The organism is Tardiphaga sp. GW821-FHT12E02, from assembly GCF_058807155.1.
On the sequence record NZ_JBXAQK010000001.1, the window covers coordinates 4959900 to 5073158 of the forward strand.

The 113259-nt window shown below is 62.1% G+C and carries 112 protein-coding genes and 1 tRNA gene (2 of these 113 running past the window's edge); 42 read left to right on the forward strand and 71 right to left on the reverse strand.

Features of this window, described 5'->3' with window-relative positions; all coding sequences use genetic code 11:
- Together AC1RQ5_RS23495 and AC1RQ5_RS23500 are read left to right on the forward strand one after the other, a co-directional pair.
- Positions 1 to 330, forward strand: the 3' end of a protein-coding gene (locus AC1RQ5_RS23495; protein ID WP_493202167.1) for an acyltransferase family protein. It extends 693 nt beyond the left edge of the window; only the last 330 of its 1023 coding nucleotides appear in the window; its start codon lies off the left edge, out of view; the stop codon is at positions 328 to 330.
- Positions 331 to 333: 3 nt separating this feature from the next.
- A complete protein-coding gene (locus AC1RQ5_RS23500; RefSeq protein ID WP_493202168.1) occupies positions 334 to 1767 on the forward strand; it encodes a lipopolysaccharide biosynthesis protein in 1434 nt (477 codons plus the stop codon).
- A 1-nt stretch (position 1768) separates the two neighbouring features.
- Here AC1RQ5_RS23500 and AC1RQ5_RS23505 read toward each other — a convergent pair whose 3' ends face one another.
- Positions 1769 to 2821 carry an endo-1,4-beta-xylanase gene (locus AC1RQ5_RS23505; protein WP_493202170.1) on the reverse strand — a complete coding sequence of 351 codons (1053 nt, stop codon included), beginning with the start codon at positions 2819 to 2821 and terminating at the stop codon, positions 1769 to 1771.
- A 264-nt stretch (positions 2822 to 3085) separates the two neighbouring features.
- On the opposite strand from AC1RQ5_RS23505, the gene AC1RQ5_RS23510 reads away from it, so the two are divergent.
- From AC1RQ5_RS23510 to AC1RQ5_RS23525, 4 genes are all read left to right on the forward strand, one after another.
- The gene (locus AC1RQ5_RS23510; protein ID WP_493202171.1) at positions 3086 to 3931 is read left to right on the forward strand and encodes a WecB/TagA/CpsF family glycosyltransferase; all 846 of its coding nucleotides are present in this window, start codon (positions 3086 to 3088) and stop codon (positions 3929 to 3931) included.
- Between the two features lie 569 nt (positions 3932 to 4500).
- Positions 4501 to 5202: a glycosyltransferase gene (locus tag AC1RQ5_RS23515; protein ID WP_493203532.1), complete on the forward strand. Its 702-nt coding sequence runs from the start codon at positions 4501 to 4503 to the stop codon at positions 5200 to 5202.
- Between the two features lie 17 nt (positions 5203 to 5219).
- Complete coding sequence (locus AC1RQ5_RS23520; protein WP_493202173.1) at positions 5220 to 6392, forward strand: glycosyltransferase family 4 protein; 1173 nt, start codon at positions 5220 to 5222, stop codon at positions 6390 to 6392.
- Positions 6389 to 6793, forward strand: a complete 405-nt coding sequence (locus AC1RQ5_RS23525) for a hypothetical protein (RefSeq protein WP_493202174.1) — start codon at positions 6389 to 6391, stop codon at positions 6791 to 6793. The genes AC1RQ5_RS23520 and AC1RQ5_RS23525 overlap by 4 nt, the downstream gene beginning before the upstream one ends.
- Positions 6794 to 6814: 21 nt before the next feature.
- Here the strand turns inward: AC1RQ5_RS23525 and AC1RQ5_RS23530 are convergent, their stop codons facing one another.
- From AC1RQ5_RS23530 to AC1RQ5_RS23550, 5 genes are all read right to left on the reverse strand, one after another.
- Positions 6815 to 9958 carry a glycoside hydrolase family 113 gene (locus AC1RQ5_RS23530; protein WP_493202175.1) on the reverse strand — a complete coding sequence of 1048 codons (3144 nt, stop codon included), beginning with the start codon at positions 9956 to 9958 and terminating at the stop codon, positions 6815 to 6817.
- Positions 9959 to 10257: 299 nt separating this feature from the next.
- Positions 10258 to 11190 (reverse strand): 3,5-dioxohexanoate:acetyl-CoA acetone transferase, encoded by a 933-nt coding sequence (gene kce / locus AC1RQ5_RS23535; RefSeq protein ID WP_493202177.1) that lies wholly within the window; start codon positions 11188 to 11190, stop codon positions 10258 to 10260.
- 4 nt (positions 11191 to 11194) lie between these two features.
- Entirely contained in the window at positions 11195 to 12133 is a 939-nt protein-coding gene (locus AC1RQ5_RS23540) for a 3-hydroxyacyl-CoA dehydrogenase NAD-binding domain-containing protein (RefSeq protein ID WP_493202178.1), read from the reverse strand.
- 119 nt (positions 12134 to 12252) lie between these two features.
- On the reverse strand, positions 12253 to 12495 hold the full coding sequence (locus tag AC1RQ5_RS23545) for a DUF1272 domain-containing protein (protein WP_493203534.1): 243 nt from the start codon (positions 12493 to 12495) through the stop codon (positions 12253 to 12255).
- Positions 12496 to 12531: 36 nt separating this feature from the next.
- Positions 12532 to 12936 carry a carboxymuconolactone decarboxylase family protein gene (locus AC1RQ5_RS23550; RefSeq protein WP_398480781.1) on the reverse strand — a complete coding sequence of 135 codons (405 nt, stop codon included), beginning with the start codon at positions 12934 to 12936 and terminating at the stop codon, positions 12532 to 12534.
- A 146-nt stretch (positions 12937 to 13082) separates the two neighbouring features.
- Here AC1RQ5_RS23550 and AC1RQ5_RS23555 point away from each other — a divergent pair.
- A tRNA-Glu gene (locus tag AC1RQ5_RS23555) sits at positions 13083 to 13157 on the forward strand.
- A 46-nt stretch (positions 13158 to 13203) separates the two neighbouring features.
- On the opposite strand, the gene AC1RQ5_RS23560 is transcribed toward AC1RQ5_RS23555, so the two are convergent.
- Positions 13204 to 13542, reverse strand: a complete 339-nt coding sequence (locus AC1RQ5_RS23560) for a hypothetical protein (protein ID WP_398480783.1) — start codon at positions 13540 to 13542, stop codon at positions 13204 to 13206.
- A 31-nt stretch (positions 13543 to 13573) separates the two neighbouring features.
- Here AC1RQ5_RS23560 and AC1RQ5_RS23565 point away from each other — a divergent pair, with 31 nt between their 5' ends.
- Both AC1RQ5_RS23565 and rpoH read left to right on the forward strand, forming a co-directional pair.
- Positions 13574 to 14584 (forward strand): RluA family pseudouridine synthase, encoded by a 1011-nt coding sequence (locus AC1RQ5_RS23565; protein WP_398480785.1) that lies wholly within the window; start codon positions 13574 to 13576, stop codon positions 14582 to 14584.
- A gap of 213 nt (positions 14585 to 14797) precedes the next feature.
- Entirely contained in the window at positions 14798 to 15697 is a 900-nt protein-coding gene (rpoH, locus tag AC1RQ5_RS23570; protein WP_398480787.1) for an RNA polymerase sigma factor RpoH, read from the forward strand.
- 239 nt (positions 15698 to 15936) lie between these two features.
- Here rpoH and AC1RQ5_RS23575 read toward each other — a convergent pair whose 3' ends face one another.
- Both AC1RQ5_RS23575 and AC1RQ5_RS23580 read right to left on the reverse strand, forming a co-directional pair.
- On the reverse strand, positions 15937 to 16431 hold the full coding sequence (locus AC1RQ5_RS23575) for a hypothetical protein (protein WP_493202181.1): 495 nt from the start codon (positions 16429 to 16431) through the stop codon (positions 15937 to 15939).
- Positions 16432 to 16548: 117 nt separating this feature from the next.
- Positions 16549 to 16890, reverse strand: a complete 342-nt coding sequence (locus tag AC1RQ5_RS23580; RefSeq protein ID WP_398480791.1) for a hypothetical protein — start codon at positions 16888 to 16890, stop codon at positions 16549 to 16551.
- A 625-nt stretch (positions 16891 to 17515) separates the two neighbouring features.
- On the opposite strand from AC1RQ5_RS23580, the gene AC1RQ5_RS23585 reads away from it, so the two are divergent.
- The 7 genes from AC1RQ5_RS23585 to greA all read left to right on the forward strand — a co-directional run bounded on the left by AC1RQ5_RS23585 (position 17516) and on the right by greA (position 25584).
- The gene (locus tag AC1RQ5_RS23585) at positions 17516 to 17755 is read left to right on the forward strand and encodes a hypothetical protein (RefSeq protein ID WP_493202183.1); all 240 of its coding nucleotides are present in this window, start codon (positions 17516 to 17518) and stop codon (positions 17753 to 17755) included.
- A 385-nt stretch (positions 17756 to 18140) separates the two neighbouring features.
- Entirely contained in the window at positions 18141 to 19481 is a 1341-nt protein-coding gene (locus AC1RQ5_RS23590) for a TadE/TadG family type IV pilus assembly protein (RefSeq protein WP_493202185.1), read from the forward strand.
- Between the two features lie 79 nt (positions 19482 to 19560).
- Entirely contained in the window at positions 19561 to 19989 is a 429-nt protein-coding gene (locus AC1RQ5_RS23595) for a hypothetical protein (RefSeq protein ID WP_493202187.1), read from the forward strand.
- A 300-nt stretch (positions 19990 to 20289) separates the two neighbouring features.
- Positions 20290 to 21789, forward strand: a complete 1500-nt coding sequence (locus AC1RQ5_RS23600; RefSeq protein ID WP_493202189.1) for a helicase HerA domain-containing protein — start codon at positions 20290 to 20292, stop codon at positions 21787 to 21789.
- Positions 21790 to 21856: 67 nt separating this feature from the next.
- Complete coding sequence (locus AC1RQ5_RS23605) at positions 21857 to 22753, forward strand: 3'-5' exonuclease (protein ID WP_493202191.1); 897 nt, start codon at positions 21857 to 21859, stop codon at positions 22751 to 22753.
- 270 nt (positions 22754 to 23023) lie between these two features.
- A complete protein-coding gene (locus AC1RQ5_RS23610; RefSeq protein ID WP_493202193.1) occupies positions 23024 to 24892 on the forward strand; it encodes a dihydroxy-acid dehydratase domain-containing protein in 1869 nt (622 codons plus the stop codon).
- A 209-nt stretch (positions 24893 to 25101) separates the two neighbouring features.
- On the forward strand, positions 25102 to 25584 hold the full coding sequence (gene greA / locus AC1RQ5_RS23615) for a transcription elongation factor GreA (RefSeq protein ID WP_493202195.1): 483 nt from the start codon (positions 25102 to 25104) through the stop codon (positions 25582 to 25584).
- Between the two features lie 92 nt (positions 25585 to 25676).
- Here the strand turns inward: greA and tcuB are convergent, their stop codons facing one another.
- From tcuB to AC1RQ5_RS23655, 8 genes are all read right to left on the reverse strand, one after another.
- Positions 25677 to 26885 carry a tricarballylate utilization 4Fe-4S protein TcuB gene (gene tcuB / locus AC1RQ5_RS23620; RefSeq protein WP_493202197.1) on the reverse strand — a complete coding sequence of 403 codons (1209 nt, stop codon included), beginning with the start codon at positions 26883 to 26885 and terminating at the stop codon, positions 25677 to 25679.
- Entirely contained in the window at positions 26869 to 28299 is a 1431-nt protein-coding gene (gene tcuA, locus AC1RQ5_RS23625) for an FAD-dependent tricarballylate dehydrogenase TcuA (protein WP_493202199.1), read from the reverse strand. The genes tcuB and tcuA overlap by 17 nt, the downstream gene beginning before the upstream one ends.
- A 35-nt stretch (positions 28300 to 28334) precedes the next feature.
- A complete protein-coding gene (locus tag AC1RQ5_RS23630) occupies positions 28335 to 29084 on the reverse strand; it encodes an IclR family transcriptional regulator (RefSeq protein ID WP_398478241.1) in 750 nt (249 codons plus the stop codon).
- A 10-nt stretch (positions 29085 to 29094) separates the two neighbouring features.
- On the reverse strand, positions 29095 to 29979 hold the full coding sequence (locus AC1RQ5_RS23635; RefSeq protein ID WP_493202201.1) for an NAD(P)-dependent oxidoreductase: 885 nt from the start codon (positions 29977 to 29979) through the stop codon (positions 29095 to 29097).
- A gap of 78 nt (positions 29980 to 30057) precedes the next feature.
- Positions 30058 to 31263 (reverse strand): ABC transporter substrate-binding protein, encoded by a 1206-nt coding sequence (locus tag AC1RQ5_RS23640; protein WP_493202203.1) that lies wholly within the window; start codon positions 31261 to 31263, stop codon positions 30058 to 30060.
- A 13-nt stretch (positions 31264 to 31276) separates the two neighbouring features.
- The gene (locus tag AC1RQ5_RS23645; RefSeq protein WP_493202205.1) at positions 31277 to 32134 is read right to left on the reverse strand and encodes an alpha/beta fold hydrolase; all 858 of its coding nucleotides are present in this window, start codon (positions 32132 to 32134) and stop codon (positions 31277 to 31279) included.
- Positions 32131 to 32526, reverse strand: a complete 396-nt coding sequence (locus AC1RQ5_RS23650; protein WP_493202207.1) for a hypothetical protein — start codon at positions 32524 to 32526, stop codon at positions 32131 to 32133. The genes AC1RQ5_RS23645 and AC1RQ5_RS23650 overlap by 4 nt, the downstream gene beginning before the upstream one ends.
- A complete protein-coding gene (locus AC1RQ5_RS23655; protein WP_493202209.1) occupies positions 32513 to 33508 on the reverse strand; it encodes a Bug family tripartite tricarboxylate transporter substrate binding protein in 996 nt (331 codons plus the stop codon). Before AC1RQ5_RS23655 ends, AC1RQ5_RS23650 begins: the two co-directional genes overlap by 14 nt.
- A gap of 268 nt (positions 33509 to 33776) precedes the next feature.
- On the opposite strand from AC1RQ5_RS23655, the gene AC1RQ5_RS23660 reads away from it, so the two are divergent.
- Positions 33777 to 35201, forward strand: a complete 1425-nt coding sequence (locus tag AC1RQ5_RS23660; protein WP_398478228.1) for an NAD-dependent succinate-semialdehyde dehydrogenase — start codon at positions 33777 to 33779, stop codon at positions 35199 to 35201.
- 99 nt (positions 35202 to 35300) lie between these two features.
- On the opposite strand, the gene AC1RQ5_RS23665 is transcribed toward AC1RQ5_RS23660, so the two are convergent.
- On the reverse strand, positions 35301 to 35558 hold the full coding sequence (locus AC1RQ5_RS23665; protein ID WP_398478226.1) for a hypothetical protein: 258 nt from the start codon (positions 35556 to 35558) through the stop codon (positions 35301 to 35303).
- 374 nt (positions 35559 to 35932) lie between these two features.
- On the opposite strand from AC1RQ5_RS23665, the gene AC1RQ5_RS23670 reads away from it, so the two are divergent.
- The gene (locus AC1RQ5_RS23670; RefSeq protein WP_493202212.1) at positions 35933 to 37855 is read left to right on the forward strand and encodes an HWE histidine kinase domain-containing protein; all 1923 of its coding nucleotides are present in this window, start codon (positions 35933 to 35935) and stop codon (positions 37853 to 37855) included.
- A 43-nt stretch (positions 37856 to 37898) separates the two neighbouring features.
- Positions 37899 to 38786 (forward strand): LysR family transcriptional regulator, encoded by an 888-nt coding sequence (locus tag AC1RQ5_RS23675; RefSeq protein ID WP_493202214.1) that lies wholly within the window; start codon positions 37899 to 37901, stop codon positions 38784 to 38786.
- A 167-nt stretch (positions 38787 to 38953) separates the two neighbouring features.
- Here AC1RQ5_RS23675 and AC1RQ5_RS23680 read toward each other — a convergent pair whose 3' ends face one another.
- Genes AC1RQ5_RS23680 through AC1RQ5_RS23720 form a run of 9 tightly spaced genes read right to left on the reverse strand, consistent with a single transcriptional unit; the run spans position 38954 to position 47781 of the window.
- Positions 38954 to 39403 (reverse strand): SRPBCC family protein, encoded by a 450-nt coding sequence (locus tag AC1RQ5_RS23680; RefSeq protein ID WP_493202216.1) that lies wholly within the window; start codon positions 39401 to 39403, stop codon positions 38954 to 38956.
- A 28-nt stretch (positions 39404 to 39431) separates the two neighbouring features.
- Positions 39432 to 40136, reverse strand: a complete 705-nt coding sequence (locus tag AC1RQ5_RS23685; protein WP_398478257.1) for an ABC transporter ATP-binding protein — start codon at positions 40134 to 40136, stop codon at positions 39432 to 39434.
- Complete coding sequence (locus AC1RQ5_RS23690; protein ID WP_493202218.1) at positions 40129 to 40884, reverse strand: ABC transporter ATP-binding protein; 756 nt, start codon at positions 40882 to 40884, stop codon at positions 40129 to 40131. The genes AC1RQ5_RS23685 and AC1RQ5_RS23690 overlap by 8 nt, the downstream gene beginning before the upstream one ends.
- A complete protein-coding gene (locus tag AC1RQ5_RS23695) occupies positions 40881 to 41873 on the reverse strand; it encodes a branched-chain amino acid ABC transporter permease (protein ID WP_493202220.1) in 993 nt (330 codons plus the stop codon). Before AC1RQ5_RS23695 ends, AC1RQ5_RS23690 begins: the two co-directional genes overlap by 4 nt.
- Positions 41874 to 41886: 13 nt before the next feature.
- The gene (locus AC1RQ5_RS23700) at positions 41887 to 42753 is read right to left on the reverse strand and encodes a branched-chain amino acid ABC transporter permease (RefSeq protein WP_493202222.1); all 867 of its coding nucleotides are present in this window, start codon (positions 42751 to 42753) and stop codon (positions 41887 to 41889) included.
- A gap of 20 nt (positions 42754 to 42773) precedes the next feature.
- Complete coding sequence (locus tag AC1RQ5_RS23705) at positions 42774 to 44024, reverse strand: ABC transporter substrate-binding protein (RefSeq protein WP_493202224.1); 1251 nt, start codon at positions 44022 to 44024, stop codon at positions 42774 to 42776.
- Positions 44025 to 44054: 30 nt separating this feature from the next.
- Positions 44055 to 46427 carry a xanthine dehydrogenase family protein molybdopterin-binding subunit gene (locus AC1RQ5_RS23710; protein WP_493202226.1) on the reverse strand — a complete coding sequence of 791 codons (2373 nt, stop codon included), beginning with the start codon at positions 46425 to 46427 and terminating at the stop codon, positions 44055 to 44057.
- Positions 46424 to 46921 carry a (2Fe-2S)-binding protein gene (locus tag AC1RQ5_RS23715; RefSeq protein ID WP_493202228.1) on the reverse strand — a complete coding sequence of 166 codons (498 nt, stop codon included), beginning with the start codon at positions 46919 to 46921 and terminating at the stop codon, positions 46424 to 46426. Before AC1RQ5_RS23715 ends, AC1RQ5_RS23710 begins: the two co-directional genes overlap by 4 nt.
- Positions 46918 to 47781, reverse strand: a complete 864-nt coding sequence (locus AC1RQ5_RS23720) for an FAD binding domain-containing protein (RefSeq protein WP_493202230.1) — start codon at positions 47779 to 47781, stop codon at positions 46918 to 46920. Before AC1RQ5_RS23720 ends, AC1RQ5_RS23715 begins: the two co-directional genes overlap by 4 nt.
- A gap of 197 nt (positions 47782 to 47978) precedes the next feature.
- Between AC1RQ5_RS23720 and AC1RQ5_RS23725 the strand changes: the two genes are divergently transcribed.
- Positions 47979 to 48599 carry a TetR/AcrR family transcriptional regulator gene (locus AC1RQ5_RS23725; RefSeq protein ID WP_493203536.1) on the forward strand — a complete coding sequence of 207 codons (621 nt, stop codon included), beginning with the start codon at positions 47979 to 47981 and terminating at the stop codon, positions 48597 to 48599.
- A gap of 12 nt (positions 48600 to 48611) precedes the next feature.
- On the opposite strand, the gene AC1RQ5_RS23730 is transcribed toward AC1RQ5_RS23725, so the two are convergent.
- Genes AC1RQ5_RS23730 through AC1RQ5_RS23765 form a run of 8 tightly spaced genes read right to left on the reverse strand, consistent with a single transcriptional unit; the run spans position 48612 to position 56629 of the window.
- Positions 48612 to 49328, reverse strand: coding sequence for a GntR family transcriptional regulator (locus AC1RQ5_RS23730; RefSeq protein ID WP_398478204.1), 717 nt, complete (start codon positions 49326 to 49328; stop codon positions 48612 to 48614).
- Between the two features lie 6 nt (positions 49329 to 49334).
- A complete protein-coding gene (hpxZ, locus tag AC1RQ5_RS23735) occupies positions 49335 to 49733 on the reverse strand; it encodes an oxalurate catabolism protein HpxZ (RefSeq protein ID WP_493202232.1) in 399 nt (132 codons plus the stop codon).
- A 1-nt stretch (position 49734) separates the two neighbouring features.
- A complete protein-coding gene (locus AC1RQ5_RS23740; RefSeq protein ID WP_493202234.1) occupies positions 49735 to 51150 on the reverse strand; it encodes an AtzE family amidohydrolase in 1416 nt (471 codons plus the stop codon).
- Complete coding sequence (locus tag AC1RQ5_RS23745; RefSeq protein WP_493202236.1) at positions 51140 to 51319, reverse strand: DUF4089 domain-containing protein; 180 nt, start codon at positions 51317 to 51319, stop codon at positions 51140 to 51142. Before AC1RQ5_RS23745 ends, AC1RQ5_RS23740 begins: the two co-directional genes overlap by 11 nt.
- A gap of 10 nt (positions 51320 to 51329) precedes the next feature.
- Complete coding sequence (locus AC1RQ5_RS23750) at positions 51330 to 53054, reverse strand: dipeptide ABC transporter ATP-binding protein (protein ID WP_493202238.1); 1725 nt, start codon at positions 53052 to 53054, stop codon at positions 51330 to 51332.
- Between the two features lie 10 nt (positions 53055 to 53064).
- Positions 53065 to 53970, reverse strand: a complete 906-nt coding sequence (locus AC1RQ5_RS23755) for an ABC transporter permease (RefSeq protein ID WP_398478193.1) — start codon at positions 53968 to 53970, stop codon at positions 53065 to 53067.
- Between the two features lie 9 nt (positions 53971 to 53979).
- On the reverse strand, positions 53980 to 54993 hold the full coding sequence (locus AC1RQ5_RS23760) for an ABC transporter permease (RefSeq protein ID WP_398478191.1): 1014 nt from the start codon (positions 54991 to 54993) through the stop codon (positions 53980 to 53982).
- Between the two features lie 16 nt (positions 54994 to 55009).
- Entirely contained in the window at positions 55010 to 56629 is a 1620-nt protein-coding gene (locus AC1RQ5_RS23765; RefSeq protein WP_493202239.1) for an ABC transporter substrate-binding protein, read from the reverse strand.
- 236 nt (positions 56630 to 56865) lie between these two features.
- Here AC1RQ5_RS23765 and atzF point away from each other — a divergent pair, with 236 nt between their 5' ends.
- Positions 56866 to 58686: an allophanate hydrolase gene (atzF, locus tag AC1RQ5_RS23770; RefSeq protein ID WP_493202241.1), complete on the forward strand. Its 1821-nt coding sequence runs from the start codon at positions 56866 to 56868 to the stop codon at positions 58684 to 58686.
- Positions 58687 to 58766: 80 nt separating this feature from the next.
- On the opposite strand, the gene AC1RQ5_RS23775 is transcribed toward atzF, so the two are convergent.
- From AC1RQ5_RS23775 to AC1RQ5_RS23800, 6 genes are all read right to left on the reverse strand, one after another.
- The gene (locus AC1RQ5_RS23775) at positions 58767 to 59999 is read right to left on the reverse strand and encodes a TetR/AcrR family transcriptional regulator (protein ID WP_493202242.1); all 1233 of its coding nucleotides are present in this window, start codon (positions 59997 to 59999) and stop codon (positions 58767 to 58769) included.
- Positions 60000 to 60030: 31 nt separating this feature from the next.
- On the reverse strand, positions 60031 to 61125 hold the full coding sequence (locus AC1RQ5_RS23780) for an ABC transporter ATP-binding protein (protein WP_493202244.1): 1095 nt from the start codon (positions 61123 to 61125) through the stop codon (positions 60031 to 60033).
- Complete coding sequence (locus tag AC1RQ5_RS23785) at positions 61106 to 62188, reverse strand: ABC transporter ATP-binding protein (RefSeq protein WP_493202245.1); 1083 nt, start codon at positions 62186 to 62188, stop codon at positions 61106 to 61108. Before AC1RQ5_RS23785 ends, AC1RQ5_RS23780 begins: the two co-directional genes overlap by 20 nt.
- A 93-nt stretch (positions 62189 to 62281) precedes the next feature.
- Entirely contained in the window at positions 62282 to 64084 is a 1803-nt protein-coding gene (locus tag AC1RQ5_RS23790; RefSeq protein ID WP_493202247.1) for an ABC transporter substrate-binding protein, read from the reverse strand.
- Entirely contained in the window at positions 64071 to 64967 is an 897-nt protein-coding gene (locus AC1RQ5_RS23795; RefSeq protein WP_493202249.1) for an ABC transporter permease, read from the reverse strand. Before AC1RQ5_RS23795 ends, AC1RQ5_RS23790 begins: the two co-directional genes overlap by 14 nt.
- Complete coding sequence (locus AC1RQ5_RS23800; RefSeq protein ID WP_493202251.1) at positions 64967 to 65920, reverse strand: ABC transporter permease; 954 nt, start codon at positions 65918 to 65920, stop codon at positions 64967 to 64969. The genes AC1RQ5_RS23795 and AC1RQ5_RS23800 overlap by 1 nt, the downstream gene beginning before the upstream one ends.
- A gap of 461 nt (positions 65921 to 66381) precedes the next feature.
- Between AC1RQ5_RS23800 and AC1RQ5_RS23805 the strand changes: the two genes are divergently transcribed.
- Positions 66382 to 67653: an acyl-CoA dehydrogenase family protein gene (locus tag AC1RQ5_RS23805; protein ID WP_493202253.1), complete on the forward strand. Its 1272-nt coding sequence runs from the start codon at positions 66382 to 66384 to the stop codon at positions 67651 to 67653.
- A 59-nt stretch (positions 67654 to 67712) separates the two neighbouring features.
- On the opposite strand, the gene AC1RQ5_RS23810 is transcribed toward AC1RQ5_RS23805, so the two are convergent.
- Both AC1RQ5_RS23810 and AC1RQ5_RS23815 read right to left on the reverse strand, forming a co-directional pair.
- Positions 67713 to 68663, reverse strand: a complete 951-nt coding sequence (locus AC1RQ5_RS23810) for a polysaccharide deacetylase family protein (protein WP_493202255.1) — start codon at positions 68661 to 68663, stop codon at positions 67713 to 67715.
- The gene (locus tag AC1RQ5_RS23815; RefSeq protein WP_493202257.1) at positions 68642 to 69802 is read right to left on the reverse strand and encodes an FAD-dependent oxidoreductase; all 1161 of its coding nucleotides are present in this window, start codon (positions 69800 to 69802) and stop codon (positions 68642 to 68644) included. Before AC1RQ5_RS23815 ends, AC1RQ5_RS23810 begins: the two co-directional genes overlap by 22 nt.
- A gap of 293 nt (positions 69803 to 70095) precedes the next feature.
- On the opposite strand from AC1RQ5_RS23815, the gene AC1RQ5_RS23820 reads away from it, so the two are divergent.
- From AC1RQ5_RS23820 to rutD, 5 genes are read left to right on the forward strand one after another with little or no spacing between them, the layout of a single operon-like run.
- Positions 70096 to 71064 (forward strand): ABC transporter substrate-binding protein, encoded by a 969-nt coding sequence (locus AC1RQ5_RS23820; protein WP_398478168.1) that lies wholly within the window; start codon positions 70096 to 70098, stop codon positions 71062 to 71064.
- A complete protein-coding gene (locus tag AC1RQ5_RS23825) occupies positions 71064 to 71885 on the forward strand; it encodes an ABC transporter ATP-binding protein (RefSeq protein WP_493202258.1) in 822 nt (273 codons plus the stop codon). The genes AC1RQ5_RS23820 and AC1RQ5_RS23825 overlap by 1 nt, the downstream gene beginning before the upstream one ends.
- A 2-nt stretch (positions 71886 to 71887) precedes the next feature.
- Positions 71888 to 72640 carry an ABC transporter permease gene (locus tag AC1RQ5_RS23830; protein WP_493202260.1) on the forward strand — a complete coding sequence of 251 codons (753 nt, stop codon included), beginning with the start codon at positions 71888 to 71890 and terminating at the stop codon, positions 72638 to 72640.
- Positions 72641 to 72642: 2 nt separating this feature from the next.
- Entirely contained in the window at positions 72643 to 73218 is a 576-nt protein-coding gene (locus AC1RQ5_RS23835) for a MarR family winged helix-turn-helix transcriptional regulator (RefSeq protein WP_493202261.1), read from the forward strand.
- 45 nt (positions 73219 to 73263) lie between these two features.
- Entirely contained in the window at positions 73264 to 74067 is an 804-nt protein-coding gene (gene rutD / locus AC1RQ5_RS23840; protein WP_493202263.1) for a pyrimidine utilization protein D, read from the forward strand.
- 138 nt (positions 74068 to 74205) lie between these two features.
- Here rutD and AC1RQ5_RS23845 read toward each other — a convergent pair whose 3' ends face one another.
- The 8 genes from AC1RQ5_RS23845 to AC1RQ5_RS23880 form a co-directional block, all read right to left on the reverse strand.
- Positions 74206 to 75186 carry a quinone oxidoreductase family protein gene (locus AC1RQ5_RS23845; protein ID WP_493202265.1) on the reverse strand — a complete coding sequence of 327 codons (981 nt, stop codon included), beginning with the start codon at positions 75184 to 75186 and terminating at the stop codon, positions 74206 to 74208.
- A gap of 128 nt (positions 75187 to 75314) precedes the next feature.
- Complete coding sequence (locus tag AC1RQ5_RS23850) at positions 75315 to 76106, reverse strand: ABC transporter ATP-binding protein (protein WP_493202266.1); 792 nt, start codon at positions 76104 to 76106, stop codon at positions 75315 to 75317.
- On the reverse strand, positions 76103 to 76918 hold the full coding sequence (locus AC1RQ5_RS23855; RefSeq protein WP_493202268.1) for an alpha/beta fold hydrolase: 816 nt from the start codon (positions 76916 to 76918) through the stop codon (positions 76103 to 76105). The genes AC1RQ5_RS23850 and AC1RQ5_RS23855 overlap by 4 nt, the downstream gene beginning before the upstream one ends.
- An 11-nt stretch (positions 76919 to 76929) precedes the next feature.
- Entirely contained in the window at positions 76930 to 77766 is an 837-nt protein-coding gene (locus AC1RQ5_RS23860) for an ABC transporter permease (protein WP_398478151.1), read from the reverse strand.
- A gap of 1 nt (position 77767) precedes the next feature.
- Entirely contained in the window at positions 77768 to 78154 is a 387-nt protein-coding gene (locus AC1RQ5_RS23865; RefSeq protein WP_398471176.1) for a Rid family hydrolase, read from the reverse strand.
- Positions 78155 to 78183: 29 nt separating this feature from the next.
- Positions 78184 to 78870 carry an isochorismatase family protein gene (locus AC1RQ5_RS23870; protein WP_398478149.1) on the reverse strand — a complete coding sequence of 229 codons (687 nt, stop codon included), beginning with the start codon at positions 78868 to 78870 and terminating at the stop codon, positions 78184 to 78186.
- Positions 78871 to 78878: 8 nt separating this feature from the next.
- Positions 78879 to 79934 carry an ABC transporter substrate-binding protein gene (locus AC1RQ5_RS23875; protein ID WP_398478147.1) on the reverse strand — a complete coding sequence of 352 codons (1056 nt, stop codon included), beginning with the start codon at positions 79932 to 79934 and terminating at the stop codon, positions 78879 to 78881.
- A 99-nt stretch (positions 79935 to 80033) separates the two neighbouring features.
- Complete coding sequence (locus AC1RQ5_RS23880; RefSeq protein WP_493202271.1) at positions 80034 to 81182, reverse strand: LysR family transcriptional regulator; 1149 nt, start codon at positions 81180 to 81182, stop codon at positions 80034 to 80036.
- A 118-nt stretch (positions 81183 to 81300) separates the two neighbouring features.
- Here AC1RQ5_RS23880 and AC1RQ5_RS23885 point away from each other — a divergent pair, with 118 nt between their 5' ends.
- From AC1RQ5_RS23885 to AC1RQ5_RS23905, 5 genes are all read left to right on the forward strand, one after another.
- Positions 81301 to 82242, forward strand: a complete 942-nt coding sequence (locus AC1RQ5_RS23885) for a sulfonate ABC transporter substrate-binding protein (protein WP_493203538.1) — start codon at positions 81301 to 81303, stop codon at positions 82240 to 82242.
- A complete protein-coding gene (gene ssuD, locus AC1RQ5_RS23890; protein WP_493202272.1) occupies positions 82239 to 83396 on the forward strand; it encodes an FMNH2-dependent alkanesulfonate monooxygenase in 1158 nt (385 codons plus the stop codon). Before AC1RQ5_RS23885 ends, ssuD begins: the two co-directional genes overlap by 4 nt.
- A 25-nt stretch (positions 83397 to 83421) precedes the next feature.
- The gene (locus tag AC1RQ5_RS23895; RefSeq protein ID WP_493202273.1) at positions 83422 to 84813 is read left to right on the forward strand and encodes an LLM class flavin-dependent oxidoreductase; all 1392 of its coding nucleotides are present in this window, start codon (positions 83422 to 83424) and stop codon (positions 84811 to 84813) included.
- Between the two features lie 36 nt (positions 84814 to 84849).
- Entirely contained in the window at positions 84850 to 86187 is a 1338-nt protein-coding gene (locus AC1RQ5_RS23900) for an LLM class flavin-dependent oxidoreductase (protein ID WP_493202275.1), read from the forward strand.
- Positions 86188 to 86466: 279 nt separating this feature from the next.
- Complete coding sequence (locus AC1RQ5_RS23905) at positions 86467 to 87687, forward strand: acyl-CoA dehydrogenase family protein (protein ID WP_493202277.1); 1221 nt, start codon at positions 86467 to 86469, stop codon at positions 87685 to 87687.
- 59 nt (positions 87688 to 87746) lie between these two features.
- Here the strand turns inward: AC1RQ5_RS23905 and AC1RQ5_RS23910 are convergent, their stop codons facing one another.
- Positions 87747 to 88538 (reverse strand): MetQ/NlpA family ABC transporter substrate-binding protein, encoded by a 792-nt coding sequence (locus tag AC1RQ5_RS23910; protein WP_493202278.1) that lies wholly within the window; start codon positions 88536 to 88538, stop codon positions 87747 to 87749.
- Between the two features lie 351 nt (positions 88539 to 88889).
- Here AC1RQ5_RS23910 and AC1RQ5_RS23915 point away from each other — a divergent pair, with 351 nt between their 5' ends.
- From AC1RQ5_RS23915 to AC1RQ5_RS23930, 4 genes are read left to right on the forward strand one after another with little or no spacing between them, the layout of a single operon-like run.
- A complete protein-coding gene (locus AC1RQ5_RS23915; protein ID WP_493202279.1) occupies positions 88890 to 89918 on the forward strand; it encodes an ABC transporter substrate-binding protein in 1029 nt (342 codons plus the stop codon).
- A 1-nt stretch (position 89919) separates the two neighbouring features.
- Positions 89920 to 90072, forward strand: coding sequence for a hypothetical protein (locus AC1RQ5_RS23920; RefSeq protein ID WP_493202280.1), 153 nt, complete (start codon positions 89920 to 89922; stop codon positions 90070 to 90072).
- A gap of 12 nt (positions 90073 to 90084) precedes the next feature.
- Positions 90085 to 90735 carry an ABC transporter ATP-binding protein gene (locus tag AC1RQ5_RS23925; RefSeq protein WP_493203540.1) on the forward strand — a complete coding sequence of 217 codons (651 nt, stop codon included), beginning with the start codon at positions 90085 to 90087 and terminating at the stop codon, positions 90733 to 90735.
- Positions 90728 to 91546, forward strand: coding sequence for an ABC transporter permease (locus tag AC1RQ5_RS23930; protein ID WP_493202282.1), 819 nt, complete (start codon positions 90728 to 90730; stop codon positions 91544 to 91546). Before AC1RQ5_RS23925 ends, AC1RQ5_RS23930 begins: the two co-directional genes overlap by 8 nt.
- 41 nt (positions 91547 to 91587) lie before the next feature.
- Here AC1RQ5_RS23930 and AC1RQ5_RS23935 read toward each other — a convergent pair whose 3' ends face one another.
- Entirely contained in the window at positions 91588 to 91758 is a 171-nt protein-coding gene (locus tag AC1RQ5_RS23935; RefSeq protein ID WP_493202284.1) for a hypothetical protein, read from the reverse strand.
- Positions 91759 to 92147: 389 nt separating this feature from the next.
- Between AC1RQ5_RS23935 and AC1RQ5_RS23940 the strand changes: the two genes are divergently transcribed.
- The 4 genes from AC1RQ5_RS23940 to AC1RQ5_RS23955 all read left to right on the forward strand — a co-directional run bounded on the left by AC1RQ5_RS23940 (position 92148) and on the right by AC1RQ5_RS23955 (position 96017).
- Positions 92148 to 92948, forward strand: a complete 801-nt coding sequence (locus AC1RQ5_RS23940) for a MetQ/NlpA family ABC transporter substrate-binding protein (protein WP_493202286.1) — start codon at positions 92148 to 92150, stop codon at positions 92946 to 92948.
- 333 nt (positions 92949 to 93281) lie between these two features.
- The gene (locus AC1RQ5_RS23945; RefSeq protein ID WP_493202287.1) at positions 93282 to 93488 is read left to right on the forward strand and encodes a hypothetical protein; all 207 of its coding nucleotides are present in this window, start codon (positions 93282 to 93284) and stop codon (positions 93486 to 93488) included.
- A gap of 85 nt (positions 93489 to 93573) precedes the next feature.
- The gene (locus tag AC1RQ5_RS23950; protein ID WP_493202289.1) at positions 93574 to 94653 is read left to right on the forward strand and encodes an LLM class flavin-dependent oxidoreductase; all 1080 of its coding nucleotides are present in this window, start codon (positions 93574 to 93576) and stop codon (positions 94651 to 94653) included.
- The gene (locus tag AC1RQ5_RS23955) at positions 94650 to 96017 is read left to right on the forward strand and encodes an LLM class flavin-dependent oxidoreductase (protein ID WP_493202291.1); all 1368 of its coding nucleotides are present in this window, start codon (positions 94650 to 94652) and stop codon (positions 96015 to 96017) included. The genes AC1RQ5_RS23950 and AC1RQ5_RS23955 overlap by 4 nt, the downstream gene beginning before the upstream one ends.
- A 133-nt stretch (positions 96018 to 96150) precedes the next feature.
- Here the strand turns inward: AC1RQ5_RS23955 and AC1RQ5_RS23960 are convergent, their stop codons facing one another.
- The 5 genes from AC1RQ5_RS23960 to argE are packed head-to-tail and all read right to left on the reverse strand — an operon-like array spanning position 96151 to position 99465.
- On the reverse strand, positions 96151 to 96675 hold the full coding sequence (locus AC1RQ5_RS23960; RefSeq protein ID WP_493202293.1) for a carboxymuconolactone decarboxylase family protein: 525 nt from the start codon (positions 96673 to 96675) through the stop codon (positions 96151 to 96153).
- A gap of 15 nt (positions 96676 to 96690) precedes the next feature.
- Positions 96691 to 97197: a branched-chain amino acid ABC transporter permease gene (locus AC1RQ5_RS23965; protein ID WP_493202295.1), complete on the reverse strand. Its 507-nt coding sequence runs from the start codon at positions 97195 to 97197 to the stop codon at positions 96691 to 96693.
- A gap of 45 nt (positions 97198 to 97242) precedes the next feature.
- A complete protein-coding gene (locus tag AC1RQ5_RS23970; RefSeq protein ID WP_493203542.1) occupies positions 97243 to 97848 on the reverse strand; it encodes a glutathione S-transferase in 606 nt (201 codons plus the stop codon).
- A gap of 8 nt (positions 97849 to 97856) precedes the next feature.
- On the reverse strand, positions 97857 to 98282 hold the full coding sequence (locus AC1RQ5_RS23975; protein ID WP_398479339.1) for a GlcG/HbpS family heme-binding protein: 426 nt from the start codon (positions 98280 to 98282) through the stop codon (positions 97857 to 97859).
- Positions 98269 to 99465 carry an acetylornithine deacetylase gene (gene argE / locus AC1RQ5_RS23980; protein ID WP_493202297.1) on the reverse strand — a complete coding sequence of 399 codons (1197 nt, stop codon included), beginning with the start codon at positions 99463 to 99465 and terminating at the stop codon, positions 98269 to 98271. Before argE ends, AC1RQ5_RS23975 begins: the two co-directional genes overlap by 14 nt.
- Before the next feature lie 38 nt (positions 99466 to 99503).
- Between argE and AC1RQ5_RS23985 the strand changes: the two genes are divergently transcribed.
- Positions 99504 to 100157: a DUF1028 domain-containing protein gene (locus AC1RQ5_RS23985; protein ID WP_493202298.1), complete on the forward strand. Its 654-nt coding sequence runs from the start codon at positions 99504 to 99506 to the stop codon at positions 100155 to 100157.
- Positions 100158 to 100168: 11 nt separating this feature from the next.
- Here the strand turns inward: AC1RQ5_RS23985 and AC1RQ5_RS23990 are convergent, their stop codons facing one another.
- From AC1RQ5_RS23990 to AC1RQ5_RS24020, 7 genes are all read right to left on the reverse strand, one after another.
- Complete coding sequence (locus AC1RQ5_RS23990) at positions 100169 to 101317, reverse strand: ABC transporter ATP-binding protein (RefSeq protein ID WP_493202300.1); 1149 nt, start codon at positions 101315 to 101317, stop codon at positions 100169 to 100171.
- The gene (locus tag AC1RQ5_RS23995; RefSeq protein ID WP_493202301.1) at positions 101301 to 102116 is read right to left on the reverse strand and encodes an ABC transporter permease; all 816 of its coding nucleotides are present in this window, start codon (positions 102114 to 102116) and stop codon (positions 101301 to 101303) included. Before AC1RQ5_RS23995 ends, AC1RQ5_RS23990 begins: the two co-directional genes overlap by 17 nt.
- Positions 102113 to 102967, reverse strand: coding sequence for an ABC transporter permease (locus AC1RQ5_RS24000; protein ID WP_493202302.1), 855 nt, complete (start codon positions 102965 to 102967; stop codon positions 102113 to 102115). The genes AC1RQ5_RS23995 and AC1RQ5_RS24000 overlap by 4 nt, the downstream gene beginning before the upstream one ends.
- A 61-nt stretch (positions 102968 to 103028) precedes the next feature.
- Complete coding sequence (locus AC1RQ5_RS24005; RefSeq protein ID WP_398479326.1) at positions 103029 to 104066, reverse strand: ABC transporter substrate-binding protein; 1038 nt, start codon at positions 104064 to 104066, stop codon at positions 103029 to 103031.
- 176 nt (positions 104067 to 104242) lie between these two features.
- Positions 104243 to 104650, reverse strand: a complete 408-nt coding sequence (locus AC1RQ5_RS24010) for a RidA family protein (RefSeq protein WP_493202304.1) — start codon at positions 104648 to 104650, stop codon at positions 104243 to 104245.
- Positions 104651 to 104662: 12 nt separating this feature from the next.
- Positions 104663 to 105169 carry a flavin reductase family protein gene (locus AC1RQ5_RS24015; RefSeq protein WP_493202306.1) on the reverse strand — a complete coding sequence of 169 codons (507 nt, stop codon included), beginning with the start codon at positions 105167 to 105169 and terminating at the stop codon, positions 104663 to 104665.
- Positions 105166 to 106620 carry a 4-hydroxyphenylacetate 3-hydroxylase family protein gene (locus AC1RQ5_RS24020; protein ID WP_398479375.1) on the reverse strand — a complete coding sequence of 485 codons (1455 nt, stop codon included), beginning with the start codon at positions 106618 to 106620 and terminating at the stop codon, positions 105166 to 105168. Before AC1RQ5_RS24020 ends, AC1RQ5_RS24015 begins: the two co-directional genes overlap by 4 nt.
- Positions 106621 to 106710: 90 nt before the next feature.
- Between AC1RQ5_RS24020 and AC1RQ5_RS24025 the strand changes: the two genes are divergently transcribed.
- Positions 106711 to 107658 (forward strand): LysR family transcriptional regulator, encoded by a 948-nt coding sequence (locus AC1RQ5_RS24025; protein WP_398479320.1) that lies wholly within the window; start codon positions 106711 to 106713, stop codon positions 107656 to 107658.
- On the opposite strand, the gene AC1RQ5_RS24030 is transcribed toward AC1RQ5_RS24025, so the two are convergent.
- The 6 genes from AC1RQ5_RS24030 to nikE form a co-directional block, all read right to left on the reverse strand.
- Positions 107626 to 108555, reverse strand: coding sequence for a 2-hydroxyacid dehydrogenase (locus AC1RQ5_RS24030; RefSeq protein ID WP_493202308.1), 930 nt, complete (start codon positions 108553 to 108555; stop codon positions 107626 to 107628). The two genes, AC1RQ5_RS24025 and AC1RQ5_RS24030, sit on opposite strands and share 33 nt — an antisense overlap.
- Positions 108552 to 109007 (reverse strand): type II 3-dehydroquinate dehydratase, encoded by a 456-nt coding sequence (locus AC1RQ5_RS24035; RefSeq protein WP_493202310.1) that lies wholly within the window; start codon positions 109005 to 109007, stop codon positions 108552 to 108554. Before AC1RQ5_RS24035 ends, AC1RQ5_RS24030 begins: the two co-directional genes overlap by 4 nt.
- A gap of 360 nt (positions 109008 to 109367) precedes the next feature.
- On the reverse strand, positions 109368 to 110153 hold the full coding sequence (locus AC1RQ5_RS24040) for an SDR family oxidoreductase (RefSeq protein ID WP_493202312.1): 786 nt from the start codon (positions 110151 to 110153) through the stop codon (positions 109368 to 109370).
- A complete protein-coding gene (locus AC1RQ5_RS24045; protein ID WP_493202313.1) occupies positions 110153 to 111085 on the reverse strand; it encodes a dihydrodipicolinate synthase family protein in 933 nt (310 codons plus the stop codon). Before AC1RQ5_RS24045 ends, AC1RQ5_RS24040 begins: the two co-directional genes overlap by 1 nt.
- 17 nt (positions 111086 to 111102) lie before the next feature.
- On the reverse strand, positions 111103 to 112527 hold the full coding sequence (locus AC1RQ5_RS24050; RefSeq protein WP_493202315.1) for an FAD-binding oxidoreductase: 1425 nt from the start codon (positions 112525 to 112527) through the stop codon (positions 111103 to 111105).
- Between the two features lie 121 nt (positions 112528 to 112648).
- Positions 112649 to 113259, reverse strand: partial view of a nickel ABC transporter ATP-binding protein NikE gene (gene nikE / locus AC1RQ5_RS24055; RefSeq protein WP_493202317.1) — the end only. 1063 nt of this gene lie beyond the right edge of the window; 611 of the gene's 1674 nt are visible here — the last part of the coding sequence; its start codon lies off the right edge, out of view — the gene reads right to left on this strand; it ends in the stop codon at positions 112649 to 112651.

Here is a 113259-nt window from a genome sequence, read left to right on the forward strand (position 1 = left end):
TATACTGCCGTGCGCATGGCAGTGATCGGCGACGCGGCCGCCTATGATTCCGCAGCCTTCTTCGGTTATGCCGCCGCGCTCAGCGTGCTGTTGCTGGCCACACGCATCGATATCCCGCTGCTCGCCACACTCGGCGCAGGCAGCTATTTCATCTATCTCTGGCACATCTTCGTTATCATGGCGCTGCGCGATCTCGGCGGGTTCCGGTCCCTCGGCGGCGTTGCAGCGACGCTTCTGATGTATGTCATCGCCCTCGCTGTCACCGGCGCGGCGCTGCTGGCCTTGCGCCAATGGGCGCCGCCTCGCGTGCTGCGTTATCTGGGAGCGTGACGCATGCTGCTGAAACGCACCATCCTCTATCTACCCGCCCAGATCGTTGGCCCGCTGTTCCAGCTGGTCGCCATGATCGTGTGGACCCATGTGGTCAACGAACATACGCTGGGTGTGATCACGCTCATCACCGCGACCCATGAATTGCTTCAGATCGGCTTCCTCGCCTGGTGGTCGCAATATGCATTGCGATTCTTCGGGCGTTATCAGGAAGGCGACAAGGCCGAGCGCTTCTACCGCACAGAAAATGTCGTCATCCTGCTGTCGCTCGTGCTGCAAAGCGCGGCCGTGATTGCGGTGCTCTATACGGTGATCGCCACCGACACCAATCCGATGCTGCTCGGCGCCACCGTGGCCTATGTGATCAGCCGCTCGCTCAATCTCTATATTGCCGAGCGTGCGCGCGTCCGCCACCAGATCGGCGTCTATTCGATCCAGCAGATCGTCGGCCCATCTGTCGGCTTCCTGCTCGGCCTGCTCCTGATCGAGACAATCAGCCCGGCGCCTGAATGGCCGCTGCTTGGCTATGCGGCGGCACAATTGCTTGCCGCCTTGATCGTGCTGCCGAAGATCGGCTTCAGCCGGCGCGTCTGGCCGATCGACCGCGAGATCATCCGCCATGCGTTGGGCTATGGCATTCCGCTGATCTTCGGCGGCGCGCTCGGCTGGGTCGGCCTCAATGCCTCGCGCTTCATCGTCAATGACATGCTCGGCGTCGCTGCTGCCGGCCTGTTCGCCGTCGGCTATGGCCTCGGGCAGCGCGCTGCTGCCGTCGCCGCGATGCTGGTGACGGCGGCGGCATTCCCGCTCGCGGTCAAAAGCATGGAACAGAATGGCAGCAACGCCGCCATGCGGCAGCTCTCGGATAATGGCGCGCTTCTGCTTGGCATCCTGGCGCCCAGCATTGTCGGCATCTTCCTGCTGCGCGCCGAGATCGTGCATCTGCTGATCGCTGCGCCATTCCAGGCCGTCACGCTCGCAATCCTGCCGCTCTCGACACTGGCAGGATCCATCCGCAATGTCCGCGCGCATTTCGGCGACCAGGTCTTCCTGCTCCACAGCAAGACGCGATTGATGGTCGTGGTCTCGGCCATCGATGCGGCTGTCACCATCGTTGCCAGCCTGATCTGCATCCATATCTGGGGACTGGTCGGCGCCGCCGCGGCAACAGTGATCTCCGCCATCGCTGCAGCCCTGGTCAGTTTCGCACTCGGCTTCACACGCTTCGGCCTGACTCTGCCCTGGTCGCATCTCGCGCGCATCGCCTTCGCAACACTGGCCATGGCGATGCTGCTGACCCGAATTCCGGAAGCAAAGTCATACACGATGCTTGCGGCACATATCGCGGCCGGCGCGGCCCTTTATGTGGTGGCCCTGGCGGTCCTGTATGGGCCGACGCTGCTGCGCATGGTCAGGCGTCAGCCCCGCTTCTCCTGACCTAACCGCGCTTCGCGTTCTCGAAAGCGCGCGCCATGGCGAACCAGAGCGGCTTCTTCTGCATGTCGGCATCATAAGGCAATGGCCGCGGCAGGCGCTGGGTGGTCGGATCCTTCTGCAACGCGATCCCTTTGTAGAATGAATAGTGATCCGACAGCTGCCAGGTGATGACCGCCTTCACAGCCGGCACCTGCAACACGCTGTTGAGGAATTTTTCGCCGGTTTCGGCGATCACTTTGTCCCGCGCAGCAACATCATCGGGGAACGTATCGTCGCGCACGTCGAATTCGGTGATGTAAATATCGATCTTCCGTTCGGCGAGCGCGTGAACGAACTCCAGGAAGCGCTGCGGATCATGCGGATAGCGCGGCTGCAGATGGCCTTGCAGGCCGACCGCATCAAGTCGCACGCCGGCATGCTGCAATTCATCGATCAAATGCAACATTCCCGCACGTGAGGTGCGGCCGACATCGTCGTCGCGCTCGGTCTGCGCCTCATTGAGCACGAACTTCGAGGTCTTATCGACCTGCCCTGCGCGCTGGAAAGCGCGTTTGATGTAGTCGGTTCCGAACGCATCGTACCAGGGACCGAGCCGATAGCCGCCCGGTGCCTTGTGGCCCGGCCAGAACGGCTCGTTGACGATGTCCCAGGAATGCAACTTGCCCGCATAGCGGCCCACCACCTGATCGATATAACTGTCGAAAAATTTTCTACGTTCATCGACGCTCATGGATTTGATCCATTGCGGCACCCAATCATTCCAGATCAGGCAGTGGCCCCTCATGGGGATCTTGTTGCTCGCACAGAACTGAAGCAATCGATCACCTGCCTCGAACCGCAACGCGCCCGCCTGTGGCGCAATCGTGCCCATCTTGAGTGCAACATCAGTCGTGATGATCTTGGTCTGACTCGTATAGAGTTCACGATATCCGACGTCTTTATCGATGACCGGTCCAGCAGCAGCGCCGAACAGCAATCCCTTTTTCGCCGCAATCGCACCGAGACTCTGTGCACCGCTCTGCGTTTGAGGAGCAGCGACCGCATCGTGATGCATGGCAAGTGTAGCGCCTGCGAGAATCGCCAGCGACTTTCTCCTTGAGCATTCGAACATATTCACTCTCCACCGATTCAAAACGACATCACGCGTATTCTGGTATCACGCGACCGCACCGCCATCGTTGCGTCGCAATAGTTCGTTTTCATGTCCGTCATGTCGAGGAGAGTGTCTTTCGGCTTTGCGTGCGGGCACTGCTTCTCTGATGAGCAGACAGTGCGTGTATGCGAGCGTACTCGACCGCATCGTCACCAGGGGAGCGACATGGTGGACACACAGCTTTCACAAGCACCTTTCGCCGGAGATAATCCGGCAAGTAACAATCTCACGGTCGATGGTGTGACCATCAATGTGTCATCGCTGTCGGAAGCGGTCACATCGATCGTCGATGCCGCCGAACAGGGCGAGAATTTCAGCGTCTGCACGTTGAACCTCGATCATGTCGTGCAATTGCAACAAAAGCCCGACTTTCGTGCAGCCTATCGCCGGGCCCGCTTCGTCACCGCTGACGGCTTTCCGATCGTCGTGCTGAGCCGTTTGCTCGGCGTGCCGATCTCGCGCACCACCGGTGCCGATCTTGTGGAACCGCTCTGCGCCGCTGCAGGTGAAAAGGGTCTGCCGATCTTCCTGTTCGGCTCCGATGAACCCACGCTGGAGAAGTCAGCCGCGGAGCTGAAGCGCCGCTATCCGGGGCTCGAAGTCGCTGGCGTCTTCGCGCCCGGTCGTAATTTCAGTGCCTATTCCGAGGAAGCGGATGAGGCGATCGCGCGCATCCGCGCATCTGGCGCAAAGCTGTGCTTCCTCGCGCTTGGCGCCCCGAAGCAGGAAGTGTTCGCCTCGCGCTGCCTCGATGAGCTCAATGGCACGGGTTTCCTGTGCATCGGCGCATCGCTCGATTTCATTGCCGGCACGCAGGTGCGCGCACCGATGCTCGCGCAGAAGACCGGGCTCGAATGGGCCTGGCGCATGCTCAACAATCCAAGCCGCCTCGCCCCGCGCTACGCCCGCTGCGCTGCCGCGGTCCCTCGCCTGCTCGCCAGCACGTTGCCGCAGATCTTCACAGCGCGCACCCGCTTCTTGACCTCGCCTCGCACAAGGAAAGCCGCATGACGTCCACGCTGACCCTGGGCCTGCGCGCCCGCAATGCTGCTCCTGCCAGGCGCCGTTATCAGATCTGCCTGATCCACCCCTTCGATCCGCGTGGCCAGAAGGTCGGCGGGCTCGAAACCTATATCCGCGACTTCATCACCTTTCATCCCGATGACACCGACCTTCTGTTTGTCGGCGTCGATTCGGTCGGTGACCTGAAGCTCGGTGAAATCCGCCGCCTCACCTTCCGCGGCCGCGATTTCGATTTCCTGCCGATCCTGCGCTACACCGACCAGCAGGCGCGCGAAGCGGCGAAGACGATCCGGTCGTCGCTCACCGGCCAGTTCTTCTCGGCTTTGCTGCGCCATTTCATTCCGGTGTCACGCCTGATCCGCGAGCGGGGCTGCACCGTCGATCTGCGTCGCGTCGAATTCTCCTGGCTGCCGACGCTGCTGCGTCGTCCCTATGTGCAGATGCTGCATGGCGAGGGCGCGCCGAAGCTGCAGATGGACTCGCTGTTGAAGAAGTACTCCTTCGTACACAATTTCGGCGAACGCTTCGCCGTCTCCACCAGTTCGCATTTCCTGTGCGTGAACCCGTTCATCACCGAACGGCTGAAGAACACCTACCCGTCCCAGAAAGACAAGATCGACACGCTATGGACCTGGGTCAACACCGATATCTTCAAGCCGCAACCTTTCGCCGAGAGCACGGATCCATTCCGCGTGATCTTTGCCGGCCGTCTTGACGAGTTCAAGGATCCTCCCTTGATGTTCCGCACCATTGCGCGGCTGCGCGAGAAGCTGAATGGCAAGTTGGAATTCCATTATATCGGCACCAGCGATCCGCATCGTTTCCCGGAATTCGCCGCCATCGAAGACATTACCGTGCGTCATGGCTTCAAGGATGCACTCGGCATGGCCTCAACTCTGGCCAGCGCACATGCGGGAATCCTGACGTCGGAGTTCGAAGGCATGCCGCGCTGCGTACTGGAAACACTCGCCGTCGGACGCCCCACCGTGGCCGTGCATCTGCCCCAGCTTGAATCCGTCATTCACGACGGGCAGAGCGGGTACCTGATCCCGCGCAGTAATTCGCGCGACGAGATGGTGGAGGCATTGGCCGATCGGTTTGTGGATATCCGCAATGCCATCGACAATCGAACGCTCGATCCGGAGCGTGTGGCCGATGCCATCTCCAACTTTACACCGTCGAAGCAGTTGGCGCGGGTCTACACCTATCACCAGCAGATCCAGGATGGTCGCGGGCTGACGCCGTCACCCGCACATTGAGGCTCGGGACTCAAGACGTGAATATCCTGCTGCTGACCAGCGAATACGCCCCGATGCGGGGCGGCATCGGCACCTATGCGCGCGAGATCGCCGCCGCGGCAACGCAACTCGGCGCGAAGGTGACGATGGTCGCACCGGACTATGGGGAGGACACGTCTGTCGCGGACCTGGCCTCGCCGTTTCCCGTGCACCGCTTCAGTGGCGGCTTGCATTCGGCACGCGACCTGCCGGCCAAGATCATGCTGGCGCGCAGCCGCATCGGAGCCGCTCCCTTCGATGTGGTGCATGCAGCCGACTGGCCGTTCTTCATTCCCGTGGCCCTCGCACGCGGACGCACGCCGGCGCGGGTGCTGATGACGGTGCATGGCACCGAGATCAACGAGACGCAAACAGCCCTCAAGCGCCTCGCGATCCGTTGCAGCGGCGTGTTCGGCCCTCGCACGGAAGTGGCAGCCAATAGCCGCTTCACCCGTGATCTGTTCCGGGAAAAGTTCAATATCGAAGAGCGACGCATCCATGCGATCCGCCTTGGCGTCTCGGATTTCTGGTCCGGCCGCCGCAAGGATCAGGCGGCTGTGCGCGCCCATCGCGAGATCGATGCGGACCGCATCGTGATGGTGACCGTCGCGCGGATCACCCGCCGCAAGGGCCATCATCTCACATTGGAAGCACTGGCGCGGCTGCCGGATGAGTTGCGTCGCCGTATCACCTGGCTGGTGATCGGCCCCGCGGGCGAGGCCGACTATGTGAATGACGTCAAACGCCTGATCCAGACCTCCGATTGCGATGTACGCCTGCTCGGTGCGTTGTCCAATGAAGACATCCGCGATCTCTATGGCGCCGCCGACTTCTTCTGCCTCACCGGCCTGCCGGAATCCTCCGGTCGCGTCGAGGGCTTTGGCCTCGTCTATCTCGAGGCGGGCGCTGCGGGCCTGCCCAGCATTGCCAGCGATATCGGCGGAGTGCCCGATGCCGTCGTGGCCGGCGAGTCCGGCCTGCTGGTGCAGCCACGCGTCGACATGATCGCCAGCGTGATCCAGCAAATCGCGGAGGACGGCGATCTGCGTGCCCGCCTTGCAGCCGGCGCAAGAGCCCATGCGCGCGACCTGTCATGGGAGCGCTGCGCGGCCGAGACCTATCATCTGCCGCGTCCGCAATCGCCTGCGCGAATCGAGGCGATATCCGCATGAGGACACTGGCACTCGCGCTGGCAATGCTCGCCGTTTCGACAGCGGCGCAGGCCAGCAGCTGCAACAAGAGCCGCGAATATCTGCTCGGCGGCCTGGCCGGCGAATTGCAGATGACACCGCAGACCTATGACGGATTGTTCAAGGTCTGCGAAGCCACGGCGACGATGCCGAGTGTGCAGGACGCCTTCATCCTGAAGGACGGCGGCATCGGCGTGATCCCGAAGCAGGACACCATCCCCGCCACGGCCGCGACCCTGTCCCGCTTCTGCGACGCCAATCCGCGCGCGACACTCCGCTTCATCTCGAAGAAGGATCAGTTGCGGGCGAAATCCACGTCGCAGATTGTAAGCCTGTCATCGACGGGCGTGACCTCCTGCAAGAAGATCAAGGGCCTGATGTAAGGTCAGGCCCTTTTTTGAGATTTAGACAATCAGCACATCATGCGACGTCAACGGCGCCGTCACGCCCTTCAGCGTGATGGACGCGTCATGGCCGAGATCGATGACGGTGTCGTGGCCGACCACGTGCACGGCCAGCTGCGACAGATCCTTGGCGATGGAAGATGCGATCTGGATGACGTCGTGGTTCGCGCCCTGCCCGGCGTGGAAGTTGTTAATGACGTCGTGGCCGCCCAGCTGCTTGAACACGAAGGTGTCGCCGCCAGCGCTGTTCATGATGTCCGTATCGCTGGTTGACGTCAGCGTGACTCCGGCTTTGTAGGCCGTCATCGTGTGCGAGCCGTCCTTGTTATCGAGCACGGTGGCCAACCGCTGACCTGATGCATCCAGCACATCATGCTTGGCGACATAGGCCTGACCGGCGATGCCGAATGTATCGACGCTCTTGCTGCCGTCGGCACCACGCGTGGTCACGCTGGTGAGCGCACCATTGGCCGCGAAGCTCGATTGCACATAGGCCCCATCGGCCTGCGTCACAGTCTGGATTTTCAGATGGCCGCTGTCGTCATATTGCGCCAGCGTCTTGATGCCGGCGCTGTCCACCGACTGTGTCAGCGCCAGCGAGCCGTCCTTGTGGAATTGCTCGATCAGCACGCTCTTGCCAGCCGCATCGCGCACCACATGCTCGGTCGTATACGCCTTGCCGACGATATCATAGGTCATGGTGTCGCGCATGCCGTCGGCGCTGCGGATGGTCTGACTGGTGACGCCGCCATCGAGCTTGTAGGCGGTCTGCACGAAGGAGCCGTCGGTCTTGGTGACGGTCTGCTGCGACAGATGGCCGGCGGCATCATACTGGGCCAACGTCTTGGTGCCGGCGGCGTCCACCGTCTGCTTCATCGCCAGCGTGCCATCGCTGTGGAAGCCTTCGATCAGCACACTCTTGCCGGATGTGTCGGTGACCGTATGACGGGACGTATAGTCCTGTCCGGTGATGCCGTAATCGCGGATATCGCGGGTGCCATCCGCATTGCGCGTGGTGATGTTGGTCTGAAAGCCTGCCGCGTTGAATGTGAACTGCTGGAACGAGCTGTCCGAAAAACTGGTCAGCAGTTTGGTGAGGTGGCCATCGCCATCATAGTCGCTGGACGACACCGACCCGTCGCCATTCACGATCTGGCGAAAGGCCATGTCGCCGTCGCTGTAAAAGCGTTCGACCAGCTGGGTCTTGCCACCGGACGCGATCACGCTGTGCTCGGACGTGTAGCTCTTGCCGGCGATGTCGCGGGTATAGACATCACGCGAGCCATCGGCGTGGCGGAAGGTCTCGCTGGTGACCGCGGTGCCGTTGGAGGCCAGCGCCTGATATTCCGCGCCTTTCGAAAGCGCCGACTGGCTTGCCAGAAATCCGGCGGTGCTGATGGTCGCATCGGCAAACTTGAAATATTCGACATTGGTGATGCGATCGGTACCATCGCGCGCGGCGACGCTGTCGGTGACGACGATCTGGCCATTGACGAAAGAGATCTTGTAATCCGCCGCCTTGCCGGAAAACACGGCCGTATCGATCCCGTCGCCGCCGTCGATTACGTCATTGCCGATGCCGCCGGTGATGGTGTCGTTGCCGGCGCCGCCATAGATGATGTCATTGTCACTATTGGCGCCGAAGAACCAATCCTGATGCGCGGCGGCATCCACATGGATACTGCGGACATAGAGATCGAACGATCCCTGCGCGCTGGCATTGATGACATCCTTCGGGGCCACCGCCACACCATTGATGATGATGTCCTTGAAATGAAGCGCACGGCCCGGCGCCGAATTCATCAGCGAGATATCGAGGCTCGTGAACTGATCGGGATTGGCGAAGGTGATCGTGTAGGTCTGGTAGCCTGACGGATCGGTGGCGGGCTTGAATTCCAGGAGCCCCGTCACCGGCTGTCCGTTGACCAGCACTTGGGCCTGCGCATTGACTCCCGAAGCCGCTGTTCCGTAGCCGGTCAGCGTGATGGTCGTGGTGACGAGCTTGGCCTGAGTCGACGGCCCGCCGATGATCACGTCATTGCCATCGCCGCCATAGATGACGTCGTTGCCGAGGCCGGCATTGATCGTGTCATTGCCGCGGCCGAGATCGATCACGTCATTGATCGCCGATCCCGTGATGTTCAGGTCGAGGCTCGTGCCATTGCCCTTGAAGTATTGCGCGACGATCGCTTCAGCCGGCTTGCCCATGGGCGAATAGCCGGTCTCGTTATATTTGCCGTTGAGATCCCACTGCCACAACTCGACGCCCTTCATCCAGCTGCCGCCATGGGCGCTCCAGACCTGGAAGAAGGCGTTATAGGCATCGGCTTGTTCCGCCACATCGGCCGGCGCATTGGCGGTCCAAGAACCCGGACGCATCGCCGTGCCGTCCATGCTGCGGAAGCCGGCTTCAGTCATCAGCACCTGCTTGCCATAGGTCTCCGACAGCGAATGCAGGAAATCCACCGGCGACTTGTAGTCGAAGGCAGCTGCGTAATAGGGATTGTACGGAACCTCGGTCCAGGCATTGATCATCTCCTGCACCGTCGGCGTGATGCTGGAGGTCAGCGGCGGATAGGTGTTGACGCCGATGATGTCGAGCTGATCCCAGAAACTGACCTTCAAGGCTTCGTCGGTGGCAGCCGAATAGCTGAGTTCCCCCTGATAGACCTGACGTACCGAGGAGATGATGTCGGTCCAGTAACCACGATAGGCGCTGCCAGTCAGGCTGCTCATCTCATTGCCGATGACAAATGTATCGACGCCGCCCTGCTGCGCGATCTCCGCGAGACGTACGATCTCGGCTTTGTAAGATGCGAAGAATGCGCTGATATTGCTCGGCGACAGCGTCATGGAACCCGTGCCATCGAGTGGCGAGATCGCCGCCTTGAACACGACGTTCAATCCTGCGGCCTCCGCCGCCTTGAAACCTGCAAGCAGGCTCGCATCGCTTTCGGTCTTGCCGGGATGCGCGAACACGTCGCTTGTCGTCTTGTTGTCGCTCCAGATGCGCGCGGTGAGACTCACCGAATTGGAACCAAGCGCTGCGATCTGCTGAAACTGCTGCGCTGCTGATGCGCTGGCGAATTGTCCGTTCCACTCCGACAATGCGCCGAAGCCCTGCACTTCAAAAAGGTTTGCCACGAAATAATCTCCGATCCGGTTTGTCGGACGCTTAACGCAATGAATTAACGGCGGCCTTAAGAGACCGATCCAAAGTTTTATGGAAGTGGAATTTCAAATCGTATCTGCAGATGATGTGCGACTGCGTGATCTCAGCAACAGAGCTGCTGCGGTTCCTGCAAAGGAACAACGCATCTGCTGCGATATGATGCAGATTTGTAGTTACGCCATATGAGCTCGCGTGGGATTTCCACGACAACGACAAAGGCCGGCGCAGATCACTACGCCGGCCTGAAAAGAAAACTCGATTCGTCCGATTGTCAGAAGCCGACGTTGCGCTTGCCTTTGGTCTGCAGCATCTGCCGCGCTTCATCAGGCGTTGCGATTTCCAGCGAAAGACCTTCGAGGATCCCGCGGATCTTTGCGACCTGCGCGCCGTTCGATGTCGCAAGTTCACCACGGCCGAGATAGAGATTATCCTCGAGGCCGACGCGGACATTGCCACCAAGGATCGCCGACATGGTCACCAGCGGGAACTGATGACGCCCCGCGCCCAGCACCGACAGATAATAGTCATTGCCAAACAGCCGATCGGCCGTGGACTTCATATGCATGAGGTTTTCGGGATCCGGGCCGATGCCGCCCAGAATGCCGAAAATGCATTGCACGAAGAAAGGCGGCTTCACCAATCCGCGGCCGACGAAATGCGCGAGATTGTAGAGATGGCCGACATCATAGCATTCGAATTCGAACCGCGTGCCGTGATCGCCGAGCTCGCGCATGCCGCGCTCGATCTGTGAAAAGGTATTGGACAGGATGAAGTCGGTGGTGCCTTCGAGATAAGGCCGCTCCCAGTCGTGCTGGAAGTCCTTGAAGCGACTGGCGGCGCCGGAAATGTTGAAATTGAACGAGCCCATATTCATCGAGGCGATCTCGGGCCTGGCCCAGTTCGCTGCAGCGAGGCGCTCGTCCATGGTCATGCCGAGACCGGCGCCAGTGGTGATATTGATGATGCCGTCGCAGCGATCGCGGATCTCCGGCAGGAACTTTGCGTAGATGTCCTTGTCCTGGGTCGGGCGTCCGCTATCCGGGACGCGGGCGTGCAAATGCACGATGGCGGCCCCAGCTTCCACTGCGCCGACCGCCTGATCGGCGATCTGCTGCGGTGTCACCGGCAGATGCGGCGACATCGAGGGCGTGTGGATCGAACCGGTGACCGCACAGCTGATAATGACCTTGTTGCTCCGTCGCATGATGTCACCCGTTCTTCTGCTTGATGAGCGCGATCAGCGCGGCATCGCGCTGCTTGACGAGTTCGGCGCGTGAGCGCGCACCGGCTTCCTCCGCCACGCCACCGATCAGCGCCGCATTGACCTCAGGCCCCAATTGCGGTGTGCCGAGATCGCGCCACCAGTCTTCCATGGCCGGGCCGATGTGATCGAGAAAATGCTTCATGCCGCCCTCGCCGCCGGCAAGGCTGAAGATCATATGCGGCCCCATGATTGCCCAGCGCAGCCCCGGTCCTTGCGACACCGCCGTATCGACGTCCTCGACACTCGCGATTCCGCTGGTCACCGCATGCACGGCCTCGCGCCAGAGTGCGGCCTGCAGGCGATTGGCGAGATGACCCGGCACTTCCTTGTTGAGCCGGATCGGCGCCTTGCCGGCACGGCGATAGAAGGCATCGAGCCAGACAAGCACATCCGGTGACGTGGTCTTGCCGCCGACGATCTCGACCAGCGGCACCAGATGCGGCGGATTGAAGGGATGGCCGACAGCGAAACGCTCAGGCGTCTTCAGCCCTTCCTGCAAGTCACTCATCACGAGGCCGGACGTGCTCGAGGCCACGATAACACCCGGCTTCAGGCTGGCTTCGAGATCGGCATAGAGTTTCTTCTTGATGTCGGCACGCTCGGGGCCACTTTCCTGCACGAAATCCGCATCGCGCACGGCCTCCGCCAGATCGGTGGAAAACCGCCAAGGCTTCGGTGTCGCGCCACTGGCCACGCCGAGCGCGACAAGCCCTTGCCAGGCATTGGCGATCAGATCATGCGTCGCGGCTTCGGCAGAGGGCTGCGGATCAAAGATGGTGACGTCATAGCCATGGGCGAGATACAGCGCGGCCCAGCTGGCGCCGATGGTGCCCGATCCGACAACAGCAATGTGGCGAACGGCATCCGGTGCAATCAATGACATTGTTCTTGTTCTCTGCGTAAGCGTTTCCTGCTTCGCAGTGTGACAAGTCACATCGTCACGGGCAATCGTATTTGCTGCGGCCGCATGTCCCGGCCGCGCAATGCTGGCCCGCGCCGGCCTTAAGCGCAGGCCGCGTGCGGCTTGGTCACGCGTTCGGTGGAGGCTGGAAAGCGCTCCAGCTTGCCGGCCGGACGCGTCGGCCGCAGCACGAGATCGCCGCCGCAATTCGGGCAGCGACCGCCGAGCCGCATCTCCGCGCAATCCGCGCAGAAGGTGCATTCGAACGTGCAGATCCGCGCCTGCGGATCGCCATTGGGAAGGTCACGGTCACAGCATTCGCAATTCGGTCGGATCGCCAGCACCATGATCGTTCCCTCTCTCTTGGCTGTTGCGCTCTGTTACGAGACCTTGCCCATCTCCTTGAGCGTCTCGTTCGCGGCCTTGAACGCATCGAGACCGGCCGGGATGCCGCAATAGACGGTGGCGTGCAGCAGCACTTCCTTGATCTCATCCACGGTCAGGCCATTGTTGATGGCGCCACGCGTATGCAGCTTGATTTCCGGCGCGCGGTTCAGCGCCGTAAGCATCGCGAGATTCAGCATGCTGCGGGTTTTCTTGTCGAGGCCGGGGCGATTCCAGGCATAGCCCCAGCACCATTCGGTGGTGATGTGCTGGAACGCCATCATGAAGTCGTTGGTGGATTGCATCGACTTGTCGACATAGGCCGCGCCCAGCACTTCGCGCCGCGTCGCGAGGCCGTCATCGAACAGGGTGCCGAGGGTGACGGTCTGATTGTAGCTCATGTCGTATCCTTCCTGATCGCTATTGAGACTGCTCTACCATCGCGCGGCATCGCCTGCATGTACGGGATGCGCAGTTCTGAGATGTGGCCAAACAGAGCAAGACCACTTGCAGCCTGCGCCATTCCCGGCTAATTGCACGCCCACACGCTCCCTTCGTCTAGCGGTTAGGACGCGGCCCTCTCAAGGCTGAAACAGGGGTTCGATTCCCCTAGGGAGCGCCATTCAATTTCACGCAAATCGTTGATATTGCTGGCGCTTTAGAGCGTTTTACGGCTCGTTGGCAAAGCTCAGCGTGCCTGCAGGCTTCAGCGTCTTGGCATCGAAGGTGCGGATTTCCGTACGGCCGCCAATATCCAGTGTCACCAGGATACGGTCCCCGGCGGCGCCGGTGGCAACGATCTTTGCGCCCTTGGGCAGCGTCGCGGTCGCGGCTGAGGTCACCGCACTTCCCTCGCTGCGGAAAAGGCGGTAGCCGATCACGACCAGCAAGGCGCCGACGCCGAGCGCCGTGGTCAGCCCGGCGATCAGCATCATGCGGCGAACGCGGGCGATCATCGCAGCCTGGTCGGCAGTGGGTTCGGGCAACGCGTCGGCAGGCTGGGTCATTGACGTCTCGATACAGAGTAAGGTTTTCGGAATGAACGATCAGCGCGTAGACGTCACCGTCCAGGGCGACGAAGGCTCCAACCGGCTCGATCGTGTGCTGGCGGTGCGGGCGCCTGCGCTGTCGCGCTCGCGGCTGAAGGCGCTGATCCTCGCCGGGCAGGTGTCCCTCACCCGCGCCAGCCAGGACGCCGCCGCCGTGCGCGACCCCGCTTATCACGTCAATGCCGGCGATACGATCACAATCGACGTCCCGCCTGCCGCGCCCGCTGAGCCGGAAGGCGAGGACATCGCCCTCGATATCGTGTTCGAGGACGAGGACATCATCGTCATCAACAAGCCCAAGGGCCTGGTCGTGCATCCCGCCGCCGGCCACGAGACCGGCACGCTGGTGAATGCGCTGATCGCCCATTGCGGCGCGTCGCTGTCGGGCATCGGCGGCGTGCGCCGGCCGGGCATCGTGCACCGGCTGGACAAGGACACCACCGGGCTCATGGTGGTCGCCAAGAACGACGCCGCGCATCAGTCGCTGACCGCGCAATTCGCCGATCACGGCCGCACCAACGAGATGCGCCGCGGCTACAAAGCCTTTGCCTGGGGCGTGCCGAACCGGCCGCGCGGCACGATCGAAGCCGCCATCGATCGCCACCCGCACGCGCGCGAAAAAATGGCCGTCCGCGAAAGCGGTCGTGAAGCCGTGACGCACTGGACTGTGCTGGAAGAGTTTGCTGATCGCATGGGACGGCCCGTCGCCTCGCTGCTCGAATGCCAGCTCGAGACCGGACGCACCCATCAGATTCGCGTGCACCTCGCCCATATCCAGCATCCGCTGATGGGCGACGGCGTTTACGGCCCGCATTTCAAGACCAAGGCCTCGTCGCTCGGGCCGCAAAGCAAGGCCGCGCTCGAAGCGCTCGATCGGCAGGCGCTGCACGCCTATCTGCTGGCGCTCGAACATCCCCGCACAGGCGAGATTCTGGAGTGGACCGCCGAGCTTCCGGATGATTTGGCGACCCTGCGAAGCCATCTGGCTTTGACAGAATGACGCAGTTGCATACAAAATAAGTAGTTTTATCAAACTCTTATTCTGTCCACACAGCAACGTGACAGAAAATTCACTTCCATACCGCTCGGTAAAGGGTGTATGTTGCACCTGCGTCAAGTGAGACGCGGAACATCGCAGCCAGGACGGCTTTAACCAAGCGTCCGCTGCCTGGCCCGCCGCTATCGGGGGCCTGAACATCTGGAGGGCGTCATCATGGCCCGTACAGCTACAATGCCGGTTCTCAACGGAGAATCGGGTCTCTCTCGCTACCTCGCCGAGATCCGCAAGTTCCCGATGCTGGAACCCCAGCAGGAATACATGTACGCCAAGCGTTGGCGTGAACATGAGGATCGCACGGCGGCGCATCACCTCGTGACCAGCCATCTGCGGCTCGTCGCCAAGATCGCCATGGGCTATCGCGGCTACGGACTGCCGATCTCGGAAGTGGTCTCGGAAGGCAATGTCGGTCTCATGCAAGCGGTGAAGCGCTTCGAGCCCGAGAAAGGCTTCCGTCTGGCCACCTACGCCATGTGGTGGATCAAGGCGTCGATTCAAGAGTACATCCTGCGCTCGTGGTCGCTCGTGAAAATGGGCACGACCGCAAACCAGAAGAAGCTGTTCTTCAACCTGCGCAAGGCGAAGAGCAAGATTTCGGCCCTGGACGAAGGCGATCTTCGCCCCGACCAGGTCAAGGTCATCGCCACGCGTCTCGGCGTGACGGAACAGGACGTGATCGACATGAACCGCCGCCTCGGTGGTGACGCGTCGCTCAACGCACCGATCCGTGACGACGGCGAAGCCGGCGAATGGCAGGACTGGCTGGTCGATAACTCGCCCAACCAGGAAGCCATTCTGGCGGAGCACGAAGAGTTCGATCATCGCCGCCAGGCGCTGACCGGTGCGATCGGCGTGCTCAACCCGCGCGAACGGCGCATCTTCGAGGCCCGTCGCCTCGCCGATGAACCGATGACGCTGGAAGATCTCGCCAGCGAGTTCGGCGTCTCGCGCGAGCGTGTCCGCCAGATCGAAGTCCGCGCCTTTGAGAAGGTGCAGACGGCGGTCAAGGGCACGATCGCCAAGGCGGAAGCCGCTGCGATGGAAGCTGCGCACTGAGTGGTGTGACAGCGGACAGCTAGACCACGAAAGCCGGCGGAAACGCCGGCTTTTTTGTTGGGTGATTGGCGCCCATACACTCCGATGTCGTCCCCGCGAAAGCGGGGACCCATACACTGCGTCAATGCGGTGCGGCTGTGTAGAAGCCTTACGAGAATTTACGGCAAGAGCCGAAGCTCGGAGGCTATGGGTCCCCGCTTTTGCGGGGACGACAGTGAGAGATACAGCTGCCGCCGCTGCTACCAATAATCGTTGAACGCATCCGAGATGCTGTCGGGTTCCCAATACACGCTGTCGGACTGGATCGGATCGTCGGCCAGCAGCGCGCTCGCCTGCGTCTTGTAGTCCGGGGACACGTAATCCGCCTGCGGCAAGCCGTTGCGCACGAGGTCCTGATAGTTGAGATAGTTGTCGCGCGTGCCGACGAAGGTGCACATGCATTTCGCGGGATCCGCAAACAGATAGCGCGGGCCCTTCGGCGTGTTGTGCACCACGAAGCGATAGGATGGCAGCTTGCTCAGCGCCAGTTTGCCCGCGGCATCGTTGGCGAAGCGCGGCTTGAAGCCGGCGGATTCCATGTCGAAGCCGAGCTTCTGCAGCGACGGCACGCTCGGCGCCTCGCGCGCGATCAGCAGCGAGACATCCAGCAGCGCCAGCACCGCGATCGCCGCAAATGCGACCGCGCGCGGACGAACAAGCACTGTCTTCAAGGCCGGCATCGTGATCGCACGCATCGTCATTCCCCTTGCCAGCGCGCATGATCATCCGCGCGTCTCGATGCTTGGTTCTAGCTGTCCCGGCGCGCGGTGTCACTGCACCGCGCATGCGCGTCGTCGGGCCGGTTAACGAATTCATGCCATGCCGCCATCGCCTGCATGGATTTCGATCGGCCGGCCATCATCGAACCTGTCGAGCGTGTCCCAGAAGATTCGCTCGGCGGTGCGGCCGATATCGTATTTGCCATGCGCATGAATGATCGGGCTGCAGCGAAGCTGCTCACCGATACAGTTGCGCCGTCGCCGGCATTTCGCTGACGGGCAAGCCTGATAGGCCCCGATCTTGTCGGATATGATCCGGGTCGCCCGATCGACGCAGACGGCGCGCACCGCATCTGTGTCCTCCTTGGCCAAGCGATCATGCTGCGCCCGACGGCGGCGCTTCAATATTCTGGCCTCGGCATGTGAAACGAGCATGTGACCTCTCCTTCGTTGCGATGATGATGTGAGTGAGTTGGCTGACGGCCACGCGCCTGCGGCGCCCGCGCATCAGCGCGTGAGTGGCGGTCTCAATGTGCCTCCCGAAATAAGGGAGGCGGAGCGCCGAAAGGCGCAGCTTTAGCAAGTGCCGCGACCTCAATCTTCCGGATCGCCGGAAGAGCAAAGCCGCGGAACGCCTTTCGACGCTCCACCGTGGCGATTTCTGTCCCCAGGACCGTTCTTCCGGGCAAAGGCTGTTGACCCCGCAGGGTCCGGCAGTTTCCTGCCTGTCGCCGATGCCACGTCCAGCCGCGCTAGCGGCAGACCCCCATAGTGGGGCCGGACGGTGACCCGAGACCTCCCGAGTGCGTGAGGGAACGTCTCCCTCCCGCCCGCAGGCGCCACATCCCCAACCGCGCTCCCGGCGTCCCGGTCACGCCCCTCACCGAGGGAGGGGATGGATGGGAATATTGTCTAGGGCGGGAATTTCGTCAAGGATTATTTTCAATGGGCGGGTTTGCGTCGCGCAGCCTCCGCACCCTGCCCTTTAACCATTGGCGGACTACCTTGCGTATCACCGGTCATTCCCTCGGCCGCTCTCAATGACAACGGTCTGCTCGCGATGATGGACTTCATCGATTTCATATGGCGGGTCTCGCGGCTGAGCTGGCGGGACATGTGCGCTGTTGTGCTGGGCGTCGCGATCGTGATCGCCGGCGCGTTCTTTGCGGATTGGTGGCCCTATGGCGGCGACTATTACGTCGTCCTGCTCGCATTCCTCGCGCCGGGCGCGGTGCTGTGGATCGCGTTCATCTACTATCTGTCGCAGTGGCATGCGGCTTCGCGCGCGCGGCAGCGCTGAACCGTAGGGCGGATAAGGCGAAGCCGTCATCCGCCGGCGGTGTTTGTAGGAACGCTAGAGCGCTTTCACAAACATCCACGGCGGACGATGCTTCGCTAATCCGCCCTACGGCTGCCCGTGCCGGTAACCGGCAGCCCCATCACTGCAACGCGCATCAGGAGATTTATGTCTGAGTTTGTCAGGCATTGTCGCAACGCCGACCATCCACGGCTTTCGTAACTTCTGGATTCCGCCGGCTTTATGATGCTCGACATTCAATAGCGGTATCCTGGCAAGGCGCTGCCGCCATTTGCTTCGACATATCGCGAAACAATTGCCGCGGAAGCTTTTACCCACGATTTAGTTTGTCGCCGCACCGTCGATCCCGCCTGTCGAGGATCGCATGATGATCGCCGTTGTTTGCCGCTATTTGCTGTCGCTGACCCATCGCTTCCGCCGCGCGGAGAGCGGCAATGTCGCCGTGATCTTTGCCATCGCACTGCTGCCGATGATCGGCTTCGTCGGCGCCGCCGTCGATTATTCCCGCGCGACTGCGGCGCGCAGCCGGATGCAGACGATCCTCGATGCGGCGACGCTGATGATCGCCAAGGACGACGCGGCCGGCACCATGAGCAATGCTGCGATCACCTCCGGCCTGCTCAACTATTTCAACGCGCAGTTCACCAATGCCGATATCAGCGGCGTCACCGTGACCGCCGCCTATACCAACAATGCGACGACGGGATCGCAGATCACATCGTCCAGCAGCGGCACGATCCAGACCGCATTCCTGCGCGTGATCGGCTTTCCGTCATTCCAACTGACGGCGGCATCGACCACCACCTGGGGCACCACCAAATTGCGCGTGGCGCTGGCGCTCGACAATACCGGCTCGATGTCCGACAGCGGCAAGATGTCGGCCCTGAAGACCGCGACCAACAACCTGATCGACCAGCTCAGCGCCGCAGCCACCAACAATGGCGACGTCTATGTCTCCATCGTGCCATTCGCCAACGTCGTCAATTTCGGCACCGGCTACAAAAACAGCGGCTATATCGACTGGTCGAACTGGTCCACCTCCGGCAGCATCGAGGAGGGCTGGACCTGCAGCACGAAATACAATGCGCGCAACCAGACCATGATCTGCGGTTCCAGCAATAACAGCACCAGCACCTGGAACGGCTGCGTGATGGACCGCACGCAAAGCTACGACGTGCAGGTCACTGCACCGACCTCGACGGCGACCTATTATCCCGCCGACCAGTCGTCCTATTGTCCGACACCGATCGCGCCATTGAGCTATAGCTGGAGCTCGCTGAAATCCACCGTCAGCGCGATGACGCCGCTGGGCGGCACCAATCAGCCGATCGGCCTGGTCTGGGCCTGGCAGACGCTGCAACAGAGCGCACCGTTCAATGCGCCGGCGGAAGACAGCAACTATACTTACACCAAGGCCATCGTACTGCTGTCGGACGGGCTCAACACCATGGACCGTTGGTATGGCAATGGCAGCACACAATCACCGCAGGTCGATGCGCGGCAGCAATTGCTGTGCGACAACATCAAGGCGGCCGGCGTCACCATCTACACGATCCAGGTCAATACCGGCGGCGACCCGACATCGACAATCCTGCAATCCTGCGCCAGCGGCAGCAGCAACTTCTTCATGTTGACGGATGCGTCGCAGGTGATATCGACGTTCAACTCGATCGGGACCTCTCTGACGAAATTGAGGGTATCGAAATAGAGCGACCTCCACCCGCATCGGTATCGCGGGCGATTTCGCCTACAATGGTTCCCTCACGAATCACCCCCTGAGGAAACCCATGCGCTCACGTCTCCGCACTGCCCTTGTCGCGCTCGCTGCCCTCTCCGCCACGGCGACCATCGCTCATGCCGATAGCGGCACCATTCGCTTCAAGGTGCTGAAGGGCGGCTGGTTCATCGGGGCGTCCGGCGGCTCGGGCGTGCTGACGTTTCGCGGCCGGCAATATCCGCTGTCGATCGGCGGCGTGAGCGCGGGCCTGGTGTTCGGCGCGTCGGAAACGCGGCTCGCCGGGCGGGTGAGCAATATCAACCGGCCGTCGGATGTGGCGGGTGTGTATGGCGCGGGTGGTGCCGGGGCTGCGATCGGGCGCGGTGTGAGCGCGATCGTGCTGACCAATGAGAAAGGCGCGGTGCTGGAGCTGTCGGGCCGGCAGACCGGGCTGATGGTGAATGCGGATCTGTCGGGATTGGCGATCTCGCTGCAGTAGAACGCGGCGTTTCTCCCTCCCCCAAGCGGCGTAGCCGCGCAGCGGGGAGGGTGGATCGAAGCGAGCGTTCAGCGAGCTTCGAGACGGGTGGGGTCTGTCCCCACGGAGGACGTCATGTGGGGATAGACCCCACCCGGCCTATCGGCCACCCTCCCCGCTGCGCTTCGCTTGGGGGAGGGATTTCCGCGACCACCGAGCGCCCCACCGCTGTTGCACACTTGCCTGTGTGGAACATCGCCGCTTCCCTCGACGCCCCCGCCCCGCATTGGTAAGCCCTCGGCTCAGGAGCTTTGGACCGGAATGACTGTCGCGATCGAGATGGGGCATACGACGGCGGGCGCGCCGGCGTCTCTCGACCTCGAGGAATTGCTGGCGACGCGCCTGCTGGTGCAGGGCAATTCCGGTTCCGGAAAATCGCATCTGCTGCGCCGGCTGCTCGAACAGAGCGCGCCCTGGGTGCAGCAGACCATCATCGATCCCGAAGGCGATTTCGTCTCGCTGGCCGAACGCTTTGGCCATCTGGTGATTGATGCCGAGGACCACACCGAACGCGGCTTGCAGGCAGCCGGCGAACGCGCACGCGAGCATCGCGTCTCCACCGTACTCAATCTCGAAGGCCTCGACGCGGAGAACCAGATGCGGCGCGCCGCTGCGTTTCTCAACGGGCTGTTCGATGCCCCGCGCGACCATTGGTATCCGATGCTCGTGATCGTCGATGAAGCGCAATTGTTCGCGCCGGCGGTGGCCGGCGAAGTCTCGGATGAGGCGCGAAAACTCTCACTCGGCGCGATGACCAATCTGATGTGCCGCGGCCGCAAGCGCGGGCTTGCCGGAATCATCGCGACCCAGCGGCTGGCAAAGCTCGCCAAGAATGTCGCGGCGGAAGCGTCGAACTTTCTGATGGGCCGCACCTTCCTCGATATCGACATGGCGCGCGCCGCCGATCTGCTCGGCATGGAGCGCAAGCAGGCGGAAGCGTTTCGCGATCTCGAACGCGGGCAGTTCATGGCGCTGGGGCCCGCATTGTCGCGACGGCCGCTCGGCCTGCGCATCGGCGCGACGGAAACCGCGCCGCGCAATGCAACGCCAAAACTGATGCCGCTGCCGGGGGCCGCGTCGGAAGAGATGCGTGCGGTGATCCTCGCAGCACCGCCGCCGGAAACCAGCATGCGGCCGGCGCGCCGTGCACCGGCTTCGCCGGATCTGCTCGGCCAGTTGATGGCCGCCCGCGCGGCCGGGCCTGATCTGCGGCCGGAGCCCGATGCACCACCGCCGACGCCCGAGGAAATCGCCGAGCGCCGCGCGCGCGTCGATCGCGTGCTGCAGGCGCTGATGTCCGAGCCCGATGCGGGCTTTCGCGCCATCGGCGTGCTGCATCAGGAATTCGTGGTCCGCTGCCGCATCGACGGGCTCGGCACCGCCGTGCCTGATCTCAACGAATTCCGCCGCATGCTGACGCATGCGCGCGCCGGGCTCGGCTCCGATCTCAGCGACGACACCGGCTGGCAGGACGTGGCGCTGCGCGCGGCGATCCTGCCCGACGACATGCAGGGCGTGTTCATGATGATCGCCCGCGCCGCCAAGGAAGGCTGGCCCTGCCCCGGCGACGCCGCGATTGCCCGCGCCTATGGCTCGCACTCGCTGCGCCGGGCGCGACGGCTGCTGAGCTATATCGAGGAACAGGGGCTGATCGTGTGCCAGGTGGATGGCACCGGCAAGCGCATCGTCACGCTGGTGGAACTCGCCTGGGCGACGGCGCCGGGCGATCCCAATGCGGGCGAGGCTGCGGCGGCGGAGTAAGGCATAGGCGTCTTGCCGTGATAGCTTTGTTCCATCGCTTCTGATTCGACGGACTGCGCCTTAACTCATGCTGCACGACCCACACAGCTTGGCCGCCATGGCAGAGACACTCGCGTCGTCCGGCGAGTATCGCGTTCTTCGCCGCCTCGTGCCGCGCAGTGAATTCGCTGACGACAATGGCGCGGTTGTGAAGACCGGCATCCTGCTGGACGTCGAAACCACCGGCCTCGATTACACCCGCGACGAGATCATCGAACTGGCGATGATCAAGTTCGACTATCTCGCGGATGGCACCATCATCCGCGCCGGCGAGGTCTTCACCGCGTTCAACGAACCGTCCAATCCGATCCCGCCGGAGATCGTCGAACTCACGGGGATCACCGACGAGATGGTGGCCGGGCATCGCATCGACGAGGATGCCGTCACCGCCTTCGTCGACGGCGCTGTCATCGTCATCGCGCATAATGCCGGCTTCGATCGCAAATTTGCCGAGCGCATCTGCCCCCTGTTTGCCAAGAAGCCATGGGGCTGTTCGCAGAAGGAAATCGACTGGCAGAAGCATGGTTTCGAAGGCGCCAAGCTCGGCTATCTGCTGGCCGGCGCCGGCTATTTCCATCAGGCGCATCGGGCGATTGACGATTGTCATGCGCTGCTGGAAATCTTGGCGTTCGAGCTGCCGGCCGTCGGCACCTCCGCCCTCGCCGCGCTGCTGGAACGCGCGCGGCGGAAGACCATGCGGGTCTGGGCCGAGCAGTCGCCGTTCGACCTCAAGGACGAACTGAAGCGCCGGGGTTATCGCTGGAGCGACGGTTCCGACGGGCGGCCGAAATCCTGGTATATCGACGTGGATGAGGGCCAGGAGGCCGCGGAAATCGAATTTCTGCGCAGCACGATCTATCTCCGCGAGGTCGATCCCCGCGTGCAGGCGCTCAGCGCCACGGTGCGGTATTCGACAAGGGCATAGGCCATACGCGCCGCTCGCCCTTCACCTCTCCCCACCGGGGAGAGGTCGCGCGCCTTGCGCGCGGGTGAGGGGGAGCCCCGCGCTCCGACGTCACCAGCCCCTCACCCGGATCGCAAGAGGGATCCGACCTCTCCCCGGCGGGGAGAGGTGATCCGAGCGTCGCTGCAACGCATTGCAGACCTGCCCGTTTTCCAGCCATTCCGATTGTTTTTCTGCCCCATGGGGTCTATTCAAAATCACTCTAAAGAGCCGTCTAGGAAGGAATTCGTCGTGTCCAAGTCCCCCGTCGTCACCATCGACAAGCACCCCGGCCGCTCCGCGCAGACCATCGGTATGGCGCGCGTACTCGGCACGGACGAGACGCTCATTCATGAGCCGTCGGTGGGCGTGGTGGGCACCAAGGGCGACAGCCAGTGCTATATGGGCGTGATGTCCAAGGTGGACGCGATCCATGAAGCCCTGAAGAAGCGGATCGGCCGCGGCGAAGGCCAGCTGCCCTATCGCCTGGTGCAGCCGGAATACACAATCGCCACCTCGGACGGCATCCGCAACGGCACGCGCGAGATGCGCTATTCGCTGATCGGCCGCGAAGTGACCAATGACGCGCTGTCGGAACATCTGAGCGCCACCGGCCTGCTCGGCACCATCGCCGTCGTCGCCTGCGACAAGCCGCCGGTCGGCGCGCTCGCCGCATTGCTTGAGCACAACGAACCGTCGATCATCATGTCGGACGGCGCGATCCATCCGGGCGAGGATCCGAAGACCGGCGAGAAGCTCGACATCGTCAGCGCCTATCAGGTCGCCGGCAATCCCGACGCCGAATATCGCCATCACATCGCCTGCCATGCCTGCCCCGGCTATGGCTCGTGCGGCGGCATCTTCACCTACAACACCATGCAGACCTTCATCGGCGTGGTCGGCATGCAGCCGCTGCACATGGTGGCGCCGCCGTCCGACGATCCGCGCCGCCTGAAGGACTTCCCGGAGCAGCTGGTCACCTATCTCGCCAACATGATCGCCAAGGGCATCAAGCCACGCGACATCGTCAGCCGTGACAGCTTGCGCAATGCGATGATCGTGTCGCTGGCGATCGGCGGTTCGACCAATGTCACGCTGCATGCGCCGGAAATCGCGCGCGCCGCGGGCTTCACCGACTTCTGGAAGGAAGTCATGACGCCGGCCGAGTTCAACTATCTGTCGCAGCACATCGTGCCGGTGCTCACCGACGCGCGGCCTTACGGCAAATATTCGATGGTCGATATCGATGCCGTCGGCGGCGTGCAGGTGATCGTGCGCGAGCTGATGGATGCCGGCCTGATCAATGGCGATGTGCTGACCTGCACCGGCGAGACGCTGGCCGAGCAGATCAAGCGCCTCGAAACCAAGCCGGCCGATGGCCGCGTGGTCTATACGGTCGAGAAGCCCTACAAGCCGACCGGCGGCCTGCGCGTGCTCGGCGGCAACCTGTCGCCGGAATTCTCCGCCATTCTCAAGCTCGCCGGCGTCGAAGGCGGGCTCGAGGACAACTGCTTCCGCGGCACCGCGCGCGTGTTCGAAGGCGAACGTGGCCTGCTGCAGGCCCTCGACCAGCATCCGGAGAAATTCCAGAACCACGACATGGTGATCGTGCGCTACGACGGCCCGGTGGGCGCGCCCGGCATGCCGGAAATGCTCGACCCGACCTCGCGCATCACCACGCTGTGCCGCGAGCGCAATATCGTCGTCGGTCTCATGACCGATGCGCGCTTCTCCGGCGGCTCGGTGGGTCTGGTGATCGGCCATGTCGGCCCGGAAGCGGCCCTTGGCGGCGCCATCGGCCTGATCGAGGATGGCGACGAGATCGTGGCCGACCTCAATGTCAACGAGCTCAACTGCACGCAGCTGCAGGACCCGGCCGTCTATGCCAAGCGCAAGGCGGCATGGGAGAAGGTTGTGGCCGACAATGGCGGCATCCATCCGAGCTGCGGCGAGGCCGATACGCGCCTGCTGCATCGCGCCCGGCTCAGCGCCGTGCCCGCCACCCGCGGCGCCGGCATGCATCCGAACCGCGAAGTCTGGGTGCGCAATGCGCGTGAAGCCACGCGCTCGGGCTTCGTGCCGACCAACAAGCACCGCCCGGAGGCCAACAAGGCCTTCTAAAAGCCACCGATATTCATTGTGATAACAGGCCCGGTGGCACGCCACCGGGCCTGTTTCTTTTGTTGCCTAATGGCGAGAGCGCGTAGGATGGGTTGAGCGCAGCGATACCCATCACCACAAACGCCGGAGCATGCGGTGATGGGTATCGCTCCGGCGCCATGCGCCTGCGCTCAACCCATCCTACGCATCGCATTTGACAAGGAGCGCATATGAGCGTCGCCTTTACCAAGGAAGACAGCGCCGAAACCGCATCGGAGACCATGCTCCCCGATCGCCCGATTTCGGAGCATCCGAACCTCGTCACGGCCGACGGGCTGAAAGCGCTGGAGCGGCAGCTGGCCGAGGCGCAGGCAGCCATCGAGGCCGCAGCGGGGATCGACGACGTGAACGAGAAGCGCCGGCAGCAGGCGCTGCCGCTGCGCGATGCGCGCTATCTCGCGGAGCGCGTGCGGACGGCGCAGGTGATCGATGCGCCGACGTCGCACGATGTGGTGGCCTTCGGAAGCACGGTGACATTCGAGCGCGATGACGGCCGCGTGCAGACTTATCGCATCGTCGGCGAGGATGAGGCCGATCCGAAAGCGGGAACGATTTCGTTCGTGGCGCCGGTGGCGAAGCTGCTGATGGGCAAGGCCGTGGGGGATGTCGCGACCATGTCCGGACAGGAACTGGAGATCACGAAAATCGCGTGAATTCTCCGCCGTCATTGCGAGGAGCGTAGCGACGAAGCAATCCAGTCTTGTTGCCTTCTGGATTGCTTCGCTACGCTCGCAATGACGAGTAACTACTCCCCGCCGAGCCCCAGCCGGTTCGGCATCCGCTTCTCGATATTGAACTTGAGCAGCGCCGCCGAACGGAAGATGCCGTGGGCGAATTTGCCGTAAGGCAGCGTCACGAACAGCGCCATCACGGTGCCGAGATGGATCGCCAGCCACAGCGCCATGAAACGGGTGTCGCGCAGCACCAAGAGCAGCAGGCCGGTGACGGACACCAGCAGCAGCAGCATGATGAAGCCGCGGTCCATCGCCTTCTGCGAAGCGTCGCTGCGCAACGCGTCGCGCTTGAAGTTCAGCCAGAGCAGACCGACCGGGCCGATGATCAGGCCGATGCCGCCGAGCGTACCGAGGATAACGGGCGCGCTGGTGTAGGCATAGGGCGCCTGCAACTTCCAGATATAGTGATACAGCGTCGCCACGCAGGTGGAGGCGAAGCACAGCAGAAAGCCATACAGCGTGAAATGGTGGAAGCGCCGACGCCACAGCGTGAAGGCATCGTCGCCTTCATTGCAGCCCTCGCCATGGCCACCGCCAAGATATTTCATCCGCGCGACATCGTGGACAGCCTCAGCAACAGCGGGCACGCGCGCCTGTGCGGCCGCCTTGATGTCTGCAGCATTGCCATCCTTCGTCGGCGAGACCTCGCGCCAGAATTTCACCACGCCGATGGCGAGCGCGAGAATGGCAAAGCCGAACACCGAGCCGAACAGCAGCGCCATGAAGTTGTGCGGGAAGATCGCGTAGAAATTGCCCTTCAGAGGCTCATGAATCAGACGGCCATTCATCGCGATGGCGAGGATCATGAACAGCGCGAGGCCTCCGGACAGCGCGAAGGCGACCGTCAGGCCGGCGCGCTCATACAGCTTTCCGAACGCGCGCGGCCACGCATAGTCCTGATAGGTGCGCACGCGCACCTTGGCCATGGCCTGCGGGACATTGACCGCGAATTCATGGGGCGGTGCATATTGGCAGGCATAGAGGCACGAGCCGCAATTATGGCAGAGATTGGCGAGATAATGCGTATCTGCCGCGTTGAATTCGAGCCGGCGCGTCATTGCCGGAAACACGGCGCAAAAACCTTCGCAGTAACGGCACGCGTTGCAGATCTGCATGACGCGCGCGATCTCGGCCTCGCCGGCGGTCATCGCCTCGGCGAGATTGACGCCGCCATTGCAGGCGCCGTCTTTCGGCGGAGCCAATTCAGCGACCGGCGGCATAGGCGAATTCCTCTTCGAATGTCGGGTGGTGATGCCCGGTCGCGGCCGCGGCATTGACGCCGGCGATGCGGCCGAAGGCCGTGCCGATGCTCATGCCGACACCGGCGGTGTAGCCCTTGCCGAGCACATTGCCGGCGACCATCTCGCCGGCGGCGAACAGATTGCTGCTGATCACATTGCCGAAGCGACAGGCCGCGGTCTCGTCGGTCTTCATGCCGAGATAGGTGAAGGTGATCCCGGGCGCGAGCGGATAGGCGGTGAAGGGCGGCGTGTCGATCACGCGCGCCCAGTGCGTCTTGGCGGGCGTGACGCCATCGGTGCGGCAATCATCGAGCGCGGTGTGATCGAAGGTGCCGGGCTGGCACGCCGCATTATAGGCGTTCAGCGTGTCCATGAAGGTTGCGGGATCGACGCCGATCTTCACCGCGAGTTCTTCCAGCGTATTTGCCTTGGTGCCGTCGAACACCGGCGGCATGAAGCGGCCGATGGCTTTCTGGTCGATGATGGACCAGGCGGTCTGGCCGGGCTGCTGGGCGACAAGGCGGCCCCAGATCGCATAGCGCTTCGGCCAGAAGTCCTCGCCCTCGTCATAGAAGCGCTTGGCCTCGCGATTGACGACGACGCCGAGCGAGACGCAATCGATGCGCGTGCAGATGCCGCCGTCATAGAGCGGCGCGCGGGCGTCGATGGCGACGCAATGCGCTTGCGTGGGATCGCCGATCGTGTCCGCGCCGGCATCGATCATGAATTTGAGCAGGACGCCTTGATTGAAGCGGGTGCCACGGATCAGGAAGTTTTCAGCGGTCCATTCACCGCGCTCGTTCTGGCCCCAGGCTTCGCGCTGCCATTCCAGATTGGACTCGAAGCCACCGCAGCCGAGCACGCAGCTTTTGGCCGTGATGCGCTCGCCGCTTTCGGTGATGGCGGCGACGAATTCGCCGTCCTTTAGCTCGAGGTTTTTCACTGGCGTGTCGTAGCGGATCTCAACGCCGAGTTCCTCAGCGCTGCGATAATACGCATTCACCAGCGCCTTGCCGCCGCCCATGAAGAACGCATTGGTGCGCGCCACATGCAGCGCCCCGGACAAAGGCGGCTGGAAATGCACGCCGTGTTTGCGCATCCAGGGCCGGCAACGCGAGGAATGCCGGATCACCATGCGCGCCAGCGGCTCATTGGTGATGCCGCCGGTGACCTTGAGCAGATCCTGCCAGAATTCCTCTTCCGGATAGGCCTCGACCAGCACATCCTGCGGCTCGTCATGCATGCAGCGCAGATTGCGCACATGCATGGAATTGCCGCCGCGCCATTCCTTCGGTGCGGATTCCAGCAAGAGCACTGACGCACCGGCCTCACGCGCCATCAGCGCCGAACACAAAGCCGCATTGCCGCCACCGATGACGAGAACGTCGGGCATGGATGAGGACGTGGCCATCGATCAGAACAGCTTTCTCAAGATTGAAATTCCGGCCACTCGCCGCCGAGATTGATGGAGAGCTTTTGCGCGATCGGGCCGAGCACGCTTTTCATCTGCGCGATCTCCGCTGCGCCAAAGCGTTCGCGCGGGCCGGACAGCGAAATCACGCCGACCAGCATACCACGCGGGCCGAACACGGGTGCTGCCACCGCCGCGCAGCTCGGATCACGCTCGCCGAGCGAGACGTCGTTACCATGCGTGCGGATGGCATCATAGCGATCGCCTTTCGCGGCATCGTAAGCGAGGATGATGTGCCCGGCAGCGCCGCGCAGCAGCGCGTAGCTGTGACCGGCCTCGACGCGATCCAGCGTGGCGTGGCGCGAATTGACGCGGTAGAGGCAGACGCGGTTGTCGGTGTCCTGCCGCACATGGAAAGACGCGCTTTCAGTGCCGCGATCGACCAGTTCCTGCAACGCCGGCACCACGTAATGGCCGAGCGCATTCTTGCGGGTGAAGGCGACGCCGAGACGGAACGCGGTGGGGCCGAGATCATAGGTCCCGTCCGGCAGACGCGTGACATAGCCGGTCGGGATCAATGAGGAGAGCAGACGCAGGATCGTGCTCTTGTAGAAACCGGTGCGCACGGCCAGTTCGGCCAGCGTCATCGGCTTGTCGGCATGTTCCAGCGCGGCGACGATGGACAATGCCCGCTCGACGGCGGCGACGCCCTCGCCGCCTTCGCGGGCGGGAAGATCGGCCTTGGGTTTCATGGCAGGCTTGTTCATCGTGATCCGATCAGGTGCGGGATTTCTCAAGGACGCGGGCGATCACCGGCCAGTAGAGATCGCCATCACCGGCGTCAATCGCCTGACCGAGGACGTTGTCGGCGAGTTCCGCCCCCTGCAACTGGATGTTCACCGACTTCGCCAGATCGAGCGCATAGGAGATGTCCTTGCGGGCATATTCAGTGGAGAAGGCGCGTTCGGGGAAATTGCCGGGCAACATCGCCTTCATGCCGTGATTGCGCAGCGCAAAGCTATCGGCCGAGCCTTTGGCCAGGGTCTCGAACACCACCTTGGGATCAAGGCCCGCGCGCTTCGCCGTTTCCAGCGCTTCGCTGAGCGCGACCACGGTTTCCATCAGCACCATATTGTTGAGGATCTTGACCACCTGCCCGGCGCCGATATCGCCGCAATGGGTGATGTCGGACGCGAATGTCGCGATCAGCGGCTGCAGCTTCGCGTAGTTGGCGGCAGAGGCGCCGACCATGACGCTGAGCGTGCCGTCTTCCGCCGCCTGACGCGTGCGCGCGATCGGGGCGTCGGCATATTGCGCGCCCCTGGCGGCGAATTTCTTGGCGAGCTCGCGGCTGGCTTCCACCGGCGAGGTGCCGAGATCGACGATGGTGTGGCGCGCATCGGCATGCGCCAGCAAGCCGTCTTCTCCTTCGCACACCGCGGCGACATGCTTGCCGCTCGGCAGCGCCATGAAGATCACGTCGCAGGTTTTTGCGAGTTCGGCGAGCGAGGCGGCGCGCTTGACGCCGACTTCGGCAAGGCGTTCGAGCGGCGCATCGGCGCGGTCGAAACCATAGACGGGCACGCCCGACTTCTTCGCCAGATTGCGGCACATCGGCTCGCCCATCACACCAAGACCGATGAATCCAATGGCAGTCGTCATGCCGCGTTCCTTTTCATTCCAAAAATCGAGTTCGTGAGGGCGGACGCGGCCAAGCCGCGCCCGCAGGAGTTGGTTGGATCAGCCCTTGACCAGCGGGCAATTGCCTTCGCTCATCGGGCGGAACGCCTGCTCGCCCGGTGAGGTGGTGATGACCTTGTAATAATCGAACTTGTACTTCGATTCCTCGGGCTTCTTCACCTGCACCAGATACACGGTGTGCAGCACGCGGCCGTCCGGACGCACGGTGACGTCCTTGTTATAGGCGTCGTTGACCTTCAGCTCGTGCATCTTCCTGGCAACGGCGTCCGTGTCCTTGGTGCCTGCCGCCTTCACCGCCGCAAGATAGTGATGCACGCCGCTATAGACGCCGGCCTGGACCATGCTCGGAACCTTGTTGTTGGTCAGCGCGAAATAGCGCTTGGCCCAGGCACGGGTCTGCTCGTTGAGATCCCAATAGAACGATGTCGTCACCTGCAGACCCTGCGTCGCCTTGAGGCCGAGCGCATTGACGTCCGTGATGAAAACGAGAAGACCGGCGAGCTGCTGGCCGCTCTCGACAATGCCGAATTCGCCGGCCTGCTTGATGGCGGTCTGCACATCGGCGCCCGAGGTTGCGAGGCCGACGACCTTGGCCTTGGAGCCCTGCGCCTGCAGCAGGAACGACGCCATGTCGGCGGTGCCGAGCGGATGCGCGGACGAGCCGATCACCTTGCCGCCGGCGCCTTCGATGAATTTGGTGGCGTCACGCTGCAGCGCGTGGCCGAAAGCATAGTCGGCGGAGATGAAATACCAGGTATTGCCGCCGGCCTTGGTGATGGCTTCCGAGGTCAGCTTCGACAGCGCATAGGTGTCGTAGTTGAAGTGGAAGGAGATCGGCGAGCAGGCCTTGCCGGTGAAATCCGACGAGCCGGGTCCGCTAATCGTAAAAATCTTGTTCTTCTGCTTGGCGACTTCGAGGATGGCGAAACCGGCCGACGAGGCCGCACCGTCGGCGACCATATCCACCTTCTCATTGTCGAACCAGCGGCGCGCGGTGGCGGCTGCGACATCCGGCTTGTTCTGGTGATCGGCGGTGACGATCTCGATCTTCATGCCGTTGAGCTCGCCGCCGAATTCTTCAGCCGCGAGCTTGGCGGCCGCGACGGAGCCCGTGCCGCCATTGTCGGCGAACACGCCGGACTGGTCGTTCAGCACGCCGATCTTGATGGTGTCGGCTGCGCTTGCGGCAGGAGCCGACAGCACGAGGGCTGCGGATAAATAGAATGCGCTCTTCAGTGATTTCATCGGATGCCCCTCCTCAGGAACTGTGTTTTTGTTTGATCGTCTCAAGCACCGGCGCGATGTAACGCCGGAACTGCGCAGGGTTCTCGCTCATGGGAAAATGACCGAGAGCTTCCATGACCGTGACTTCTGCCCCCGTGATGCCAGACGCCGTGCGCACGGTGTCTTCGGGCGAGCACGAGAAATCGTATTCGCCGGTGAGCAGATAGAGTGGACAGGTCGTGGTATCGATCGCGCTCGTGCGGCCACGCAGGTCGCCATCGACGCGATAGAAATAGAGGTCACCCTTGAACACGCCGGGGCCGCCCTGCTTGTAGGCCCACAGCGTTTCCATGCGCGCTTCGGCCGGCGACTGCGGCGCGACGAGGCCGGAGACCAGTGCAGCGCAGACTTCGCCGCCATGCACGTCGGGGCGGTTCAGCCAGGCGGTGTCGTACCACGGCGCCTGGAAGTCGGCGGCTTCGAGACCGATCAGCGCACGGAATTCGCTGGCGTGATCGATGGCGAGATTGAGCACGATGCGACCGCCGATGGAGCAGCCCATCACCACGGGCTTGTCGAGATCAAGCGCTTTACAGAAGGCGCGGATCGTTTCGGTGTAGCGCTTTGTCGTCAGTTGATATTCTGACCCGTCCCAGTTCGCCGGTGGATTCGACTTGCCATGCCAGGGCAGATCGAAAGCGATGATGCGGAAGTTTTTGGTGAACTCCTCATCGGCCAACATGTAGCGCCACTGGCGATTGTCGGAGCCGGCGGTGTGCAGGCAGACCAGCGGAATGCCCTGCCCGGCTTCCTCGAAATAGATCCGGTGCATGGTGCCGTCGATCTCGACATGCACATAGCGGCCGACCATCGGTTCGATGTAACCGGTCATGCTGCACCTCCGGCGTTGCGCGGAAGGGCGAGCAGATCCTTGAAATATTGCAGGTTGGTCATGAAGGGCTTGATGTCGCCTTCGAGCGTGGCTTCGCCGCGCTTGGTGAGTGACAGCAGATCATGCCAGCCGGCTTTCGGCATCGGCTGCCAGAACGCCGTCCACGCCTCGGGCGTGGCGCGATAGCTGAACGTGGACGAACGCATCAACACCGGCGCCGGCACGAGATCGACGATACGGCCGGCGCGGATGGCGACGTGATAAGCCTGTTCGGTCGAGCCGAGCAGGCAATCGACATCGAGGAAGCGGCCGCGCTGGATCAGCGCAGCGTCACGCTCCAGCAGCGTCGGAAGCTGCTCGAAGACAGCGCTGACGGGATCAGATTTTTTCAAGGCCGGACTCCTTGATGATCTTGCCCCACAGCTCCGTCTGCTTGGTGACGTGATCGGCAAGACCCTGCGGCGACGAGACGTCTGGCTCGAGGCCGATATCGGCGAAGAACTTCCTCGCCTCGTCCGTCGCCATTACCTGCAGGAACGCCTTGTTGAGCTTCTCGACCACATCGGCCGGCACGCCCTTCGGGCCGAACAGGCCGCTCCAGGCGGCGAAGTCGTAGCCGGGCAGACCGACCTCGGCCATCGGCGCGACGTTCGGCAGCGACGCCACCTTCTGCACCGTGGTCACGCCAAGCGCGCGAAGACTGCCATTGTTGATGAATTCGCGCGTCACCGCGACGTCGGTGATGACGAATTCGATACGGCCGCCGAGCAGATCGGTGATGGCCTGCGGCGTGCCGGGATAGGAGATGCGCACCGCGTCGATGCTGGCGAGCGAGCGCACCAGCTGCGCGGCCGCCATGCTGCCGGTGTTGCCCGAGCCATAGCTCAGCTTGCCGGGATTGGCCTTGCCGTAAGCGATGAACTCCTTGAGGTCCTTCGCCGGGAAATCCTTGTTGACCACCATCACCAGCGGATTGCGCGTCAGCCGCGCGATCGGCGTGAAGTCGGCGACGGGATCGAACGGCATCTTGTTGTAGAGATGCACATTGGCCGAATGGGTCGAGTTGGTGGCGAGATACAGCGTGTAGCCATCACCCGCCGCGCGCGCGACTTCGGCTGCGCCGATATTGGCGTTGGCGCCCGGCTTGTTGTCGACCAGGATTTTCTGGCCGAGCACGGCGCCGACCTTCTCGGCGAGGAAGCGTGCTTCCACGTCGGTCGCGCTGCCGGCCGGGAACGGCACCAGCAGGCGGATCATCTTGCTCGGATAGGCGTCCTGCGCCTGTGCCGGCATCAGCGTCATTGCGCTTGCGGCGAATGCACCTGCGATCAGTGCACGACGTGTGAACGACCACGCGGCCTTGTGCCCACTCATGTCTCTACTCCCAACCCTTGTTTCTTGAATCTTTTGTTTTCAGCGCATCCGACGCGCGAGGGCCGACGCACACATGGCGCGCGTTGCAGCATGCGCCGCTGCGATCATCGCCGTCTTGTGTGGTCCGCCCTGACGCATCTTCGATCTGATCCAATTCCAGATTATTCTACTAGACAGAACGCTTGTTCTATTATGTGAACATATGTTTGATGCCGCGCAAGCGAGGCGGAGTCAACCGCTTCCAACGATCAAGAAAGTGGACTTGCGAATGGCCTATCCAGAGATCGAGCTTTACGTGGACGGACAGTGGCGCCGGAAATCAGGTGCGCCGATCATCAATCCCGCGGATGAGAGCGTGATCGGCACCGTGCCGCATGCGACCCGCGCCGATCTCGACGATGCGCTGGACGCCGCGCAGCGCGGCTTCCAGGTCTGGCGCAAGACGGCGCCGAATGCGCGCGCCCAGATCATCCTCAAAGCCGCGGCGCTGATCCGTGCGCGCGTGGACGAGATGGCCGTCGCGATGACGCTCGAACAGGGCAAGCCGCTCGATCAGGCCAAGCTCGAAATTTTGCGCGGCGCCGAGATCATCGAATGGGATGCCACCGAAGGCATGCGCATGTATGGCCGCGTGATTCCCGCCGGCCCAGGTCTGCAGCACACGGTGTATCGCCAGCCGATCGGCCCGGTCGCAGCCTTCTCGCCGTGGAATTTTCCGATGAGCTCACCGGGCCGCAAGGTCGCCGGTGCGCTGTCGTCGGGCTGCTCGATCATCCTGAAGGCGTCGGAAGAAACGCCGGCCGGCGCGTTGCAGCTGGTGCGCGCGTTCCACGATGCGGGCCTGCCGAAGGGCGTGCTCAATCTCGTGTTCGGCGATCCCGCCGAGATCTCCAGCTATCTGGTGCCGCATGATGCGATCCGCCTGATCACCTTCACCGGCTCGGTGCCGGTGGGTAAACATCTCGCCGCGATGGCGGGTCAGGCGATGAAGCCGGCGATCATGGAGCTGGGTGGCCACGGCCCGGTGATCGTGTGCGACGACGTCGATCCCGTCGCCACCGCCAAGGCGTCCGTCGCCACCAAGTCGCGCAATGCCGGCCAGGTCTGTGTCGCGCCGACGCGCTTCTTCGTGCAGGAGAAGAATTTCGAGATTTTCGCCAGGACCTTTGCCGAAGGTGCCGCGGCGTTGAAGATCGGCAACGGCATGGATCCGACGACGCAGCTCGGCCCGTTGGCCAATCCGCGCCGCGTCGATGCGATGGAGCGGTTGGTGGGCGATGCGAAGAAGCGCGGCGCACGTGTTCTGGCCGGCGGCGAGCGCATCAACAATCGCGGTTACTTCTACCCGCTCACCGTGCTGGCCGATGTGCCCGACGATGCGCTGGCGATGAATGAAGAACCGTTCGGCCCGCTCGCGCTCGTCAATCCGGTGCGCGATCTCGACGAAGCCATCGCGAAAGCGAATGCACTGCCCTTCGGACTTGCGGCCTATGCCTTCACGAACTCGGCCGACAACGTGCAGCGCATCTCGAATGACGTGGAGACTGGCAATCTCACCATCAACCACTTCGTGGCATCGACGGCCGAGACGCCGTTCGGCGGCGTGAAGGATTCCGGCTATGGCCGCGAAGGCGGCATCGAAGGTCTCGGTTGCTATACGGTGACGAAGAACGTCTCGCATAAATTCGGGTGATGAACTCGTAGGGCGGATGAGCGAAGCGTGATCCGCCGCGGCGTTTCAGCTATGAACTCGGCCGGCGGATGACGCCTTCGGCTCATCCGCCCTACGATCCTATCCGAACACTTTCGACAAATCGCTGTGCAGGCGCTTCATGCCGGCCGGGCCGGTGAAGATCTCCTTCACCTCGGCCAGAGCTTCACTGGTCAATGCTTCCTCCGAGCGAATGCCCTGCGCGGCGGTCGCGAGAATGCGTCCTGCAATGGCCGCCTGATTGGCCGAGGTACGATGCTGCTCCGGAACCTTCGCCACGACTTTGCTCAACACATCGCGCATGAGAGCAACGGTGACGGGATCATAAGATGCCGACATTGGGGGCCTCCCCGTTGATATTCTTATTATCTGGACAGGCTACGCCCGCTTTCAAGTTTGCCCAGTGACATTCGCGTGTTCGATCAGCAGACGAAAGGTCGCATCAATACGTTGATGGTCTGATAGCGGACATTGTAGAGCGTGCATCGGTATCTATTGCCCTGTGATCGGGTTCCCCGGCGCTCGAAAAATATAGTCCTAACAAGCGCGGAAGAACCGGATAGATTTCAGGGACACAGACTGGATGGGAGCAAGGCTTCAATGGTTCGATCGACGGAATTGGCCAGGCCGGAGGTCGGCATCCGCCAAACACCAGTCGCGTGATGATGGATCAGTCGTCAACAATCGAGCCGGGATCTGCCACCCCAGGCGAAATGAGCGCGCTTATCCGCCAGCATGACTGGTCTGCGACCTCGCTCGGCGCGATAGCGTCCTGGTCTCCGAGCTTGCGGGCCACCGTCGACCTGATGCTGGCGACGCAAGCGCAGATCGTGCTGTTTTGCGGTCCGCAATTCGTGGCGCTCTATAATGACGCCTATGCGCCGAGCATCGGCGAAAAGCATCCGCATGCGCTGGGGCATCCGGCGCATGAACACTGGGCCGAATTATGGGACGACCTTGGACCATTGCTGCGCGGTGTCGTCGATACCGGAGAGACGTTTGCCGCGAAAGATCGCCCGTTCTATATCGAACGCAGCGGCTACGGCGAGACGGTCTATTTCGATATCTCCTATTCTCCCGTCCGTGATCGTGATGGCCTCGTCGAGGCCGTGCTCTGCATCGTCACCGAGACCACCGGCCGCGTGCGGGCGACACAGATTCTCGCGGAGAATGAAGAACGACAGGCGCTGCTGCTGAAACTCAGCGACGCGCTGCGCGAGGTGGATGACGCCGTCGAAATCCAGCGCGTCGCCGCATCGACTTTGGGTGCGCATCTCGGGACCCATCGTGTCTTCTACGGCGAAATCAGCGAAGACGGCGACAAGGTCTTTATCCTGCACGATTTCACGTCCGGCTGCGCCAGCATCGCCGGGCTGCACACGATGGCGAGCTATGACAACACGGTGCGAGACAAGTGGCATCGCGGAGAAACCGTCGCAGCTAACGATGTCGATGCAGACCCCGACCTGTCGGAACGACAGCGGGCGGCATTTGCGGCCATCAATGTCTGTGCCTGGATGGGTATTCCGCTCGTCAAGGCCGGCCGGCTTGTGGCCATTCTCGGGCTGGGTCAGGCCGAGCCGCGGCATTGGTCGGGCCGCGAACTGTCGCTGGTCAGCGAAGTGGCGGAGCGCACCTGGTCGGCCGTGGAACGCGCGAAGTCGGACGCACGCCTGCGCGAGAGCGAAAAACGGTTTCGCGCGCTGGTGAGCGCAAGCTCGGACGCGGTCTATCGGATGAGCCCGGACTGGCAGGAGATGCGCCAGCTCGACGGACGCGGCTTCCTGTCCGACGTGGAAGGGCCGACTGTGCGATGGCTCGACGAGTATATTTTTCCGGATGACCAGCCCCTGATCATGGCCGAGGTCGGCCGCGCCATTGCCGCACGCGACACTTACGAGCTCGAGCACCGCGTGCGACAGGCCGACGGCAGCGAAGGCTGGACGTTGTCGCGCGCCATTCCCATCATCGATGAATCCGGGGCGATCACCGAATGGTTCGGCACGGCCGCGGATGTCAGCAACGCCAAGCGCATTCGCGATCAGCAGCGCCTGCTCAACAACGAGCTCAGCCACCGCATCAAGAACCTGTTCGCGATGGTGCAGGCCATCAGCCTGCAGACGCTGCGGCCGATCAAGGAGCGCGGCGAGGTCCAAACGCTGCAGGAGCGATTGCTGGCGCTGAGCGGTGCGCATGACATTCTGCTGCGCAACAACTGGATCGAGGCCTCGGTTCACGACGTCGTCTCGGCCGCACTGGATGCGCTCGGTGTGTCCGAACGGGTGGTGGCGAGTGGGCCGGATATCGTGGTCGGCTCCAAGGCGGCGCTGAGCATGGCGCTGCTGCTGCATGAACTCGGCACCAATGCCGTGAAATACGGCGCGCTATCGCTGCCGCAAGGACGCATCGATCTGCGCTGGGCCATCGAGGCCAGAGATGACGCGCAGCTGTTCTGCTTGCGCTGGGTGGAGAGCGGTGGTCCATCGATCGAAGCGCCGCCGGTGAAAGGCGGTTTTGGCACGCGGCTGCTCTCCACCGGATTGACCGGGACCGGCGGCATGACGCTCGATTATCAGCGCGACGGACTGCAGGCGACCCTCGCCGCCCCGTTGCGGGAGATGTTCTGGACCAATTGAGCCTCGTATTGCAGCCGCGATATGGACCCAATAAAGTCCCCCAATGGATTGGGACAAGGTACGTATTTTTCTCGAAGTCGCCCGGACGGGGCAGATTCTCGGCGCCGCCAAGCGGCTCAAGCTCAATCATGCCACCGTCGCGCGCCAGCTCACCGCGCTGGAAAAGGACCTCAAGACCAAGCTGCTGAACCGCCAGACCACGGGATCGTCACTGACCCCTGCGGGTGTTGCACTGCTTGCGGCTGCCGAACGCGCGGAGTCCGAACTGCTGCGGGTGGGCTCGCAGCTGTCCTCGGCTGCGGACAAGGTCGCCGGCACGGTGCGCATTGGTGCGCCGGACGGGCTCGGCAATTACTTTCTCGCCGACAAGCTTGGCGCCTTCGCCGCCGACAATCCCGATCTGGTGATCCAGCTCGTCGCTCTGCCGCGGACGTTCTCTTTGGCCAAACGCGAGGCCGATATGGTGGTCACCGTGGAGCGCCCCGACGAGGGCAAGCTGATGTGCACCAAGCTGACCGATTACACGCTCAGCTTCTACGCATCGGAGGCGTATCTCGCGCGGTCACCGGCGATCCGCAAGATCGGCGATCTCGCCGACCATCTGCTGATCACCTATATCCATGACATCATCTTCAGCCGTGCGCTGGATTATGCGTCCACTTTGGGCGACCTGATCACCCGGCGGTTCGAATGCGGCAGCGTGATCGGGCAGCTGGAAGCGGTGCGCGCCGGCCATGGCGTTGGCATCCTGCATGACTATGCAGCGGAGCGTTATCCGGAGCTGCGACGCATTCTGCCGGCCAACAGTTTTACCCGCACCTATTGGCTGGTCTCGCATCCCGACACGCATGATACGCACCGGGTGCGGGAGATCAGGCGATACATCGTCGGCAAGGTGAAAGAAGCGCGGAAGCAGTTCATCGCGGCGTGAGCCTCTTCCTCCACCTCTCCCCACCGGGGAGAGGTCGGATCGCCCTTGCGATCCGGGTGAGGGGGAGCAGCGGGCGACGGAGTTTGTGGAAGCCCCCTCACCCGCCGCGAAGACGCGGCGACCTCTCCCCGGTGGGGAGAGGTGAACGGAGCGTCGCGGGTACTACATCACGTCGCGCCGGAAACCACCGCACCGAACTTCGTGAAAAACTCGCCAGCCAGCTTCTTTGCCGTGGCGTCGATCAAACGACCACCAAGCTGCGCCAGCTTGCCGCCGATCTGCGAGTCGACCTGATAATGCAGGATCGTCTCGCTTTCACTCACAGCTTCAAGCTGGATCGCAGCGCCGCCCTTGGCAAAGCCAGCAACACCACCTGATCCCTCACCGCTGATCTTGTAGCCCTTCGGCGGATCGAGATCGCTCAGCGTCACCTTGCCGCCGAAACTCGCCTTGACCGGACCGACCTTGATGACGACCTTCGCCGTCATCTCCGTCGGTGACGTCATGTCGAGTTCCTGGCAGCCGGGAATACACTGTTTCAGTATCTCGGGATTATTGAGCGCGGTCCACACCGCCTCGCGCGAGGCGGGGATGGTCTGGCTGTCATTCATCTGCATGGGATCGTGTCCTTAACCCGCCAGCGCGTCAGACCGCGCAATAGCGCTCCTGGATTTCCTTGTCGGCGAGCAGCGCTTCCGAGCTGCTCTCATAGACGACCTCGCCCTGATCGAGGATCACCGCGCGATCCGCGAGGCGCAGCGCCCATTCGACATTCTGCTCGACCAACAAGAGCGTGACGCCCTGATCGCGCAGCTTGCGGAACAGCACGCCCATCTCCTCCACCAGGACCGGCATGATGCCTTCCGAGGGCTCGTCGAGCAGGATCATCTTCGGCTTGGCGATGGTGGCGCGCGCAATGGCGAGCATCTGCTGCTCGCCGCCGGACATGGTGACGCCTTCCTGATCGAGACGCTCCTTCAGGCGCGGAAAGCTCTCGGCGATTTCGTCGATGGCTTCGCGCTCGTCGATCTTGCCGCTGGAGGCGACGAGGCCAAGCTGCAGGTTTTCGCGCACGGTGAGGCCGGGCACGATGCGGCGCTCTTCCGGCACATAGGCGAGACCGAGGCGATAGCGATCATGGGCCTTCAGCGCGACCAGATCCTTGCCGTCGAACTGCATGCTGCCGGTGACTTTCGGCATCAGGCCCATGATGGAGCGGATGGTGGTGGTCTTGCCAGCGCCGTTGCGGCCGACGAGTGCGACGACTTCACCCTGCTTCACGTCCAGCGAAACGCCGTGCAGCGTGTGGCTGGAGCCGTACCAGGCGTGGAGGTCGCGGATCTCAAGCATAGCCATGGTTCTGTCCCAGATAGACGCGACGAACCTCGGGGTCCGTCTGGATGTCATGCGGCGTGCCGTCGGCAATGAGCTGGCCGTGATGCAGCACGAGGATGCGATCACTGAGGCCGAGGATCATCTTCATCTTGTGCTCGACCAGAAGAATGGTGCGCTCCGCAGCCAGCTTCTCCAGCAGCGCGACCATGTCCTTGGTTTCCTCCGGGCCCATGCCGGCGGTGGGCTCGTCGAGCAGCAGCACTTCGGGGCCGGAGATCAGCGCGATCGCAATCTCCAGCGCGCGCTGCTGGCCGTGGGCGAGGAATTTTGCGGTCTCGTCGCGTTTGGTAATGAGCCCTACGGATTCCAGCGCCTTGTCGGCGCGCGCATCCAGCTCGTCGAACTTCTTCCGATTGGTCCAGATATTGTAGCGCGAGCGGCCGGCTTGCGCCGCGACGCGGACATTCTCGTGGACGCTCAGATCGGGAAAGATATTCGTGATCTGATACGACCGCGCGATGCCGCGATGGACGAATTCGTGCTGGCGCGTGCCCTTGAGATCGTCGCCCTTGAAGCGCACCGATCCCGTGGACGGCGTCAGCACGCCCGACAGCACGTTGAAGAACGTGCTCTTGCCGGCGCCATTCGGCCCGATAATGGAAGTGACGCGGCCAGGACGGAACTCGGTGGTCACGCCCTGCAGCGCGATGAAGCCACCGAATTTCATGCCGACATTTTCGACGGCGAGCAGCGGCGCACTCATCGGACGACCCTCGACAGGAATGTGCCCCAGATGCCCTTGGGCAGGAACAGCACGAACAACACGAAGATGGAGCCGACGATGATCTGCCAGTGCGACGTCCACAGCGAGAACACGTCTTCCATCAGCAGGAACACCAGCGCGCCGATGAACGGACCGAAGAAGCTCGAGGCACCGCCAAGCAGCGTCATCATCACGATCATGCCCGAGGTGAGGTAATGCATCGATTCCAGCGGCACGAAAGCGAGATGCAGGGCCGACATGGTGCCGCCGAGGGCACAGATGGTGCCGGACAGCGTGAAGGCCAGCAGCTTGGTGCGCTCGACATCATAGCCGCAGGTGCGGGCGCGACGCTCGTTCTCGCGGATCGCCTCGATGGCCGCGCCGAAGGGCGAATTGAGGATGCGCGAGACCAGCCACAGTGCCAGCGCCGCAAACACCATCAGCACGTAATATTTGTTGACCGGATCGAGGAAATTGATGTCGAAACCGAACAGGTTGATCCTGTTCACCGTGAATCCGCGCAAGCCGTTCTCGCCACCGGTCCAGCTCGAGGCCTGCAGCGCGACGTAATAGACGAGCTGTGCCAGCGCGAGTGTGACCATCGAAAAGTAGATGCCACGCGTGCGCGTCGATAGGCCGCCGATGATGAAGGCGAGCACCGCACCGCCGGCGACGCCCATCAGCACGGCGAGATACCAGGGCACGCCGAACTGGCCGATGGCGATTCCGGTGATGTAGGCGCCGGCGCCGAAGAACGCGGCATGGCCGAAGGACAACAGGCCGGTGTAACCGAACAAGAGATTATAGCCGACGCAGACGACGCCATAGATCAGCACATTGACCGCCAGCGCCTTGGACGGCAGCAGCCAGGGCAGGATGCACAGCGCCAGGATCGACAGCGGGACGCGATAGGTCGTGAGCATCGCCTTGAGACGCGCAGGCTTTCGCGCCTCGGCAGGCAATGGCGCGGCAACGGAGGGTGCATTCATGATCGTCTCTCCGTTACGCGAGTTTGCCGAACAGGCCCTGCGGCCGGATCAGAAGCACGATGGCCATCAGCGCGAACATCACGATGGTTGCCATCTCCGGTGCGAACAGCGCGGTCATGCTGATGACGACGCCGACCACGAGACCGGCGATGATGGCGCCGACCAGCGAGCCGAGACCGCCGATGACCGTGACCACGAAGGCTTCCGCCAGCACCAGCGCGCCCATCTCCGGATTGACCGAGCGCATCGGCCCGGCCAGCACGCCGCCCAGCGCAGCCAGGCCGACACCGAGGCCAAACACCGCCAGCCAGACCTTGCTGATATCGACGCCGAGCACGCGCATCATGGTGGGATCACGCGAGCCGGCGCGGACGATCAGGCCGAACTTGGTCTTCTCCAGGCCGAGCCAGAGCAGCACGACCACCGCGAAGACGAGGCCGACCACGAAGATGCGGTAGATCGGGAAGAAGCCGACGCCGAGATCGACCACGCCGGTGAGCTGCGACGGCGTCGGGAACGGAATGCCGTCGCTGCCGAACACGATACGCACGCCTTCGACCAGCACATAGCTGAGGCCGAAGGTGAGCAGCAGGGGATCATCGATCGAGCGGCCGTAGAGCCGCCGGATCAGGACGAATTCGATCAGCATGCCGAACACGCCGATCATGATGGGGGCGACCAGGAGCCCCCACCAGAAACTGCCGGTGAGCGAGGCGACCGACAGCCCGGCATAGGCGCCGACCATGAACAAAGCGCCATGCGCGAAATTCACCACGCCCATCATGCCGAAGATGATCGACAGGCCGAGCGCGGTGATCACGAGGATGGCACCGAGGGCAACTCCGGAGAAGAGTTGCATCAGAATGAGTTCTGTATCCATGGGACGGCGCGTGCCTTCGCTTAGGTGGGGAAGCCGAGTTCGGTGCAGGTGCGCAGCACCTGTTCCGAGGGCGCTTCATTGGCGACGATGCTGAACAGATCGCTGTCGCCTTTCATGTCGGCTTTCTTCTTGGACTCCAGGACGAGCACCGACTGCACCGACTGGTGATCGCATTTGCGATAATATTGCGGGCCCTTGGCGACGTCGTATTTCAACGCTTCGAGGGCCGCGATCACCTTGTCGGTGTCGGTGCCGCCCGCGGCCTGCATCGCCTGCAGCAGCGACATCACGCCGGTATAGCCATAGGCGCCGTAATCGGTCGGAATGGCACCGCCATTGGCCGCGCGATAGGCATCGTTGAATGCCTTGGCCGATGGCAGCGTGCCTTCCAGGCCCCAATAATAATTGGAGCCGCCGACGACGCCTTCGAACACTTCAGGCGTGACAGCCAGACGTTGATTGTGCAGCAGCACGGGCACGACGATCTTCGAACTCTGCTTGAGGCCGAAATCGACCGCCTGCTTGATGGAGTTGGCCTGGTCGCGGCCGAAATTGCTGATGCAGAGGATGTCGGGACGCATCGAGCGCAGACGCGGCATGAAGGTGGAGTAATCGGCGGCACCGAACGGGTGCATGATCTCGCCCACCGTCTCCGCGCCGATGGCTGCCTGCGCACGCTTGAAGCCGCGCAGCATCTCATGGCCATAGGCATAATCAGCGACGAGATGCGCGACCTTGGTGCCCTTCTTGAAGGCGTAGCGCGCAACAGCCGCCGTGGTCATCGTCGGGTTCAGCGCCTCGTGAAAGGTGTATTTGCTGAAATCCTTGACCTCGTTGATGGTGTCGGACTGGCTGATGGAGACATACAGCACGCCGCGAGCACGGGTGACTTCGTTCACGGCGAGCTGCACGGCGCTGGACAGCGATCCGACGATCGCGTGCACCTTGTCCTTTTCGATCAGTTCGAGCGTGCGGGTGGCGGCTTCGCCGCCATTCAGCTTGTCGTCGCGCACCAGCAACTCGACCTTGCGGCCATTGACGCCGCCTTTGTCATTGACCTGCTTGACGGCGAGTTCGGCGCTCTTGACCTGATCCTTGGCTTCGGCCGCAAACGGGCCGGTCAGCGGCGTCGGAAAGCCGATGCGGATATTGTCGTCGGCCGCGCGCGCAATCCACGGCATGGCCATCACGCCGGCACCGGTGCCAAGTGCGGCCAGCATATGGCGACGGGAAATATGGAAACTGTTCGAGCTTCGGTTGTCTTTTGTCATGTGCTCCCTCCCTGTTGTCAGTCTTGTTGATCAGATATGTCCGAGTGCCCTGAGCAGGCGCGCAGGCGTCATCGGTACCTGCGCAATGGTGCCGCCGAATGGCGACATCGCATCATTGATCGCATTCATCGCCGCAGCCGATGCTGCGGCCGTTCCGGCTTCGCCGACACCCTTGGCGCCAAGCTGTGTATCCAGAGTCGGCGTCTCCACATGGGCGACGACGATATCCGGCATCTCCACCGCCATGGGAACGAGATAATCGGCCAGCGATCCATTGGTGAGCTGACCGCTCTCGCCATAGACGCATTCCTCGAAGAAGGCGGCGCCGAGGCCCTGCACCACGCCGCCGCGGATCTGCTCATCCACCAGCAACGGATTGATGACGCGGCCGCAGTCCTCGACCACCCACATTTTCAGGATTTTGACGAAGCCGGTCTCGACGTCGAGTTCGAGATGGCAGGCCTGCACGCCATTGGTGAAGGCGAAGGGGTACCCCTCCGGTGCATAGTGATGCGCGACGGAGAGCTGTGCCTGGGTGCCCGGGGGCAGCGTATCCGAGCGGAAATAGGCGATGCGCGCGATCTCGGCGAGTTCGATGCGCTGCTGGCCTGACGCCTTGTCGATGATCCAGCCGGCCTGCATGTCGAGCTTGGCCGCTTCTTCCTGCAGGATGGCCGCCGCGACGGAGAGCACATTGCCCTTGAGCTTCTGCGCAGCCTGCAGCGCCGTCTCGCCGCCGATGCCGGCGCCGCGGCAGGCATAGGTGGCGCCGCCATGGGGCGTGGTCTCGGTGTCGCCGGTGACGACCTTGATGCGGTCACGATCGACGCCGAGATGTTCGGCCACGATCTGGCCGACGATGGTTTCGGTGCCCTGCCCGAGTTCGGTGATCGAGATCAGGCAGCGGACATCGCCGGAGGGCGTGATCTTGAGAATGGCGCCGTCCTGCGAGGAGATGCGCACGCCGCCGACTCCATAGAAGGCCGGGCTCGGATTGGTGATCTCGACAAAGGTCGCGATGCCGATACCGCGATGGATGCCCTGCTTGCGGAGTTTGGCCTGCTCGGCGCGCAGGCCGTCATAATCCATCATCTCGTGCAGTTTTGCGAGACAGGCGTGATGCGACAGCGACTCGAATTTGTAACCGGTCGGCGACGTGCAGGGATAGGCATCGTCCGGGATCAGATTGCCGCTGCGGATGTCGAATACATCACGCGCCGTCTTCGCAGCGATCATGTCCACCAGACGCTCAGTCACTGTGCAGGCCACGGGATGGCCGACAGCGCGATACTGGCTCATCTGCACCTTGTTCTGGAACACGACCTGCAGATCGGCGCGATAGGTCTTGAACGTGTAGGGCGCGCCCATCAGGCGATAGACCTGATTGCCTTCCACCACGCTGGTGCGCGGATAGGCCGAGAAGGCGCCGATGCCGGTGACGTCTTCCACATCCATCGCGAGAATGTTGCCATCGGCATCTGCGGCCATCCGCGCGCGGACGCGATGATCGCGCGCATGAATGTCGGACACGAAGGATTCCATGCGGTCGGCGACATATTTCACCGGGCGCCCCAGCATGATGCTGAGCCCGACCACCGCCATGTCCTCGTGATACATGTGCAGCTTCATGCCGAAGGAGCCGCCGATATCGGGCGCGATCACGCGCACGCAGGCTTCGGGAATGCCGTAATGACGGGAATAGATATCCTGGAACTGATACGGCGTCTGCGTGGCATGGTGAACCGTCAGCTTGGGCTCACTGGCATCGTAATCAGCGATGATCGCGCGCGGCTCCATGGTCACAGCCGTATGCCGGCCGAACAGGAATTCCTCTTCCACCACATGCGCGGCGCTGGCGAAGACGGCATCGACACCGCCGGTGTCGAGCTTGCCTTGGAAGCAAAGATTGCTGCCGAGCTCCGGCGAGATCACCGGCGCATCGGGATCGCGGGCAGCGTCGATATCGACGACGGCGGGGAGTTCATCGAATTCGATGATCACGAGTTCAGCGGCATCCTCCGCCAAGGCCCGCGTATCGGCGACAACGGCGACCACAGCCTGCCCGGCCCACACCACCTTGTCGATGGGCAGCGGCAATTGCGGCGGCGACTTCATGCCCTTGAAATGATCCATGGTGCCGACCCATGGCGTGCAGAGCTTGGCCAGATCCTCGCCGGTGGCGACGAGACGTACGCCCGGCGCAGCGCGAGCGTCATCCGCATTGATCTCGACGATCCGCGCATGCGCATAGGGGCTGCGGACATAAGCGACATGCAGCATGCGCGGCAGCGTGATATCGGTGACGTAGCGGCCACGACCAGCGAGCAGACGCTTGGCGTTTGGTCGCGGGACCGAGCGGCCAATATAGGAGTTTGGACGATCGAGAGTGGTGATCGCGCTCATGCGTCGATCTCCTCGTTTGCCGCAGCGCGATTGCGCGCCGTGGTCTCGATGGCATCCACGATGGCTTCATAGCCGGTGCAGCGGCAGTAGTTGCCGGACAGCGCATCACGGATGTCGTCGCGCGTGGGAATCCCGGGCTGCGACAGCAGGCTATAGGCCGTCATCAGCATGCCCGGCGTGCAGAAGCCACATTGCAGCGAATTACGCTGATGGAAGGCCTCCTGCAGATCGGCGATCACCGCGCGCTCGGTCAGCCCCTCCACGGTCTCGATGGCGGAACCGCTCGCCTGCACGGCGAAGGTCAGACACGAATGCACCACTTGGCCATCGAGCAGCACGAGGCACGCACCGCAGACACCCATCTCGCAGCCGGTGTGGGTGCCGGTCAGCTCCAGTGTCTGGCGCAGGAAGTCGGCGAGCGTCGTCCGCGCGGGAACGCGATGCGCAACCTCGCTGCCATTCACGGTCATGGTGACATCGACGAGATCACTCATGGCACCTGCCTCGCGATATCGCCAAGCAGCCGGCCGAGCACCACGCGCGCCAGATGACGCCGCATGCTGGGCGGCACATTCTCGTCTTCGGGCGGATCGAGATCGTGGACGACAGCGGCCTGCGCGGCAGCGATGGCATCCTGATTGAGGACGCGGCCCATCAGTGCGTCTTCCGCTTTCCAGGCGCGCAAGGGCGTATTGCCGACCGAGAAGAAGACGATCCGGATCTGTTCGACAGCCCCGTCAACGAATTCCGCAAGAATGCCGCAGCCAACCAGCGCAAAATCCCCGCGCCGACGCGCAAGTTCCTGAAAGGCCCAGCGATGAGTGGCGCGCACGACCGGGACGTGAATGGCGACAAGCAATTCGCCGGGCTCGATCGCAGTCTGAAACAGATCGATGAAAAACTCATCCGCCCGTACGCGGCGCGTGTCATCACGATTGGCGATTTCCAGTTCGGCGCCGAGTGCCAGCGTCATCGCCGGGAATTCCGACGCGGGATCGGCATGCGAGATGCTGCCGCCGATCGTGCCCTTGTTACGGATCGCTGGATGAGCGACATGCGGCGCGGCTTCGCTATACAACGGCGCATGTTTGCGGATCAGCGGGTCGGTGAGCACTTCGGCATGCCGCGTCAGCGCACCGATGCGGAGCCAGCTTCCCTTCAGCTCGACGCCACGAAGCTCGGGAACATGCGCGATGTCGATGAGCAGCTCTGGCGCCTGCAAGCGCAAGGCAAGCGACGGCACGAGGCTCTGGCCGCCCGCGATGTAACTCGCATCGCTGCCGGCTCCCTCATACGCATCAAGCGCCTCCACCAGTGTGGAAGCCCTCACATAGTTGAACGCCCTCGCCTTCAACGTATCCCCCGAGGCGTCTCGCGGACGCCGAGTTTTGTGACCATTTGGTCGCAAATCTAGAACACGTCGATTTCCAACGGTCAAGTTAAATGACCATTTGGTCTCTTTTTGCGAATGCGATATTCAGTCACAAGCAAATCGAAGTGAATATGGTCAAAAAGCCCGCTAAAACTGCCGAAAAGCCGCCGCGCCGCAACATGCGCGCTGCCGAGCGCGAGCGTCTCATCCTCGACGAGGCCATCAAATTCTTTGCCGAGCACGGATTTGGCGGCCAGACGCGCGAGCTCGCCAAGCGCATGGGGATCACCCATTCGGCGATCTATCGCCACTTCCCGAGCAAGGAAGCGCTGATCGAACGCGTCTATGAAGAGATCTATCTCAGCCGCTGGTCGCCCACATGGGCCGGGCTGATTCAGGATCGGTCGCAGCCATTGCAGACGCGGCTGTCGCAGTTCTATCTCGAATATGTGCAGCAGGTGTTCGAATATAACTGGGTGCGCATCTTCGTGTTTTCGGGGATGAAGTCGTTCGACATCACCAAGCGCTATCTGCAGATCGTGCGCGAGCAGATCATCGAGCCGGCCTGCTGTGAGTTGCGGCACGACCTGAAGCTGCCATCGCGCGACGCGGTGCCGCTGTCAGAGCGTGAAACGGAAATGTTCTGGGGCCTGCATGGCCGCATCTTCTACATGGCCATCCGGCGCTTCGTCTATGAAACGCCGACGCCGGAGAAACTGGACGACATCGTGCGCGATGCCGTCCGCGTTTTTCTCCATGGATCAAAGCCGCTGATGCGGGAGATCGTGGCTGCGAATTAGATCCTGCGACGCCTAAAGCGATACCGCGTAGTGTTCGTATTCGTCGCGCACCAGCACGATGTGATCGCGCATGGCCGTGCTTGCGCCGACGCGGTCACCGCGCATGATGGCGACGACGACCCGGTCGTGCTCGGCCTGCGACTTGGCGAGGCGACCGAGATTGCGGAACTGGGCGCGGCGGAACGGCTGCACGCGGATGCGCGTCGCCAGCGTGATCTCGGCGATATAGTCGTTCTGCGATCCCTTGTAGATCGCATTGTGGAAACGCTCATTCACCTCATGAAAGCGATCGGGATTGCCGTCATAGCTGAGCACGCGCAATTCTTCATGGATCGCCTCAAGCGCATGGCGCTGAACGGCGGGCATACGCTCCGCCGCAAGACCTGCGCAAAGCGCTTCGAGCTCGGCCATCGCTTCGAACATGCCGACAAGGCGCTCCGCGGATGGTTGAGCCACGACGGCGCCGCGATGCGGACGGGATTCGATCAGACCGCTGGCGGTGAGCTGGCGGAGCGCTTCGCGCACCGGGGTGCGCGAGACGCTGTAGCGCTGCGCTAGCTCGGTCTCATCGAGGGAGGCGCCGGGCGGCAACACGCCGCGCACGATCTCGTCCGACAATTGCTGGCGAAGTTCTTCGGCCCGCGTCGGCTTGCCCTTCACAGCATCCGCAGATGCACGCGCGGCGCGGCGCGGCTTCTCCGGCTGGATCAGCATGTCGTCAAAACTCATCCCAGCCTACGCCTTCGCTGCCTGCGGCTCGTCGATCAGGCTGACAGAAGCCGCCACGATTCGCCATCCTTCGGGAAAGCGGACCCAGGTCTGCATCTGCCGTCCGACCTTGCCCGGCGCGTTGTCGCGATAGAACAGCGTGGACGCCACCGCCGTATCGCGGCCGTAGGATGAGATCACGGTGCGCTCGGTGCGGCGCATCAGGCCGACCGGCGAGCGGGCACCGCGAAAGGCCTGGATCTCGTCATAACCATAGAGATTTTCGCCCATACCATAGCGGATGGTGCGCGGGTCGTTGCGAAACAGCTCGCCGAGCACCGCGGTGTCGTTGGTCGTCAGCGCCTTCTCATAGCGCGCGAAAGCGGCGCCGACTTCGGCGATGACCTCCGGCAGATCAATATCCATCTCAAAATCCTTTTGCACGCGGCGCGACAGCAACGCCCGCCTGCTGCAGATGATAGGCGACGCGCAGCGCGATGTCTTCCCGCCAGGGTGCAGCGATGATCTGCACGCCGACAGGCATCGGATCGAGCGGCACCGGCACCGCGACCACGGGGAGGCCAATGAAGGAAATCGGCTGGGTGTGGATGCCGATATTGGCGCGCACCGGCAGTTCGACGCCATCGAGCTCGAATGTCGCCTGCCCGATTTTGGGCGCCATGCATGGCGTGGCAGGCGCGATGATGACGTCCACCGTCTGGAAGATCTCCAGCACTTTGGCACGATACCAGCGACGAAATTTCTGCGTACGATCGACCAGAGCCGCCGGCACCATGGCGCCAGCCAGAAGGCGATCGCGCACGGCTGGATCGAAATCGCCGGCGCGATTGCGCAAGCGATCGAGATGCAATGAGGCGCCTTCGGTCGTCGATATGAGATAAGCAGCGGCCCGCGCGCGCGCGACTTCCGGCAGCTCGACGCTGGTCGTCACGCCGAGCGCCTTGGTCACGGCTGCTACGGCGGCCTGGGCCTCCGGCATCAGGTTTTTCTGGAAGTAACCGCCTGCCATGGCAATCCGTAGATCGCCAATGTCTTGCCCGATCAGCGCTGAAACCGACTCCGCCGGCCGCATGGTGCAGGCGGCATCCTCGGCATCCGGCCCTTGCATGGCGTCATAGGAGAGCGCGAGATCCTCGACATTGCGGGCGAAGGGGCCGAGATGATCCAGGCTCGCCACGAACGGAAACGAGCGCGCGCGCGACAATCGCCCGTAAGTGGGCTTCAGGCCGAAGATGCCACAGAATGACGACGGTACGCGGATCGAGCCGTTGGTGTCGGAGCCGAGCGCAATCGGCACGAGGCTTCCGCCCACGGCGCCACCCGAGCCGCCCGAGGATCCGCCGGTCATGCGCGTGATGTCGTGCGGATTGCGCGAGGCGCCGTCATGGACGTTCTCGCCGGTGAAGTCATAGGCGTATTCGCCCATGTTGAGACCGCCAACCAGCACGGCGCCCGCGGCTTCCATGCGCTCGACCAGGGTCGCATCGCGGGGGGATGCGGGACGGTCGCGATTGATCTTCGAGCCGGCGCGGGTCGGCAGGCCTTCGATATCGAACAGGTTCTTCACGGCGAAAGGCACGCCGGCCAGCGGGCCGACAGCTTCGCCTTTGGCGATCGCCGCATCGAGTGTACGCGCAGTCGCGCGTGCGCGATCGGCGGTGACGTCCGTGAACGCATTCAGCATCGGATTGTGGCGTTCAATGCGCGCCAGCGCGGCCTCGGTCACGTCAAGCGCGGAGACCTTTTGTGACGCAACGGCCCTTGCAATATCGGAGGCCGGGCGCCAGGCGCCATCAGGCGTGAGGACGGGATCAAGCGACATAGATGCTGGCCGGTTCGGATTCATCGGGAAGCGGGAATTCATCGACGAGGCGTGCCATGCGGAGCGACACTTCGAGGTTCATCTTCACCGCAGGTTTCCACGCGGGCTCGATCGGTAGCGACAGCGCCGACGCCACCGCATCGATATAGTTGTCCAGTTTATCGCTCATGGCATCCCTCTCAATGCACCGGCAACGGCGGATGCGGGATCGCCGTCAGCAGCTGCTTCGTATAGTCGTCCTGCGGATCGTCCATCACCGCATCGGTGGCGCCCTGTTCGACGATACGTCCCGCGCGCATCACGATGACACGATCACACAGCAAACGCACCACATTCAGATCGTGGGAGACGAACAGATAGCTCATGCCCATGGACTGCTTGAGGTCCTGCAGCAGGTTGAGCACGACGGCCTGGACGGATACGTCGAGCGCCGCGGTGGGCTCGTCGAGAATGATCAGTTTTGGCTGCAAGGCGATGGCGCGGGCGATACCAACGCGCGCCTTCTGGCCGCCTGACATCTGGTGCGGAAAGCGATCCAGCAGATCGAGCGGCAACCCGACCTGCCGCGCCAGTTCCTCGCATTTGGCGCGGAGCGCATCGCTGCCCTTGATATCGCCGAGCTGCATGATCGGATCGGCGATGGCACGCGCCGCGGTGAAGCGTGGGTTGAGGCTGTCGGTCGGGTCCTGGAACACCATCTGGATGCTCTTGCGCAGCGGCAGCCGCGCAAAATTCTTCGGGACTATTTCACCGATTTCGTCGCCATCGAAGGAGATGCGGCCGGACGTCTTGTCGATCAACCGCATCACCATCATCGACGTGGTGGATTTGCCGCAGCCGGATTCACCGACAAGACCGACGCTCTCGCCGTAACCGACATTGAAACTGATGCCATCCACGGCGCGGAAGACATCCGGCTCCGGCGCGGGCTTGCGGCTGAACAGCTTTGACAGCGTCGCGGTGGCGCCCTGACGGGGGTATTCCTTGACGAGGTTGTCGATGGTGAGCAGCGGCGTGACCGAAGGCTTCACATCAACTGGCTTGATGACATTCTCTGCCTGCGCCGGCATGGCCGCACGCTCTTCAGCCGGCAGCAGATCCCGCAGCGACACGCCAAGCCGCGGCGTCGCCTGCATCAGTTTCTTCGTGTAGGCATGCTTCGGACTGGCGAAGATATCCGCCGACAGAGCGGTCTCGACCACCCGCCCCTTCTCCATCACCACCACGCGGTCGCAATAGGCAGCGGCGAGGCCGAGATCATGGGTGATCAGGATCGTGGACATGCCACGGCTCTTGGTGAGTTCGGTGACGAGATCCATCACCGCTTTCTGGGTGGTGACGTCGAGGCCGGTGGTCGGCTCGTCGGCGATCAGGAGCTGCGGATTGCAGGCCAGTGCCAGCGCGATGACCACACGCTGGCACATGCCACCGGAGAGTTCGAACGGATAGGCGTGATAGCGCTCGCGCGGCCGCGCGATCTTGACCTGCTCCAGCGCCTCGATGGCTTTCTCGGCGCGGTCCGCACTGCCGGCCTGGGCATGCTGGCGCAGCACGTCCTCGATCTGATGACCGACCTTCCGGATCGGATTGAGCGCCGCCCGCGGGTTCTGGAAGATCATCGAAACTTCGCGACCGCGCAGATCGCGCATCTGCGTCTCGCTCGCCGCCTTCACATCGACGCCGGAGAACATCACCGAACCTTCGGCGATGCTGCCGGCACGATCGAGAATGCGCATCACCGCATAGGACGTCACCGACTTGCCGGAGCCGGACTCGCCGACAATGCCGAGCGTCTCGCCCTTGGCGACGGAGATATTGACCTGCTGCACGGCCTTGACGATGCCGCGGCGGGTCGCGAATTCGACGGTGAGATCTTGGACGTCGAGCAATGGTTGGGCTGTCATCCGATGCTCCTCACGTCCGTCGCTGCGGATCGACGATATCGCGCAGACCGTCACCGAGCAGATTGAAACAGAACACGGCGATCATCAGCGCAAGGCCTGGAAACAGTGCGATCCACCATTCGCCGGACACCATAAAGGACGCCCCTTCAGCAACCATGATGCCCCATTCCGGCGTCGGCGGGCGCACGCCCATTCCGATAAAGGACAAGCCGGCGGCATTAAGGATCGCATAGCCCATGGTCAGCGACATCTGCACGATCATGATCGGCATGATGTTGGGCAGGATATGCACCAACAAAATCCGCATCTCGCTATTGCCCGACAGCCGCGCTGCCTGCACGAAACCCGCCTCACGGCGGATATTCGCTTCCGCGCGGGCCACGCGCGCATAAAGCGGGAAGTTCACGATCGCCGTGGCGATGATGATGTTCTGTACGGTGTTGCCGAGGGCGGCGACAATGCCCATGGCCAGCACGAAGAGCGGGAACGCCATGATCGTATCGGCGACGCGCCCGACAATGCGATCTGTCCAGCCGCCGAAATATCCGGCCGCGATCCCGGCCAATCCGCCCATGGCGAAGACGAGCGCAACGGAAGCGACAGCGATGAAGAGATCGAGGCGGGTCGCAACGACGACGCGGCTAAAGATGTCGCGGCCGAGTTGATCGGTGCCGAACCAGTTGGCCGCAGATGGCGGTTTCAGCGCCTGCATCGTGTTGCTGGCGAGAGGATCGTGCGGAACGATGTACGGACCGAACACCGCGGCGAAAACGATGACAATCAGCAGACCGAACGCAAAAGCGGTGACGCGGTTCTCGCCGAGGATATAGCGGGTGTGCTGCAGCGTCGCGACAAGGCTCGATGTCCGACGCGGCGTTGCCGGCGTTTCAGCTGCAATGGGCGTGATTGCGTTCATGATCTCACCTCACCCTTCCATCCGCACGCGCGGGTCGATGATGCCGTACAGAATGTCGATCACGAGATTGATCAGCACATACATGATGGCCATGGTCAGCACAAAACCCTGCACGGGCGCGAAATCCGATGCGATCAGCGCTTCGACGGCGTAGGAGCCGATGCCGGGCCAGGCGAACACCTTCTCCACCAGCACATTGGCGCCGAGCAGGAAGGAGAAGGTCATCGACAGCGTGGTAATGACCGGCAGCATGGCGTTGCGGAATGCGTAAGTCACGATCACGATGCGCGGTGACAGGCCGCTGGCGCGGGCCGTGCGCACAAAATCCGAGGCGAGGATCGCCAGCATCGAGGCGCGCGTCATGCGCGCGATCGGCGCCAGTGAGAAAATCGCAAGCGTCGCCGTCGGCAGGATCAACTGGCTCAGCGCCGAACGAAACGCCTCCCAATCGCGGGCAATGACGCTGTCGATGAGATAAAAGCCCGTTACCGCGGGCGGCGCACTGGCAAAGACGTCGAGCCGCCCGAGCGGCGCCGGCGCCCAGCCGAGCTTGAAATAGAAAACATAGACCAGCACGAGGCCGGTGAAGAATACGGGCAGCGACACGCCGGCCGTGGTGGTGACCCGGCAGAGGTGATCGATCCACGAGCCGGGCTTGGTCGCCGCGAGAATGCCGAGCGGGATGGCGATGACAACCGAGATCAGAAGCCCGAACAAAGTGAGCTCTGCAGAGGCCGGCAGACGATTGCGGAGTTCGGTCGCCACCGGCTGGCCGGTGGTGAGCGAATTGCCGAAATCGCCTTTTGCAAGATCGGCCGTGTAGCGGAAGAACTGCTCGATCAGCGGCTTGTCGAGACCGAGCTGTTTCCTGATGTCCTCGATCACCTGCTTGTCGGCAGCGGGGCCCGCGAAATAGGCCGCGGGATCGCCAGGCAATGCGCGCGTCAGCAGAAACGTGACGATCACCACCCCGATCAGTGACGGGATGGCGAACAGCAGACGCTTGCCGATGAGTGCGAGCATGACGATCCCCCGACGCTTACGCCTTGACCATCGCGCGATAGTCGAGGCGACGATGGAACCAGTACTGGAAGCCCGACACGTTCTTCTGCATCGCGACGTTCAGATAGGGCTGATACAGTGGGATGCGCGGGATATCGGTGAAAGCGAGATCGACGAAGCCCTTCACATCCTTGTCGTAAGTCGCCATGTCGCCGCTGGCCGCCGCGGTGCGTGCGCCCGCGATCAGCTTGTCCATCTCCGGCGACGAATAGTTCATCGTGTTGAAGATCGAATTGCCGGAGCGATAGCACCAGTAGAAGAAGTATTCGGGGTAATCGAGCCAGCCCGAGAAGATGTTGACGTAAAGCGGCAGCACTTTCTTGTTCAGCTCGGTGCGCCAGTTGGCACCTGGGATCTTGTTGATGGTGGCGCGGATGCCGATCTGGGCGAGCGCTTCCTGGATGAGAATGCACATCGGCTCATTGACACCGGCGAAGCCGAGGTCGAAGGACAGCGTGGTGTCGAAGCCGGCAGAGAGGCCCGCTTCCGCCATCAGCGCCTTCGCCTTGACGATGTCGGTGTTGTACTTGGTCGCCTGCGGCCACTTCGCCTCGGTCGGCGCGCTGGCGGCGGCGCCGAACATCGGATTGGCCAGGCCGAACATCACGGCGTCGATGATCTTCTGATACGGGATCGCCAATGCAACGGCTTCGCGCACCTTCGGATTATTGAACGGCGGCTGCGACACATTCATGCCGAGATACTGGATGCCGTTGCTGATCGGCACCGAGGTGACGTTGAGCTTGCCGGCCTTCTTCATCTCGGCAAAGTCCTGGTTCGGCAATTCATACGAGATGTCTGCGTCGCCACGCTCGAGCAGCGCGCGGCGATTGCCGGCCTGCGGCACCATGCGCCAGATCACGCGCTTGATCTTCGGCAGGGGACCGCCGACCCAGGCGTCGTTGCGCTCCATGATGACTTCGGTGCCCGCGGTCCACTTGGTGACCTTGTAGGCGCCGGAGCCGACCGTGTTCATCTTGGTGTATTCGAGGCCCCACGGATCCTTCTCCGTGGCATTCTTCTTCACCAGTTCCGAATTGATGATGCTCGGCACGATGACGGCGAGATCGGGGATCGTCAGCTTGTCCTTGACGAGGAAGTCAACGCGCACGGTGTGGTCATCCACCACCACGAACTGTTCGGGCTTCGTCAGCGATCCCGCGCTCATCTGGAAGGTCGGGAAACCACCGACGCTGACGGAGCGATCCAGCGACCACTTCACGTCCTTCGCCGTCACCGGCGTGCCATCCTGGAATTTGGCGTTCTTCTTCAGCTTGAACGTGGCCGACATGTCGCCGATCGTCATGTCTTCGGCGAGCTCGCCCTTGAACTTGTCCTTGTCGTAATAGGTGACGCCGCCCGGCCCCTCTTTCATCTCGTGGGTGATCAGGCGGTCATAGCAATTCCAGGCGACTTCATAGCTGGGCACATTGGTGCCGACGCCCATGATGTCGAGATTGTTGGGTCCGCTCTCGGACACCACCAGCAGGGTCTCCGACCGGGCATCCGCCTTGGCGGCCGACCAGATCGCCGGACCCGACACCATGGTTCCGGCGGCGGCACCCGTCGCCGCCTTCAGAAAATCACGACGCTTCATTCTCAACTCTCCCGAGGCATGAATTTTGATTTGCAGGAACTCGCAAGGTTTGTGCCAAGCGGCAGAGCGCAGTCGGAGGGAGCTAAGTGATTGTTTTTGTTGAGTCGACCGATGCAGCGCCCAAGGCCGCCGCAGCGCAATGCATACAAAACAATACTTTTCGCCTAATTTAGTGGCAGACAAACTGAGCGCTTAGGGGTTAACCGGGAGCCAAGACCGGTGAGAAGATGCAAGGAATGAAGATGTCGGACCCGTTTCCCACGATCGCGCAACTGCACGCGGCTTATGCCGACGGGTTGTCACCCCAACAGACCGTCGCCGACGTGTATCGCCGCATTGGCGCGGTCGATGATCCCGGCATCTTCATCGCCCTGGTTTCGGAAGACGCCGCACGCGCCGCCGCCGAGGCGCTGCCGCCCTTCGATCCGGCCGCATATCCGCTCTGGGGCATCCCTTTTGCTGTGAAGGACAATATCGATGTCGGCGGGATTCCCACCACGGCCGCCTGCCCTGAATTTGCGTACACCCCGCCAGAGACGGCGTTCGCAGTTCAGAAGCTGCTCGATGCCGGCGCCATCCTGATCGGAAAGACCAATCTCGATCAGTTCGCCACCGGCCTTGTTGGCGTCCGCAGCCCCTATCCAATCCCGCGGAATTCCATCGACGCGCGTTACGTCCCCGGCGGCTCAAGTTCGGGATCAGCGGTCGCCGTCGGCCATGGGCTCGTCACCTTCGCGCTCGGCACCGATACCGCGGGCTCCGGCCGCGTGCCCGCCGCGCTCAACAATATCGTTGGTCTGAAGCCATCGCTCGGCAGCGTGTCGGCGCGCGGCATGCTGCCGGCCTGCCGGACGCTCGATACGATCTCCGTCTTTGCCGGCACGGTGGCCGATGCCGATCGCGCCTATCGCGTGATGGCCGGCTATGACGCGGAGGATGCCTATTCGCGCGCGCTGCCGGTTGCCGGCCAACCCGGGGCTTTGCCGCCGGGCTTGCGGGTCGGCGTGCCTGACGGCGGAAGCCGCCGCTTTGGCGAAGACGCGCTCTCCAAGAGCGCTTTCGACGTCGCGCTGGGCGATGTCGCATCGCTGCTACCCGGCCGCCCGTTGGCGAGCATCGACATGACGCCGATGTTCGACGTCGCGACACTGCTCTATACGGGGCCGTGGGTGGCAGAACGCTATCAGGCGCTCCGATCCTTTATCGAAGCGACGCCGCAGCATCTGCATCCCACGACCCTCAAGATTATCGGCGTCGCCAAGACGATGTCCGCCGCCGATGCCTTTGCCGGAATCTACAAACTCGCCGAATTGCGGCGGGCTGCCGATGCCATCTGGTCGCAGACCGATGTGCTCATCGTGCCGACCTATCCGCGGCCGCGCCTGGCCTCCGACCTCGCAGCCGACCCGATCGGCCCGAACAGCGAACTCGGCACCTATACGAATTTCGTCAACCTGCTCGACCTCTGCGCGCTCGCGGTGCCCGGCCGATCCCGCTCGGACGGCTTTCCGTCTGGCATCACCTTGATCGCGCCCCGCGGCAAGGATGGGTTGCTCGCAGCGCTCGGTGCCCGGCTTCACCCGTTGGGCCAGAGCAAGCTCGGAGCAACTGCGAGTCCGGTGCCGTCGTCGGAGCAAGGCACGCCGACCGCCATCGCGGGAGAGATCGAACTCGCAGTGGTCGGCGCGCATCTGTCGGGCATGCCGCTCAATCACGAACTCACCAGCCGAAACGCGCGTTTCCTGCGGGCCTGCGATACAAGGCCGGACTATCAGCTCCACGCGCTTGCCGGCGGCCCACCGGCCCGCCCCGGCCTGCTGCGGGTCGCAGAAGGCACGGGCTCGCCGATCGCAACGGAAGTGTGGGCCATCTCGGCCGAAGGATTGGGCGACTTCATGCGCGGCATACCCGCGCCACTCGGCATCGGAACCACCCGGTTGTCCGACGGCAGTTCGCCCAAGGGCTTTATCGTCGAAGCCGAAGGGCTGAGTGGCGCCAAGGATGTGTCGTCATTTGGCGGATGGCGAAACTACATCGCCAGTCTCATCGGCACATAGGCAGAGCGTCTGCCACGCAAAGCCAAACTCGCTCGTCGAGGGTAATGTCTGCCCTCGATGTCATCTCGCGCGATGATCCGTCACGCAGACGGGCACAGAATCCCCATGAACAGCGGTCGGGCGTAGAGATCCGCGACATTGCCGATGGTCGCCTCGGGCACCCAGCGTTTGATCGAGGCTGACGCATTGATCATGCCGTTCAACATCTGCGCCGCGATCGCCGGATCGACCGGCCGCACCGAACCATCCGCCACGCCATCGACGACGACGCCGGCAAAATGTTCGGATAGCCGGTTCATGATGCGAATGGTCTGCTGCGCCTCGGCCTCGGGCAATCCGCTGCGGGCGGTGATGCGCAGCAAGGGGCCATCATTCGACAACTGATACTTCAGCAGCGCGGCCGCTGCGGCACTCAGTCTCTGCCAACCGCATTCGCATGTATCAGCAGCAGCCTGGGCACGGCGGATCACATCAAAGCTTCGCTGGAAGCAGGCGAGAATGAGATCATCCTTGTTATCATTGTGATGATAGAAGGAGCCCTTCGTGACTTTAAGAGCAGCGGAAATCCGTTCGACCGATGTTCCGCGAAATCCCTCTTCATTGATCAGCCGCGTGGCGACACGCAGAAATGCGTCCGGTGAGATCTCCTCCGCCGATGACGGGCCGGTGAGCGCCGGGATTGTCGGCGGCATCCAGGCAGCATCCGCCCCGCCGAAACCGCGCAGCAGGATATCACTGGCGTGCCGACCTGCCCGGGCATAGCCGGTGACCTCATAGCGGGTGATCCAGACGCGCGTCCATTGGGTCAATGTGAACAGCAGATGCGTTCGCGCATTGCGCTCGGACCGATGGAGGCCGAGGCGGGGGTCATTCCCGATCAGTCCGCGAACGCGGCGAAACATCTGCGCATAGACGGCGGCGACATCGGCGCGCGTCGCACTCAGGGCATTCACCTCGGAGAAGTTGATGAATTGCGGCCGTGCCCCGGTCTCGACATCTGCAAGCAGGCGAAAGAAACCGGTCACAAAGTTGGTAATCCGCAACTCCGGCGTCCTGGCTTTTTCCGCGGCAGCGAGGAGCTCGTCAAACACGTCGACAGAGCGCAGCACACAGGCCAGCGCGAGATCGTCCTTCTTTCGATAATAATAGGTCACGCTGTTGGTGACGAGGCCGACGCTCTGCGCTACGTCCGCCAAAGTCGTGCCACGGATACCGCGCCGGTTGAACAGATCGGCCGCGGCATCGAGTATCGCTTCGCGCTTCTCCAGAAACCGACGGGTCTGCCCTTCGTCGATGGTCGGCATGTCACTCATGGCGATGTATGGCGACCCAGCTTGGAAACCATCACGCGATGGCGGGAACGTTTAGTTCGGCGCTACTCCTACTGCCGTGTGCAGATTGCCGCAAGACGCCACGTTTCTCGTCGCCGATCGACGGATCGTGCAGATGACAGGCGACAGCGCGCCCGTCCGCCATGTCCCGCAGCGGCGGATCGGCCTCGGCGCAGACTGTCATCGCCATGGGACAACGCGGATGGAAGCGACAGCCAGATGGGGGATTCACCACGCTTGGTGGCTCGCCAAGAATGACTTGCTGCGGCCTCAAGGCTTCAGCGGATGGGCTCGGGATGGGCACTGCCGCGAGCAGGCCCTGGGTGTAGGGATGCAGCGGCGCTTTGTAGAGTTCGTTGCGCGGCGCGACCTCGACGATGCGGCCGAGATACATCACGGCGATGCGGTGGCTGACATGGCGTACCACGGCCAGATCATGCGCGATGAAGAGATAGGACAGGCCGAGCCGTTCCTGCAGCTCCTGGAACAGATTGACCACCTGGGCCTGGATCGAGACGTCGAGCGCCGAGACCGGCTCGTCGCAGATCACCAGCGCCGGATTGAGCGCCACGGCACGTGCAATGGAGATGCGTTGACGCTGCCCACCTGAAAATTCGTGCGGATAGCGCTCCGCCATGTCGGGCCGCAATCCGACCAGTCGCAGCAGTTCCTGAATTCGGGCGCGATAGACGTCACGTTCGGTATCGACATGATGGACGATCAGCGGCTCGCCGATGATATCGCCCACCTTCATGCGCGGGTTGAGGGAGCCATAGGGGTCCTGATACACCATCTGCACACGGCGCCGGATGCCGCGCATCGCGGCCGCACTGTGGTTCGCAATGTCCTCGCCTTCGAACTCCACCTTCCCTTCGGTGATCGGCGTCATGCGCAGAACCGCGAGGCCAGTGGTGGATTTCCCGCATCCGGACTCGCCGACCAGACCCAGCGTTTCGCCCTTTCGCACCTCGAAGGACACGCCGTCCACGGCGCGAACGCTGCCGACCTGCTTGCGCACAACGACGCCCTTATATTGCGGAAAGTGGACCTTGAGCCCGCTGACCTTGAGGATGGGATCGCTTGCCGGTTCAGATACTGGCACTGGCATGTGCGCCTCCCTTGGTATCGGCGAAGCACGCCCGGAAATGCTGGCCATCGATATGTTCGAGCTCCGGCGCTTCCTGCCGGCAGCGATCACCGACGTAACGGCATCGCGTCTGGAAAGCGCAGCCCTGCGGCAGCGACGCCAGATCGGGCGGCTGTCCTTCGATCGGCACCAGACGTTGCTGGGTGTCCTGATCCAGCCGCGGGATCGAGGCCATCAGGCCCAGGGTGTAGGGATGGCTTGGATGATCATAGATCTCGTGCGCGGTGCCGCTCTCGACGATGCGGCCGGCATACATCACGCAGACGCGATCCGCATAGCGCGCGACCACGCCGAGATCGTGGGTGATGAGGACAAGCGCGGCCTTGGTCTCCCGCGTCAGGTCCTTCAGCAGCGAGAGGATCTGCGCCTGCACCGTGACATCGAGCGCGGTCGTCGGCTCGTCGGCCACGATCAGCTTCGGCTTGCAGGCGAGCGCCATGGCGATCATCGCACGCTGGCGCATGCCGCCGGAGAATTGATGCGGATAGGCAGATACCCGGCTCGCCGCATCGGGGATGCGGACGCGCTTCAGCAATTCGCCGGCCTTGGCGAGCGCCTTCTTCCAGCTCAAGCCATGATGCAGCTGCATCGGCTCGGCAATCTGCAATCCCACGGTCAGCGATGGATTGAGCGACGACATCGGCTCCTGAAAGATCATCGCGATCTCGTTGCCGCGGATCGCGCGGATCTCCTTGTCGGACATTTTCAGGAGGTCACGACCATCGAACAGGATTTCGCCCGATCTGACGCGGCTGGGCGGCGACGGAATAAGCTGCAGCAGCGACAGCGCGGTGACGCTCTTGCCGGAGCCGCTCTCGCCGACGATCGCCAGCGTCTCGCCGGGAAACACCGCGAAGGACACCTTGTCCACGGCCCGCAGCGCGCCGCGGCCGACGCCGAATTCGACGGCGAGATCGCGCACTTCGAGCAGCGGACGCGCGTTCGGCGCCGCATTGTTCTGCGCGTCGCCAACAGGCGCGGCTTTTGCCGTGATCTCGTTCGTGTCGAGGAGGAGTTCGGTCATTCGCGTCTCCGCTACGGTGGCGGCCGGGATGAGCGCCCTCACCCCGATGCCGCAACGCCTGCAGACATCGGGGCGCTGACATGGATGCGGGCGTCAGAAGCCCATCTTCTTCTTCATCTCCTGGTCGATCCAGATGCGCGCATAGATCGGACCTGGACGCACAGCACCGGCACGCAGCTCGCCCGCATAATTCTTCACCCACGGCCACCAGGCCGTGTAGATGTAGGGCGTCGGCAGCCAGATATACGGAGCCTTGTCGAGGATCTCGATCGTCATCTCCTTGAGCATGGTCTTACGCTTGGTCTCGTCGCGCTCCTGATAGGCCGCGTCCATCTTCTTGTCGAAAGCAGGATCCGCATATTGCGACGGATTCCAGGTCTGGGCCGTGACGAAGCTCTTGCGGATCGTCGTGGTCGGATTGGTGTGGCCGTTGTTCATCATATAGCCGGCCGCATTGGTCTTCGACGTCATGGCCGACAGGAACGCGCCATATTCCATCGGCTGGATCTCGATCTTGACGCCGACCTGTTCGAGATAGGCGCCGATCAACGGCAGCAGATCCTGATGATCCGGCTGGCAGGTGCAGACCTGGACCTTGAAGCTGAAGCCTTTCGGCACGCCGGCTTCCGCCAGGAGTTTCTTGGCCTTGTCGGGATTGTAGGTGAACAGCTCCTTCACCGAGGCCGGCATCGCTTCGAGCGGCTCGTAATAGCCGTCATAGTCGGGATGCTGTGGATAGGAGAACAGTTCGGCATGGCCGTTGTAATAGGCCTTGACGATCTCCTGCTTGTTGACGGCCAGATTGAGCGCGCGGCGGACGCGAATATCATCGAACGGTTTTGTGTCGATACGCATTGCCACGAACTGACCATTCATCGACAGCCACTTCGACCATTTGAGCTGCGGCACGCTCTTCTTGAGCTCCTCCATATCGCTCCAACGTATCGGCTCGGCGATATCGAGCTTGCCGGTGCGAAGCGCCGTGGTCACCGTCGCCTCGTCCTTAATGTTGCGATAGACGACCTTGTCGACGAAAGGCAGCTTGAATTCCTCGCCGCCGATCTTTTCCTTGTCCCAATAGATCGGGTTCTTGGAATAGGTGTTCTGATTGCCTTGAATATGGTCGGTCAGCATGAACGGACCGGTGCCGTTCAGGTTCTTCCAGTTGCCCGCGCCGGCATCAGCGACCTCTTTCGGATAGATGCCAGAATAATAACCCCAGCCGAAGCGGTAGTCCCATTCGGCATTGAAGGATTTCAGCGTGAAGACGACCGTGTGCTTGTCGGTGGCCTCGACCTTCTCGATGTGATCGAAATAGGTCGCGATCTTCTTCGGACTCTTGTCGAGGCGCGTATAGCTGAATACGACGTCGTCGGCGACCAGTTCGCGCGACGCCATCACGCCGGGCTTTTCCGGGAACATCATGCCCTTGCGCAGCTTGACCTCGATCCGGAGCGGATTTTCCTTCATCTCCCAGCTCTCGGCGAGTTCGCCGCGGACCGCGTCTGAAGGAATCCAGGCGTCCGCATAATATGGGTATTTGCCGCCATTGCGCTTGGACTTCGACAGGTCGGCCGAGAACAGCTGCTCGTAGAACTGACCCGTGTCGTGATTGATCTTCCAGTTCCAGTCAGCGGGATCCCATGTCAGCACGTTCAGCGCACGGTTGACCGTGGCCACCTGAAGCGTACCGCCATATTGCGGTTTCTCATCGGCTTGCGCCGCCGACGAGACGCCGAATGCGAGTGCGGCCGTCATCGCGGTCGCGAGCAGTCGCGCCTTCAACGTGTGCTTCACTGGACTTCCCCTCATCGTCACCTCCCTTGTGTTGATCACCGCGACCTTGTCGATCGTCGGTGCCTTTTCGTTCTGGATCGCGAAGCTAGCGCGAGCCACGCATGCGCGGATCAAGCAGATCCCGCAATGCGTCACCGAAAACATTGGTGGCATAGACCACGACCGTCAGGCACAGGCCCGGCGCCAGCGCCAGCCACGGCCCCTGCAGCATGTAGGTGCGGCCACTGCCGGACAGCATGCCGCCCCAGGTCGGTGCTGGCGGCGGCACGCCGAGGCCGAGAAATGACAGGCCGGATTCCGCAAGGATGACGAAGCCGACACGCGTCGTGAACAGGATGATGATCGGCGGCATCACATTGGGCAGGACGTGGCGGATCAGAATGCGCGGCAGCGTGGCCCCCATCGACTGCGCCGCATTCACATACATGTTCTCGCGCACCGAAATGGTGGCACCGCGAATGATGCGCGAGCCGTTGATGCCGAGCAGAAGGCCAAGAATGAAGATGATGGGCACCAGGCCGGGACCAACCACCGACACGACCACGATCAGCACGACCAGGTCCGGGAAGCTCATCCATGCATCGACCAGCCGTTGCGTGATCATGTCGAAGCGCCCGCCGAGATAGCCGGAGAGAATCCCGACCACGACGGAAATGATGGTGGCGATGCCGGCTGCGCAGAACCCGATAATGACGGAGAGCTGCGCACCATAGAGACAGCGCGACAGCACATCGCGGCCGAGATTGTCGGTTCCGAACGGAAACTGCCACGATGGCGGCTTCATCCGGTTCAGCGGGCTGATCTGGTTATAGCCATAAGGCGCGAGGAAATCCGCGAACAAGCCGCAAAACAGGAACAGCAGGAACACGACGGCGCCGGCGGCACCGAGCGGCTTTTCGCGGAACAGCCGTCCGATAAAGGCCATGGCGGGCGAGCGCCGACGCGGCGGCTTGGCGATGGAGGTCTCGACTGCGATCGTCATCAGCGATACCTCACTTTGGGATCGAGCAGGCCGTAGCTGAGATCGACGATCAGGTTGATCATCATCACGGCCAGACCGACCACCAGAAACACGCCGGCGACGATCGGATAATCGCGCTGCGTGACGCCTTCGAGCAGCAGCATGCCCATGCCGGGAATGACAAAAATCTGCTCGATGATGACGGCGCCGCCGATCACCAGCGGCGCCTGGATGCCGACAAGCGTGACGACAGGAATCAACGCATTGCGCAGCGCATGCCGTGTCACGATGGTGCGCTCATTGAGGCCTTTGGCCCAGCCGGTGCGGATGTAATCCTGGCGCAGCACTTCGAGCATCATGGTGCGCGTCATGCGCATCGTGATGGCCGACAGCGACATGCCGAGAATGAGCGCCGGCAGCAACATATGCTGGAGCGCGCCGATCGGATCCTTCGTGAACGGGATGTAGTTCAGGTCGGGTGACCACCCCCACCAGATGGCCGGGAACACCATCACCATGGTGCCGGTCCAGAACGCCGGCACCGCCAGCATCAGGATCGAGACCGACCGCATGAGATAATCGCCGGCCGTATCCTGGCGCAGCGCCGAATAGACGCCGATCGGGATCGCAATGATGAGGCCGATCAGAATAGCGAGAAAGCCGAGGCCGAATGTCACTGGCAGACGGCTGAGAATCTGGTCGAGCACCGGTGTGTTGTGCCACAGCGACTGGCCGAGATCGCCGCGCAAAACCCCGCCGATCCAGAGGAAATACTGGACATAGATCGGCTTGTTCAGACCCAGCGCCTCTTCGAGCTGGGCGCGATCCTTGGCGCTGGCCGAGATGTCGTTCTGCGACATCATCAGATCGATCACATCGCCAGGTACGAGGCGCAGTGTGACGAAAACGATCAGGCTGGCGAAGAAGATCGTCGGGATCAGTGCAAGCAAGCGACGGGCTGCATAAGCACGCATCAGCTCTTTGCCTCCGGATTGCGGGAGGAGCAACACGCAGCGCATTTCGTGTGTTGGAATTGGAAAACAGCGCCGTCCAGGCGCTCGCGCCGACCAAACAACGGTCTGCACATCGCACATACCGGACCTTCTAACAGGTTCCAAATTCCCATTAGAGTCATGTCTCCACCCTTCTGAAGCTTGTAGATGCGAACATCCCGCTTCTTGATGCTAACATTCTAGCGCTTCGAAAATTCGAATGTAAACTGCGACCAATGTGCATCATCATGTGTGCAGCGCAACGTTGCGGCTGTTGCATGCACAAATGGCTTGGGTCGATCCGCAGCGCATGCCATCGTGTGACGGCGCACGCGTTGCTCACATGGGCGAAGACAGCGACACGCCTTCGCGTCTATAACGGACGCATAGCCATCCAGACGAGATGGCCAACAATGATGACAAGAAACGGGAGAACGACGACCATGAAAGTTGCATATACCCCTCGCCAGACGCCCTATACGCTTGCGCCCGAAGACGCGCTCAATGATCTGCGCATGTCGGAGCAATCGCGTCCGCTCTATGATCACGTGCGGAAATTCATCGCGAGCACCGTCGAGCCGATGTCGGTGGAATTCTATCGCGCGGGAGAAAAGAAGACCGATCGCTGGTCGTTCACGCCCGAGCAGCTCGAGATCCTCGGCAAGGCCAAGAACAAGGCGCGTGAGGAAGGTCTCTGGAACTTCTTCCTGCCCGACGCCGAAACCGGCGAAGGCCTCAACAATCTCGATTACGCCTATATCGCTGCCGAACTCGGCAAGAGCCCGCTCGCGTCCGAGACGATGAACTGTTCGGCGCCGGATACCGGCAATATGGAAGTCATCGAGCGCGTCGGGACCAAGGAGCAGAAGGAGAAGTGGCTGAAGCCGCTGCTCGCTGGCGAGATTCGCTCGGCCTATGCGATGACGGAGCCGAATGTCGCCTCGTCAGACGCCAAGAACGTGTCCACTTCCGCCAAGCTTGTCGGCGACGAGTGGGTGATCAATGGCGAGAAGTATTATATCTCTGGGCTCGGCGACCCCCGCTGCAAGATAATGATCGTGATGGTCAAGACCAATCCCGATGCAGCGCCCAGCAAGCAGCAGTCGCAGATCCTGGTGCCCGTCGACACCCCCGGCGTCGAGGTGCTCGGCCCGATGCATGTGTTCGGGCACGACCACGCTCCGCGCGGCCACATGCATATGCGCTTCAATAATGTGCGCGTACCGAAGGAGAATATCCTGCTCGGCGAAGGCCGCGGCTTCGAGATCTCGCAGCTCCGTCTCGGCCCCGGCCGCATCCATCACTGCATGCGCACGATCGGCAAGGCCGAGAAGGCGCTCGACATGATGGTTGCGCGCGGCCTCACGCGTGAGGCTTTCGGCAAGAAGATCGCGCATCTCGGCGGCAATCTGCAGATCATCGCGCAGGCACGCTGCGAGATCGAGGCGATGCGGCTGATGGTCCTGAAAGCCGCCAAGGCCATGGACGTGCTCGGCAACAAGGAGGCGCGCATCTGGGTCAGCATGGTCAAGGCCATGGTGCCGGAGCGCGCGGCCAAGATCATCGACCAGTCGATCCAGATGCATGGCGCCACCGGCATCTCGCACTGGACGCCGCTCGCCGAAATGTACACCGACGTGCGTCATCTGCGATTTGCAGATGGTCCGGATGAAGTGCACTGGATGGTCGTGGGCCGCCACGAACTGACGCTGTAATCGGCGCGCAATCCGCGTGGCCGCTCCAATGCCCACAAGGCCTTGGAGCGGCTCGCACGCTACAGATTTGGTGGGAAGTTCGCTCGCCAGTGCTGCGCGATATCGATGCCGCGTGCGAACCACACGCCCTCATGCGCACTCATATGTTCAAGCATCCTGATTAGCCCGCCGACGCGGCCCGGACGACCGATCAGGCGGTCGTGCAGACCGATCGACAGCAGCTTTGGCGCACCGGCCTGACCTTCCGCATAGAGCACGTCGAAGGCATCTCGCATGTAAGTGAAGAACTGTTCGCCGGTGGAGAAGCCCGCATTCTCGTTGAAGCGGTTGTCGTTGGATTCGTATGAATACGGCACCACGAGAAACGGACCATGCTCCGTCGTCACCCAATACGGCAATTCGTCGGCAAGCGAGTCGCGGTCATAAAGAAAGCCGCCCTCTTCCGCGAGCAGGCGCCGTGTGTTCGGACCCGGACGCCCTGTCATCCAGCCGAGCGGCCGACTGCCGGTGAGATCGGTCAGGATGTCGATGGCCTTGCGAATATGAGCCCGCTCGGTCGCCTCGTCCACGTGGCAATAATCGATCCAGCGATAGCCGTGGCTGACCATCTCGTGGCCGCGCGCGACACAGGCTTTTGCCAGTTCGGGATTCTGCTCCATCGCCCGCGCGACGCCGAGAATGCTGACCGGCACCTTGAAGCGATCCAGCACATCGAGGACGCGCCAGGCGCCGCGGCGGCTGCCATATTCGAACACGGACTCCACCAGCGGCACGCGCACGCCTTCTTTCGTTGGCACACCGATATCGTTCAGCATGCCTTCGGACACCGCATCGCCATTGGCCAGCGTGGATTCACCGCCGCCTTCGATATTCAGGCTGATGCTGACCGCGATCTTTGCGCCATTCGGCCATTTCGGATCAGGCGAATCCGCGCCATAACCAACGAGGTCACGGGTGATCATCGCATCCGGCCGGATATCGCCGGGCTTCATCGCTGCAAATTCGGACATAGGGCCTCCGGAATGGCGCGGTCGAGCGGAACGGTGCAGGCATCATAGCCGAAGAACCAGTCGGTTTCGGTCGGACCGTGCATCCACGAATTGGCGATGGAGATCTGCTGGATATCGGCAATGCGCGGGATGCGGATCATCGTATAATGCGCGAAGGCCGTGGCGGGATCGGCAAATTCGGCGATGCAGCGGCTGAGGATCGCCGCATCCTCGATCGCCGCCGAGCCGCCGGCCGCCATGAACGGACGCACCGCGTGGCAGGCATCGCCCATCAGCACCACGCGCCCTTTGTGCCATGTGTCGTTGCGCGGTCGGTCGAAGATCGGCCACACAGTCACGTCCTCGGCGGCTTCCACGGCGCGCTTCAGATCGGGATGTGCGCTATCGAAGGCCGCGATAAATTCATCGCGGTCGCCCCTCACCGGCGAGCCGTCGCCGTCCCAGCGATCCTTCGGCAGCGCAGCCATGACATAGACCTCCTGGCGGTCGGGCGTCATGTAATAGGCCAGCGTGTGCCGGTCCGGCGCCCACCACTTGGTGCAGTCGTCGATGGGGTCACCCTTGATGCGGCTGGCCGGGAACACCGCGCGCGGTGCAGAACGCCCGATGAAGCGCGGCTCTTCCGCACCAAGGATGAATTCACGCGTGATCGAGCGAATGCCGTCAGCGCCTATGGCGATATCGGCTTCAGCGCTCGCACCATTGTCGAAACGCAATGTGAGCGCATCGCCGCGCTCCTCAATGCCGGCCAGCTTGTGGCCGAAGCGGATAGTGCCCGGCGTGAGAGGCCGCTGCAGCAGTTGATGCAGATCGGCGCGGTGGATGTTGACGAAAGGACCACCGAAGCGCGCTTCGCATTCGGCGTCAAAATCGAGCTTGTAGAGTTGCTCGCCCGTATCCCAGGCGCGGCTGATGAATGCATCGGGCCGGATACCGGTGGAGGCGAAGGCGTCTTCGAGATCGAGGCGACGCAGCACCTTGGAGACATTGGCGCCCAGAATGATGCCGGCGCCGATGCGCGAAAAACTCGGCGACTGCTCATAAACCGCCACCGCAAATCCGGCACGCTGCAGCAGGCCCGCTGCCGTCAGACCGGCAAGCCCTGCGCCGAGAACGGCGATCCGTGTTCCACGATCCATTTGTCACCTCGTCGCAAGCGGCGCCAAAGACAAACAGCACCGATCATTCGATATCGAATAATTTCGCTTAGAACGAGCTTCCGACGACTGTCAAGCAATGCTGTTTCGCGCCCGCGGAACGAGCGATATGCGCGTAATTTGCGCGAATTAGAAGTGGCCGTGATGCGATTTTAAGCAGCCGTGCGGTTGATCTCCATCAAGGCAAAATCTAGTTTTCATTCGATTGCGAACAAATCGATGCACCATCCCTGCATTGGTTGCCGGCCTCCTCTCCTGCCATCGAAGGTCTGACCATGAAATTCCGCGCTCGCCTCACCGCCGCTCTGCTTGCGACCCTGGCTACGGCCGGCGTCTCCACCGCACAGGCGGCAGACATCAATTTCATCACCGATTTCGGCTTCAACGGCCGCCACTCGTATTTCTACGTTGCCCGCGAGAAGGGCTACTACAAGGCCGAAGGCTTTGACGTGAATTTTGTGCGCGGCCAGGGCTCGGCTGACGCGATCAAGAAGGTCGCGGCCGGCGTTGCCACCTTCGGCTTTGCCGATGCCGGCTCGCTGGTGCTGGCGCGCGGCAATGACGGCGTGCCGGTGAAGCTGGTGTCGGTGGTCTATGCGAAGCCGCCGCAGGCGATCTTCGCCGTGAAGGGCAGCGGCATCAATTCGCCGAAGGATCTCGAAGGCAAGACTGTCGCCGATACCGCATCGAGCTCGGTGCGGCTCCTGTTCCCGGCCTTCGCCAAGGCAGCCGGCATCGATGCCAGCAAGGTGAAGTGGGTGGTGGCCGAAGGCTCGGCACTGCCATCGCTGCTCGCCAATGGGCGCGCCGACGCGATCTGCCAGTTCTCGGTAGGCGAGCCGCTGATCGCAGCTGCCGTGGCACCAAAGGAAGTGGTGCGTATCAACTATGCCGACTCCAACCTCGATTATTACGGCAACGGCCTGATCGCTTCGGAAGAGATGATCGCGAAGAATCCAGATCAGGTGAAGGCTTTCGTCCGCGCGACCATCAAGGGCATGAAGGACGCTTTCGCCAATCCGGCCGAAGCGGCCACCATCATGGCAAAATATGAGAAGGCGCTCGCGCCCGCGGTCATCGAAGGCGAAACCAAGCTCGTGAAGGAACTTGCTGAAGTCAAAGGCGCGCTCGGCCAAATTGAACCGAAGAGCATCGCCAGCACCGTCGATGTGATGACGGCCACCTTCTCGTTGAAGACGCCGGTGAAGCCGGAAGATCTCTACGCACCGGGCTTTGTCAACTGATGACGGCGACCACCGCACTCAACACTGCACCGTCGCGGCCCGCCGCGGCGGTGGTTCCGGCCATCGAGATCAAAGGCGTCACCAAGACCTATCCCGGCCGCGACGGCAAAGCCACGCATGCGCTGGGACCGGTGGACCTGCGCATCGATCCCGGCAGTTTCGTCTCGGTGGTGGGTCCATCCGGCTGCGGCAAGTCCACACTGTTGCGCCTCGTCGCCGGTCTGGAAATGCCGGATAGCGGCACCATGCAGCGATATGGCACTGATCTCGACGGTCCCTCGCACGAAGTCGGTATCGTGTTTCAGGAACACGTGCTGTTTCCATGGGCGAGCATTCTCGACAACGTCCTGCTTCCCGCCGATGTGCTGGCGCTGCCGAAGGCAGCCGCGCGCGAGCGTGCGCTCAAACTGCTCGAACTCACCGGTCTCAAGGATTTCGCCCATCAGCGCCCGCAAGCACTCTCCGGCGGCATGAAACAGCGCGCCGCATTCTGCCGCGCCATGATTTCGGATCCGCGCCTGCTGCTGCTCGACGAGCCCTTTGGCGCACTCGACGCGCTGACGCGCGAAGAATTGTCGCTGGAATTGTCGCGGCTGTGGCAAGAACTTGGCCGCGCTGCATTGCTGATCACCCATGACATCGAGGAAGCGATCCTGCTCGGCGACCGTGTGCTGATCATGTCGGAACGCCCCGGCACCATCCGCGCCGATATCACCATTGATCTGCCACGTCCGCGCAATGCCGATACGGTGAAACTGCCGCGTTTCCAGGAGATCAAGAACCAGATCCGCGACATCATCTTCAACCGGACGGGAGGCTAACCATGACTGCATCACGCTTCATCGACCGCGCCGCCACGCCGCTGATCTATCTTGGCCTGTTGATCGGCTGGGAACTGATCTGCGACGCGCTGAAAGTCCCGACCTGGATTCTTCCGGCACCTTCGGAAATCTATCATTCGGCGGTGAAATGGGCGCCTGAACTCGCATCGAACACCATCGTGACACTCCGCGAGACCGTGCTCGGCTTCGTGTTTGCGATCGCCTTGTCGCTGCCGCTGGCGATCCTGATCAGCCTCAATCGGCTGGCCCGCCGGATCATCTATCCGATCCTGCTCGGACTGCAGTCCGTGCCGAAAGTCGCCGTGGCGCCGCTGATCATCCTATGGTTCGGCCTGGCCGAATGGCCCAAGATCATCGTCGTCGTGCTGGTCTGCTTCTTTCCGATTCTCGTCAACATGGTCGCCGGCTTCGAGGCAGCACCGAAAACCATGCTTGATCTCATGCGTTCGCTCGGCGCTTCGCCACATGTCGTATTTCGCCGCCTGCGCCTGCCTGTGGCGCTGCCGTACTTCTTCACCGGCTGCAAAGTGGCCGTGACCTTTGCCGTGATCGGCGCTGTCATCAGCGAATTCGTCGCGGCACAGGACGGGCTCGGCTATCTCATTCTCACCTCCACCGCACAATCGCAGACCCCGCTTGCTTTCGCGGCCATCGCACTTCTCACCGTGCTGAGCATTGCGCTTTTCCACGGCATAGAGTTTATCGAGCAGCGCGTGATCGATTGGACGCCTTGAGCATGACGGACGGGACTTCCAGCAAAAAACCGGCGGGGCGACGCAGCACCAAGGGTGCCGCACTTCGCGAGCAGGTCGATGCCATCTTCTCGCAATGGCAGGCAGAGCGGCCCGACATCGATACGAGCCCGGTGCATGTCTATGGCCTGATCGGCCGCATCCAGATGCAATGCACCGCCTTCATCGACGAAGTGCTGAAGCCATTCGAACTCACCCGCGGCACCTATGACGTGCTGACCGCCCTGCGCCGTGCCGGTGCGCCCTACAGCCTGTCGCCGAAGCAGATCGCACAATCGCTTCTGCTCAGCGGCGCCGGGCTGACCAGCCGTCTCAACAAGCTGGAAGCGCAGAACTACCTGGCCCGTCTTCCCGAACCGAACGATCGCCGCACGCTCCGCGTCCAGCTCACCGCTGCCGGCGAGGCCGTCATCAACGAAGCCATCCCGCTGGTTTTCGACGTGCAACGCAGCCGGCTGCTCCCGCTCGGATCGGATGGGCAGCAGCGACTGGTACATGAATTGACGCGCTTCGCCGAAGCCATCGAGACCTGGCCGGCAAAAGCGCGTAACGACGGCTGATCGCATCCACTCTCACATTGAAAAAAGCTCCGAGGCAATTCTGACATGACCTTTGCAGTGAGCGCCGATGGCGCGCCGATCTATTTCGAGACCCATGGCAGCGGCGTCCCGATCATTCTGTCTGCGGGCATGGGCGGCGGCGGCGGCTTCTGGACGCCGCAGATTGCAGAACTGGCGAAACAGCATCAGGTCATCGTGTACGACCACGTCGGCACGGCGCGCAGCCGCGGCGACAAGCCGATCGAGCGCAGCATAGCTGGCATGGCCGGCGACATCGTCAGCGTGCTGGATCATCTCGGTCTCGACAAGGCCCATGTGGTCGGCCATGCCATCGGCGGCATCGTCGGGCTCGAGCTCGCAATGACGCAGCCCGAGCGCGTGCTCAGCGTCACTGTCGTCAATGGCTGGGGGCGTGCCGACGCGTTTCTGCGGCGCTGCTTCGAGGTGCGCAGGGAGATTTTGCGCGTCTCCGGTCCGAAGGCCTATGTACGCGCGCAGCCGCTGTTCCTGTTCCCGCCGCAGTGGATTGCCGAGAACGAGGCGAAGCTGGATGCGGACGAGCCGCATATCATCTCGCACTTCCCGCCGGCAGAGACAATGAATGCGCGGATCGAGATGTTCCTGGCGTTCGATCCCGGCGAGCGACTGCAGACGATCAAGACGCCGGTGCTGGTGACGACCGCTGCCGACGATGCGCTGGTGCCAGCCTATCTGACGCGTGAGCTCGCAGCGGCGATTCCGGGCGCAGTGCTCAAGGAGGTCGGCTACGGCGCACACGCCTTTACGGCGGTGACGCCGGACGTGTTCAACACGATGCTGCTGGAATTTCTGGCGGGTGTGGACGGGTAGGTTCGATGTCGTCCCCGCGCAGGCGGGGACCTATAACCACCGTTATCAAACCGAAAAGCGGCAGAGATACATCTCTGCCGCTTTTATTATGTCGCCAGCGTATATGGGTCCCCGCCTGCGCGGGGACGACATCCGTGTTTACGGCGTGATCAACACTGCACCCGTCGTCGCACGGCCTTTCACCTGCTCATGCACCTTGACAATGTCGTCGAGCTTGAAGCGCTGGCCGATATCGACCTTGACCTTGCTGCTCGTAATCGCCTCGAACAGGTCGGCCGCATTGGCGCGGAACGTTGCCGGGTCGGCATTGTGCGGAAACACCGATGGGCGTGTGAGGAACAGGCAGCCCTTCTTGTTGAGCAGTTCCGGTTCAAAATCCTTCACCGGGCCGGACGCTGCGCCATACAGAACCACCAGGCCGAACGGCGCAGTGCAATCCAGCGACTGGTAGAATGTGTCCTTGCCGACCGCATCATAGACAACGCGCGCCTTGCGACCGCCGGTGACCTTCAGGAACTCGTCGACCCAGCCGGGCTGAGAATAATCGATGGCAAAATCGCAGCCGGCCTTTTTGGCGATGACGCATTTCTCCGGGGTCGATGCCGTGCCGACCACAGTCGCACCGAGCGCCTTGCACCAGTTCGACAGGATCTGACCGACGCCACCAGCCGCCGAATGTACCAGCACGAGATCGCCCGGCTGCACCGCATGCGTCTTCTTGATCAGATATTGCGCCGTCATGCCCTTGAAGATCAGGGTCGCGGCGGCTTCGTCACTGACGCTGGCGGGCAGTACCACCAGTTTGTTCGCAGCAACATTGCGGTGATCAGCATAAGCGCCGATGCCGGCATTCATATAGGCGACGCGATCACCAACTTTTACATCAGTGACACCCTCGCCGATCGCCTCGACGACGCCTGCAGCCTCGTGACCGATTCCCGTCGGCAATGGCAGCGGCATCGCGCCGCCGCGCTGGGAAATGTCGAGATAATTGAAACCGATGGCCGTCTGCCGGATCTGCGCTTCGCCAGCCACAGGCGACGGCAGGTCCCTGGTGACAAGCTTCATCACCTCGGGTGCGCCAAATTCGGCGACCTCGACCACACGTGCTTTCGTCATGCTTCCTCCAAAAAAGTGCGCAGATGAGCCGTGGGCGTCTTCCGCCCTACGTTCCGCTTCAAGATCATGCAACTGCATGCATCGGTGATGCAAGGGCCGCCAACACCACCGTCAACAGGACTTCGTGATCAGGCCGCGATGGCGACGCCGAGTTCCGCCCAGATCCGCTCATAGAGCTCGGTGAAGCGCGGCTGCTTGCGCACCTTCATGGGGTGCCGCAGCTCGGCGGGGATATCCACATCATGGATCGCCTTGACGCGGCCGGGGCGGCTGGTGATGACCACGATGCGATCAGCCATGGTGATGGCCTCGCCGACGTCATGGGTCACCAGCACCACGCTGCAATTGCGCTCGCGGATGATGCGCGCCATGTCGGCCTGCAGCACCAGACGGGTCTGGCTGTCCAGTGCCGAAAACGGCTCGTCGAGCAAGATTACGTCGGGCCTGAATGCCAGCGTCCGCATAAAGGCAACGCGCTGGCGCATGCCGCCGGACAATTCAGATGGATAGCTTTTTTCGAAATCCTTGAGACCATAGGCCTCGATCAGGCCGCGCGCGATCTCTTCGGCTTCCTTGCGCGGCGTGCTGCGCACCTGCAGGCCGATGATCACATTGTCGAGCACCGTGCGCCATGGCAGCAGCAGGTCCTTCTGCAACATGTAGCCGACATGGCCGGTGGCCTGATCGACCTGCTTGCCGTTCACATGCACCTTGCCCTGGGACGGGATCTGCAGGCCGGCAATGATGTTGAACAACGTGGTCTTACCACAGCCGGACGGGCCGACAATGGCGACCACCTCGCCGCGATGCAGGTCGAAGCCGATATCGGCAATGGCCGTCACCGGCTTGGCGCTGTCGGGATTGAAGGTCATCCCGATGGCATCGGCGCGAAGGACAACGTCTTTTGCGATCGTGCTCATGCGGTGACCTTTTGAGCGATGGGATGTTTGGCCAGGAAGCCGAGCACGGCATCGTTAAAGATTTTTGGCTCGGCCCGTGACAGCGCATGGCCGCCTTGCGCCACCTTGATCAGCGTGGCGCCCTTGATGCGATCCACCATGATGTCCGACGCGTAAGGCGGCGTCAGGATGTCATCGTCCGCGACGATGGCCATGGTCGGGCATGTGATGCGGTCGTGATATTGAAGGCCATCGAACGCCAGAATGCCGGCGGCGCGGGCGTCGAGAATGGTCTTGCTCGACGTGTTGGCGATAGATGCAGCGATATCGCGCTCCAGCTGCTCCTTGTTGTCGCGGATGTAAGTGGGCGAATACAGGAAGACCGGCGTAGTGCGGTGATATTCCGCCTCGCCCATCGCCATGGCGATGCGACGACGAAGCTGCATGTTCACTTCCATCAGATTGTCATGCACCGCCCAGCTTGCATATAGAACCAGGCTAGCGATCCGCTCCGGCGCAATGGCCGCAAGAACCTGCCCGATCGCACCGCCGGTGGAATGGCCGACCAGATGCGCCTTCTCGATCTTCAGCACATCCATCAGGCGCAGCAGATCATCGGCCATCAGCTCGACGCTGTAGCGCATTTCCGAGCGCGTGCTGCCGCCGGTGCCGCGATGATCATGCAGGATGACCTGATGGCGCTCGGCGAAAGCGGCGAGGTTCGGATTCCAGTAGGAGGCGGCGCCGCCGAGGCCGGCGACCAGCAGCACCGGCTCGCCCTCCCCCTTGATGTCGTAGTGAATGTCGGCGTCGTGAATTTTTGCGAGCGGCATGACAGTTCCTCTTAGCGCCACATCATGCGGCGTTCGATCCAGCCGACGATGGCATCGAGCACGAGCGCCAGGATCATGAGAGCCAGAATGCCGGCCCAGACCGCATTCAGATTGTAGAGTGTTCCGGAATAATAGACGTAGTAGCCAAGGCCCTGCTCCGCCGAGATGTATTCGCCGACCACCGCGCCGATCATGGCGAAGCCGACATTGAGGCGGAAGCCCGAGGCGATCCATGGCAGCGATCCCGGCAGGATCACCATGCGAAAGATCTGCCAGCGGCTGGCGCCGATCGCTTTCAGCATCCGCACATAGTCGTGGTCGATCTCCTTGGCGCCGTCGAAGGAGGTGATCATCGCGACGATGAAGGTGATGATGGCGGCCACGGCAATCTTCGACTCGATTCCGATGCCGAACCAGACGATGATCAGCGGTGCCAGCGCGATCTTGGGCAGGCCGTTCATCGCCACCATGATCGGTCGGAGCACCGCAGCCACGGTTGGCGACAGCCAGAGCGACAGCCCCGCCAGCGACCCTAGGATGCCACCGATCAGAAAGCCGAGCACGGTTTCCTGGGTCGTCACCCAAGTGTCGCGCAGCAGCGTCCCGGTCATCAATGCCTTGACGAATTCACGCCAGATGCCGGTGGGCTGACCGTAGAGATAGACCTTGATCCATTCGTTGCGGATCGCGACTTCCCACAACAGCAGGAACGCGCCGATCACCAGCACCTGATAGAACAGGATGCGTCCCTTGCCGATCAGCGCCAGCGGCGACCAGCGCCGCCGTGCCGCCAGCTTGCTGGTCATGGCGCGCTCGGCCAGCACGCCTGCGGTCTCGGTGCCCGACATGTCAGGGGCCGACATAGGCGGTGGTGGCGAGCTCGACCAGGAAGTCCGGACGCACGAGCGGCGTCTGGATGCAGTAGCGCGCCGGCGGATTTTCCGGAAAGTACTCCTTGTAAACCGCGTTCATGGCGGCGTAGTCCGCGAGGTCCTTCAGAAAAATCTGGTTCATCACGACGTGCTTCATCGTGCCGCCACCGGCCTCGATCACCGCCTTGATGGCTTCGAGCACGTAGCGGGTCTGGGCTGCGGCATCGCCGACATGCATGGTCTCGCCATTCGGGCCGATCGCCAGCGTGCCGGACACATAGATGAAGCCACCGGCCTTAGTACCGGCGCTATAGGGCGCGAGCGGCGGCGGCGGATTCGGCGGGGTCAGGATTTCGATCGGCATGACGGATCCTTTGCTGTGTCTAAGTGTGATCAGGCGGCGCGTTCGACGGCGCAGGCCGCAGCAATGTCGTTGATGGATGATGTCCAGCCGAAGAAGCGCTCGACATTGTAAATGGTGGCTTCCTGGATGAAGTCCGGGCCGGCCTGATAGCAGGCATCACGGACCAGCACCGGGAAGTACTCCTTGAAATAGGCGTCGCGAATGGTGGATTCGACGCAGACATTGGTGGCGACGCCGCAGACCAGAACCGTGTCGATGCGGCGGCTGCGCAAAATGCTGTCGAGCTGCGTTCCGGTGAAGCCGCTGTAGCGCGGCTTCGGGATCACGATGTCCGCCCCTTCCGGCTTCAGCTCCTTGACCAGCTCGTAGTCCCAGCCGCCCTTGGTGAGCAGCTTGCCCTTGAGCTCCGGTTTGCTACGCATCAGCTTGAGTGAATTGCCCTTGAGCTGATTGACGGACCCCTCGCCGCCCGCTTCTTTCAGATCGGTATCCCAGCCGTTCTGCAGCCAGACCACCTGCATGCCGCCATCGCGCGAGATCCGCACGAGTTCGGCGATGGCCGGGATGACCTGCTGGGTCGGCGCCAGGTCGACGCCGAGATGGCTGAAATAGCCCCCGGGCGAGCAATAGCCGTTCTGCATATCAACCACGATGAGAGCGGTGCGCGATGCATCGAATGCGATCGGCTCCGGCTTGGCAATCAGGCTTCGCATCATCGTCTCCCTCAGCCGGCCTTGTTGAACTTGGCTGCGGCCTTTTCGGCGAATGTGTTGTTGACCATCTCCTCATAGGGACGGCCGACCTTGAGCGAACCGCCGGCAATCTCGAAGGCGATATCGGCATCCCACTCCGCCTTGGAAATGGTCGGCGCCTTCGGAACGGCCAGGGATTTGACCATGATATTATCCGCCGCCGAACGGATGACGGCCTCGGAGAGCTGCGGGAATTCAACCTGCGAGGTCTTCACGAACAATTCGCGATCCGCATGCAGCGCAGCCTGCGCTTCGGCGAGCGCGTCGCAGAAAGCCTGCACCATCGCCGGATTTTTCGTGACCTCGGCGGTCGGCAGCATTGCCGTGGTGAAGGCGGCCGGCGGGATGAAGTCGCCGAGCGACATCACAGCTTCCAGACCGAACTGCTGCTTGGAAATGCTGGCATCCCATTCGAACATCACGGCGACATCGGCGCGACCGTCAAGCACCGCCTGCGCCTGGGCACCGGCCGGCAGCTGCAGGAACTTGACGCCTGCCTTCTCGGCATCGAAGCCGCCCTTTTCCTTCATAATGTAGGTGGGGACCTGAATCGTGGAGGACGGGAAACGCAGGGTGGCAACGGTTTTGCCCTTGAAGTCGTCGATGGTCTTGAAGTTTGCACCGGGCTTGGCGACGGCCCACATGGCCATTCCGCCGACGATCTTGGCGATGTTCGAGATCTTGGCGCCCTCGACGGCGGCGTTCACCGACATGCCTGTGCCGGTGACGGCGAATGTTGCATTACCCGACAGCACGACGGGCAATGCCGCAGCGATACCGCCCGCCGAGCTGACGGCGACATCGAGACCGTGCTTCTTGAAATAGCCGCCGAACTTGGCAGCATAGACGGACACGTAAATCCCGAGATGGATGGCTTCGGAGACACGGACCGAGGTCAGGCCCTGCGCCACCGCCGGCGATCCCATCTGCGCCAGTGCGAAGGCCGCACCGGCGGAACTGGCTCCAAGGAGAACACTGCGCCTCGAAAGCACCAGCGACGGAGAAGGAAATTTCACATTTCGGGGCATCGGGCACTCCATGAAGGACGGATGCCCAAAACCTAACCAGCGCCCCCAATCGTGCAAAGACGAGAATCTGTCATGTGGCCGTACCGAAAAGGCAACACGTCAGCTGGAGGCGTCTGCCGATCCTGCGGATGTCGCACGCGGCGCTGCGGATAAACGCTTCAACTCGGCAGTCAGGACTTTCAGGAATTCCTGCGCTGCGTGAGGCAGTGGCCGGTCGCGATGGACGCTGATGCTGGAGCGTCCGGAGACAAATTCGGGCTCATTGACCGGAATGGCGCGCAGGCTGCCGGTCGCCAGTTCCTTGATGACCGTCAGCGCCGGCATGAAGGTCACCGCTTTTCCGGTGGCAGCCATTGTCTTGGTCAATTCGAGGGAGTTGGTCGTCACCACGATCTTCGGTTTGAGCCGACGCTCGATGACGGCACGCTCAAATATCTGCCGCAGGCCGAAACTGTGCTCTGACAAAGCGAGCGGCGTGCTGCAGATATCGGCCAGCGTCAGAGACGCGCGGGACGCAAATTCGTGAGATGCCGCGACCAGGCAGTAAATCGGCTCAATGAACTCGCCGACGATCTCGATCTCGATCCGTTTCGGTGCATTGAACGTAATGCCGATATCGGCCTCGTCTGCCAGCAACGCTTCGATGATGCGATCGCTGGAGGCCGTCAGCACCTTGAACGAGACGCCAGGATATTTTTCGTGGAAGCGAGCGAGTACGCCGGGCAACAGATCCGACACCATCCCCTCGATCACCCAGAGAGAGACCTCGCCACGCCGAAGGCCGCGCAACTCGTCGATTCCCGTCTGGGCCCGATCAAGATCACGGAAAATGCGGTGACTGTGTCGCGCCAACACCTCTCCCGCGACGGTCAGTTGCACGCCGCCCTTCGATCGCTCGAACAGGATCGCATCGACCTCATGTTCCAGTTGCGCGATCTGCCGACTGATGGCCGAGGGCGCAACATGAAGCCGATCAGCTGCCTTCCGGATCGATCCCAGCCTGGCAACTTCGTTGAAATAACGCAGCGTGAGAAACCGCACGACCACCTGCTGAAACAGAACCGAATTGGACGGAATATTACTCTGCCACCCCCGCTCGCGCCCGTCGAGTGACGCGATTGCCGCTCCTTTCCAGCCGGCACGTGTTCTTGCAGCAGTTTGAGCATTTCCGCGACCTGCATCGCCAATATGACGCGTAGTACAACCTTCTCTAGAACACCCGATCTCGCAGTCGGATCGCACCGACATCGCCGGTTCTTTTGGAATTCCCAGAAGTCATGGACCGAGGCTGTAATGGCTCCTGTTGCGCCGCATATTCCGGCGACAGGAGAACATGAAAATGCTCGGCAGGCGACGTTTGACGAAGATGCTTGCAACCGCAGGTCTGGCACTCGCGATCGGCATCGCGTCGTCGATGACACCGGATGCTGCCCATGCCCAGGACAAGACGGTCCGCATCGGCTTCCAGAAATACGGCAAGCTCGTGCTGCTGAAGAGCAAAGGCAGCCTGGAGCCAAAGCTGAAGGCGCTCGGCTACAGCGTCAAATGGGCCGAATTCAATGCCGGACCAGCTTTGCTCGAAGGCATCAATGTGGGGGCGCTCGATTTCGGCAACACCGGCGAAGCACCACCGATTTTCGCGCAGGCCGCGGGCGCCCCGATCCGATATGTCGCCTTCGAGCCTCCGGCACCGAAAGGCGAAGCGATCCTAGTGCCGAAAGACAGCCCGCTGAAAACCGTCGCGGACCTCAAAGGCAAAAAGGTTGCGCTGAACAAGGGCTCCAATGTCCACTATCTGCTGGTCAAGGCGTTGGAGAAGGTCAATGTCAAATATGCCGACATCACGCCGGTGTTTCTCGCTCCTGCCGATGCCCGTGCCGCGTTCGAACGCGGCGCCGTCGATGCATGGGTGATCTGGGATCCGTTCCAGGCTTCAGCCGAAGCTGCCATCGGCGCACGCACACTGGCCGATGGAACGGACACAGTCTCAAACTATCAGTTCTATCTGGCCTCACAGAAGTTTCTGGAAAGCGAACCGAAGCTGGTCGATGTGATCCTGGAAAGCCTGCGTGAAGTCGATGACTGGGCCAGGACCGACATCAAGGCCGTGGCAGAACAGCTGAGCCCCTCGGTCGGGCTGCCAGTCCCGGTTCTCGAAGTCGCGCTGACGCGCCAGTCCTACGGTATCAAGCCGATCACCACGCAGGTGATCGCCGAACAGCAGCAGGTGGCCGACACCTTCCACGCGCTGGGCCTTATCCCCAAAGCCATCTCCATCTCCGAAGCCGCGGGACCGCTTGCACCATGACTGCTGCGAATGATGATCTGAAAGTCCTCTGGTTCCTGCCCACGAGCGGCGACGGCCACCATCTCGGTACCACCATCGGCGGACGTGATGTCGATTTCGACTATCTCCGCGAAATCGCGCAGGCGACTGATCGTCTTGGCTATTATGGCGTCCTGCTGCCAACCGGGCGCAATTGCGAGGATTCATGGGTGATCGCATCAGCGATCGCGCCGTGGACAAAGCGCCTACGCTATCTCGTCGCGGTGAGGCCGGGCCTGCAGTCGCCCACGGTGGCGGCGCGCATGACGGCGACACTCGATCGCCTCACCAACGGCCGCCTGCTGATCAATATCGTCACCGGCGGTGACGCCATCGAGAATCGTGGCGATGGCGTGTTTCTCGATCATGACGAGCGTTATGAGGTGACGCGCGAGTTTCTCAACGTCTATGGCGATCTTCTCAAGGGCGAACCCGTCAATGTGAAGGGCAAGCACATCACCATCGAAGACGGCCGCATCCTCTATCCGCCCGCACAGGACCCGCGCCCGGCGTTCTATTTCGGCGGCTCCTCCGAAGCCGGCATCGACGTCGCTGTCGATACCGTCGATAAATATCTCACGTGGGGCGAACCGCCGGATCAGGTCGCCGAAAAGATTGGCCGCGTCCGCAAGCTCGCCGAGGCCCGCGATCGCACCGTCAGCTTCGGCATTCGGCTGCACGTCATCGTCCGCCACACGAATGAAGAGGCTTGGCAGGCGGCCGATGAATTGATCGAATATCTTACCGACGAGACGATCGCATCGGCACAAAGCATTCTCGGTCGCATGGATTCCGTTGGACAGCAGCGGATGTCGCAGCTGCATGGTGGACGGCGCGACAAGCTCGAAGTCAGCCCCAATCTGTGGGCCGGCGTCGGCCTTGTGCGCGGTGGGGCCGGCACGGCACTGGTCGGCGATCCCGAAACGGTTGCGACGCGTATCCGCGAATATCAGGCACTCGGCATCGATACATTCATCCTGTCCGGCTATCCGCATCTCGAGGAGGCCTACCGGTTTGCTGAGCTGGTCTTCCCGTTGCTGAACCTGACGCCTAACACCGGAACGCAACACGCACGCGCCAACACAGGCCCGTTCGGTGAGCCGCTCGGCGGACGTCAGCCCGCTGCACGTGCCTAGTGCAAGCGGCCCAATGGAGCACAGCATGACCAAACAGATCCGTCTCAACGCTTTCGCAATGAACTGCGTCGCGCATCAATCGCCGGGCCTGTGGACGCATCCCGATGACCGCTCCAGCGACTACAATCGTTTGAGCTACTGGCTAGATCTTGCCAAGACGCTGGAGCGCGGACGTTTCGACGGCCTGTTTCTCGCCGACGTGCTCGGCGTGTATGACGTCTATGGCGGCAATGTCGATGCGGCGCTGCGCAACGCAGCACAGGTTCCGGTCAACGATCCACTGATGCTGGTGTCGGCGATGGCATCCGTCACCAGTCACCTCGGCTTCGGCGTCACCTGCACGCTCTCCTATGAGCCGCCCTACACATTTGCGCGCCGGATATCGACGCTCGATCATCTCACAGACGGCCGCATCGGCTGGAACATCGTCACCGGCTATCTCGACAGCGCCGCCCGCGGCATGGGCAAGGCGAAGCAAACCGCTCATGACGATCGATACGACGTGGCCGAAGAATATATGGAAGTGGTCTACAAGCTGTGGGAAAGCAGTTGGGAGGACGATGCGGCAGTGCGCGACCGGGATGCGGCCGTCTTCACCGATCCATCGCGCGTGCATCGCGTACAGCATTACGGCACGCATTATACGGTCGATGCCATCCATCTCGCTGAGCCGTCACCGCAACGCACACCCGTTCTCTATCAGGCCGGGTCCTCGCTGCGCGGTAAACTGTTCGCGGCCCAGCACGCCGAATGCGTCTTCATCTCCGGCCCATCCGCCAAGGTGATCGCGCCGCGCGTCGCCTCGCTCCGCGCACTGACCGCCGAGACTGGTCGGGATCCCTCGGAGATCCTGATCTTCAGCATGATGACGGTTATTCTCGGCAAGACCGAAGACGAGGCGCGCGCGAAACACGAGGACTATCGCCGCCACATCAATCACGAAGGTGCGCTGACCCTGATGTCGGGCTGGACCGGGGTGGATTTTTCAACCTACGACCTCGACCAGGAGGTTCAGCACGTTCTCAACGATGCCGGCCGCACGGCGATGGACAACATCACTCGCGCGGACCCCGACCGCGTCTGGACCGTGCGCGAGGTCGCCGAGCATGTCGGCATCGGCGGCATCGGACCGATCATCATCGGCACACCGGCCCAGGCCGCAGATGCGATCGAGGAGTGGGTGCGCGAGACCGATGTGGACGGCCTCAATCTGGCCTTCGCCATCTCGCCCGGCACATTCGAGGACATCGTCGATCTGCTCGTGCCCGAACTGACGCGCCGAGGCATCTACAAGGCTGAGTATGAGCCTGGCACGTTGCGGGAAAAACTGTTCGGCACCGGCCGCGCGCGGCTTGCTGCTCCGCATCCGGCGGCGTCGTTCCGCCACGCACACGCGCCTGCGCTTGCCGCCGAATAACGGCGCATCATCCCAAGATCATCGCCACGAGGACATATGAGCCAGCGTCAACTGCATCTCAACGTGAACCTGCTTCATTCCGGCGTCTATGCGTCGGCGTGGCGGCTGCCGGACAGCGATCCCGGTGCATTCTTCGATGTCGGGCATTACATCAATGTCGCGAAGATCGCCGAACGCGGAAAATTCGACGCGATCTTTTTGGCCGATACGCCGGCGGTGACCGACCGCATCGACTTGCGGCCGTTCCTCTCTATGGAGCCAACCATCGTCCTCGCCTCGGTCGCTGCCGCGACCAGCCGTATCGGCCTGATTGCGACGGCATCGACGACCTATAACGAACCCTACAATATAGCACGACGCTTCGCGACGCTCGATCATGCCAGCCGCGGCCGTGTCGGCTGGAATGCGGTGACGACGGCGGACGCCGCCGCCGGCCGCAATTTCGGCCTGCCGCAGGTGCTTGAGCACAAGGCGCGCTACGATCGCGCCAAGGAATTCGTCGAGGTGGTTCATGCGCTGTGGGATAGCTGGGAGGACGATGCTTTTGTCGGCGACAAGGCAACGGCGCGTTTCGTGGATAGGTCGAAGGTCCATGCCATCAAGCACCGCGGTGCACATTACAATGTCGATGGGCCGCTGAATGTACCCCGCTCGCCGCAAGGGCGGCCGATAACGGTACAGGCGGGCTGTTCGAGCGATGGTCGCGATCTCGCCGCAGCACAGGCGGAAGCGGTGTTCACATTGTCGCAATCGATCGCGGACGGCGTCGCCTATGCGCGCGACCTGCGTTCGCGGGCCGTCGCTTATGGGCGCCCATCGGATTCCATCGTCATCCTGCCCGGCCTCGCCACCGTCATCGGCGGCACCGAGGCCGAGGCGAAAAGACGGCAGGACGAATTGTGGGATCTGGTGCCGATCCAGTACAGCCTGTCGCGCCTTGCCGGCACGTTGCAGGTTTCGCCTGATCTGCTCGAACTCGACAAGCCGTTGCCTGACCTCCCAGTTCCTGTCAACGCGAACCAGACCATGTTCCACGGCACAGTGAATCTCGCACGAAAAGGCAACCTTACCGTTCGTGAACTACTTAAAGCGCTGGGCGGCGGGGTCGGCCATCGCATCATTGTCGGCACGCCCGAGCAGATCGCTGACGACATTGCAGCGTGGTTCGCCGCGGGTGCTGCCGATGGCTTCAATCTGATGCCCGATGTGTTGCCGAGCGGGCTTGCGACATTCGTGGATGAAGTCGTGCCATTGCTGCAGAAGCGCGGCATCTTCAGGCGGGATTATGAAGGCACGACGCTGCGCGAGCATCTCGGCCTTGCCCGTCCGCAGAGCCGCTATGCCAATCGGGACGCGACAGCCGTATCCGCCTGAAACCAACCACTCGTGACCGGCCATCCGGCAGCACGATCCCGTCGCGTTTGGCTGAATTTTGGAATTCAAAAAGGGATGCGACCGCAGTCTTAATGACGGCAATGAAGCCATTCATGTCGCATTCCCCCGTATTCGCTGTGGCCATATCGGCTGCCCTTGCCGTCGCGATAGCCGCTTCTGTCGATCAATCGGCGCGCCGCTCGGATTCCACCAGCCGGCCCATCATCCTCGTTCAATCCATGGCGCACTGAACGCCACTCAACCCCTCGTGAGACAGCCATGAACAAAACAGCAGCGCCACAGTTTCCCGGTCAATCGCGACCGCTTCACATCGACTCACCCTCGCTAACGGCGCTATTCGACTATATCGCGCAGGACGAATCCAAGCGCGAGCGTGAACGCACTCTGCCCTACGATATCGTGGATCTGATCCGTCAGTCGCGGATAGGCGCGCTGCGCATCCCCAAGGCCGATGGCGGCGGCGGCGTATCGCTGCGTGAGCTGTTCTCCACTATCATCAGGCTGGGCACCGCCGACGCCAATGTCGCGCATATCCTGCGCAACCATTTTAGTGTCGTCGAGCGCCTGGCGTTGACGCCGCTGAGCGCGCAGAGTCGCAAATGGCGCGACGATGTGGTTGGCGGCGCGTTGATCGGCCTGGCGACCACCGAGCTCGGCAGTTCGCAGGTCGGCGACATCGCACCGGCCACCAACGTCACACCCGATGGCGATGGTTATCGCCTGAACGGAACGAAATATTACAGCACCGGCACGATCTACTCCGACTACGTGCTGGTGCGCGTGGCCACGCATGACAAGCGACTCGCGACCACCGTGATCCCGGTGAAGCGCGAGGGTATCGAGATTGTTGATGACTGGGACGGCAGCGGACAGCGCCTCACCGGCAGCGGTACGACACACTTTCACAATGTCCGTGTCGAAGCGTCGGAGCTGATCGTGGATGCGCCGAATGTCGGTTACGGCGCGGCCTATGCGAATACATTCGCGCAGCTGTTCCTGACCGCCATCAATGCCGGCATCGTTGGAGCGATCCGCCGTGACGCCGCCGACCTCGTCCGTCGCCGCGCGCGCAACTTCTATTATTCGCCTTCACTTAACCCGCGCGAGGATCCTGTCCTGCAACAGACCGTGGGGCAAATCTCAAGCAATGCATTCGCCGCCGAGGCTGTGGTGCTGGCCGCCGCTGATGCGCTGGATGCTGCCAGCCGCGCGGGCGACGGCGAAGACACGACGCTTGCTCATGCAGCCGCCCTGCATTCGGCGCAGGCGAAGGTCATCACCGACGAACTCGCCATCCGCAGCGGAAGCCTTCTGTTCGATGCCGGCGGCGCATCCGCAACCAAGACGTCCGACAATCTCGATCGGCATTGGCGCAACGCGCGGACGCTGTCCTCGCACAATCCCGTCACCGTCAAGGCGCAGGCCATCGGCGCCTTCGAGGTCAATGGCACGCCACTGCCGGCCAAGGGATTTTTCTAGCCGCGCTGCCGTTTGTAGGGTGGGCAAAGCGAAGCTTGCCCACCCTACACGTTCTGTCATTACCAGCTGGGTACGTAAGCGCCCTTGAAGCGCGTCAGCACAAACTGCTTCACGGGTTCCGAGCGATAGGATTCAGTCAGGGTCTTGACCCATGGCTTATTCTTGTCCTCCTCACGGACGGCGATGATGTTGACCCACGGCGTCACCGGCGGCTCCTTGATCAGGCTGTCATTGACCGGATCGAGACCTGCCTGCACCGCATAGTTATTGTTGACCGCGGCAGCATCGACGTCCCCCAGCGAGCGGGCAAGCTGCGCGGCGTCGAGTTCGACGAATTTCAGCTTCTTTGTATTCTGGGCGATATCGGCAATGCCTGCAGTGGTATTGGCAGGATCCTTCAGCGTGATGATTCCATTCACCGCCAGGATCTGCAGCGAACGCGCCCCATTGCTGGGATCGTTCGGGATGGCAATGGTCGCGCCATTCGGGACATCGGCAAAGCTCTTGTATTTCTTTGAATAGATGCCCATCGGCGACGCCGTCGTGGTGGCGACCTTGACGATCTTCCAGCCGGTCTTGGCGACCTGGTTTTTCAGATAGGGCTCGTGCTGAAACGAATTGGCCTCGAGGTCTTTGTTGGCGAGCGCCTGATTGGGGAATACATAGTCGGTGAACTCCACCGCCTTGATTTCAAGCCCGCGCTCGGCGGCGACTTTGCGGACGGCCTCAAGCACCTCCGCATGCGGACCAGCTGTCACACCAACACGAATGGTTTCACCATGCGCAAAGCCGGCGCCGACCATCGCCAGCACTGACACCACTGCAGCCAGTTTTGCGAGCCGTCTCGGCATCGCGTCCATTCCCAACATCGTTACCCTTCTCCCTGCATCATGATTGATGCAGGGACTCTGGCATAACCAACTCGCACCGCAACGCTCTAACGAAAATAGCAAAAGAAGCGCTGTATCCTGCTGCTATCCAATTCGAACGATCCCCATCGGCGCTCATTCGCGTGATACATTTCGCTCGCGTGCCGTATTTTCTACTATCAACATATTTCGCGGGAAATCTTACCCCTTTGCGGCACTCCGCGGAGACACACTTTTCGATTTTAGGTGTTACAGCACTCTCCGCTGGAACCAGGATCCTATTTCAATACAGTCCGCGCAACATTTCATTGCACGCTGCTTCTGGAGATCGTCATGAGCAAACCACCCCCCCATCGGGCAACGCTTCGTGCCTGGATCATTGCCTGCCTGCCACTCGTGATGTCGTTCTGTGGCACCCAGGTCGCGCGCGCGGAGACCGACAGACTGCGCATCGCCCAGCAATTCGGCATCGGCTATCTGCCGCTGATCGTGGCGAACGAGAAAGGTTTTGTCGAAGAAGAAGCCCGCAAGCTCGGCATCAAGCCGCCGACCATTGAATGGCTGCGGCTGTCCGGTGCAGCGGCGATGAACGAGGCGCTGATCTCCGGCGGCCTCGACTTTGCGACCGCCGGCATCACACCGATGATCCTGACCTGGGACAAGACCCGCAGCAATGCCAAGATCATCGGCATCGCGGCTCTCGGATCGATGGCCAATGTGCTGACCACCAACAATCCGAATATCAAGAGCATCAAGGATCTCACCGAACGCGACCGCATCGCACTGCCGTCGGTCAAGGTCGGCTTCCAGCCGATCCTGTTGCAGATGGCAGCGGACAAGGAGTTCGGCAAATATGACAAACTTGACGATCTCACCGTCAGCATGCCGCATCCGGATGCGACCGCGGCGATCCTGTCGGGCAGATCGGAAATCACCGCGCATTTCACCTCGCCGCCCTTCGTGCAGCAGCAGCTCGCTACCGGCAAGGTTCACGGCATCCTGAACAGCTATGATGTGCTGGGCGGGCCGCACACCTTCAACGTCGTTTATTCGACCACGAAATTCGCCACCGATAATCCGAAGACCATCGAGGCCTTCGTCAATGCGCTCGATCGCGCCAATGCCTGGATCACCGCCAATCCGAAGGACGCGGCAGCGCTGTATATCAAGGCGGAAAGCTCCAAGCTGGCACCGGACTTCATCGAGGCCATCATCCGCGATCCCGGCGTGCGCTTCACCACCGCTCCCGAAGGTGCGCAGAAATTTGCTGATTTCGAAGCCAAGGTCGGCCTGATCAAGCAGGCGCCAGCACGCTGGCAGGATATGTTCTGGTCTGGCCTCAAGGACAAGCCCGGAAGCTGATGTGTCCATCGCCACACTGACGCGTCCCACAGCAAGCAGCGACGCCAGCTCCGCACCGCTGCTTCAGGTCAATCATGTCGGCATCGACTATGCGACGCGCGAAGGCACGCTCACCGCCGTCGATGACGTCTCCTTTGCGCTTCATGCCGGCTAGAGGCTGGTTCTGATCGGCCCCTCCGGCTCCGGAAAGTCGACCCTATTGCGCGCCATCGGCGGTTTTCTTGCGCCGACCCATGGCGAGATCCTGATCGATGGTGCGCCGATCATCCGTCCCGCGCCGGACCGGATGACCGTGTTCCAGGAATTTGACCAGCTGCTGCCGTGGCGCAGCGCGTTGGGCAATGTCCGCTACGCGCTGGAGCGCGGCCGCAAGCTGTCGCGACAGCAAGCGGAGCGCGAGGCGCGCGACTGGCTGACGCGTGTCGGGCTCGGGCGCTTCCTCGACGCCTATCCGCACACGTTGTCCGGTGGCATGAAACAGCGCGTGGCGATCGCCCGCGCCTTTGCGCTACAACCGCGCCTGCTACTGATGGACGAACCCTTCGCCGCATTGGATGCGCTGACGCGGCGCCAGATGCAGGACGAGCTGTTGGCACTTTGTGAGGAAACCGGCAGCACCGCGCTGTTCGTGACCCATGGCATCGACGAAGCCATCGTGGTCGGTACCCGCATCCTGGCATTGACCGCACATCCCGGCCGCCTCGCCGCAAGTTTCACCGTGTCGGCCGATGATCGCATTCGCGGCTCGACCGGCTTTGGCGCGCTCGAACGCAGCATTCAGCAGAGCGTGTTTGACGGAAGTGCCGCCCATGCGTGACGTCGTGCACGCCCGCTCGCTGCCGCGCTTGTCGCGATGGACCGGCAGCAGCACCTTTCGACGGATCATCATCCTCGCGGTGCTTGCCGCCATCTGGGAGCTGTATGCGCGGTGGCTCGACAACTCGCTGCTACTGCCGACACTCACAGCCACTTTCAATGCACTGGCGAAAGCTACACTGTCCGGCGAACTACCTGATCGGGCGCTGACATCACTCCGGGTGCTGACAACCGGCTATGTCCTGGCCATTGCCATCGCCATTGTGCTGACGGCTTTTGCGATGATGTCGCGCTGGGGCAGCGATACGCTGGGGCTGCTGACATCCATGTTCAATCCACTGCCAGCGATCGCGCTGCTCCCGGTCGCGTTGCTGTGGTTCGGCATCGGCGTGCCCAGCCTGCTTTTTGTCACCGTGCATTCGGTGTTATGGCCGGTGGCGCTCGCCCTTCACAGCGGCTTCCTGTCGGTGTCGCCGACCTTGCGCATGGTGGGACGAAATCTCGGCCTGTCCCATGGCCGCTTCATCACCGAAATCCTGATGCCGGCCGCCTTCCCGCATATCCTGTCGGGCCTGCGGATCGGCTGGGCTTTTGCCTGGCGCACGCTGATCGCAGCCGAACTCGTGTTCGGCGTCAGCGCAAGGTCCGGCGGTCTCGGCTGGTTCATCTATACGAACCGCGCGCAGCTGGAGACCGACAGCGTGTTTGCCGGCCTGCTTACCGTCATCCTGATCGGCCTCATCGTCGAGGAACTGGTGTTCAAGACAATCAGCCGTCTGACAGTCGAGCGCTGGGGGCAGCATTCATCATGACACCTTCGTCTGCGGCCTCAACGCCGCAGAAGCAGGCCGCCCTACAGCATGATGGCCGTTCCGCCGAACACCGCCGCCGCAAACACCCCGCCCGACAGCGCACCAGCCGAGATGCCCGAGAACAGCGTGCCCACGGTGCATACCAACCCGATCATGGCACCCCAGCCCAGCAAGGTGCCGCCCAGCAGTCCCAAGACCAGCGCGAGGAACATCCTTCCGGTCGTGGCGACCTGTCGCAGGCACGACTACAAGAACTCCGCCGAGCATAAGAAACAGCGCAACGCAAATCGAGCGGTGGACCGTTTCAGGTTAATCGCTCGCTAATGCCGTTAACGATAGGGATTCGAGGCTCCTCGCTCTGATTGGTCTGCTGCCAGGCACACTCATGGAGTGACGACCAGATCGAATCTTACGAGCTGCGAGGAAACGTCTCTGCATTGCTTCGCTACGAGAACCGTATTTCTCGGCAAAATATCAGCCTGTCGGACATTCCTGCAAATTACGTTTGATCTACGGCCCGCCCGCAAAAAACGAAATCGATCTCATCGCTTTCAGCCCACGTATCTCTACAATTTGCGCATCAAATGAGGAGATCGCTCACATGAACCATATCTTGTCTCGCATCATCCAGGCCGGCGCCATACTGCTGGCGTTAAATGGCGCAGCTGCTGCAGACCAGCCGCTCAGGATCGCCGCAAGCGCAGGTCCCGTTGGCCAACTCATTTCTTTCGCTGCCAACCTCGCCAAGGCGAAAGGTATCGATGTCAAGACGATCGAGATAACCGACTGGATCGTGATCAACGAGACGGTGCAGAATGGCGATGCCGATGCCAATTTCTTCCAGCACAGCACTTATCTGGCGATCCAGAACAAGACGCGCGGATTCAATCTCGCCCAGGCCGACAAGGTCGGCGTGATTGCCCCGGTCGGTCTGTTCTCGAAAAAGGTCAAAAGCCTCAGCGAGATCAAATCCGGCGATAGCGTCGCCATTCCGAACGAGCCGCTCAATGGTGCACGCGGGCTGATCCTTTTGGAGCGCGCCGGCCTCATCAAGCTCGCACCCGGCAAAGGCTTTTCGGTATCGAAATTCGATATCACCGAGAATCCAAAGAACCTCAAAATCGTCGAACTTGATCCAGCGCAAACCTATCGCTCGCTGGATGACGTCACGCTCGGGCTGGTCAATATCACCTATCTGATCCTTGCCGGCGGCGATCCGAAATCGGCCTTGATCATCGATCGCACCATCGAAGAAGGGCTTGTGCTTCGTTTCACCGCCCGCGCGGACAAGAAGGACGATCCCCGCCTTGCCGCATTCATCAAGGTGTTCAAGTCTCCTGAGGTAAAGCGCTTCATCGAGGAAAAACTGCCGGCTTTCATTCCTGCCGGCTTTGACAGCTAACGATGAACAGCCAGGCGACGGCAACAGCGCGAAAGACTTTCCGCAGAGCGCATCCATCGCAGGATATCCGACGCGCGTCCTGCGCGAATATGGATAGCCATTTCATTGACCAGAACGGTCATTCCAGCGACATCTAGCCTGACAATCCAGTGCTTTGAGGCACCCATGACCGCGATCAAAAGGATAGTCGTGAGCGAGTTGCGCAAGAGCGTGACACGCCGCTGCGTGTCCGCGGCCACCGGCGCGTGTTGTTGATCCCAGCCAGACGTCAATCGTTACTCTCGTGACATCACAATTCTTGAATGGGATCGCTGCTCTGCAGTGAACAAACACATGTCTCACGCCTATATCATCGAAATCGCCAACCAGACCGCCGGCATCGTCGTCGCCGAGGAGCGTGGTTTCCGCTTCTTTTCGTCGGAGACCGCCTTTGATGCCCTCGAAGGGACGCATTTCGGGTCAGCGCGCGCTGCTGAACGCGCCGCGCGCGCTTTGCTCGACAATGGGCGGATAAGCAATAGCCGCTTGCGCGCCGCCTGAGAAATGACACTGGCGGCGCGCATGACATGCCATGGAACTGCGTGGTATCGTGGCGCGCCGCTAGATAACGACACTGGAGATGACCTTGAGCGCTCAGTCGGAATTTCTGTGGTACATCCCGAATGACGTCAAGGCTGGCCATCGCGGCGACACCGGCGATGCAAACCATAACAGTCTCACCACACTCACCGACCAAGCGCAGGCGATCGAACGCAACGGCTGGCGCGGCGCGCTGATCGGCACCGGTTGGGGGCGGCCAGATACTTTCACCGTGGCAGCCGCTTTGGCAGCACGGACGACGGAATTCCAACCTCTGATCGCGATCCGTCCCGGCTATTGGCGCCCGGCGCATTTTGCATCGGCAGCAGCCACCCTCGATCAGCTCACCGGTGGCCGTGTCCGCGTCAATATCGTGTCCGGTAAAGACGACCTTGCCGCTTACGGAGATGAGGAAGCCGACTCCACTCATCGCTACGATCGCACCAAGGAGTTCATGCGGCTCGTGCGCCGCCTCTGGACCGAGGAAAACGTCACTTACGCCGGCGAGCATTTTCGCGTGGCCAACTCAACGGCAGCACCGCGGATTTCAGTGCGCGACGATCGCAGGCACCCTAGGCTGTATTTTGGCGGCGCCTCTGAAGCTGCCGAGCGCGTTGCCGCCACAGAAGCCGATGTTCAACTGTTCTGGGGAGAGCCGCTCGCCGATGTGAAGGAGCGCATCGCAAGGCTCAGGGATCTGAGCCAACGCTTCGATCGCGATCTCGCTCCTCTGGAATTCGGCCTGCGCATCACCACGGTGGTGCGCGAGACATCCTCCGAAGCCTGGTCCGTCGCCGAAGCCAAGGTGGCCGCGATGGCCAAGAAGGCCGGTGCCGGCTGGAATGATCACGGCCCGCCCATCGCCGTTGGCCAGCGCCGCTTGCTCGATCTACAAGCTCGTGGCGACGTGCTCGATGACAATCTCTATACGGCGCCCGGAAAATACGGCGCAGCCGGCGCCGGCACGACCTGGCTTGTCGGATCAGCCGAGGAGGTCGCGCGTTCGCTACGGAAATATCGCGATCTCGGCATCCGGACTTTCATTCTGTCCGATACACCCTATCTTGCGGAAATCGAACGGCAGGGCCGCACGCTTCTCCCTCTTCTCCGCGACGAGACTGCATGACTTCAAAACGAGAACTTCGCTTCAACGCCTTCAATATGACTGCCCCCAGCCATAACTGGGCCGGCCTGTGGTCGCATCCGCGCGATGCATCGATCGGCTACAACACGCTCGATTACTGGACGACCTTTGCGAAAACCGCCGAACGCGGCCTGCTCGATGGCATTTTTCTGGCCGATGTGTTCGGCGTCTATGACGTGTTCGGCGACAGCCCGGAAACAGCGATCAAGCACGGCGTCCAGATTCCCAATGCGGATCCGACCCTGTTCGTCTCGGCGATGGCGCTGGTGACGAAACATCTCGGTTTTGGCATCACTGCCAATCTGACGCTGGATCATCCCTATCATTTCGCACGCCGTTTCTCGACGCTCGACCATTTGACCCAAGGCCGCATCGGCTGGAACATCGTCACCGGCTATCTCGAAAGCGGCGCGCGTGGCATGGGCTTTGACGCCAACCGCGCGCACGATGATCGCTACGACGTCGCCGAGGATTTCCTCGCCGCTACCTACAAGCTCTGGGAAGGTAGCTGGGCGCAGGATGCGGTCAAGCGCGACCGTGCGAGCCGGGTCTTTACCGATCCTACCAAGGTCCGCGCGATCCATCACGACGGACCACATTACCGGGTCGATGGCATCCATCTGTCGGAGCCGTCACCGCAACGCACGCCCTTGCTCTATCAGGCAGGCGCTTCGAAGCGCGGGCGCAACTTTGCCGCCAAACATGCCGAAGCGATCTTCCTCAACGGCCAGACCAAACCGATGCTGGCCGAGACGGTGAAGGCGATCCGCACGGCGACCAAGGAGTTCGGCCGCTCGCCCTATGACATCAAGCTCTTCGCCGGACTGACCGTCATCGTCGCGCCCACGCGTGGCGAAGCGAAGGATCTGCACGCGGAATATGCATCCTATGTGGATCAACGCGGACAGCTCGCGCTGCTGTCAGGCTGGACCGGCATGGATTTTTCCAAGTACGAGCCGAACCAGGCGCTGCAATATGTCGAGAGCAACGCGATCCAGTCGATGGTGGAAAATCTTACCAAACGCAGCGACGTGCCGATGAAGGTCGGCGATCTCGCGACACTGAGCCCTGCCGGCGCGCGGGCGCCTTTCGTGGTAGGCTCGCCGCAGGATGTCGCCGACGAGATCGCTGACTGGGCTGACAAAACAGATATCGACGGTTTCAATCTGGTGCGGCTGGTGGCGCCGGAATCGCTGGCGGCTTTTGTCGATCTGGTGGTGCCGGAGCTGCAATCGCGCGGGCTCTACAAGAGCGCGTATCGCGACGGCACGTTGCGGGAAAAGCTGTTCGCCGGTGGCGGCGCGTTGCTACCGACGAGTCATCCGGCGGCGCAGTATCGTCAGTAGCTCTGTCGTCCTCGCGAAGGCGGGGACCCATAACCACCGCCGTTTCGTTTAAGGGACGGTCTCTCCTACGCAGAAAAGCAGACTGACAGCGTGTATGGGTCCCCGCATTCGCGGGGACGACATCCGTGGATCGTCACACGTCCACTTCCACTTGCAACACGTCATTGAAGCGATTGAACGCGCCGCACAGCGCGATGCGCCAGGTCAGCTCCACGATCTGCGGTTCGCTGAAATGCGCGCGCAGGCGCTCGAACATGGCGTCGCGGATGCGGCTCCAGTTCGACGTCACCGCGATGGCGTATTCGACGACAAGACGATCGACCTCGTCCAGTTCCGGATGTTTCTCCCAATCGAGCAGACTGGCGGCGCCGTCCGGCGTAATGCCTTCCACGGCAAGTTTTGGTGAATGCTGGGCAACACAGAACTCGCATTGATTGACCAGCGAGGTCGCGACAATGCCGAGTTCGAGATAGCGCTTCTTAAGCACGCCCTCGTCGGACAGATCGGTCAGCAGGCGCCACATATGCTCGAAGATCGGCAACCGTTGCGCCATTGCGCCGGCCTGTCCCGCGAACGGGCCATAGCTGATCATGCGGTCCCACAGTGGCTTGAGATGGTCGGGCAGATCGTCGCGACGCTTGAGGGTAACGCGGGCCATGGGAAACTCCTGGGATCAATTGGTCCTGTTTGCGAGCGCCGAACGCGGCTCGCGGCCAAAACCGTCGGGTTTGAAGATCAGTAGACCAACCAGCCCCACTCCGACAAGGAACAGCCGGATCGCGGCGAGTTCCGAGGCGCCGAGGCCGGGCACGAGGTCGATCAGGAAGCGGCTGCCTTCGAGCAGGAAGATCAGCGTGAAGGCCGCGACAAGCACACCGCGATTGCTGCCGCGTCCGCCGACGACGACAGCCATGAAAGCGTAAGCGGTGATGATCGGGCCGGACTGGGTCGGATCGATATAGGTGTAATAGAACGCGTGCAGGCTGCCGGCGATACCGAGAATGGCGCCGCCCAGCGCAAAGACGCGGACGCGGACGGACAGCACAGACTTGCCGAGGGCTTCCACCACGCCGGGATCGTCGCGCGTGGCGCGCACGAGCCGACCGGCGATGAGGCGTCGGTCGTCGAATTTGCAGATCGCCTGCACCGCAAGCGAGGCGGCCGATCTACAGCGGCTCACTAATGGCGCAGAGCATACGTTTCGTCTCGCGCGACCATGAAGTTGCTAATCCGCCGGAACCGTCTGTTGCAGAGATGGCCGCTGCGATGTGATCGCGAACCATTTCGCCAGCGCCGGGCGCGACGATCGCCAGTCATATGACGCGAAGCGGAAGTCGAGATAGCCGAGTGCGCAGGCGATGGTAATGCTGCCGATGGTGATACGGGTGCCGAACACCAAAACGGAGCGCTCCATGTCGTCGAGCGCTGCGCCGACCTTGGTCATCTGACCGTCGATCCATTCCTGCGATCTCATCTCCTCGCTGCGACAGGTGTTCTCATAACGCGCGAGCAGCGCCGCATCGAGGAGGCCATCCCCAAGCGCCTGTTCGGCAAGAACCTGCCAGCGCTCCGGCCCGCGCGGAAACAATGCGCCCTGCCCGAGGTCGTCGAGATACTCGCAGATGACACGGCTGTCGAACAGCAACGTGCCATCGGCGAGCTTGGCAGCCGGTACCTTGGCCAGCGGGTTGAAATTCGCGATCCGTGCATCGCGCTTGAGCGGATGTGCGGCGCTTGGCAGTTTTACGATGTGCTCGGCCATCCCGAGCTCGATCGCACAAACCATGACCTTGCGGACGTAAGGCGATGTCGGGGCATAGAACAGCTCGATCTTGTCGGTCATGGCTTCTGATCCTCGGCGTCGATCGCCGCCAGCGCCGCGCGTGCAACTTCGACGTCCTGCGCGCCGGTTCCAGATCCGACGCCGACCGCACCCACGCACTGACCTGCGATCACGATCGGCAATCCGCCCTCGAGATTGGTGAGCCGGCCACCACCTGCGATGGCCAGCTTAATCTCGTCGGAAGGATTGAGCCGCGACGTCGGTTGCCGGTGCGAAGCAGCGGTGATGGCTTTCGACAACGAGGTCTCCCGCGACAGCATCTTCGCGCCATCCATACGAACGAAAGCCAGCAGATTGCCGCCGTCATCGACGATGGTGATGTTTTGCGGAACACCAAGAGCTTCCGCCTTGGCCACGGCGCCCGCCAGCGCCTTGAGCGCGCCTTCATGTGTCAGTTTCAAAGAGGCTTTAGTCGTCGCCATGGGCTCCTCCGCTCTGCATCCAGTGTTCGCCTGGCCGGCGCAGAAGATCAGCCAGCCGCACCATCATCGCATCCGCTGCCTCGAGCTCGTCGAGACCGATCCATTCGTCAGCCTTGTGGCCTCGCGCCATGTCGCCGGGTCCGCAGACCAGCGTCGGGATCCCGGCTTGCGCGTAAAGGCCTGCTTCGGTACCGAAAGCGACGGTCGTCGCCGGCTGCGGGTCATCGGCGAGCCGGCCGATCAGCAGGGTGGCTGCATGGTCGGCGCGGATATCGAGACCCGGATAGGCAGAGATCTCCTCAGAGACGATATCGGCTTCCGGCGCAGTGGCGCGGAGCCGATCGCGCTCGCGGTCAACCAGTCCATCGATCCTTGCAAGGATGTCGCCAGCGCTACGTCCCGGCATGGTCCGGATTTCGTATTCCAGCACCGCGCGCTCCGGCACCAGATTGACGGCGCTGCCGCCATGCAGCGAGCCGACATGGATGGTGGTGAAAGGCGGATCGAAGGCCGCATCACCGCCGCGTGCAATTTCCTCATCGGCGAGACTGCGCAGCGCATATGCGATCGCTGCCGCGGCATCGACGGCATTGGCGGCGCGATGCGGCATCGCAGAATGACCGGTGCGGCCGGTCACCGTGATACGGCGAGCCACCTTACCTTTGTGAGCGCGGACGACGCGCATGGTCGTGGGCTCGCCGACAATGGCCAGCGCCGGCGGCGCCACCGATTGCATCAGAGCACGCACCAGATCCGGCGCGCCACGGCAGCCGACTTCCTCGTCATAGGAGAAGCACAGATGCACCGGCGCGATCGTCGCTGCCTGCTTCAGCCGTGGCACAGCAGCGAGTACCACGGCAAGAAAACCCTTCATGTCGGTGGCACCGCGACCGTAGACGCGCCCATCGCGGATCACGCCGCCGAATGGTGGCACGGTCCAGGCTTGTCCATCGACCGGCACGACATCCGTATGCGCCGACAGCACGATGCCGGGCTTGTCTGCAGGACCGATGGTTGCGAGCAGCGACGCCTTATTTCCATCGCCCGATGGGACGCGCCGTGATGTCACGCCCGCCGCTGCGAGGACGCGCTCGATATAAGCGATGATATCGAGATTCGAATTTGCGCTGATGCTTTCGATGCGGATCAGCTCGCAAAGTATTTGAGCTGCGGTGTCGATCATCTACACTGCCCCCACGTTACGTTTGCAGGAGCATCACGATGACCTATTCCATCTCGGCACGTTGTCCGGAGACCGGCGCGTTCGGCATTGCCATCACGTCGTCCTCGATCGCAGTGCCGGCGCGCTGCGCATGGGTGGGGCCTCTCGGCCTTGTGGTGTCGCAGAATGTCACCGACCCCTCGCTCGGTCCGACGGGTCTCGCGTTGCTGCGCCAGGGCCTCGGCGCGTGCGCTGTGCTTCACAATCTCGCCCTTGGCACGCCGCAGCCGGCATGGCGGCAGGTCGGCGTGATCGATCGCTACGGCCAGGTAGCTTGGCATAGTGGCGAACAGGCGCTGCCCATTATCGGCATCGCGCAAGGCGCCGGCTGTCTTGCGATGGGCAATCTGCTGGTGGACGAGAAAGTGCCGAGCGTGATGCTGGCCAAATTCGAGGCCATGGTCGGACAGCCTCTGGCGGAGCGGCTGATGTCGGCGCTGGAAGCCGGCCTCGATGCCGGCGGTGAAACCGACGACGAACATGCCGCGGGGCTGCATGTGGCCCACATGTTCGACTGGCCGGTCGTCGATCTGCGGGTCGACTGGCATGAGGCGCCGATCGGCGAACTCCGCGCACTGTGGGAGCGTTACCGCCCGCAGCAGAAGGACTATGTCGCGCGCGCGATGAATCCGGGCGCGGCGCCCTCGTTCTAGCCGCATGTGGCTCACGGTGTTGCGTCCGGCGGAAAAGCCAAGATGTCGTCGGCGCCCATGATCAATCCGATTTCAGCGCCAACGGGACAAGATGACAGCGCCGCGATGCCCGGCACCCGCACCAACACGCGCTCGCGGGCGATGCCTGGCATATCGATATAGAGATCGACATGACCGCCCTGGAACACCTGGGTGGCCACGGTGCCCGGCAGTGAACCGGGCGCATCGCGCCGTGTGACGGCGAGGTGTTCGGGCCGCACGAACACGTCAATGGTCGTGCCCGTGGATAGCTCTGCGACCGATGCGCACGGCACGCTGGCTTTGATGTCGCCGACTGCCACCACGGCCATGTCGCCTTGCTTATCGACCAGCTTGCCGCAGAGCACATTGGCATCGCCGACAAAGGACGCGACGAAGCGATCAACCGGCCGGCGATAAATGTCGTCGGGTGCGGCGATCTGGCGAATGCGTCCCGCCGACATCACCGCGATGCGATCCGACATCGAGAGCGCTTCGCCCTGATCATGCGTGACGAAAATAGTAGTGACACCGAGTTCGCGCTGGATCTGCTTGAGCTCGACCTGCATCGAGCCGCGCAGGTTCTTGTCGAGAGCCGAGAATGGTTCGTCCAGCAGCAGCACTTTCGGCCGGATCACCAGCGCGCGTGCGAGTGCGACGCGTTGCTGCTGGCCGCCGGAGAGTTGCTTCGGCTTGCGGTCGGCAAAGCCCGTCAGCTTGACCAGCGCCAGCGCCTCATCGACACGGCGTGCGATCTCCTTGTTATCGATACCGCGGGTCTTGAGCCCGTAGGCGATATTCTTCGCTACGCTCATATGCGGAAAAAGGGCGTAATTCTGAAACACGATACCGATTTCGCGCATATGCGCCGGCGTCGCGGTGACCAGCTCGCCATCGATGAAGATCTCACCATTGTCGGCAGTGAGGAATCCAGCGACCAGATTGAGCAGCGTGGTCTTGCCGCAGCCGGACGGGCCAAGCAATGTCATGAACTCGCTCGGGCGAATCTTCAGCCAGGCCTCATGCAGCGCCATGGAGTCGCCAAATCGTTTGGTGACGCCGTCGAGCTGCACCGCGGGACGGATGCGGTCGCTGGCCGCGCCTGGTGTGAATTCGGTCATTGGATCAGTGCGCATCAACATTGAGGACTTTCCCGAGACCCAGGAAGGAATTGGCGATCGTCAGCAATGTAGCGGTGACGACGATGTAGATCACCGACAAGGCCGCAAGCGTGGGATCGGCGAATTCGCGGACATAATTGTACATGGCCACCGGCAGCGTCTGCGTCGCCTGGCTGGAGACAAACAGCGTTGCCGTAAACTCGTTGAAGGACAGGATCGCTGCAAAAAGCCACCCGCTGAGGAGGCCGGGGATCAGCAGCGGGATCGTGACGGTGAACATGATACGCAACGGTGTGGCACCGAGGCTGGAGGCAGCGAGTTCGAGCCGCGTGTCGAGATTTTCCAGCGAAATGTAGGTACTGCGCATCACGAAGGGCAACACCATCACTACATGCGCGAAGATCACCAGCGGAAAGCCGCGGCTGACGCCGGTCTGCGAGGCAAGAATCAGCATGCCGAGGCCGATCGTGTAGTGCGGAATGATCAGCGGTGACAGCAGGATGCCTTCGAGCAGATCGCGCAACGCGAATTTGTAACGATGGATGGCGAAGGCAAAGGCTGATCCCACCACAACGGCGATGCTCGATGCCCAGATTGTCACCGTCAATCCGTTCCAGAAACCCTTGGCGAAATCGCTGTAGGAGAAAGCGCGATAGAACCAGCGCAGTGACCACGCCTGCGGCGGGAATTGCAGGATCGCGCGATCGTTGAAGGCCGAAATTGCCACCACGATGCCAGGCAAAAGCACGAATAGAAGAATGGCGGCAACGAGAGCGTGGCCTGACCAGCGCAATGCGCGTATGGCGGGTGACCGCTTCATGACGGGCTCACCATGCGTTCGAGCGGCTTGGCGCTTTGCTTCAGCAGCGCGATGACGGCAAGTGATAGCGCGAGGCCGATGATGGACAGGCTCGCGGCAAAGGGAAAATTAAACGACGAGAAGCCGAGCTGGTAGATCAGCGTCGATACCGTAGCCACGCGCCCGCCGCCAATCAGCTGCGGCGTGGCAAATGCGCTGAAGGTCCAGGCAAAAGCTGTCGAGAAGCCGGCGACGATGCCGGGCATCGATAGCGGTAGGGTGATAGTCATGAAGACGCGGATCGGGCCGGCGCCAAGGCTCTCGGCCGCCTTCTCGTAATTGCGATCGATATGCGACAGTGCCGCGGCCAGCATGATCACCATGATCGGCATGGTGACATGCACCAGCGCCGCGATCACGCCGCCGGTGGTGAACATCATCTGCAACGGACGCTCGATGAGGCCGGTCTTGAGCAGCAGCGTATTGAGGAAGCCGTTATTGCCAAGCACGATCATCCAGGAATAGGTGCGCACCACTTCGCCAAGGAACAGTGGCGTCACCGACACGATCAGGATGAACGATCGCAGCGCGGAGCTCGTGGTTCGCGTCAGCGCATATGCCAATGGGTAGGCCAGCAGCAGCGTGAACACGGCCGTCTCGAAACAGATCAGTACCGTGTTCCAGAATGCCAATGCATAGAGCGGACGCAGCATGGCGACGAAATTCGCCCAGGTGAATCCGCCAACCTCAAGCGAGCCCGGCACATGGGCGCGGACACTGTACTGGAAAACGGCCAGCATCGCCGCGAGCAGGCCGATGGCGACAAGCCCGGCTGGCGAAACGAACCATCCCAAAAACGGTCGTGTGTTCATGGAGAAACCCGGACGGAAAGAGATGCGATCCGGCGCGAGCCGCCGGATCGCAGGACTGATCTTACGGAGCCATAATGTTTTCAGTGAACCACTTGCGCCAGGTCGCGGTCTTTTCGGCGCGCAGTTTGGCGTCGATCACGAGGCTCTGCTTCGCCCACTGGTCCGCAGTCGTGAACACGCCGGGCAGTGCTGCGATCTCGGGCTTCACCTTGGCGTTGTCCACGACCGGACTGCCTTTCTTGAGCTCGGCGATCTTCGCCTGCACGTCGGGATCGAGCGCCGTGTTGATGAACTTGTAGGCCAGCTCCGCCTTGGTCGTGCCCTTGGTGATGCCCATGGTATCGACACCGAGCACGGCGCCTTCCTTCGGGATCGCCAGCTTGATCGGCACGCCCTGGGCCTGCATGTAATAGGCATTCATGGACAGAACGACCTGTACCGGCGTTTCGCCAGTGGCAAAGAGCTGCTGGCTGTTGGCGTCATTGGTGTAAAACGCTTTGTAGTTAGTCTTGAGCGCCTTCATCTTGGCTTCGCCGACTTCCCAGTTCGATGCATCGCCGCCGGAGAGTTTCGCGGCGACCACCATCACATGGCTCGGATCGAAATCCGGCGACGCGATCATGCCCTTGAGCGCCGGATTCCACAGGCCTTCCCAGCTGTCGAAGCTGACGCCCTTTGGCAGGCGGTCAGGCAGATAGCCGATCGTGTAGACATAGGCCCAGGAGCCGATGTGATACGGGCTGATCTTGGCCTGCTCGACCAGATGGCTGGCATTCGGAATCTTCGCCATGTCGAGTTTCTCGAACAGATTGTCATTGGCATAGAGCCAGCCGACATGCGCGGTCGTGAAGGTCACGTCGCTCTCCGGCTTGGCCGCCGCGAGCTTGGCCTGGTTGAGACGGTCGATCGTGCCGCCGGTGATGTATTCGACCTTCACACCGGTATCGGCCGTGAATTTCTTGGCGATCGCCTCGTCGATCAAATCGCGAAAACTTCCACCCCAGGTGCTCACAACCAGCTTCTCCTGGGCGGAGGCCTGGCCACCGACCGCGAGGGTCGACAGCAACATCAGTGCAGTGAACTTCAAAGCGCGCTTCATCTCGAAACCCCACATGAGTTATGACAACGAACTAAAAGCAAACATCGTGCCAGGCGATTGATAAACCTCAAGAATTTCCATCCAGCGGGCGCACAGGACCACCCTCGCCGATCTCGTGAAAGACGAAGCTGCAAACGTCCGATCGATGCTGGTCGAGCCGGCGTGAACGCGTATTGCTAGGCCGGAAATTCCGCGATGATATCGATTTCCATCATGTATTCGGGCTTGGCGAGCCCTTGCACGATGATGCCGGTCGATACCGGGTAGACACCTTTCAGCCACTTGCCGACAACGCGATAGACAGGCTCGCGATAGGCGCGATCAGTGATATAGATCACGATCTTCACGACATCTTCGAGCTTCGATCCTGCCTCTTCTAGCAGCACTTTGGCGCATGCCATGGCATTTTCCGTCTGTGCTGCGGCATCGCCAATGCCGACGATCTTGCCATCAAGATCCATTGCGGTCTGTCCGCGCACATAGACCGTGTTGTTGGCGCGCACCACCATACAGACGTCATTGTCGAGCGACTGCTCGGGATAGGCTTCTTTGGTGTTGAACTTGCGGAAACGCTGATGGGTCATGAACTAAAATCCTCAAGCGGCAGCGAGACGACGAAACATACGATCGGAGAAAATCAGAGGCTGCGCGGTTTTCTTGCGCACATTCAGGACCTCGCCGGTGATGATGCGATGCGAGCCGAAATCAAACACGCTGGCAACGCGGCAATCGAAATTGCACAAGGCCCCATCGAGCGCTGGCGCGCCGGTGAGCATGTCCGACCATTCGCCCGCGAGAAAGCGATTGTCGCGCAGTTCGGGGATCAGGCCCGCAAAACTGCTGGCGACGCGCTCCTGCGCATCGCACAGGACATTCGCCACGAACACGCCGTTCGCGAGCAGCTTTTCGAGACCGCCATTGTCACGATGAACGCTGAACACCACTGAAGGCGGCTCCATCGACAGCGAGCACAGCGAGGATACCGTGACGCCCGCACGCCCCGCCTCGCCATCCGTTGTCACCACCGCTACACCCGATGCGGTGGTCCGCATCGCGTCGCGAAAGTCTTCCACGGCGACGACGTCGTGAGATGCGGCGCTCACGACTGCTTGCCGTCGATGCGATCCGACAGACCGGCGGACTTCTTGACGAAATCCAGCGGGCCGGAAAAGTCGAAGTTGTTGTAGACGGCGGCCAGATGATTGAAGTGCGGGGCTTGCGCAAATTGCACGAAGGTCAGGCGATGGCCAGCATAATCGGAATTCAGCAGGTCCCGCGCGAATGCCAGGAGCTTGCGACGATCGTCCGCCTGCCATTCGTCGTTGAGCGAATAGAACTTGTTGAGCCATTTGCCACTGCCTTCGGCCTCGAATGCATTGGCATTCGGAGTGATGCAGATCTGGCCGCCGCAGAGTTCGCGGGCGATGTGCATCATCGCCGGCAATTGCGAACAGGCAAACACACGACCGGCATAGAGCATCGACTGCTGCGGCATCAGGAGGCCACCCGAACTCTTCTCGGCCATGGCGATCGACGCGGTGAGATGCGCGTTGATACCTTCGCGGTAGCAAACCAGATCTGCGAGCTTTTCCTTCACCGACTGCAGCTTGTCGAGTCCGGTCTGCTTGGCATTCCACATCGCCGCGCCGATCATCATGTCGGCGGTGTAGAGCAGACGCAGCACATAGGGGAACGCCGAATAGCGATGCAACGTCGAGCGCACGAACTGCGCCGCGCGGGTGTGGCGATAGAAGAACACGTCCTCCCACGGAATCAGCACGTCGTCGAACACCACAAGCGCTTCAACTTCGTCAAAGCGGTTGGCCAGCGGATAGTCCTTCGAGCTGTTGCGGCCGGCAAAACCGCCGCGGCAGATATGCTTGACCCCTGGCGCGCCCATCTTGACGATGCAGCCGACCGCATAATCCGATAGTTTCTCGTTCGCCCAGGCGCCGACCGTCGGCTTCAGATAGGCCTGATCGGCATAGGCGGCGGCGGTCTCATATTTCGCGCCACGAATGATGATGCCGGCATCCGTTTCGCGGGTGACATGGACCATCAGGTCCGGATCCTGCTGCTGCGGCGGCAGCGACCGATCACCCTTCGGGTCGGTATTGGCCGAAACGTGAAAAATGTCCTTCTCGATCACCGCGCGGATGTGGTGATCGATATTGGCGGCGAAGCGCGGATCGATCTCGGCCAACACATCGCGGCCATCGGTCAGCGACCACATCTCGCCGATGGTCTCGTCGCCGACGCGGGTGACGACGCCGCCAATGTCTTTCATCACATGATCGACGGCCTTGATCTTGTCGTGCCAGTCCTTCTGCTCTGTCGGCGGCTTGTAGAAGATCGAATGCGTCTCGTTGTTCTCAACATAAGTGAGATCGGCGGCGTAGCGATCTTCACGCGCCATGTCGTACATGCGGGCCTTGATATCGATGATCGGCTTCAGCGCGGGATGCGTGGTCACGTCCTTGACGCGCTCTCCATCGACCCAGACCTCGCGGCCATCGCGAATGCCCTCTTTATACTGCTCGCCCGTGCGGATCATCATCGGCTCCTCGTTCACCTGAAGAGACGTTGACGTAAGTCACATCATAAGGGAAATATGATTATCTTTGGAGATGCATAGGAAAACGCGATGAAGTTCTCGCTCCGTGCGCTGCGCTATGTGGTGGAGACGGCTGACGCCGGCAGCGTGACGGAGGCAGCCAAGCGGCTCAATGTGTCGCAGCCCTCGATCTCGGCGGCGCTCAGCCAGATGGAAGCCGAACTCGGCATCCAGATCTTTGTCCGCCATCTGGCCAAGGGCGTAACCCTGTCTCCGGCGGGCCAAAGGCTCGTCAATGACGCGCGGTTGCTCCTCAACCATGCGCGGGATTTTGCCCAGAGTGCTCAGTCACTTGGCAGTGCCTTACAGGGCGAGATCGTGGTGGGGTGCTTCCTCACACTGGCGACGCGCTTCATGCCTGGCCTGCTGTCTGGCTTTCGCAACAGCCAGCCCGGCATCTCGGTGAAGTTGGAAGACGGCAACCAGCAGGAGATCATCGACGGCCTGATCGCAGGGCGAACCGAACTGGCGTTGTCTTACTCATTTGCCCTGCCCGACGAGATCGTCGGCGAAAAACTATGTGAGCTGCCACCCTTCATCATGCTATCCGCGGACCATCCGCTCGCGAACCGCGCCTCCATCAGCCTGACCGAGCTGCGCGATGAGCCCTTCATCCTGCTCGACCTGCCGCATTCACGGGATTACTTCGCCGGTCTGTTTGCCACAGCGGGCATCGAGCCCCGCATCGCATTCCGCAGCCGCTCGACGGAACTGATCCGCGGACTGATCGGACATGGACAAGGCTATTCGATCCACAATGCCGTGCCGCGGACCACGGTCGGCTATGACGGCAGCCGCATCGCTGTGGTGCCGATTACCGAAAAGCTGCCGGCAACGAATGTCATGGCGCTGCGCCTGAAGCGCCACGATTTACGCCCGGCGGTCCAGACATTCGCCGATTACGCCCGGGACGCCTTTGCGGTCGGCGGCCAGTTCGCGCCGGGGTCAATAGCCCCGCCGCGGGTCGATCCGGCTTAACAACTCCTGCCCGGCCCCAAGCCGCCGGACATTATCGCCGATCTGCCGCGCCGCCGATCCCGGCAGCGCCACGGATGCGAGATGCGGCGTGATCAACACATTGTCCATCGCCCAGAGCGGGCTTTCGGGCGACAGCGGCTCAGCTGCAAACACGTCCAGCGTTGCCTCCGCGATATGACCCGAGCGCAGCGCCGCGATCAACGCGGGCTCGTCGACGATGCTGCCGCGTGAGACATTGATAAAGACCGCGCCGGGTTTCATCTGTGCGAGGCGCTTCACATCAAGCAGCCCACAAGTTTGTGGCGTCTGCGGCAGCATGCAGACAAGAATATCGCTAGCGCCAAGGATGTCCGGCAATGCAGCCAGCCCGGCAGATGCCTCGATGCCCTCCACCGACTTCAACGTATTGGACCAGCCGCGCACGCGATAACCTTGCCGCGCGCATTCGCGCGCTGCGGCCAGCCCGAGTTCGCCGAGGCCAAGGATGCCGACCGTAATTGTCTCGGGATCGCGCGGATGAATATAGTGCCAGCGATGCGCTCGTTGGGCGCGCTCGAAAGCCGGTATGTCACGCGCATGGCGCGTCACGGCGAACAGCACATAGCCGGCCATCATCCTCGCCATCTTAGGATCGGACAGGCGCGTGATCGGCACGTCCGGCAGATCGTCACGCCCCACCAGCGCATCGACGCCGGCGCCGAGATTCACGACTAAGCCAAGATTGGGATAGCGCGCAAAAAAGCCATGCGGTGGCTTCCACACCAGCGCGTGCCGGACGCCCCCGGGATCCGCGATATCGTCGGCCTGGCGAAGATCGATCCTTTCCGCGCTCAGGGCCGCACGCCACGTCTCGAAGTCATCGAAGGCGCTGTAGAACGCCATCACTTCGGACGTCATTGCGCAGCCTTCTCGGCGATCAAGCGCGACACCGCTGTCAGCGCCAGCTCATAGCCGAGTGCGCCGAGGCCTGCGATGACGCCCGTTGCGGCGCGCGACACATAGGAATGATGGCGGAACGGCTCGCGCTTCCAGATGTTACTCATATGCGCTTCAATGATCGGCCCATCGAAGGCCAGTAATGCATCGAGAATGGGGACCGACGAATAGGTCAGGCCTGCCGCGTTGATCACGATCCCGTCCGCTTTCTCGCGCGCCTCCTGGATCCAGTCCACCAGAACGCCCTCATGATTGGACTGCCGGAAGTCGACGCTCACCCCAAGCGACGCAGCGTGGTCTTCACAGCGCTTTTTGATAGAGACGAAACTCTCGCGGCCATACGTGCCGCTCTTGTCGAGACCGTAGAGATTGGCATTGGGCCCGTTCAGGAAATAGACGGTGGCAGAGGTCATAGCCGCACTTTCATAGCTGTCCGCAGAAAACTCAGGCAACTCATGGCGAAGCATGATGCAGCCGCTTGCGGGCGAAAGCTTAAAGAGCGATGCGCCTCAGCAGAAATCAAAAGAAACTATGCGCTTCGACGGATTTCGGTATGAGGGCGCCTGGCGTGTCTTAGGCGCTAGATTACACAACCTAATGCATCGGGGCGTGCCTGACCGACTCTTTGATCTCGCGCCAGATCCGCGCGCATAAGCCCCCGACGTGATGGATCAGAACATTCTTCAAATCCTGCCCTCGCTGCCTGCTTTACCTGGCCTGCACGCAGCAAGAGTCGTGCCATCCCAGCGCAGGTGTCTTGCGCGAGATTCATCCTAGACGCCCCGGATCAGCCCGCCATCCACGCGGATCATGGCGCCGGTGACGTAGGACGCGCGTTCGCTGGCCAGAAAAGCAACCATGTCGGCGAATTCTTGCGGGCGGCCGTAGCGCCCCGCTGGAATGGTCGCCATCGACGCTTTGGCAACGGCATCAATGCTGCTGCCGGCACGGTCCGCCGCCGCTTTGTCGATCTGATCGACACGTTCGGTATGGATACGGCCAGGCAACGCCATATTGACGGTAATGCCCTGAGCCGCCACTTCCGTCGCCAACGTCTTTGACCAGCCCGCAACCGCAGCGCGGATGCCATTGGAAAGCGCCAATCGAGGGATCGGCTGCTCGATGCCCGTCGATCCAATGGTGATGATACGCCCCCAGCCGCGTTGCTGCATGACCGGTAACAGGCGTTGCACCAGATGGAAGAGGTTCGCGGCCATGGCCTCGAACTGGCGCAACCAATCGTCACGCGTGGCGTCCCCGGCCTCACGCTGCGGTGGACCGCCGGAGTTTGCAATCACGATATCAACGCCGGATGTCTCCAGGAGATGATCGACAAGCGCATCGACCGTGGCGAGGTCGCCGACATCCACATGCATGGAGGTTACCCTCTGCTGCTGCTCGGCCGGCAGGGCGGCTGCCCAGGCAGCAATGTCGGCTGCACGGCGTGCGGCGCCGACGACATGCGCACCTTCCTGTACCAGGGTCTGCGCCACGGCAGCACCGAGGCCGCGGCTCGCGCCAAGTACAAGCGCTGTCTTGCCACTCAGTCCAAGATCCATCAGCCGAGCTCCTTCAAGCGGTGCGTCTGACGTGACATCAACCGCTCAACGTCGGTGATGTCGGCGGCCGATAGTGGTGCGCCCGGCTTCCGCAGTGTCGCGGATGCGATCACCCCGCGCTTGGCCAGAATATATTTCCTGATCGCAAGACCCGGCCCCGGCTGTTGCTCATAACGGGCGAGCGGCAGATAGGCATCGAACAGATCATGCGCGCGCTCGACGTCGCCGGCCGCATGGGCGCGCCAGACATCGACCATCATCTCCGGATAGGCAAAGCCCGTCATCGCGCCGTCGGCGCCGCGGGTCAGTTCCTCCGGCAGAAACACGCCACCATTGCCGACAAGGATCGAGATACGCCGTGCGGTGCCATTGTCGCTGGCGGCGCGGATTGCTGCGAGCTTGGCGAGCCCCGGCCAATCCTCATGCTTGAGCATGACCATGTTGGGCAGACGCGCGACGATCTTCAAGATCACCGCCGGCGCGATCTGGACGCCTGTCGATTGCGGGAAGTCCTGCAGCACCAATGGCGTCCCTATGCCGATCGCTTCGGCGACCATGTCGTAGTAGGCGACGATCTGGTCGTCCGTGCGCAGGCCAGCCGGCGGCGCCACCATCACGCCGGCAGCTCCGTCGTCCATCACGGCTTTGGTCAACTCGCCCATGGCAGCGAGGCCCGGCCCCGAGACGCCCACGACGATCGGCACGCGCCCCGCCGTCCGCGCCAGCACCCGGCGGACGAGAATACGGGACTCGTCAGCCGTTAGCTTGGGCGCCTCGCCCATCATGCCGAGCAGCGTCAGGCCGGTCGCGCCCTTTTCCAGATAGAAATCGACCATCCGATCGGCGCTCTCGAGATCGAGGGCACCATTCTCCATGAAAGGCGTGACAGCGATGACATAGACACCGCGCGCAGCCTCATTCAACAATGTCATCTGATATTCCTGATCATTCACATCGGCAGCAGCTTGCCCGGATTCATCAGCCCGTCCGGATCGAGCAACCGCTTCAGCGCCTGCATCAGCTCCAGCTCGAGCGGTGCCTTGCAGACTGCCATCTCGCCGACGCGCAGCTGACCGATCCCATGCTCGGCGCTGATCGAGCCGTGCCGCCGGCTGGTCTGGTCGTGCACGATCCGCGTCAGCAAACCGCCCTGGGCGACGAACGCCTCTTCGCTCATGGCCAGCGGGCGCATCAGATTATAGTGCAGATTGCCGTCACCGAGATGACCGAACACCATCGGCCGTATGCCGGGCAATGCTTCCGCGACCGCCAGATCGGCGGCGGCGACAAAATCCGCGATCTCCGCCACCGGCACCGAAATATCATGCTTGACCGCCTTGCCTTCGCGCACGAGCGCCTGTGATACGCTTTCGCGCAATCGCCAGATGGACTTGGCCTGCGCGGTGTCCTGGGCGACGACCGCGTCTGTGATCAAGGCGTCGTCCATTGCAGCGCCAAGTGCGCGCTCCAGTCTTGCAGACAGCGCCATCTCGTCATCGATATCGCCGAGCTCGATCAGGACGCCCGCGGCCGGTATCTTACCGAGTGGCACGCGGACATCATCGATCTGCCGCTGGATCATCGCCAGCGTCTCGCCGGTCAGGAATTCAAACGCCGTAAGGCGATCGCCGCAATGCTTCCGAACTACGCCCAGCAGGCGCAATGCTGCGCCCACATCGGCCACCGCAACAAATGCCGTGGCACGCGCCGTCGGCTGCGGAAACAGCTTGAGCACGGCACCGGTGATAATTCCGAGCGTCCCCTCCGATCCGATAAAGAGATCACGCAACGCATAGCCCGTATTGTCCTTGCGCAGCGCCTTCATTCCATTCCAGATCCGGCCCTCTGGCAGAACCACTTCGAGACCAAGCGTCAGCTCGCGCATCACGCCATATCGCAAAACCGCCACACCGCCAGCATTGGCAGCGAGATTGCCACCGATGGTACAACTGCCTTCGGCACCGAGACTGAGCGGGAAAAAAAAGCCGGCTTCCTGTGCGGCGTTCTGGACATTGGCAAGTATGACGCCGGCATCGACTGCCATGGTCTGCCCGATGGGATCAAGCGCACGGATCCGGTTCATGCGAACCAACGACAACACCACTGCGCGCCCGGACATGTCCGGTGTCGCGCCGCCGGACAGGCTGGTATGGCCTCCCTGCGGAACAACAGGCACACATGCAGCGGCGCAAGCCACCATCACATCGGCGACCTCCTGCGTCGTCCCTGGGCGCACCACCGCGACGGCAGTGCCACGATATTTCCCGAGCCAGTCCGAAAGAAACGGCGCCTGATCCTGTGGATCAGTCAAAATGTTTGCGGTGCCGACGATCTCTTTGAGCCTGTCGATCAGCCCGCTGCCTGTACTCACCATTACTTTCCCATGCCCGGTCGTTCACGTCGAACAGAACCCTAATCCCGAACCATCCATACGGATAATACCAAATTATCCGACGCCTATAATCATGCGTTATGCCCATCGCCACCGCACAACTTCATGCCTTCAGGAGCTCTTGCGGGGCCTCGATATGCGGCACGGCCGCGACCAGTTCGCGCGTATAGTCCGTCTGCGGATTGGTGAACAATGCATGGCTCTCGCCCTGCTCGACGATCGCGCCATTGCGCAACACGATGGTGCGTTGGCACATCATGCGGATAACGTTGAGGTCGTGGCTGACAAACAGAAAAGCGAGATTGTCTTCGCGCCGCAGCCGGTCGAGCAGTTGCAGTACCACTGCCTGCACCGAAACGTCGAGTGCTGCGGTCGGCTCGTCCAGCACCAGCAGCTTCGGTCGACAAGCGATCGCGCGTGCAATGCCGATCCGTGCCTTCTGGCCACCCGACAACTGATGCGGAAAGCGCTGCAGCAGTTCGGCTGGCAAGCCGACACGATAGGCGCATTCGCCGACGCGCTGCCGTAGTTCTGCGCCATTGCGCATGCCGAGCAACCGGATCAGCGGATGCGCGATGCAGTCGAAGGCCGTGTAGCGCGGATTGAGGCTGTCGTTCGGATCCTGGAAGACAATCTGGATCTCGCGGCGCTGAGGCGCGGAATGGAAGTCGCGCGCAGAAATCCGGCTGATGGATTCGCCGTTGAAATTGATCG

Bases quoted from the DNA above. Each gene is read 5' to 3' on its own strand.
- AC1RQ5_RS23500 (WP_493202168.1), top strand. From the start codon at position 334: ATGCTGCTGAAACGCACCATCCTCTATCTACCCGCCCAGATCGTTGGC.
- AC1RQ5_RS23505 (WP_493202170.1), bottom strand. From the start codon at position 2,821: ATGCATCACGATGCGGTCGCTGCTCCTCAAACGCAGAGCGGTGCACAG.
- AC1RQ5_RS23510 (WP_493202171.1), top strand. From the start codon at position 3,086: ATGGTGGACACACAGCTTTCACAAGCACCTTTCGCCGGAGATAATCCG.
- AC1RQ5_RS23525 (WP_493202174.1), top strand. From the start codon at position 6,389: ATGAGGACACTGGCACTCGCGCTGGCAATGCTCGCCGTTTCGACAGCG.
- kce (WP_493202177.1), bottom strand. From the start codon at position 11,190: ATGCGACGGAGCAACAAGGTCATTATCAGCTGTGCGGTCACCGGTTCG.
- AC1RQ5_RS23540 (WP_493202178.1), bottom strand. From the start codon at position 12,133: ATGTCATTGATTGCACCGGATGCCGTTCGCCACATTGCTGTTGTCGGA.
- AC1RQ5_RS23550 (WP_398480781.1), bottom strand. From the start codon at position 12,936: ATGAGCTACAATCAGACCGTCACCCTCGGCACCCTGTTCGATGACGGC.
- AC1RQ5_RS23560 (WP_398480783.1), bottom strand. From the start codon at position 13,542: ATGACCCAGCCTGCCGACGCGTTGCCCGAACCCACTGCCGACCAGGCT.
- AC1RQ5_RS23565 (WP_398480785.1), top strand. From the start codon at position 13,574: ATGAACGATCAGCGCGTAGACGTCACCGTCCAGGGCGACGAAGGCTCC.
- rpoH (WP_398480787.1), top strand. From the start codon at position 14,798: ATGGCCCGTACAGCTACAATGCCGGTTCTCAACGGAGAATCGGGTCTC.
- AC1RQ5_RS23575 (WP_493202181.1), bottom strand. From the start codon at position 16,431: ATGCGTGCGATCACGATGCCGGCCTTGAAGACAGTGCTTGTTCGTCCG.
- AC1RQ5_RS23580 (WP_398480791.1), bottom strand. From the start codon at position 16,890: ATGCTCGTTTCACATGCCGAGGCCAGAATATTGAAGCGCCGCCGTCGG.
- AC1RQ5_RS23585 (WP_493202183.1), top strand. From the start codon at position 17,516: ATGATGGACTTCATCGATTTCATATGGCGGGTCTCGCGGCTGAGCTGG.
- AC1RQ5_RS23590 (WP_493202185.1), top strand. From the start codon at position 18,141: ATGATCGCCGTTGTTTGCCGCTATTTGCTGTCGCTGACCCATCGCTTC.
- AC1RQ5_RS23595 (WP_493202187.1), top strand. From the start codon at position 19,561: ATGCGCTCACGTCTCCGCACTGCCCTTGTCGCGCTCGCTGCCCTCTCC.
- AC1RQ5_RS23600 (WP_493202189.1), top strand. From the start codon at position 20,290: ATGACTGTCGCGATCGAGATGGGGCATACGACGGCGGGCGCGCCGGCG.
- AC1RQ5_RS23605 (WP_493202191.1), top strand. From the start codon at position 21,857: ATGCTGCACGACCCACACAGCTTGGCCGCCATGGCAGAGACACTCGCG.
- greA (WP_493202195.1), top strand. From the start codon at position 25,102: ATGAGCGTCGCCTTTACCAAGGAAGACAGCGCCGAAACCGCATCGGAG.
- tcuB (WP_493202197.1), bottom strand. From the start codon at position 26,885: ATGCCGCCGGTCGCTGAATTGGCTCCGCCGAAAGACGGCGCCTGCAAT.
- tcuA (WP_493202199.1), bottom strand. From the start codon at position 28,299: ATGCCCGACGTTCTCGTCATCGGTGGCGGCAATGCGGCTTTGTGTTCG.
- AC1RQ5_RS23630 (WP_398478241.1), bottom strand. From the start codon at position 29,084: ATGAACAAGCCTGCCATGAAACCCAAGGCCGATCTTCCCGCCCGCGAA.
- AC1RQ5_RS23635 (WP_493202201.1), bottom strand. From the start codon at position 29,979: ATGACGACTGCCATTGGATTCATCGGTCTTGGTGTGATGGGCGAGCCG.
- AC1RQ5_RS23640 (WP_493202203.1), bottom strand. From the start codon at position 31,263: ATGAAATCACTGAAGAGCGCATTCTATTTATCCGCAGCCCTCGTGCTG.
- AC1RQ5_RS23645 (WP_493202205.1), bottom strand. From the start codon at position 32,134: ATGACCGGTTACATCGAACCGATGGTCGGCCGCTATGTGCATGTCGAG.
- AC1RQ5_RS23655 (WP_493202209.1), bottom strand. From the start codon at position 33,508: ATGAGTGGGCACAAGGCCGCGTGGTCGTTCACACGTCGTGCACTGATC.
- AC1RQ5_RS23660 (WP_398478228.1), top strand. From the start codon at position 33,777: ATGGCCTATCCAGAGATCGAGCTTTACGTGGACGGACAGTGGCGCCGG.
- AC1RQ5_RS23665 (WP_398478226.1), bottom strand. From the start codon at position 35,558: ATGTCGGCATCTTATGATCCCGTCACCGTTGCTCTCATGCGCGATGTG.
- AC1RQ5_RS23670 (WP_493202212.1), top strand. From the start codon at position 35,933: ATGAGCGCGCTTATCCGCCAGCATGACTGGTCTGCGACCTCGCTCGGC.
- AC1RQ5_RS23675 (WP_493202214.1), top strand. From the start codon at position 37,899: ATGGATTGGGACAAGGTACGTATTTTTCTCGAAGTCGCCCGGACGGGG.
- AC1RQ5_RS23680 (WP_493202216.1), bottom strand. From the start codon at position 39,403: ATGCAGATGAATGACAGCCAGACCATCCCCGCCTCGCGCGAGGCGGTG.
- AC1RQ5_RS23685 (WP_398478257.1), bottom strand. From the start codon at position 40,136: ATGCTTGAGATCCGCGACCTCCACGCCTGGTACGGCTCCAGCCACACG.
- AC1RQ5_RS23690 (WP_493202218.1), bottom strand. From the start codon at position 40,884: ATGAGTGCGCCGCTGCTCGCCGTCGAAAATGTCGGCATGAAATTCGGT.
- AC1RQ5_RS23695 (WP_493202220.1), bottom strand. From the start codon at position 41,873: ATGAATGCACCCTCCGTTGCCGCGCCATTGCCTGCCGAGGCGCGAAAG.
- AC1RQ5_RS23700 (WP_493202222.1), bottom strand. From the start codon at position 42,753: ATGGATACAGAACTCATTCTGATGCAACTCTTCTCCGGAGTTGCCCTC.
- AC1RQ5_RS23705 (WP_493202224.1), bottom strand. From the start codon at position 44,024: ATGACAAAAGACAACCGAAGCTCGAACAGTTTCCATATTTCCCGTCGC.
- AC1RQ5_RS23710 (WP_493202226.1), bottom strand. From the start codon at position 46,427: ATGAGCGCGATCACCACTCTCGATCGTCCAAACTCCTATATTGGCCGC.
- AC1RQ5_RS23715 (WP_493202228.1), bottom strand. From the start codon at position 46,921: ATGAGTGATCTCGTCGATGTCACCATGACCGTGAATGGCAGCGAGGTT.
- AC1RQ5_RS23725 (WP_493203536.1), top strand. From the start codon at position 47,979: ATGCGCGCTGCCGAGCGCGAGCGTCTCATCCTCGACGAGGCCATCAAA.
- AC1RQ5_RS23730 (WP_398478204.1), bottom strand. From the start codon at position 49,328: ATGAGTTTTGACGACATGCTGATCCAGCCGGAGAAGCCGCGCCGCGCC.
- hpxZ (WP_493202232.1), bottom strand. From the start codon at position 49,733: ATGGATATTGATCTGCCGGAGGTCATCGCCGAAGTCGGCGCCGCTTTC.
- AC1RQ5_RS23740 (WP_493202234.1), bottom strand. From the start codon at position 51,150: ATGTCGCTTGATCCCGTCCTCACGCCTGATGGCGCCTGGCGCCCGGCC.
- AC1RQ5_RS23745 (WP_493202236.1), bottom strand. From the start codon at position 51,319: ATGAGCGATAAACTGGACAACTATATCGATGCGGTGGCGTCGGCGCTG.
- AC1RQ5_RS23750 (WP_493202238.1), bottom strand. From the start codon at position 53,054: ATGACAGCCCAACCATTGCTCGACGTCCAAGATCTCACCGTCGAATTC.
- AC1RQ5_RS23755 (WP_398478193.1), bottom strand. From the start codon at position 53,970: ATGAACGCAATCACGCCCATTGCAGCTGAAACGCCGGCAACGCCGCGT.
- AC1RQ5_RS23760 (WP_398478191.1), bottom strand. From the start codon at position 54,993: ATGCTCGCACTCATCGGCAAGCGTCTGCTGTTCGCCATCCCGTCACTG.
- AC1RQ5_RS23765 (WP_493202239.1), bottom strand. From the start codon at position 56,629: ATGAAGCGTCGTGATTTTCTGAAGGCGGCGACGGGTGCCGCCGCCGGA.
- atzF (WP_493202241.1), top strand. From the start codon at position 56,866: ATGAAGATGTCGGACCCGTTTCCCACGATCGCGCAACTGCACGCGGCT.
- AC1RQ5_RS23775 (WP_493202242.1), bottom strand. From the start codon at position 59,999: ATGAGTGACATGCCGACCATCGACGAAGGGCAGACCCGTCGGTTTCTG.
- AC1RQ5_RS23780 (WP_493202244.1), bottom strand. From the start codon at position 61,125: ATGCCAGTGCCAGTATCTGAACCGGCAAGCGATCCCATCCTCAAGGTC.
- AC1RQ5_RS23785 (WP_493202245.1), bottom strand. From the start codon at position 62,188: ATGACCGAACTCCTCCTCGACACGAACGAGATCACGGCAAAAGCCGCG.
- AC1RQ5_RS23795 (WP_493202249.1), bottom strand. From the start codon at position 64,967: ATGACGATCGCAGTCGAGACCTCCATCGCCAAGCCGCCGCGTCGGCGC.
- AC1RQ5_RS23800 (WP_493202251.1), bottom strand. From the start codon at position 65,920: ATGCGTGCTTATGCAGCCCGTCGCTTGCTTGCACTGATCCCGACGATC.
- AC1RQ5_RS23805 (WP_493202253.1), top strand. From the start codon at position 66,382: ATGAAAGTTGCATATACCCCTCGCCAGACGCCCTATACGCTTGCGCCC.
- AC1RQ5_RS23810 (WP_493202255.1), bottom strand. From the start codon at position 68,663: ATGTCCGAATTTGCAGCGATGAAGCCCGGCGATATCCGGCCGGATGCG.
- AC1RQ5_RS23815 (WP_493202257.1), bottom strand. From the start codon at position 69,802: ATGGATCGTGGAACACGGATCGCCGTTCTCGGCGCAGGGCTTGCCGGT.
- AC1RQ5_RS23820 (WP_398478168.1), top strand. From the start codon at position 70,096: ATGAAATTCCGCGCTCGCCTCACCGCCGCTCTGCTTGCGACCCTGGCT.
- AC1RQ5_RS23825 (WP_493202258.1), top strand. From the start codon at position 71,064: ATGACGGCGACCACCGCACTCAACACTGCACCGTCGCGGCCCGCCGCG.
- AC1RQ5_RS23830 (WP_493202260.1), top strand. From the start codon at position 71,888: ATGACTGCATCACGCTTCATCGACCGCGCCGCCACGCCGCTGATCTAT.
- AC1RQ5_RS23835 (WP_493202261.1), top strand. From the start codon at position 72,643: ATGACGGACGGGACTTCCAGCAAAAAACCGGCGGGGCGACGCAGCACC.
- rutD (WP_493202263.1), top strand. From the start codon at position 73,264: ATGACCTTTGCAGTGAGCGCCGATGGCGCGCCGATCTATTTCGAGACC.
- AC1RQ5_RS23845 (WP_493202265.1), bottom strand. From the start codon at position 75,186: ATGACGAAAGCACGTGTGGTCGAGGTCGCCGAATTTGGCGCACCCGAG.
- AC1RQ5_RS23850 (WP_493202266.1), bottom strand. From the start codon at position 76,106: ATGAGCACGATCGCAAAAGACGTTGTCCTTCGCGCCGATGCCATCGGG.
- AC1RQ5_RS23855 (WP_493202268.1), bottom strand. From the start codon at position 76,918: ATGCCGCTCGCAAAAATTCACGACGCCGACATTCACTACGACATCAAG.
- AC1RQ5_RS23860 (WP_398478151.1), bottom strand. From the start codon at position 77,766: ATGTCGGGCACCGAGACCGCAGGCGTGCTGGCCGAGCGCGCCATGACC.
- AC1RQ5_RS23865 (WP_398471176.1), bottom strand. From the start codon at position 78,154: ATGCCGATCGAAATCCTGACCCCGCCGAATCCGCCGCCGCCGCTCGCG.
- AC1RQ5_RS23870 (WP_398478149.1), bottom strand. From the start codon at position 78,870: ATGATGCGAAGCCTGATTGCCAAGCCGGAGCCGATCGCATTCGATGCA.
- AC1RQ5_RS23875 (WP_398478147.1), bottom strand. From the start codon at position 79,934: ATGCCCCGAAATGTGAAATTTCCTTCTCCGTCGCTGGTGCTTTCGAGG.
- AC1RQ5_RS23880 (WP_493202271.1), bottom strand. From the start codon at position 81,182: ATGTCGGTGCGATCCGACTGCGAGATCGGGTGTTCTAGAGAAGGTTGT.
- AC1RQ5_RS23885 (WP_493203538.1), top strand. From the start codon at position 81,301: ATGCTTGCAACCGCAGGTCTGGCACTCGCGATCGGCATCGCGTCGTCG.
- ssuD (WP_493202272.1), top strand. From the start codon at position 82,239: ATGACTGCTGCGAATGATGATCTGAAAGTCCTCTGGTTCCTGCCCACG.
- AC1RQ5_RS23895 (WP_493202273.1), top strand. From the start codon at position 83,422: ATGACCAAACAGATCCGTCTCAACGCTTTCGCAATGAACTGCGTCGCG.
- AC1RQ5_RS23900 (WP_493202275.1), top strand. From the start codon at position 84,850: ATGAGCCAGCGTCAACTGCATCTCAACGTGAACCTGCTTCATTCCGGC.
- AC1RQ5_RS23905 (WP_493202277.1), top strand. From the start codon at position 86,467: ATGAACAAAACAGCAGCGCCACAGTTTCCCGGTCAATCGCGACCGCTT.
- AC1RQ5_RS23910 (WP_493202278.1), bottom strand. From the start codon at position 88,538: ATGCCGAGACGGCTCGCAAAACTGGCTGCAGTGGTGTCAGTGCTGGCG.
- AC1RQ5_RS23915 (WP_493202279.1), top strand. From the start codon at position 88,890: ATGAGCAAACCACCCCCCCATCGGGCAACGCTTCGTGCCTGGATCATT.
- AC1RQ5_RS23930 (WP_493202282.1), top strand. From the start codon at position 90,728: ATGCGTGACGTCGTGCACGCCCGCTCGCTGCCGCGCTTGTCGCGATGG.
- AC1RQ5_RS23935 (WP_493202284.1), bottom strand. From the start codon at position 91,758: ATGTTCCTCGCGCTGGTCTTGGGACTGCTGGGCGGCACCTTGCTGGGC.
- AC1RQ5_RS23940 (WP_493202286.1), top strand. From the start codon at position 92,148: ATGAACCATATCTTGTCTCGCATCATCCAGGCCGGCGCCATACTGCTG.
- AC1RQ5_RS23945 (WP_493202287.1), top strand. From the start codon at position 93,282: ATGTCTCACGCCTATATCATCGAAATCGCCAACCAGACCGCCGGCATC.
- AC1RQ5_RS23955 (WP_493202291.1), top strand. From the start codon at position 94,650: ATGACTTCAAAACGAGAACTTCGCTTCAACGCCTTCAATATGACTGCC.
- AC1RQ5_RS23960 (WP_493202293.1), bottom strand. From the start codon at position 96,675: ATGGCCCGCGTTACCCTCAAGCGTCGCGACGATCTGCCCGACCATCTC.
- AC1RQ5_RS23975 (WP_398479339.1), bottom strand. From the start codon at position 98,282: ATGGCGACGACTAAAGCCTCTTTGAAACTGACACATGAAGGCGCGCTC.
- argE (WP_493202297.1), bottom strand. From the start codon at position 99,465: ATGATCGACACCGCAGCTCAAATACTTTGCGAGCTGATCCGCATCGAA.
- AC1RQ5_RS23985 (WP_493202298.1), top strand. From the start codon at position 99,504: ATGACCTATTCCATCTCGGCACGTTGTCCGGAGACCGGCGCGTTCGGC.
- AC1RQ5_RS23990 (WP_493202300.1), bottom strand. From the start codon at position 101,317: ATGTTGATGCGCACTGATCCAATGACCGAATTCACACCAGGCGCGGCC.
- AC1RQ5_RS23995 (WP_493202301.1), bottom strand. From the start codon at position 102,116: ATGAAGCGGTCACCCGCCATACGCGCATTGCGCTGGTCAGGCCACGCT.
- AC1RQ5_RS24000 (WP_493202302.1), bottom strand. From the start codon at position 102,967: ATGAACACACGACCGTTTTTGGGATGGTTCGTTTCGCCAGCCGGGCTT.
- AC1RQ5_RS24005 (WP_398479326.1), bottom strand. From the start codon at position 104,066: ATGAAGCGCGCTTTGAAGTTCACTGCACTGATGTTGCTGTCGACCCTC.
- AC1RQ5_RS24010 (WP_493202304.1), bottom strand. From the start codon at position 104,650: ATGACCCATCAGCGTTTCCGCAAGTTCAACACCAAAGAAGCCTATCCC.
- AC1RQ5_RS24020 (WP_398479375.1), bottom strand. From the start codon at position 106,620: ATGATCCGCACGGGCGAGCAGTATAAAGAGGGCATTCGCGATGGCCGC.
- AC1RQ5_RS24025 (WP_398479320.1), top strand. From the start codon at position 106,711: ATGAAGTTCTCGCTCCGTGCGCTGCGCTATGTGGTGGAGACGGCTGAC.
- AC1RQ5_RS24030 (WP_493202308.1), bottom strand. From the start codon at position 108,555: ATGACGTCCGAAGTGATGGCGTTCTACAGCGCCTTCGATGACTTCGAG.
- AC1RQ5_RS24035 (WP_493202310.1), bottom strand. From the start codon at position 109,007: ATGACCTCTGCCACCGTCTATTTCCTGAACGGGCCCAATGCCAATCTC.
- AC1RQ5_RS24040 (WP_493202312.1), bottom strand. From the start codon at position 110,153: ATGGATCTTGGACTGAGTGGCAAGACAGCGCTTGTACTTGGCGCGAGC.
- AC1RQ5_RS24045 (WP_493202313.1), bottom strand. From the start codon at position 111,085: ATGACATTGTTGAATGAGGCTGCGCGCGGTGTCTATGTCATCGCTGTC.
- AC1RQ5_RS24050 (WP_493202315.1), bottom strand. From the start codon at position 112,527: ATGGTGAGTACAGGCAGCGGGCTGATCGACAGGCTCAAAGAGATCGTC.